The organism is Microvirga ossetica (assembly GCF_002741015.1).
In the GTDB taxonomy this organism is placed as follows: domain Bacteria; phylum Pseudomonadota; class Alphaproteobacteria; order Rhizobiales; family Beijerinckiaceae; genus Microvirga; species Microvirga ossetica.
The window spans coordinates 3,085,507-3,195,735 of sequence record NZ_CP016616.1 but is presented as its reverse complement, the minus strand read 5'-3'; the positions used below and the strand labels follow the sequence as shown (position 1 = coordinate 3,195,735).

Below are 110,229 nucleotides of genomic sequence, written 5' to 3'. Positions count from 1 at the left end.
CCTGGATCTCGCGCAGCTCCTGCATCGCCTCGGCGCGCATCTGCTCGTCGATCTGGATGATCTGGAACTGGGTCTCGGCGATGCGGCTTTCCGCCTGGGCGACAGCCGCGATGAGCTGGCCGCGCTGGCCTTCGATGCTGGCGGCATCGCGCTCGAGGGCGTTCAGGCGCGTGATCGGAACCAGGTTCTTCTCGTAGAGGTCGCGGACCGCCTTCAGCTCGCCGACGATCAGCTCCGCCTCGCGGGCTTTCGCCGTCTGCTGCGCCCTCAATCCCACGATCTCGTCCTGGGACTGCGCGATGCGCTTTTTGAGCTGGTCCTTCTGCGCCTCACGGGAGGCGCCGCGTGCGATGAACAGCGTACGCTCCGACGACACGATCTTCTGAACGGCCGGCTCGTTCAGACGAGCGGCGAACTCCGCCGGCATTTCGATTGTGGCCGTCCCGTCGCGCTCGGCCTCGAGGCGTGCCTGGCGGCCGAGATACTCGTCGAGCTGCTTCGTCACGACCTGCATGTTGGCGCGGGTCACCGTCTCGTCCAGGCGGACCAGGAGATCGCCCTGGGACACCCGGTCGCCCTCCTGGACCCTCAGCTCGCCGACGATGCCGCCGGTCGAATGCTGGATCTTCTTGACGCTGGTATCGACCACGAACTGGCCGCCGGCGACGACGGCGCCGGACAGGGTCGAGGTCGCCGCCCACAGGCCGATGGTTCCGCCGAAGAGAGCGATCATGGCCACGCCGCCGATGGTCGACTGGCGCAGGATCCTCTGGTGGACGGAGGGTTTCTTCTGGGGAGCTTGAATGACCAACATTTAACCAACCTCTCGCAGGTTAGCGGCCGGAGCGGCCGGCGCCTGCTGCGGGCGCCCGGGTGCCGGTGCCGCCGCATTGCGTTTCATGACGGATTGCAGGACCTCGTCGCGCGGTCCGACGGCCTTGATCCGGCCCTCTTCCATGATGGCGACCTGGTCGACCTGGCCGAGCGCGGCCGGGCGGTGGGTGATGACGACGACGATGCCGCCGCGCTTCCTCACCGCGAGGATGGCCTGGTTCAGGGCTTCGTCGCCGGCGCCGTCGAGGCTGGCATTGGGCTCGTCGAGCACGACCAGGAACGGGTTGCCGTAAAGGGCGCGGGCCAGCGCGACGCGCTGGCGCTGGCCGCCCGAGAGCGAGGCGCCGCCTTCACCGATGCGGGTGTCGTAGCCGTCCGACAGATTGAGGACGAGCTCATGGGCGCCGGCGGTCTGCGCTGCGGCGATGACATCCTCCGGCTTGGCGTCCGGCTGGAAGCGCGAGATGTTCTCGGCAATGGTGCCTTCGAACAGCTCCACGTCCTGGGGCAGGTAGCCGATATTGCGGCCGAGCGGATCCGGCTCCCACTGGTCGAGGGCAGCCCCATCGAGGCGGATCTCGCCGCGCAGGGTCGGCCACACGCCGACGAGGGCGCGGGCGAGGGTCGACTTGCCCGAGGCGCTGGGGCCGATGAGGCCGAGGCCCTGGCCCGCCTGGAGCTGGAGCGTGGCGGCCTGGACGATGGGCAGCGAAGCGCCGGGGGCGCCGATATAGACGTCCTCGACCGACAGGGCGGCCTTGGGGGCCGGCAGCGGCATGCGCTGGCCCTGGGCCGGCACGATGGTCATGATATGCGCGAGGCGGCGATAGGCCTGGCGGGAGGCGGTGAAGCCCTTCCAGTGCGCGACCGCGATCTCGATGGGAGCGAGCGCACGGGACATCAGGATCGAGCCGGCGATCATCAGGCCGCCCGACATCTGCCCCTGGATCACGTAATAGGCGCCCAGGCCCAGGATGGCCGACTGGAGCACCATGCGGAAGACCTTGGCGAAGGCGCTGATGCCGGCCGAGGACTCGCTGGCGACGAGGCCGTCATTGACGTGACGGACATGCACCTCGTCGTAGCGCTTGGCCAGGAAGCCCAGCATGCCGTTGGCACGGATCGCCTCCGCATTGCGGCGGCTGGTCTCGGCCATGGCATGGCGCTCGGCGCCGCTCTTGGTCACCTCGAAGGAGGGACCCTTGCTCTTGGCGTCGGTGTAGAGGGTCAGGATGATGATGACCACGCCGCCGACCACCGACATGACGCCGATGCCGGGATGGATCATGAAGCAGCCGATGAGGAAGATCGGCATGAAGGGCATGTCGAACAGGGCCGTCGGGCCCAGGCTCGAGAGGAAGCCGCGGATCGTGTCGAGGTCCCGGATCGGCTGCATGCTCTCGGCCTGCCGGGCGCCCTTGAGCGGCATCGTGGCCACGAGGTCGAAGACGCGGTGGGACAGGAGCTCGTCGAAGCGGGCGCCGATGCGCGCCAGCATCCGTCCACGCAGCATGTCGAGGCCGCCGGAGAGGGCAAAGGCCGCAAGCGTGATCAGCGAAAGGCCGATCAGGGTGGCGATGCTCCGGCTGGACAGCACGCGGTCATAGACCTGGAGCATGTAGATGGAGCCCGTGAGCGCCAGAACGTTGACGACCGCGGAGAATACGGCGACGCCAGCAAATGAGGGAAAGCACGTCTTCAGAGCGTCTTGGACCTCTGTGCTCTCTTCCCGGTTTCTCGATGCCTGCTTCATATCTTCTTTCCGTAGGCTCGCCAGTCGCCCGGCGCCATCATGGTTTCAGAACCACTGTGAAAGGTTATACCTTAGCACAATAGTTGCCATCTGGCGATGGCAGCGATGTCGGGCTTAATGGCCCCACAAGAGTATCTCGTTATAGTTAGACCTGGGAGGCCAGGTTTCTCAGCACTCTTATGGGTATTGAGGTGCCCCTAAGGTGGTCGCTTCCGTTACGCCACCTTTTGTAACTCTATTCCATGTAACTATGTCAACAAAAAGGTTTTGCAAAAACACGGCGCTTCGACATTTCCCCTCTATTCGGAGAGCATGTAACGTAAGCACCTCACGCAAATGTAACGATTTGGTAAAGGTTTAAGGTTAATCCTCTCTGACCTGAAAATGAGGTCGGAATATGGACATCGGCTTAGGTTCCCGGGAACGCAGCGAAACGGCAAAACACGCGGGCGAATCGTCCGCCGGCCCCATCCGGATCGACCCCAATGCCAGCGCGGCCCTTGAAGAGGCCATTAAAAGCGCAAAGCTTGGCCTGAAGCCGCTGCCCTCTCCCGAGGTAGGGACGAGCGAGCGTGTTGCAACCGGCGATCGGACACTTTCGACGAAGTTCCTGAGCCAGGCTGCCGTGGGGCTGCTGTTGATCGGCGCCGGCTGGTCCGCCTCCTATCTGGGGACGCTTGCGAACCGGGACGTCATTCGACAGCTCGAAACGGAGACGGTCCGCAGCCAGGAGATTCTGGCGCGGCTGAGCGCCGATCTCGGCGCGCTCAGGGAAACGGTCGTGGCCTTCAGGGAAGTCGAGCACACCTCCTCCACCGCCTCCGTGTCCGAGCAGACGGAGCTCACCGACAAGGTCGAGCGCCTGACGATCAGCCTGCAGGAGCCGGGCAAGAAGCTTACCGCCCTCGAAGGACGGCTCGAGCGGATGGAAACCCAGATCCTGACGACACTCGCGGGGCTCAACACCAATCTCGCCGGGCTGAACGCCAAGCCTGCCGCTTCCGCTGCTCCCACCGCGCCTCCTGCCCCGGTCGAGGCCGCGGCTCGCGAGGAGGCTCCTGCACCCAAACCGATCAAGAGCGAACCCGTCGACGGTTGGGTGCTGCGCGAGGTCTATAACGGCGCGGCCCTGGTCGAGAACCGCAATCGCCGCCTCTACGAGGTCATGCCCGGCGGCATGCTTCCCGGCGTCGGCCGCATCGAAGGCATCGAGCGCCGCGGCGCCCGCTGGGTGGTCGTCACCGACAAGGGCTTCATCGGCACGTATCGGTAACCGTCATCGCGGAATGATCGCCCGCAGGCCATAGACGGCGCCTGCGAAGACCGCGAGGCTCGCGACATATATGAACACGAACCAAAGGAGCCGTTTCGAGCGACGCTCCGACGGGCGACGATGCGTTTCAGCCTGCATCAGTGATATCCGTAGCCGCCGCCTGAGATCTCGTCCGCCACCTTGCCGCGGAAGACGTAGTAGCAATAGGCCGTGTAGACGAAGGTCATCGGCAGCACGATGGCGAAACCCACCAGGGCGAAGAGCTGCGAATTGACGGTGTTCGCCGTGTCCCAGATCGTCAGGCTCGGCGGCACGATATAGGGGAAGAGGCTCACACCCAGGCCCAGATAGCCGAGCAGGAACAGAGCGATCGCCAGGAAGAACGGCCGCAAATGCCGCCCCTCCTCCAGATCGCGGAAGAGCCTGTAGACCACATAGGCCGTGATCAGCGGGATCGGCGCGAGGAAGGCGATATTGGGCCATGTGAACCAGCGCGTCTCGATCTGGCGGCCAAGGAAAGGCACCCACACGGACACGACGGCCATGGCAAGGACGGTGGCGAGGAGAAAGCGCACCGCCATCCGGCGCGCCCAGATTTCCAGCTCCCCGGTCGTCTTCATCACGCACCACGTGGCGCCGAGCAACCCGTAGCCGCAGATCAGGCTGAGGCCGGTAACCACGCTGAAGGGCGTGAGGAAATCGAAGGTGTCGCCGGTGAACTGACGCCCGTCGGTGGAAAAGCCCTGCACGAAGGTGCCGAGCACCATGCCCTGGAAGAAGGTCGCGAGCAGGGAGCCGAAGAAGAAGGCGTTGTCCCATAAAAATTTCGAGCGCTCCGCCTTGAAGCGGAACTCGAAGGCGACGCCGCGGAAGATGAGGGCGACGAGCATGAGGATGATCGGCACGTAGAGCGCGGGCATGAGCACCGCATAGGCGATGTGAAAGACGGCGAAGAGACCGCCGCCGCCGAGGATGAGCCAGGTCTCGTTGCCGTCCCAGATGGGAGCGACCGAGAACATCATCCGGTCGCGCCAGTTCTCGCTGCCCGCCGCCTTGAAGAGAATGCCGACGCCGAGATCGAACCCGTCGGCGATCACGTACATGGCCACAGCCACCGCGAGCAGCCCCGCCCAGATCAGCGGCAGCCAGAAGGCGAGGCCCTCGTATTCCATTCCGAAGCCGAACATGTTTTTCGCCTCCTAGAGCCGTTTCCACTGATGTGGAACCACCGCTCTTCTTCTTTGCTTTGCCGCATTCTCGACGGCGCGCCGGATCCACTTCGCCAAAAAATGCTTTAGCGCACCGGCAGCGCCCGGTGACCGGGCCCGCCTTCAAGTCTCTCGTCCGGCAGCGAGAGCGGACGCTTCGGCTTCCTGTGCAGGTCGTCGCCACGCATGTCCTCGATCGGATCGGGCCCGCGCCGCAGGAGCTTGGCGAGGTAATAGGAGCCGAAGCCGAACACGAAGGCATAGACGACGACGAAGGTCAGTAGCGATGCGGTCACAGCACCCGCGGATACGGGCGAGACCGCGTCGGCCGTGCGCAAGTGTCCGTACACCACATAGGGCTGACGGCCGATCTCGGCGGTGAACCAGCCGAAGAGCACGGCGCCGAAGCCCGAGGGCGTCATGATCATCGCCGCGGTGAGGAATGCCCTGCTGGTGAACAGCGTGCCCTTCACGCGCAGGTACAGGCTCCACAGGCCGATGCCCAGCATCGCGAAGCCGATGCCGACCATGACGCGGAAGGAGAAGAAGACGGGCCAGACCGGCGGACGCTCGTCCGGCGGCACGTCCTTGAGGCCCGGCACGACACCGTCGAAGGCATGCGTGAGAACCCAGCTGCCGATCTTCGGGATCGCGATCTCGTAACGGTTCGTCTCCGCCACCTCGTCGGGAAGCGCGAAGAGGCGCAGGGGCATGTTGTCCATGCGGTCCCAGTTGCCCTCGATGGCGGCGAGCTTGGTCGGCTGGTACTTCAGCACGCCGAGGCCATGCAGATCGCCGATGAGGATCTGCACCGGCACGAAGATGGTGGCGAACCACAGGGCCATGGATAGGGAGCGGCGCGAGCCTGCGAGCTTTGCTGCCGGCGCATCGTGCGGATGGCGCAGCAGCATCCAGGCCGACATGCCGGCGACCGCGAACGCGGTCGTCAGGTAGCAGCCCATCACCATATGCGCGTAGCGTAGAGGAAAGGACGGGTTGAAGACGACCTTGAACCAATCGACCGGCACCGCCTTGCCGTTCTCGATGGCGAAGCCGTCGGGCGTCTGCATCCAGGAATTGGCCGAGAGGATCCAGAAAGCGGAGATCAACGTGCCCAGCGCCACCATGCAGGTGGCGAAGAAATGCAGGCGGTCGCCCACCTTCTCCCAGCCGAAGAGCATGATGCCGAGAAAGGCCGCCTCGAGGAAGAAGGCGGTGATGACCTCATAGGCGATGACGGGCCCAAGCACGTTGCCCGTGAACTCGGAGAACCGCGACCAGTTGGTGCCGAACTGGTAGCTCATGACGATGCCCGACACGACGCCGAGGCCGAAGGACACCGCGAACACCTTCACCCAGAAGCGGAAGAGATTGCGATAAAGCGGATTGCCGGTGCGCAGCCAGTTGAATTCCAAAGCGGCGAGCCAGCTGGCAAGGCCGATGGTGAAAGCTGGAAAGATGATGTGGAAAGCAATCGTGAACGCGAATTGGATGCGCGAGAGCATCAGGGCATCGAATTCCATCTCCGCTTCCCCTCATCGACATACCCTCCTGCTTTTAGGGCGGCAGCGGGGTACGGACCAGGGGGCTCGACGTCTCGGCAGGGTTACGCGGGAGGAATACAGTCCGTGACGGCCATGACACGCAATGGCATCATTTGCGGCAGGCGAAGGGCGGGAAGGTGCTCGCCGTGCCTGCATTCATGGCCGCCACCACCATCATGTTGGCCAGATCGAGCTCCTCCGCGGAGCGCGGACAGACATTGGCCTGCGCCGTGCATCCGGAGGCCAGAAACGCTTCATGACGGTCGAGAAATTCCTGGCCCAGACCCTTCGTGCCGCGCCGCGCGAGCGCCTCCGACCACGCCGTCTTGTAGCGCGCACATTTCACCTCGGGCCAAGTCTGGGATTGTTGATCCTGGGCAGAAGCGTACGAAACGCAGGTGACAACAAACAAAGCCGCAATGGAAATCGATTTCAGCAAACGGCTCATTTGACCTCTGTTCCGGTTCGTACCAGGCGCGGTGGACCACGGGAGAAGCAGTGGGTCAAGCCACCACAAAAGATGCCTAAGACCAAGCTGTCATCCCGGGGCCGCGCAGCGGAGCCCGGGATCCATAGCCATTGACGTTGCAGAAAGAGGCGGGACGCTGCTCGCTCGTCCTTGAACCGTCGCAGTTATGGATCCCCGCCTTCGCGGGGATGAGAGCGTCGAGATTCACGCGGCACATTTTGCGCCTAGTCCCGGATCGGCTTCGCCGTCCGGGATGACCGTGAATTTCGGGTATCAAGCCCGCAGCTCGGCCTCGGCCTGTTTCCTGCCTCTCGATGCACGGCGCTTCTTTGCCGGCTTCTTCTCCGCCTGCTTCTCGACCTCGCGCGAGAGGCGCTCCTGCAGAAGGCTTAGGACGGCCGCCTCCTCGGGCTTGAGGGAGGACAGATCCTCCCGCAGCTGCGTCTCGATCCGCTGCTTGACGTCCAGGAGCAGGCCGCCGTCGAGGTAGCAGGCGAAGACCTCCGGATGCACGTAGCATTTGCGGCAGATGCTCGGCGTGTTGCCGAGGCGCGAGGCGACCTTCTCGATGGCCTCGCGGATATTCTTCTTGGCCTTGGCCTGGTTGTCGAATTCCTCGAATTCCGACAGGGCGAGCGCCGCCAGCACGGTGCCGGCCCAGGTGCGGAAATCCTTGGCCGTGATCTCGCGCCCGGTGATCTCCTTCAGATAGGCGTTCACGTCCGCCGAGGTGATCGAAAGCTGCTCGCCGTCATCGCCGATATACTGGAACAGGTCCTGGCCCGGCAGGTCCTGGCAGGCCTTGACGATTCGGGCGATGCGCCGGTCCTTCACCTGCAATTTCCAGGTCTTGCCGCTCTTGCCCTTGAACTGGAAGCGCAGCTCGCCGCCCTCCACCTTCACATGCGGATCGCGCAGGGTGGTGAGGCCGTAGCTCTTGTTCTGCTTCACGTAATCGGAATTGCCGACGCGGATCAGGGTGTTCTCGAGCAGATGCACCACCGTCGCCAGCACCTTCTCGCGCGGCAGCCCGCGCAGGCTCATATGCTCGTCGATGGTCTTGCGGATCGCCGGCAGGCCTCGCGCGAACTCGAGCATGTGCTCGTATTTCGTGCTCTCGCGAACCTCGCGGAAGGCCGGATGGTAGCGATACTGCTTGCGGCCCTTGGCGTCGCGGCCGGTCGCCTGGATGTGGCCGTTGGCCCTCGCGCAGATCCACACATCCGTGTAGGCAGGCGGGATGGCGAGTGACCTGATGCGCGCCAGCGTCGCCTTGTCGGTGACTTTCGCGCCGTCCGGCTTGGTATAGGTGAAGCCCTTGCCGGATTTCCGGCGGCGGATGCCGGGTGCCTCGTCGGAGACGTAAGTGAGGCCGGCCGTCTCGGCGGCATCGCGCGGATCGACGACATTATCGGTGGTGGCGTTCGGTTCCAGGAGCATGGGAAGCCTTGGATGAAAAACAGAACGTCAACCGTGGCGCGCCATCCCAGGTTCCCTGTGCGGGCGCGCCTCGCGTCTCCTGCGCCGTTCGTTGCGGATCTTGAACACGAGAATGGTGCCGCTCAGGCCCAGGCTGAGGAGATTGAAGATCACGACCGGCCAGCTGCCGATCAGATAACCGTAGAGCGCCCAGAGCACGAAAGCGGTGACGGTCACCATGTACATGTGCTTGGAGATCGCCCGCGTGTCGCGCTCCCGCCAGGCCTTCACCACTTGAGGCACGAAGCTCGACGTGGAGAGGATGCCGGCAATCGTCGCCAGGACCGTCGGCAGCCAATCCTCCATAGGCGATCTCTCCCATATCTTAAGACGACGGCAACGGGTGCGAAGCACGGGGAGTTCCCTTCCGCCCCATGCCGAGGTTACAAGTGCGCAACCGTTTCACCCGGATCATCCCTTGTCTTCCTTTCCCCTGCCTGACGTCAAAGGCCGCAAGCTCGTCTTCATCGTTACCGAAGACTGGTTCTTCGCCTCCCACTTCCTGCCCATGGCCAGGGCTGCCCGCGAGCTCGGGCTCGAGGTGACGGTCGTCACGCGGGTGCGTGCGCACCGGGAGGCGATCGAGGCCACCGGTGCCAAGGTCATCCCTTTCGAGGCCGACCGGCGCAGCCTGAACCCGGTCACGACCGGCCTGAAGACCGGAGATCTCGCCGCGATTCTCCGACGGGAGAAGGCCGATCTGGTCCATTGCATCGCGCTGCGCAGCATCCTCGTCGGCGGCTTCGCGGCAGGCATGGTCGGGGTTCGCAGGCGGGTCTATGCCTTGACCGGCCTCGGTTTTCTCGGCGCCCGCACAGACCGGATCGCCCGTCTCGCCCAAAGGGCCGTGCGCCTCCTCGTGCGCGGCCTGGAGACCCGCCAGACCCGCTACGTTTTCGAGAACCCGGACGATCCGAAGCTGCTCGGCCTCGATCCCGCGGGCGAGAACGTCGTCATCCTGGGCGGAGCCGGGATCGATCCCGAAGCCCTCAGGCCCGCTCCCCTGCCCCCGCAGCCACCGCTCAAGGTCGCCATCGTCGCCCGCATGCTCTGGTCGAAGGGAATCGACGTGGCCGTCGAGGCGGTCCGCAGCGCGCGGGCGCAGGGGGCTGCGGTCGAGCTGTCCCTTTACGGTGTTCCCGATCCCGCCAACCCGAAATCCATCCCGGACGAGCCCCTGAAGGCCTGGGCCGCGGAGCCCGGCATCGCATGGCACGGCAGGACGGAGGATGTTGCCGCCGTCTGGCGGGATCATCACGTGGCCTGCCTGCCCTCCCGCGGCGGCGAGGGCCTGCCGCGGACGCTGCTGGAAGCCGCCGCCTGCGGCCGGGCCATCGTCACCACGGACGTTCCCGGCTGCCGCACCCTGGTGCGGGACGGCACCGAAGGCCGCCTCGTTCCCGCCGGCGATGCGGCAGGCCTAGCCGAGGCGCTCTCCGACCTGTCCCGCCAACCGGATCTCGTCGCCCGCATGGGTGCGGCGGCCCGCGCCCGTGTGCTCGACGGCTTCACCGAACGGGACGTGATGGAGACCGTCAAGCGGCTCTACAGCGCCATGCTGGCCGCATGATCGTGGACCCTGTCGCCTTCATCCGCGCCGAGACCCGGCTTCGCCCGGTGCCCCACGCGCCGGAGATCGCGCTCCATGTGGCCGACGAGGCGACGGAGCTGTGGCAGAAGACCGAGGAGGAACTCGGCGAGATCGGCCTGCCGCCGCCCTTCTGGGCTTTTGCCTGGGCGGGAGGACAGGCGCTTGCCCGCTACATCCTGGACCATCCCGAGACGGTGCGAGGGAGGCGCGTGCTTGATTTCGCCTCCGGCTCGGGCCTCGTCGCCATCGCCGCCATGAAGGCCGGGGCGGCCGAGGTGACCGCCTGCGACATCGATTCCTTCGCCATCGCGGCCATCGGCATCAATGCCGCCGCCAACGACGTGTCCGTCACTGCGCTCCAGGCGGACATCGTCGGCGAGGATCGCGGCTGGGACACGGTGCTCGCAGGCGACATCTGCTACGAGCAGGACCTCGCCGCCCGGGTCGTCGCGTGGCTGTTTTGCTTGAGCGAACGCGGCGCCACCGTGCTGATCGGCGATCCTGGGCGCAGCTATCTTCCGAAGGACCGCCTCGACAGCCTTGCCGTCTATCAGGTGCCCGTCAGCCGGACCCTCGAGGATTCCGATATCAAGAAGTCCGGCGTCTGGCGCTTTCGCAACCCTTAGGCGGATCCGGCATCGCTGCACCTTCTGCACAGATTTCAGGCACGTCCCATGCATTTTTCCTCTTCAAATATGTAGCGTTATAACATACATTAATGAAGTGGTTCGCGTTCCGGATGCCGGGGTGCGGACGTGGGGGGCGCAATTTTCAGCCGTTCGAACCAGGAGCGATCCCATGGCTCATACACTGTCTCTTCAGCACACAGGACCCCATGTCGGCGTTCCGATTCAGGCGCCCCGCTTTTCTGAACGGACGGAGCGGGCCATGGCCCAATCGGAGGCCTTCTGCCGCGCCAGGGGAGCGCGGCTGACCCCGATCCGCCGCCGTGTGCTGGAGCTGCTCCATGGCTTCGACAAGCCGCTCGGCGCCTACGACCTGGTGGAGCTGCTCGGGTCGCAGGGCCACCGCATGGCGCCGATCACGGTCTATCGCGCCCTGGATTTCCTGATCGAGCAGGGTCTGGCGCATCGGCTCGCGAGCCGGAACGCCTATATCGTCAGCTCGACCGTCTCTAGCGGCCGCACAACCACAGCCTTCCTGATCTGCGAGGCCTCCGGCGATGTGAACGAGATCGCATCGCCCGACGTGGCCGACACGGTGACCAGGGTGCTGCGCGAGCAGGGCTACCAGCCTCGCAGCCGGATCCTGGAGATCACCGGGCGCTGCGGCCATTGCCGGGACGTCCACTGACCCGTCGGGCTGACCCGGACATCGCCCCTTTACGGGTCCGATGCTCTAGGCCGCGCTTGACGAAGAAGGGTTTTGGCATCAGCTAAACGGCGGCAGCCTCGAGCTGCCGCCGTGGATTTCAGCATGCCCCTCACCTCGCCTTCCGAGACCGCTGTCGCCTCCGAGAGCCTCGCCGGCCCCGCTCCGCGCCATCGCACCATTGGCGTGCGCGTCGGGTCCGTCATGGTCGGCGGCGGCGCGCCGATCGTGGTCCAGTCGATGACCAACACGGACACGGCTGACGTGGATGCGACCGTGGCCCAGGTGGCGGCGCTCGCCCGGGCTGGCTCGGAGATCGTGCGCATCACCGTCGACCGCGACGAGGCTGCCGCCGCCGTGCCGCGGATCCGCGAACGCCTCGACCGGCTCGGCGTGGACGTCCCCCTCGTCGGCGACTTCCATTATATCGGCCACCAGCTTCTCGCCGATCACCCGGCCTGCGCCGAGGCTCTGGCCAAGTACCGCATCAATCCCGGCAATGTGGGTTTCAAGGAGAAGAAGGACCGGCAGTTCGGGGCCATCGTCGAGCAGGCGATCCGGCACGGCAAGGCCGTGCGCATCGGCGCCAATTGGGGTTCCCTCGATCAGGAGCTGCTCACCCACCTGATGAACGAGAATGCCGCCTCGTTAAGCCCGCGCGACATGCGCTGGGTCACCCGCGAGGCGATGATCCGGTCGGCGCTGCTCTCCGCCGCCCGCGCCGAAGAGATCGGTTTGGGCAAGGATCGGATCATCCTCTCGGCGAAGGTCTCGGCCGTGCAGGACCTGATCGCCGTCTATCAGGACCTCGCCCGCCGCTCCGACTACGCCATCCATCTCGGCCTCACCGAGGCCGGCATGGGCACCAAGGGCATCGTGGCCTCCTCCGCCGCCATGGGCATCCTGCTCCAGGAGGGCATCGGCGACACGATCCGCTATTCCCTGACGCCCGAACCCGGCGGCGATCGGACAGTCGAGGTCAAGACGGCCCAGGAGCTGCTCCAGACCATGGGCTTTCGCACCTTCGTGCCCCTCGTCGCTGCCTGCCCGGGCTGCGGACGCACCACCTCCTCGGTTTTCCAGGAGCTGGCCCGCGACATCCAGACCTGGATCTCCACTTCCATGCCCGAGTGGCGCCGCACCTATTCCGGCGTCGAGAACCTGAACGTGGCGGTGATGGGCTGCATCGTGAACGGTCCCGGCGAGTCGAAGCACGCCAATATCGGCATCTCGCTTCCCGGCACGGGCGAGCAGCCCGCCGCTCCGGTCTTCATCGACGGCAGGAAGGCCATGACCCTGCGCGGCCCGACCCTCGCCCAGGACTTCCAGAAGATCGTTCTCGACTACATCGAGAAGAATTACGGCCAGGCCGGACGCGATGCCGCCGAATGAGGCAGCAAGCTTAGCCATGGAACCTCAAGCGAAATTCCGTTTTAAGCTGAAGCGCGATGTGTTAGAGAGCGCGCCGCACCGGAAATGCCGGCGGCTGCGCTCTTTGGAGAAGGGGTCCGCCCTTCGTCGTTTGCAGAGTGAGTCAACAAGGGCCGTCCGCGGACACATCCGCAAAAGAAAAGCAGACATGGCAGAGCAGCACGCCATCGCCCCAGGGCATGCGGATTCCGCAGCCCCTGAGGCCACCCTACCGGGCAGCCATCACAAGGCGAGCTTCTGGACCCTGACCCTCGGGGCCATCGGCGTCGTCTATGGCGACATCGGCACCAGCCCGCTCTATGCCATGCGCGAAACCGTGGCTGCCGCCACCGGCGGCCACCACGGCACGCCCGTTCCGCTCACCCGCGAACTGGTGATCAGCATCCTCTCGCTCCTGCTCTGGGCGCTGATCCTCACGGTTTCCGTCAAATACGTTCTCCTGCTGCTGCGGGCCGACAACAAGGGCGAGGGTGGCTCGCTGACCCTGGTCGCACTGGCACAGCGTGCGCTCGGACGAAGAAGCCTGCCGATTCTCATGATGGGCATGGCGGGTGCCGCCCTGTTCTATGGCGATGCCGCCATCACGCCGGCCATCTCCGTGCTCTCGGCTCTCGAAGGCCTGAAGCTCGTCGCCCCCTCCTTCGAGGCCTATGTCCTGCCCGGCGCCCTGGCGATCCTGATCGCTCTCTTCGCCGCGCAGAGTCACGGCACGGGCAAGGTCGCAGCGTTCTTCGGTCCGCTGACGCTCCTGTGGTTCATCACCATGGCGGGCCTTGGACTTCTCCATATCGCCGACGATTGGGAGGTCCTGCTCGCATTCAACCCCTATTACGGCGTGTCCTTCCTGATCACGCACCCGGGCACCGCCTTCGCGATCCTCGGCAGCGTCTGTCTGGCCGTAACCGGCGCCGAGGCGCTCTATGCCGATCTCGGCCATTTCGGCCGCAACCCGATCCGCGTGGCCTGGGGCACCGTCGTGTTTCCGGCGCTGGCCCTGAACTATCTCGGGCAGGGCGCGCTCGTCCTGTCGAACCCGGATTCGATCAACAACCCCTTCTTCCTGCTGGCACCGCCCTGGCTGCTTCTGCCCCTCGTGATCCTCGCCACGCTCGCGACCATCGTCGCAAGCCAGGCCGTGATCACCGGCGCCTATTCCCTGACCAGGCAGGCGATCCAGCTCGGCCTGCTGCCGCGCCTGGAAGTGCGTTTCACCTCTGAAAGCCATCAGGGGCAGATCTACCTGCCGCGCGTGAACTGGCTTCTGCTCGCCGCCGTGGTCGGCCTCGTCCTGCTCTTCGGCTCCTCCAGCAGCCTCGCCAGCGCCTACGGCATCGCGGTCTTCGGCACCATGGTCGTCACGACCCTGCTCGCCTGCCTGGTGATGAGCCGGAGCTGGGGCTGGGGGCCGCTCAAGACCGGGCTCATCATGGTGCCCCTGCTGCTCATCGACCTCACCTTCCTGTCCTCGAACCTGGTCAAGCTCCTGGACGGCGGCTATGTCCCGCTGGTCATCGCGGGCGTGTTCTTCGTGCTCATGTACACCTGGGTAAAGGGCACCCGGATCCTGTTCGAGAAGACCCGCAAGATCGACGTGCCCTTCCTCGAGCTGGTGCAGATGCTGGAAAAGAGCCCGCCGCACCGGGTCAAGGGCACCGCCGTCTTCCTGACGAGCGACCCGGATACGGCGCCGGCCGCTCTCCTGCACAACCTCAAGCACAACAAGGTTCTGCACGAGAAGAACGTGATCCTCACCGTGAACAGCGAGGACGTTCCGCGCGTGGACGACGACGACCGCGTCTCCATCGAGCATGTGGGCGATTCGTTCTGGCGCATCCGCCTGAGCTACGGCTACATGGAAACGCCCAACATCCCGCGCGGCCTCGCGATCCTGCGCCGGCAGGGATTCAAGTTCGACATCATGGCGACGTCGTTCTTCCTCTCGCGCCGGTCGATCCGTCCCGCCAGCCAGTCGGGCATGCCGCTGTGGCAGGACAAGCTGTTCATCGGCCTCGCGAAATCGGCGAGCGACGCCACGGACTTCTTCCAGATCCCGACCGGACGCGTGGTGGAAGTCGGCACGCAGGTCACCGTGTAAGCCTGTTGCTCTTGGCCTGACTCGATGTCAGTTTTGGACATCCATGACCGACATCACCCTCCTTCGCCCCAGCCTGGATCGGCTGCCCGAATATGAAGACGCCCTCGAACGGGGATGGTCGCCCAATACGGATCAGGACGTGAGCCGCGAGCAGCTACTGCAGCTGCGGCGCAATCCGGCCCGTTTCCTGCACGACCTCTACAACAGCCCGCTGGTCCGGCTGCCGGACGGACGGGAGGTGCCGCGCCTGCCGGCCCATGATTTCTGGATCAGCGACGGCGATTTCTGCGGCCGCATCGGCTTTCGCTTCCAACGCGGAACGGAAGACATGCCCAGCACCATCTACGGCCATATCGGCTATACGATCGTGCCCTGGAAGCAGAGGCGCGGCTACGCCACCCAGGCCCTGCGCATGATTCTGCCCGTCTGCCGCTCGGAAGGTTTTTCGCGGGTGCTGATCACCTGCGACGACGACAACGAGGGCTCGCGAAAAGTGATCCTGGCCAATGGCGGCGAGCCTGCGGGAACGCTTCCGCACCTGTCCCGGCCCGGCCATGTGAAATGCCTGTTCTGGGTACCGACCGCATGACCATCGGACTCGGAGGAAATTTCCCCTCCGGGCCCGATGCCTTTCTCCAGCCGGCGCGACGCCGTCGTTATCGGCCGTTGATCCTGCGGTCGTCGCCGGGCTCGAAGCGCGCGTCGCGATTCAGGCGGCCACCATTGTCGTCGTTGAGATCCGGGGCGTCATCCGCTCCGCGCCCGCGTGCTCTGCGCAGCGCAGGCAGATCGTCGGCGCCCCGGGTTCGGGTCTGGTGCTGGTCCTGAGTGCGGGTCCGCGTGCGGTCCTCGGCCCTGTTCTGGTGACGGCCGTCGTCATCCCGGGCGCGGCTCACGTTGTCGTCGCCGCCGCGTCCTCTGCCACGGCCGCTGTCGTCGCTTCGCGTATCGTCGCCCCCACGGCCACGGCCTCCACGATCGTCGCCACCACCACCGCTGCGACCGCCGTTGTCATCGCCCCCGCGGCCTCCCCGGCCACCGCTGTCGTCGCTGGAACGGCCGCCACCGTGATCATCGCCGCCACGTCCGCCGCGGCCGCCGCTGTCGTCTCCGCCGCGCCCTCCCCCATCGCCGCCGCCCCTGGCCATGGCCGGTGAGATGATGGCGCTCGCAACGACCGCCGGGATCGCCGCCGCCGTCAGCGACGCCAGGACAGTTCCCAGAACCAGGATGCTCGGACCCTTCTTGATCGGCTTTACCATCGTCTTCCTCCACTCATCCGTCGCGCCGGGATCGGCGCCGATGGAGGAGAATTTGCACGAAGCCGGCCACGTGAACCTGACAGGCCATGTCAGCGAAATATCAGTTTGGGCATGCTATGCTGGCGAGCTTTGGAACGCTTCATGATCCGACGTCACTTCATTGTCCTGCTGACCGCCGGCCTCGCCTTGACGGCGGTGGAGAGCTCATGGCCGGATCTCGCGATCGCCAAGGACGGCGACAGCGGTGGGAACAGCGGCAGCGGTGGTGGCGGTGACAGCGATGGCGGCCGCGGAGGAGGCGACAACAGCGGCAAGGGTAGCGACAACAGTGGCCGAGGCGGCGGCGATGACGGCGGAGGCCGCGGCCGCGGAGGAGACGACGACGGCGGCCGCGGCAGAGGCCGGGGACGTGACGACGACGCGGCAGCGAAGACCGGCTGGGGCAGCACCTCCTCCGAAAGTGCCCGCGAGGCCGTCTCCCAGGGCTGGGCCCTGGCCTTGAGCACCGTTCTTCCCACTGTCTCGAAAGCAGTCCCGGGCAAGGTGCTGGAGGTGGACCTGCGCCAATCCTGGACCGGCGAATGGCGCTATGAATTTCTGATTCTCACCCGGGATCGCCGCTACCAGGAGGTGGTCGTCGATGCCCGTCGCAACCAGATCCTCCAGATCAGGAGACGTTGATGAGGGTCCTTCTCGTGGAGGATGAGGCGGCCATCGCCAGGGATGTCGCGAGCGCCCTGGCCGAGACGGGCTATGTGGTGGACATCACCCGGGACGGCGAGGAGGGCTGGTTCCGCGCCTCGACCGAGGATTACGACGCCATCGTGCTCGATCTCGGTCTGCCGAAGCTCGACGGCCTGTCCGTGGTGCGGCGCCTGCGGGAGGAGGACAGCACGGTGCCGATCCTCGTTCTGACCGCCCGCGGCGCGTGGCTGCAGCGGGTCGAGGGCATCGATGCGGGAGCCGACGACTACCTGACGAAGCCCTTCGAGATGGAGGAGCTTCTCGCCCGCCTCGCCGCCCTGCTGCGTCGCGTCGGCCGCCATGTCACGCCGCTGATCGAGATAGGGACCATTCGCATCGATACGCGCCGGCTGCGGGTGATGATCAACGGCCGCGCAATCGAGCTCTCGCCGCTCGAGTTCCGACTGCTGCGCTATCTCGCCCATAATCGCGATCGCGTGGTCGCGCAGAGCGAGCTCGTCGAGCATGTCTATGGAAACGACGAGCCCGAGAGCAACACCATCGAGGCTCTGGTCGCCCGCCTGCGGCGCAAGATCGGATCGGACGCCATCGGAACCCGGCGCGGCCACGGCTACATCATGGAGACGCCTTCGCCATGAACTGCAACTCCATCCGGGTGCGGCTGCTGACGGTTGCCGTCATGTCCATCATCGCGACGATCGCCGTCGCCGGCGCCTCCCTGGTCGTGTTCTTCGAGCGTCAGGTGCTGCGTTACGTGGAGCAGGACCTCAACATCCATTGGACCGAGCTTGCGACCGCCTTCGGCACGGAGGGCGAGGCCGGCCTCGGTCAGAAACTGACCGATCCCCGCTATCACCAGCCCTATGGCGGCGCCTATTGGCAGGTCTCCGAGAACGGGCGACCGATCGTGCGGTCGCGCTCCCTCTGGGATCAGGACCTGCCACCGGGCGGCGCTCGGCCGGGAGCGGAGCGCGAGAAGGCCTTCGAGGTCGAGGGACCCGATGGCTCGGAACTCTACGTGATCGAACGGGAGGTCACGGTCGATGGCGATCAAGGGCCCCGGACAGTCAGCCTCGCGGTCGCGCTCGACCACGCGCAGGTGGTGGAACTGCGCCAGGCTTTCGGTTGGGACGTGACCCGCGTGCTCATTCCGATCGCCGCCGTCCTTGTTCTTTTCGCCTGGATTCAGCTCTCGCTGGGCCTGCGTCCGCTGCAGGACGTCGGCCGTGATCTGAATGCGGTACAGACCGGCCAGATCCGGCGCATGACCAGGCGCTTTCCGGACGAGGTCGCGCCGCTGGTCGAGAACATCAACAAGCTGCTCGACCGCCAGGAAAACCTCGTGCGCAAGGCGCGCGACCGGGCCGGCGCATTGGCGCACGGCTTGAAGACACCTTTGACGATTCTCGGCGCCGAGGTGCGGCACCTGGAGCAATCCGGCCAGCATCAGGCAGCCGAGCGCATGCAGGAGCAGCTTGGCCTCATCCGCACCCATGTGGAGCGCGAGGTCGCGCGGGCGCGCACCAGCGGCGCATCGGTGGCCTGCGGCGCCTATACCCAGGTGGACGAGACCGTCGCCCGCCTCCTGCGCCTCATGCAGCACATGCCCAGGGGCGAGGCGCTCGTGTGGGAGACCAGGATCCCGGACGACCTCGCCGTCGACATGGACCCGCACGATTTCGGCGAGGTCATGGGCAATCTCCTCGACAATGCCAGGAAATGGGCCAAAGCCCAGGTCACGATCCGTGCCGAACGCGCGAGCGAGAAGGCCCGGATCGTCGTCGAGGATGACGGGCCGGGCTTTTCTGACACCGGCGGCGTGCGCCCCGAACGCGGCTTGCAGGGACAGGCCGACCCGACCTCGAGCGGGCTCGGCCTCGGTATCGTCGAGGACATCCTGGCCGAATACGGAACGGGTGCGGAGATCGACGGCAACGGGCATTGCCGGATCTCATTCGAGATCCCGCTCTGCCGCGAGCTTCCCCTGCCAGTCGACAAGCCGGGAAGAAAACGCGAGAGGCAGGCTCCGGTCTCCTCATAGTCGGGTCCAGTCCGGGCTGATACGCACTCTCGAAGCAATGGTTTGCCGGCGGCCTGAAAACCGGTCGGATGCGCCTCACGCGTTGCAGTGGCGAGCAAAACTCCTAAAATTATCTGCCTAAGATTTGTACTAAGATTTGTAGCGGTGCTTTCCGGTCCACCCCTGAGGACACCGAACCAGGCCTGCCCTGCATCGACTGCAAGAGAGCTTGCCCCGTGACCCTGAACGAATCCGTCAATCTGACCAATTGCGACCGGGAGCCGATCCATATTCCGGGCAGCATCCAGGAGCATGGATGCCTGCTCGCCTGCGATACGCAAGCATCGGTGATCCTGCGGCATTCGGCCAATGCTCCTGACCTCCTTCGGCTGCGAGGCGAGATTAACGGGCGCACGCTAGACGAGGTCCTGGGCCAGGAAGCGGCCCATACCCTCCGCAATGCGCTGGCGACCGCAAGCAGCGAAAGTCGAGCTGCCCTCGTCTTCGATCTCGACATCGGAGACCTTGCCTTCGATGTGGCCATTCACCGCTTTCGTTCGACGGTCATCATCGAATTCGAGCCCGCGGCGTCGCAGTTCACCAAGCCCCTCGACCTGACGCGCGCCCTGATCGGACGGCTCAACAAGGCTGTCGATGCCGACCACCTCATTCGCGACACCGCCCGCCTCGTGCGCGGCCTCCTCGGCTATGACCGCGTCATGGTCTACCGGTTCGAACACGACAGTTCGGGGAAGGTCGTCAGCGAGGCCAAGCGCAGCGATCTCGAGAGTTTTCTCGGCCAGTACTTTCCCGCCAGCGACATCCCGCAGCAGGCGCGGGTCCTGTATCTGCGCAACATCATCCGCATCATCGCCGATTCGGACGGCAAGCGGATTCCGATCGAACCGGTGCTCGATGCTTCGGGCGAACCGCTTGACCTGTCTTTCGCTCATCTGCGCAGCGTCTCGCCGATCCACTGCGAGTACCTGCGCAACATGGGCGTCGCAGCTTCCATGTCGATCTCGGTCATCGTCGGCGGCGAACTCTGGGGCCTGATCGCCTGCCATCACTACTCTCCCCGCATCCTGCCCATGGGGCTGCGCGTGGCGGCCGAGATGTTCGGTGAATTCTTCTCCCTCCACCTCAACGCATTGCTCCAGCGCGGCAAGCTCGAGACCGCGACCCAGGCCCGCCGCGCCCTCGACCTGATCCTGAAGCGGGCCTCTCATCGGGCCGATGTGGGAGAGACCCTTCGGGCGAGCCTCGCCGATCTTCGACAATTGGTGCCGTGCGACGGCGTGGGGCTTTGGATCGACGGCAGCTGGACGCCCCAGGGCAGCGCGCCTTCCGCAGAGGTCGTCGCGTCCATCGCGCGGTTCGTGGGCAATGTCGCCGATGGCCGGATCTGGGCAACGCACGCCCTGTCCCATCGTCTGGCCTCGGCCGAGGAATACCGCGCCAATGCCTCCGGCATTCTCGCCGTGCCGCTCTCGCAGATCCCGCGCGACTACCTGTTCTTCTTTCGCAAGGAACAGGTCCAGACGCTCGAATGGGCCGGCAATCCGGAAAAGTCCTATGATGTCGGCCCGTTGGGCGACCGGCTCACCCCCCGCAAGAGCTTCGCGATCTGGAAGCAGATCGTCCATGCGCAATCCCTGCCCTGGTCAGAAGCCGATCGGGAGATCGCCGAGGCTGCCAGGATCGCCCTGACCGAGGTGGTGCTCCGCCACGGCGAGCTGCTGGCCGACGAGCGGACCAAGGCCGAGATCCGCCAGCGCATGCTGAACGAGGAGCTCAACCACCGGGTCAAGAACATTCTCGCGATCATCAAGTCCCTGGTCGGGCACCCGGTGCAGGAAGGGCGCAACATTCAGGACTATGTCGCCTCGCTCCAGGGCCGTATCCAGGCTCTGGCCGTCGCTCACGACCAGGTGGCGAGGGGTGAAGGCGGCGGTTCCCTTGCCGATCTGCTCGATGCGGAGCTGACGCCCTACCGGGATCCTGCCACGACGATCGTGCTCGAAGGCCCGAAGGTGTGGCTCGATGCGCGCGCCTATTCGGTCATGGCACTCGTGCTGCACGAATTGTGCACCAACGCCGCGAAATACGGCTCCCTTTCCAAGGCGGGCGGCAAGCTGTCGATCGCGTGGTCGCTCATGTCCGAAGGCGGCTGCCGGATCGAATGGCACGAGTCGGGCGGCCCGATCGTCTCACCGCCGAAGCGCGAGGGCTTCGGCACGCTTCTGATCGACCGCAGCATTCCCTACGATCTCGGCGGTGAAAGCCGGGTCGATTACCTGCCGACGGGAGTCGAAGGATCCTTCTTCATTCCGCAGAAGCACATTCTGTTCGTCACCGCGCCTGGCACCGATCCGAGAGCGCAACCGACGCCGGCCGAGGTGAGATCGGCCATCGACCTTTCCGGCACGAGCCTGCTGCTCGTCGAGGATCAGCTGCTGATCGCCCTTGATGTCGAGTTCATGCTCGACGAACGGGGCCTCGCCGACATCACCACCAGCGGATCGGTCGACGACGCCCTCGGCAAGCTGTCGGCTTTTTCCCCGGACGTCGCCGTGCTGGATGTGAATCTCGGCGAGGAAACCTCCATCCCGGTTGCGGAGGAACTCGCCAGGCGCAACATCCCCTTCGTCTTCGCGACCGGCTACGGGGAAAGAGGCATGGTCCCCTCCGCGTTCTCCGAGGTGCCGATCCTGCGCAAGCCATATGATGCCGAGAGTCTAGCCGAGGCGATCGCGTCGATGATGGGCCGCAGATCCTAGAGCATCGGACCCAAAAGTGGACCCACTTTTGGGGTCAATTCCGATGCTCCTTCTCTTGGCTGGCGCATCGTTGATTGCGGACCCAGCGGGCCGCGCAAGCGAAGACCAGATCCACTTTTCCGCACGATGCGCTAGCGCTGACACGATTCAGACCTGCCGCTCGACCACGAAGCGCACCGCCTCGCGTAAGATCTGCGCCTGAGCTCCGAAAGCGTCGAGGGCCGCTTCCGCTGTTTCGACGAGCTGCCGGCATTCGCGGCGCGCGCCCTCCATCCCGAGCAGGTCGACGAGGGTGGCCTTGCCCTTCTCCCGGTCCTTGCCCGTGCGCTTGCCGAGCGCCTCAGGCGAAGCCTCCCGGTCGAGGATGTCGTCCGCCACCTGGAACGCCGCTCCAAGCGCGCGCCCGTACTCGACGAGCCTCCGGCGGGCGGGCGCATCGGCTTGGCCCAGTATCGCTCCCGCCTCCACCGAGAAGGTGAGGATCGCACCGGTCTTCATCATCTGAAGCCGGCGTATATCGGCCTCCTCCAGCTCCGCCGGGCCGTAGCGTCCCTCCGCCGACAGGTCGAGAAGCTGGCCTCCCACCATGCCGCCCAAGCCCGAGGCCCGGGCAAGGCCGAGCACGAGATCGGAGCGGATCGCCGCATCCTCCGCCGTCGCCGGGTCGGCGAGCACCTCGAAGGCCAAGGTCTGGAGGGCGTCGCCCACCAGGATGGCAGTGGCCTCGTCATAGGCTTTGTGGACGGTGGGACGGCCTCGGCGCAGGTCGTCATCGTCCATGGAGGGCAGGTCGTCATGCACGAGGGAATAGCAGTGCAGCAGCTCGACGGCGCAGCCGGCCCGCAACGGCCCCTGCCCTTCGACGCCGAAGAGCCGGGCCGCCTCGATGGTCAGGAATGGCCTCAGGCGCTTGCCGCCGCTTAAGGTCGCATGCCGCATGGCGGCCATGAGACGGGGCGGGCGGGCAATCTCGCCCGGAGCGGCTTTGTCTGATAGCAAGGCTTGGAGACTTGCTTCGACAATCCCCGCGGCGTCGGACAGCCGCGTCGTGAAAGTGCTGGTGGATGGCGTCATGATGAGCCTGAATTCGGATGGGGCCGCCGCTCCGCCCGAGGGAAGCGTCGGCGACAGGTCGCGGTCGAGATGGACATGGCGATCGGGACGGCCGCGCGCGCCGCTGACGGCTGCCCGCCTTCTCCGCCGCTTCGTCCAGATCGGCCTCGGTCTCATCCTCTTATGGGTCGGCGCCGTCTTTTGGCTAGGGCTTTTGTACTGGGCCGTGCCGCCGGTCTCGACCCTCATGCTCGGCCGCTGGCTCACCCTCCAGCCCGTCGCGCGCGACTTCGTCCGCCTCGACGAGATCTCCCCCAACCTGCCCCTGGCCGTCCTGACAGCCGAGGACAACCGCTTCTGCGAGCACCACGGCGTCGATTGGGGAGCCCTCTGGATGGTGATGGAATCCGCCGACGGGGACGGGCCCGCGCGGGGGGCCTCGACCATCCCCATGCAGGTGGCGAAGAACCTCTTCCTCTGGCCGAGCCGGTCCTATCTCCGCAAGGGCCTGGAGATCCCGGTGGCGCTCTATCTCGACCTGATCTGGTCCAAGCGCCAGACGATGGAGGTCTATCTCAACATCGCCGAATGGGGCGAAGGCGTCTTCGGAGCCGAGGCGGCATCGCAGAAATACTTCCGCAAGCCCGCCAAGAACCTCACCCGCCAGGAGGCGGCGCTTCTGGCACGGGCCCTGCCCAACCCCCTCGTTCGCAATCCGGCCCGCCCACGGCCCGGCCATCGGGCGCTGGCGGGACAGCTCATGGCCCGCATGGAGAGAGCGGCGCCTTTCAGCGACTGCCTGAAGCCGTGACACCCCTTCCCTGCGGCCAGGAAAAACCCTCGGAAAAAGCCTCGGATTGCTTCAGGGGGCTAGATATTTGCCCGAAGACCTTGTATGAGGCGCAACCTCATCAAGTTTGAGATGTGAGCGTTCCCCGGTTGAGCGGGCGCTCCGCTATTTTAACCGGAGACGAGTTATGGCCGTTCCAAAGAGAAAAACGTCGCCTTCGCGGCGCGGCATGCGTCGCTCCGCCGATGCCCTGAAGGCCCCGACCTACGTCGAGGACAAGGATTCCGGCGAGCTGCGCCGTCCTCACCACGTTGACCTGAAGACCGGCATGTACCGTGGCCGTCAGGTTCTCAAGGTGAAGACCGAAGCCTAATCGATCGCTCCATGCGACGATTCGAACCGGCGCTCCAGGCGCCGGTTTTTTTATGCCCGCAATCCCCAGAAGCGGCCCCCAAGAGCCCTGATTTTCCATCGCTTTTTACGCTTCATTAAGCCTGAGAGGCGATCCTGCATCCTTGGTTTTCCGGGGTTTGGGTCAGGCTTGCACGAGGCGCCCTCGGCCACCCCGCTCGGTATGCGTTCCAAGGGTGAGTGTGATGGCGACGAAGGGGCAGGGACGGACGGGATTTTTCAAGGGCGCATCCCGGCCGCCACGCAAGCGCCAGGCCCCTCGCCCCCAAGGCTCTCCCCTCGCCGCCGTCATCTATGCCTGGGACATGGTCTCGGACGCGCTGACCTGGGGTCCGGGTGCGGCCGAGGCGCTCGGCCTGCCCAGCCGGGACCTGCCGAAGACCGGCAAGGCTTTTGCGCAGATGATCGAGCCCGGCTGCGGCCTCTCCCGCCAGGAGGCCATTTCCGCAGCGGAAGCTCCCGGCCGCACCTATGACACCCGCTACGCACTTCGTCTCGAGCCGGACCGGGTGGTCATGGTCGAGGATGCCGGCCGGTGGCAGCCGGGCGTCCAGGGAGGCCCCGCCTTCGCTCGCGGCCAGCTTCGCGTCGACCCGGCCTCGGGAGCAAGGGAGCTGCTCCCGACTGTTCTCAGGGCCCGGTCGGAGCTTCTGTGCAAGATCCAGACCGGCATCAACGAGGCCCTGCGGGTGTCGCAGACCTGCACCCTGATCGTCGGCAGCGTCGACGGGGACGAGGCGGATCTGACGACCGACATCGCCCGCAATCTCCGCCCGATGATGCGCCGCCATGACCTGTTCGCCGCGCTGGGACCGAACCGTTTCGCCCTGGCGCTCACCTGCTGCCCCGCTTCCGACGCGCCGAGCGCCATGAAGCGCCTTGTTTCGCTCCTGAAGGATCGACAGGCCGCGTCCTCCCTTCGCCTCGGAGCCGCCTGCGCGCCCGACCATACCTTCAAGGCCACGAAGCTTCTGCGCTTCGCCGAGCAGGCATTGGCCTCGGCCGTGGAATGGGACGAACCCCGCAGCTTCTACGATGCGCGCCCCGCCAAGCCGTCGCCGGCGGCGGAGCAGGCGCCGTTCGACTGGATCGCCGCCCTCAACGACCGCAGCCTGACGCTCGCCTGTCGGCCGATGGTGGAGGCGCAGACGCGGGCGCCGTTCCTGATGCAGGCCTGTGCCTCGCTGCTGAGCGCCGCGGAGGGCACGATCCCGCTCGGACCGGTACCGAGCGTGAAGGATGCCAATCTCGCCCTTCTCGTCGATGGGCGGATGCTCGAGCTAACCGCAGACCATCTCCAGAACCATCCGCACAAGCATCTTTCCCTGCCAATTTCGCAGAAGACCCTGCAGGATCCGGAATGGCTGCCCATGCTAGCGGCCCATCTCGGCGCCCGTCCGGGCATCGAATCGCGGCTCATGATCGAGGTTCCCGAGGCGGCGCTTGCCGAATGCCGGCGCAATCTCGGCCGGCTTCATGCCATGAAGGCCCTCGGCATCGGGCTGGCGCTCACCGGGTTTGGGGCGGGCTATGTCTCGCCGGCCCAGCTGCGCATGCTCCCGATCGACCTTCTGACGATCGACGGCGCCTTCATCCAGCCGCTCAAGCGCTCCACCGACGACCGTCTCTTCGTCCGCACCCTCATCGACCGGGCCCAGCATCTCGGCATCGCCATCGCGGCGGAATGGGTGGATGACGAGGCGACGGCCCGGCTGCTCGCCTCCTGGGGCGTGGATTATCTCCAGGGAGCGCTGTTCGGCGAGCCGGAGGCGGTTCTGCAGCCGTCGGCGCTCCGGCAGATGCTGAAGCGCGCCCGCGGCTGACGGTATCGGTCTACTTGCTCGCCAGCTTGTCGAGCTTGGCCTGCATGTCGGCCATCTGCCGCTTCAGGGTGTCGAGATCGTTGACGTCCTCACCCTTGTCTCCCTTCGCGAGCTTTCCCTCGCCATTGGCCGATGCGGCCTGCGGAAAGGGGGAGAACATGCGCATGGCCTCGGTGAAGAAGCCCATGTTCTTGCGCACCTGCTCCTCCATGGCCTGGAAGGCGCCGGGACCGAAGGCCTGGGCCATCTGCTCCCGAAGCTTCTGCTGCTCCTGGGACAGGTTGTTCATGGAGAATTCGAGATAGCTCGGCACCAGGGCCTGCATGCTGTCGCCGTAGAATCGGATGAGCTGGCGAAGCACCGTGACGGGCAGAAGGTTCGGCCCCTCCTTGTTCTCCTGCTCGAAGATGATCTGGGCGAGCACCGAGCGGGTGATCTCCTCGCCGGACTTCGCGTCGTAGACCACGAAATCCTCACCCTTGCGCACCATGCCCGCCAGATCTTCCAGCGTCACGTAGGTCGATGTGCCCGTGTGATAGAGGCGGCGGTTGGCATATTTCTTGATGACCGTCGGTTGTTTGTCCGTCGCCATGTTGCGCCGATACGCTCCTGGGAAATCCACCGGGCCCGGCATTCCCCATCCCGATCGTCGGAATGCCAGGCTTTAATGATTATAAGCCTTATGCCGGTCGATCAAAGCGCCAAAAGTCTAAGGTGCCCCGAACCCGGCCGCTCGATGCGATCCTTGACATCCCACCCTCTGGGGATTTGATCGGGCGAGCCCTACATTCATTTCGCAACCAGAGAATCAGAACAGGAGAGAGGCATGGCCCGAGATAGCATCGTCATCGTCGGAGCGACGCGCACGGCCGTCGGCTCGTTCAACGGGGCCTTCGCCAACACCCCGGCCCACGAGCTCGGCGCCATCGCCGTCAAGGCGGCCCTCGAGCGGGCGAAGGTCGACGGCGCGGAAGTGGACGAGGTCATCCTCGGCCAGATCCTGACCGCAGGCCAGGGCCAGAACCCGGCCCGCCAAGCCGCCATCGCCGCGGGCGTGCCGCAGGAAAAGACCGCCTGGGCGCTCAACCAGCTCTGCGGCTCGGGCCTGCGTACGGTGGCCATCGGCCTGCAGCAGATCGCCAATGGCGATGCGAACATCATCGTCGCCGGCGGCCAGGAATCCATGTCGCTCGCCCCCCACGCCGCCCATATGCGCTCCGGCACCAAGATGGGCGACTTCAAGCTCGTCGACACCATGCTGAAGGACGGCCTGATGGACGCCTTCAACGGCTATCACATGGGCACCACCGCCGAGAACGTGGCCCAGCGCTGGCAGCTCACCCGCGAGGAGCAGGACCAGTTCGCGACCGCCTCCCAGAACAAGGCCGAGGCGGCCCAGAAGGAAGGCCGCTTCAAGGACGAGATCACGCCCGTCACGATTTCCAGCCGCAAGGGCGACATCGTGGTGGACCAGGACGAGTATATCCGCGCCGGCACCACCGTCGAATCCCTGGCGAAGCTCAGGCCCGCCTTCTCGAAGGACGGCACGGTCACGGCCGGCAATGCGTCCGGCATCAACGACGGCGCGGCAGCCCTCGTGCTGATGACCGAGGCCGAGGCCCAGAAGCGCGGCCTGACCCCGCTCGCCCGCATCGCCTCCTGGGCGACGGCCGGCGTCGATCCGGCGATCATGGGCACGGGCCCGATCCCGTCCTCCCGCAAGGCGCTGGAGAAGGCCGGCTGGAAGGTCTCCGACCTCGATCTCGTCGAAGCCAACGAGGCCTTCGCGGCCCAGGCGCTCGCGGTCAACAAGGACATGGGCTGGGATCCGTCGATCGTGAACGTGAACGGCGGCGCCATCGCCATCGGCCACCCGATCGGCGCCTCGGGCGCCCGCGTGCTCGTGACCCTGCTGCACGAGATGGGCCGGCGCAACGCCAAGAAGGGCCTCGCTACCCTGTGCATCGGCGGCGGCATGGGCGTCGCCATGTGCCTGGAGCGCTAAGACAGCACCAGCAGCCCGGATCAACCGGGCTGCTTTCGACACGGGATCCGGAGTGATCCTATCAGGATGGAATCTCACAAGGAGCAAGACATGGCGCGCGTTGCATTGGTCACCGGCGGCACTCGTGGCATCGGTGCCGCAATCTCAAAAGGTTTGAAGGACGCAGGCTACAAAGTTGCGGCCAATTACGGCGGCAATGACGAAGCCGCCAACCAGTTCAAAGCTGAGACCGGCATCCCGGTCTTCAAGTTCGACGTCTCCGATTCCGCTGCCTGCGAGACGGGCATCCGCGCGGTCGAAGCCGAGCTCGGCCCCGTCGACATTCTCGTCAACAATGCGGGCATCACCCGTGACGGCATGTTCCACAAGATGAATTTCGATCAGTGGTCCGCCGTCATCCGCACCAACCTCGATTCGATGTTCACCTGCACGCGCCCGGTGATCGAGGGCATGCGCGAACGCGGCTTCGGGCGCATCATCATCATCTCCTCCATCAACGGCCAGAAGGGCCAGATGGGACAGGCCAACTATTCCGCTGCGAAAGCGGGCGTGATCGGCTTTGCCAAGGCGCTGGCGCAGGAAAACGCCAACAAGGGCGTCACCGTCAACGTGATCGCGCCAGGCTATATCGCCACCGAGATGGTGAAGGCGGTTCCCGAAGAGGTCCTCAAGGCGAAGATCCTGCCGCTCATTCCCGTAGGCCGCCTCGGCGAGGCGGAGGAGATCGCCCGCAGCGTGCTCTTCCTGGCCGCCGACGAGGCCGGCTTCGTTACGGGCTCTACCCTGTCCGTCAACGGCGGCCAGTATATGGCCTGACCGAAATGGCGATCCCGGAACGATCGTCTCCGGGATCGCCGCCTCACCCGCCCGACAGCTCGAACGCATGAGCCTCACGCATGAATCGCATCGACATGATCGGCCGCACCGTCGTGATCACGGGCGGCGCCCGCGGCATCGGCTATGCGATCGGCGAACGGCTCGTGCAATCGGGCGCCAAGGTCGCCGTCTGGGACCTTCGTCTTGAGGAGGCGCAGGCGAGCGCTGCAGCGCTCTCGAAGGACAGTATCGGGCTCAGCGTCGACGTGGCCGACAGCCTTTCCGTCGAGCATGCAGCCCAGCAGACCCAGGCCGCCTTCGAGCGCATCGACGGGCTTGTGAACGGCGCGGGCATTACCGGTCCGGTCAAGCCCCTGGCCGAATATTCCGTCGAGGAGTGGCGCAGCGTCGTCGAGGTCAACCTGACCGGGACCTTCAATTGCTGCCGCGCCGTCGTGCCGATCATGCAGGAGAACGATTACGGCCGCATCGTCAACATTTCGTCGGTTGCCGGCAAGGAGGGCAATCCGAACCTCGCCGCCTACAGCGCCGCGAAGGCCGGCATCATCGGCCTCACCAAGTCGCTCGGCAAGGAACTGGCGAAGACGGGCATTGCCGTGAACTGCATCACGCCCACCACCGCCAAGACGAAGATCCTCGATTCGCTCACGCCGGAATTCATCGAGTACATGCGCGTGCGCATTCCGCGGGACCGCTTCGCGGAGCTGCACGAGATCGCCGCCATGGTGGCCTGGATGCTCTCGGAGGAGAATTCCTTCACCACCGCCGCCACCTTCGATCTCAGCGGCGGACGGACGACCTATTAGAATCCCGGCAAGCCCGCTTCGCTTTCGCGCGCGACCCGTGCTAGGTGGCGGCCATGACGACTCGCACCGCCACGTCCATCGGCCTCATCGCCATCCTGCTCTGGTCCATGCTCGCGCTGTTCACGGCGGCGACCGGCAGGATCCCGCCGTTTCAGCTCAACGCCATGACCTTCCTCGTCGGCGGGCTCGTCGGCGTGGTGAGCTGGATCGTGCGGCCGCAGGGCCTCAAGGCCCTGCGGCAGAAGCCCGTGGTCTGGGCGCTCGGGATCGGCGGGCTCTTCGGCTATCACGCCCTCTACTTCGCCGCCCTGCGCTTGGCGCCGCCGGCGGAATCGGGGCTGATCAACTATCTCTGGCCGCTCCTGATCGTGCTGTTCTCCTCGCTTCTGCCGGGCGAGCATCTGCGGCGCGCGCATATCGCGGGAGCGCTTCTCGGCTTTGCCGGCGTGATCGTCCTGATCGCCGGGCGCGGTGCCTTCGATGCGCGGGCGGAGTACATGCCGGGCTATCTCTGCGCCTTCGTCGCGGCCTTCGTATGGGCCGGCTATTCCGTGCTCTCCCGCCGTTTCGGCCAGGTGCCGACCGACGCGGTGGCCGGCTTCTGCCTCGCGACCGCGCTCTTGAGCCTCGTCTGCCATCTCGCTTTCGAGACCACGGTGTGGCCGGAATCGACTGTGCAATGGCTTGCCGTTCTTGGGCTCGGGCTCGGGCCGGTCGGAGCGGCCTTCTATGTCTGGGACATCGGCATGAAGCGGGGCGACATCCGCTTCCTCGGCGTCGCTTCCTATGCGACGCCGGTGCTCTCGACCCTGCTCCTGGTGGTCGCGGGCTATGCAGAGCCGACCCTGACGCTGGCGCTCGCCTGCGGGCTCATCGTGGCCGGCGCGCTGGTGGCGACGCTGATGGCTAGGAAGACCGTCCCGGCATGACGCGGTGGGTGTAGCGGTAGGCGATACTGAAACCGAAGGCCTCATAGAGCGAGCGGGCGATCTCGTTCTCCTCGCGCACCTGCAGATAGGCGGTATGCGCCCCCTGCCCCCTGCCCCAGGCCATGAGGCTCGACACTACGCGGCGGCCTAGGCCGATGCCGCGCAGATCCGGCGATACCACGATGTCGTAGAGGCCGATATAGCCGCGTTCGACGACGCCGAGGCCCCAGGCGACGGGACGGTCGTCCAGGCTCAGCGTCGCGAAGGCCGTCTTCTGGCGGATGCGGGCGACGATGCGCATCAGCGTCTCGTCGTCGGCCTTGTCGCCACCATAGGATTTCGCCGCCTCGCGCACCCAGCGCTTGGACACCTGCGGCTCCAGGTTCACCTCGGGATCGCTCTCGGCATTGTCCGCTCCGATCGGAGCGGTGAGCACATGCGTCGGCTCGATATCCTTGAAGCCGCGCTGCTTGAGCAGCTCTTCCACATCGGGTGCCTCCACGCCGTTGAGGCGGAAGGTCGGCCGCACGTTCGCCTCGACGAAGCGGGCGACCATGTAGTCGATCAGCTCGTCGTCGAGGCCGATATCGGGCCGGAACGGCGTCGCGGAATTGGCACGCTTGGAATAGCCGTTCGCGAGGCGAAGAACCCAGCCGTCATAGAGCTGATAATCGAACGAGGGCCAGGCATTCAGAAGGCGGCTCTCAAGTCCGATGATGAGGCTGTGGTCTTTCATAAGGCTGTCCGCTCCGGCAGGATCGTTTTGCGTATCAGAACCTGTTCTTCCATTCGCGCAAGGCCTGAAAGACCTCCACCGGCTTCGCGTTTTCTTTTTGAACCGCTTTCGCGAGCGCAGGCTCGCCCGCACGCAGGAAGGGATTGGTCGCCTTCTCGTGCCCGATGGTCGACGGCACGAGGAAGCGGCCTTCGGCTTTGGCCTTTTCCGCCTCCGCCACCCGCGCCTTCAAGGCCTCGTTGTCCGGATCGGCGGCGAGCGCAAAGCGTGCATTCGACAGCGTGTAATCGTGCCCGCAATAGACGCGTGCTTCGTCGGGCAGCGCCGCGAGGCGCTGGAGCGAGGCCCAGAATTCGGCGTAAGTTCCTTCGAACATCCGCCCGCAGCCGAGGGTGAAGAGGGTGTCGCCGGCAAACAGCGCGCGGTCAGCCGCAAACCAATAGGAAACATGATCCACGCAATGGCCCGGCGTTTCCCACACATGCGCCTGCAGGCCGCCCACCACCGCCGTGTCGCCTTCGCGCACATAGGCATCCGCCGACGGCACCGCCTCGCGCGCCTTGACCGGCGCGACCACGCGGCAGCCGGTGCGGCGCTTCAGGGGCTCGACGGCCTGTATATGATCCGAATGCCGATGCGTGACGAGAATGTCGGTGAGCTGCCAGCCCGTCTCCGCGAGGGCCGCCAGGATCGGCCCCTCCTCCGGCGCATCGATCGCCGCGCAAGCTCCCGTATTGGGATCGTGGATCAGAACACCGATATTGTCCTGAAGGCAGAGAAAGGCGTGGATCTGGGCGGACATCGTGGAACCCTGGCTTGATGTGCTTTGAGCTATCATGGGACAGTCGTCTCCCGAAACCAGACCCCGATCCGCGCTTTGCGCCTGCCGGGCCGGGTCGAGAGGCATCCCGCTTGAGGCCATGAGCATCGACATCACCGATCTGCGCGGCTTCTACGCCAGTCCCCTCGGGGCGGTGACGCGCCGTTTCGTCGGGCGGGCCATCGACCGGTTCTGGGGCCCGCTCACCGGCCTGCGCGTGCTCGGCCTCGGCTATGCGCCGCCCTATCTCTCCGCCGTGAAGGATGGGAGCGAGCGGACGCTCGCCTTCATGCCGGCAAACCAGGGCGTGGTGAACTGGCCCCGGACCGGCGCCTCGGCCTCGGCTCTCGTCGATCCGCTGATGATGCCGCTCCCCGATGCCTCCATCGACCGGGTCCTGGTGGTCCATGCCCTCGAGACGGTGGAGAGCCCGAGCGAGCTCCTGCACGAGATCTGGCGCATTCTCACCCCGGGCGGGCGGATCATCCTGGTCGCGCCCAACCGGCGCGGCCTGTGGGCACGCATGGACACCACGCCCTTCGGCTACGGGCAGCCCTACAGCCGCTCGCAGCTCAAAAGCCTCATGCGCCAGACCTGGTTCTCGCCCGAGGGCTGGGCGGAGACCCTCTACGTGCCGCCCTTGCGCAACCGCCTCCTGCTCCAGAGCGCCCAGGCCTGGGAGCAGATCGGCGCCGGCTTCTCCCTGCCCTTTGCTGGCCTCCACATCGTCGAGGCGACGAAGCAGCTCTACCGGCCCGGTGCCGTGCGGGCGGTGCGCCGCTCCCGGCGTTTCTCCCCCGTTTTCGTCCCGGCTCCCGCGGCCCCTGCCTCGCGGATGAGCGATCTTCCATGATTCTGCCGCCTTTTGCGGGAGTAAGGCGGGCTCAACTTGACTTGGACACGCCGAAACGCCAGTGTCCGCCCCGCTCCGGCAGGGCCACCGAACCGTGCCGGCTTTCATTTTGCATAAGAGCATCGTGCGGAAAAGTGGATCCGGTTTTCTGCCCGAACGATGCTCTCATAGAGGGGAAAGCATCGGGTTAGTCCCAAAAGTGCAAATCCACTTTTGGGCCCGATGCTGCAGAGTCGTATGCGCAGTTATCTCGATTTCGAAAAGCCCGTCGCCGAGCTTGAAGCCAAGGTCGAGGAGCTTCGGGCGCTCGGTGAGAACCGGGACGCCGTCTCCATCACCGACGACATCTCGCGCCTGGAGGTGAAGGCCGCCGACGCCCTCAAGGAGCTCTATGCCAAGCTCACGCCCTGGCAGAAGACCCTCGTCGCGCGCCATCCCCAGCGGCCGCACTTCGTCGATTACTGCTCCGGCCTCATCACCGAATTCACGCCGCTCGCCGGCGACCGCAAGTTCTCCGAGGACGAGGCCATCGTCGGCGGCTTGGGGCGCTTCCGCGGCCAGCCCGTCTGCGTCATGGGCCAGGAAAAGGGCCATAACACCGAGAGCCGCATCCGGCACAATTTCGGCATGGCCCGCCCCGAGGGCTATCGCAAGGCCGTGCGCCTGATGGAGATGGCCGACCGCTTCGGGCTGCCGGTGATCTCCTTCGTCGACACCGCCGGCGCCTATCCGGGCATCGAGGCGGAAGAGCGTGGCCAGGCCGAGGCCATCGCCCGCTCGACCGAGGCGCAGCTGGGCCTCGGCGTTCCCAATGTCTCCGTCGTGATCGGCGAAGGCGGCTCGGGCGGCGCCATCGCGATCGCCACCGCCAACAAGGTGCTGATGCTGGAACACGCGATCTACAGCGTGATCTCGCCGGAAGGCGCGGCCTCGATCCTCTGGCGCGACGCGGCCCGGGCCCAGGATGCCGCCACCAACATGAAGATCACGGCGCAGGACCTGCTGCGGCTCGGCATCATCGACGGCATCGTCACGGAGCCCGTGGGCGGCGCCCACCGAGAGCCACAGGTTGCCATCGAGGCCACCGGCAATGCGATCGAGGAAGCCCTGCACGATCTGGGCAACATGGGACCGGCCGAGATCCGCGATCATCGCGCCGACAAGTTCCTCAATATCGGGCGCAAGCTCTGAAGTCTCGGGCCTGCAGAACCGGCGGACTTCCCTAGCGGGAGAGCGTTTTTCTATCTCAAAAGAGGTGCGGCCCTCTCCAAGGAGCCGTTCAGAAGGCCCGCGAGGCGGATTTTTTACCTCCCATTAACGATAACTCCATCACAGCCACGCTTGCAGTAACAGGCAGTTAAGGCTAACGATTTAGGGGTAAAGGGGAACTGTTCGGCACAAAGTCGGGCAGATCAAAAATTGCGGGGTCCCCCATGATGAAGCGTTTCGCATTGGCCGCGAGCCTGGTGCTCGCGCTCGCAGCCTGCCAGGATGACAATCTCTCCCGTGGCTCCACACGCCACCTGGCACCGATTCCGCCAGCCACCATGGCGCTGATGTCGACCAAGGGAATGTCCAAGGATGATCCCATCCTGGTCCGGGCCTACAAGAAGGAATCGGAGCTGGAAGTCTGGAAGCGCGGCTCCAACGGGAAGTATGCGCTCCTCAAGACCTACCCCATCTGCCGCTGGTCGGGCCAGCTCGGCCCCAAGACCCGCGAAGGCGACCGACAGGTGCCTGAGGGCTTCTATTCGGTCACCCCGGCCCAGATGAACCCGAGTTCAGCCTATTACCTGTCGTTCGATACCGGCTATCCGAACACCTACGATCGATCCTTCGGCCGTAACGGCGGCGACATCATGGTCCACGGCGCGTGCTCGTCGCGCGGCTGCTTCGCCATGACCGATCAGAACATCGCCGAGATCTACTCCATCGCGCGCGAGGCGCTGAGCGCCGGCCAGCGCGGCTTCCAGTTCCAGTCCTATCCGTTCCGGATGACGGCCGAGAACCTGGCCAAGCATCGCCTCGACCCGAATATCGGCTTCTGGAAGAACCTGAAGGAAGGCTCCGACACCTTTGACGTCACGAAGGACGAGCTGCGCGTGGCGGTTGCCAACCGGCGCTACTTCTTCAATGCGGACGAGAGCGTCGTCACCGCCGTGGCGCAGAAGCAGCGCCACGACGAGCAGGAGGTGGCCGATCTGATCTCCAAGGGCGAGAAGCCGATCAAGCTCGTCTACCATGACGGCGATACCCACGAATCCTTCCGCGAGGCGCTGGCCAATGTCGCGGGCGTGTCCGACACCAAGCTCGGCTTCGTGAGCCGCACCGAGGGCATTTCCTCGGGGCCGCAGGTGATTGCGCTCAACGACAACGGCCAGGAGAAGCAGGAAGCCCCGTCGACTGCGCTCGCCTTCGCCTCCATGCGGGAAGTCCCGGTTTCGCAGCCTGAGCCGCGTCAGCCCGAGACCCGGATGGCCGTGGCGCAGAAGACCGCTCCGGTGGCCGCCGCAGCGTCTTCGACCGCCGAGACCCCCTTCTACAAGAAGATGTTCGGCAGCGTGACCGAGCTGTTCAGTTCGTCAAGCGCCGAGCCCGTGGCAGAGACGGTCCAGATGGCCCCGCTCGCCCCCGCCAGGATGGCTCCCGCCGCAAAGTCCGTGCCGCAGAAACGAGCGGATGCGGTCACGAGCGTCAAGGTGGCAACGGCCCACTGAGCATTCCGACCCATCTCGAAAGCGAAAAGCCCGCCTCACCGGCGGGCTTTTTCTTTGACAGGTGGGATCCTGCGCCCCTCGGCTCGAATGCCCTCGTCAGTGAAAAGCTGACCCAGTTTTCCGCGTCCGTCACTGCGCCATTTAAGGGGGACCATCGGTCCAGGGCTTTCTGTCCGCTACCCGAGGAGGCACCATGCAACGCCTTTCGCCCCATCTGTCCTGTGGCGCCATCCTGCTGGCCTGCGCCACAGCCGGCGGCGCGGGCGCCGCACCGGCAATCTTCGACCTTTATGCCGGCTCGTTCTCCGGGTCGGGGACCATCCTGGAGGGACCGGATGCCACCTCCCACCAGGTCGGCTGCCGCTTCGAGATCCTGCAGCAGGGCGCTACGGGCCTGTCGCTTCAGGGCACGTGCCGGGCTTACCTGATCCTCACAAGGACCGTCAGCGCCCGTTTGTCCTGGGATCCCGGTTCAGGCCAGGTGACCGGCACCTATACGGGTTCGCGGGTCGGGACGGCGAAGCTCACCGGCCGGCAGAGAGGGACGGATTTCGACCTGGCGATCGAGTGGCCGAGGCCCCTCTATGGTGACACGACGGCCCGGATGCGCGTTGCCAGCCTCGATCAGAAGCGTTTTCAGATCGTCGTCACAGACCGCATCGGGGCGAATGGGCCTGTCCGGGCCACCACCGACCTCACCCTTACTCGGCAATGAAAGACAGCAAAAAGCCCGGCGTACGGCCGGGCTTTTATTCCGCTCGTCGCTGGCGCGAACCGGATCACCCGAACAGGGCGTCGATGGCGTCCTGAGAGGTGCGCGTCGGATCGTCGTCGAGCGCCGGTCCGTTCAGGAGAGCCTCATCCCCTTCGCGCTCGGGCGTCCTGAAGGCTTCCACGTCGTTGAAGCTCTCCAAACCGCCCCAGATCTGAGCCATCTGGGTCACGCGCTCCTCGATGAACTTCATCGCGTTCACGACCTTGCTGATGCGCTGGCCGGTAATGTCCTGGAAATTGCATGCCTCGAAGATCGTGATCACCCGGTCGGAAATCCGCTGGGCCATCTCGGCATCGTCGCCCGACAGTCGCGAAGCGAGCTTGCCGGTGATGTCGTCGATCTCCTCGGCTGCCGCGAGGATGCTGTTGGTGGCAGCCTCCGTGCCGCAGACCACGGCACCGAGTTCGTCGGTGACGCTGGTGACCTGGCCGCCCGGCGTGCGGGAATGCAGGGTTGCGATCTCGCGTTTCGTGCGCTGGATCGACTCCGTGATGGCGTCGAGTTCTTCCTTGAGACGAAGGGCCTCGCGCAGATCGGTCCGGATCTGGTCGAGAAGAGCTTTCGACGCCCCGCTATTCGGCTCGAGGGACGCATGGATCGCCGCCATGCCGCGCATGACCTCGGCATGGCGCCGGGCCGCAATGCTCTCGCGCGACTGAGCGAGGAGATCGAGGCTTAAAGGATCGAAAGACACAGGAGGTGGGAGACGCATCGCGACTACTCACCCAGCACGGCGGCGATCTTCGAGCGCAGGGTCTCCGCGTTGAACGGCTTGACGATGTAGTTGTTGACGCCGGCCTGCTTGGCGGCGACCACGTTCTCGGTCTTGGCCTCCGCGGTGATCATGATGAAGGGCAGCGCGTTCAGCTCCGCATCGGCGCGCACCTTCTGCAGCAGTTCGAAGCCGGTCATCGGCGCCATGTTCCAGTCGGAAATGACGAGCCCGTACTGCTTCTCCTTCAGCTTGCCGAGAGCCTCGGTACCGTCCTTGGCCTCGTCAACATCGGTGAAGCCGATCTGCTTGAGGAGGTTGCGGATGATGCGCAGCATGGTCTGGTAATCGTCAACGATGAGAACGGGAAGCGACGTATTCAATGCCATAATATTTCAGCCTGTGAAGTGTGCGAGAGAGGCCCGAAAATGCCGGACCTCTCCTTTCGAGAAAGGTTGTGAGCGCACTCTAGAGGGCGACGCTTGCCCGATGCTTGCTTCGCGCGAACGCCGCACAAACAAAAGCCCGGCGCGGTGGCCGGGCTTTTGCTGGAGAATATTCCTGCGAGGGCTTGATCAGTGCCGCAGCCCCGGCGCCTCCTGGCCGGTGCGAGCGACGTATTCCGTATAGCCGCCGCCATATTGGTGGATGCCGTCCGGCGTCAGTTCGAGAACGCGGTTCGACAGGGCGGCCAGGAAATGGCGGTCGTGCGAGACGAAGAGCATGGTGCCCTCGTATTTCGCCAGCGCTTCGATGAGCATCTCCTTCGTCGCCATGTCGAGATGGTTCGTCGGCTCGTCGAGCACCAGCAGGTTCGGCGGGTCGAAGAGCATCTTCGCCATCACGAGGCGCGCCTTCTCGCCGCCCGAGAGCACGCGGCACTTCTTCTCCGCATCGTCGCCCGAGAAGCCGAAGCAGCCGGCGAGCGTGCGTAGCGCCCCCTGCCCGGCCTGGGGGAACGAATCCTCGAGGAACTGGAACACCGTGCGATCGCCCTCCAGCACCTCCATGGCATGCTGGGCGAAATAGCCCATCTTCACGCTCGCCCCGACGGTGACCGATCCGTCATCGGGCTCGGCAGCACCTGCGACCAGCTTCAGGAGCGTCGACTTGCCGGCGCCGTTGACGCCCATGATGCACCAGCGCTCCTTTCGGCGCACCGCGAAGTCGAACCCTTCATAGATGCTGCGGCTGCCATAGCGCTTGTGAACGTTCTTCAGGCTGATCACATCGTCGCCGGAGCGCGGCGCGGGCAGGAAATCGAAGGCCACGGATTGGCGCCGCTTGGGCGGCTCGACGCGGTCGATCTTCTCCAGCTTCTTGACCCGGCTCTGCACCTGCGCGGCGTGCGAGGCGCGAGCCTTGAAGCGTTCGATGAACTTGATCTCCTTGGCGAGCATCGCCTGCTGGCGCTCGAACTGCGCCTGCTGCTGCTTCTCGTTCAGCGCGCGCTGCTGCTCGTAGAATTCGTAATCGCCGGAATAGGTGGTGAGCGAACCGCCGTCGATTTCCATGATCTTGTTGACGATGCGGTTCATGAAGGCGCGGTCGTGCGAGGTCATGAGCAGCGCGCCGTCGTAGCCCTTCAGAAACTCCTCCAGCCAGATCAGGCTTTCGAGATCGAGATGGTTGCTCGGCTCGTCGAGGAGCATCACGTCGGGGCGCATGAGGAGGATGCGGGCAAGCGCCACGCGCATCTTCCAGCCGCCAGACAGGGCGCCGACGTCGCCGTCCATCATCTCCTGGCTGAAGCCGAGGCCCGCCAGCACCTCGCGCGCCCGGCCATCGAGGGAATAGCCGTCGAGCTCTTCGTAGCGCGCCTGCACCTCGCCGTAGCGCTCGATGATCGCCTCCAGCTCGTTGGCCTTGTCCGGATCGACCATGGCGGCTTCGAGCTCCCGCAATTCGGCCGCCACCTCGCTCACGGGCCCTGCCCCGTCCATCACCTCGGCCACGGCGCTGCGGCCGGCCATCTCGCCGACATCCTGGCTGAAATAGCCGATCGTCACGCCGCGATCGACGGAGACCTGGCCCTCATCCGGCAGCTCCTCCCGGTTGATCATGCGGAAAAGCGTGGTCTTGCCTGCGCCGTTAGGCCCCACCAGGCCGATCTTTTCCTGCTTCTGGAGGGTGCCGGAGGCCTCGATGAAGAGGATCCGGTGGCTGTTCTGCTTGCTGACGTTCTCGATGCGAATCATGGAAGTTTTCAAGGCCTGGAGGAATTATTGCGCGGCCTTATGGCATGGGACGCGCCCGGCGACGAGTGTTGCCGGCAGGACAAAATGCCCGGGGCTCGCTACGGGCCGTGCCGGTGGGGACTTCGTCGATTTTTGCACGTCTCATCTCACTTCTATGCAGTACCGATTCCTTAGCCAGATGTTGTAATGCAGGCAGGCGGCGGCAATTCGAGTGAGGTCAGGATAAACAGAGATGGGCTCAAGGGGCTGGACGGCCTTCCGTCATCGCGATTTCCGGCTGTTCTGCGCCGCACGCTTTGCCATGGCGCTCGCAACGCAGATCCAAACGGTTGCGGTCGCCTGGCTCGTCTATGACACCAGCGGAAGCGCCTTGAACCTCGGCCTTATCGGGCTGGCCTCGTTTCTGCCGAGCATCGCTCTCGTGCTCCTGACAGGCCTCGTGGCGGATCGGTACAGCCGGCGATGGATCCTGATCATCGTCTTCTCGGCCATGATGCTGACCTCGCTCGGTCTTCTCGCGCAGGTCCATGCGGGCGTTCCGAAGCTCTGGCCGATCTACGTCCTTGTGGCCGCTTTCGGGGCAGCCCGCGCCTTCGGAAATCCCGCGGCACAGGCAACGGTCCCGGCGCTGGTGCCCGAGGGGGATCTTGCGAACGCCATCGCCTGGAATTCCTCGGTCATGCAGGTCGCGACCATCAGCGGGCCGGCGGTCGGGGGCATCCTCTATGCCGTTCATCCGACGGCACCCTTCATCGGATCGGCCATCTGCTTCGGTCTGTCGGCTCTGCTCATTTCGGCGCTGCGGCTGCGTCCTGCGGCCGCCAAGCGGGAGCCCGTAACCTGGTCGCGCCTCGTCGCAGGCCTCGTCTTTTTGCGGACGAGGCCGCTCCTGCTCGGGGCGATCTCACTCGATCTGTTTGCGGTCCTCCTCGGCGGAGCGACTGCCCTCATGCCGATCTTCGCACGCGACGTGTTTCATGTCGGGCCATGGGGCCTCGGTCTGCTGCGGTCGATGCCGGCCGTCGGCGCCCTGACCATGGCGATCGTCCTGGCGCATTCGTCCCTGCTCTCCCACCGCGCCGGCTTGCGCATGTTGCAGGCCGTCGCGATCTTCGGTCTCGCCACGATCGGATTTGGATTGTCGACGAATTTCGGGCTGACATTGGTCCTGCTCGCGATCCTGGGCGCCGCGGATATGGTGAGCGTGGTGGTGCGCCAGACGCTGGTTCAGGCGGAGACGCCCGACGATCTGCGCGGACGTGTGGCCGCGGTGAACACGGTGTTCATCGGAGCCTCCAACGAACTTGGCGAATTCGAATCGGGAACCCTCGCATGGCTGGTCGGTCCCCCCGCCGCCGTCGTGATCGGCGGCGTCGGCACATTCATGCTCGCCATATGCTGGCGCTTCTGGTTCCCGGACCTCGCCCGGCGGGATTCCTTGATCCGCAGTGAGGCGACTACGATGGCGAAGGCAACGCCCTGAGGGCCTTGGGCACGACAGCTCGACAGAATACGCCGCTCTAACCCTCATTTTCCATGGTTATGCCAGAAGGAAGAGGCCATCCTGCGCCTTCGGGGGGAGAGAGGATGGTCATCATGAGAAGGACCGTCATTGCCGCACTGGGGATGCTGATCGCCGGCGGGGTCGGCGTTCTCGCCCAGCCGGGCGATCCGATCGTCCAGCGCCAGGATCTGATGAAGAACAATCAGGAGCAGATGAGAACCTTGACCGGCATGTCCCGCGGGCAGGTTCCGTTCAACGCCGCGACCGCCCAGGCCGCTTTCCAGCGGCTCGAGCAGAACGCCCGGCAAATCCCCGCGCTGTTCCCCGCCGGCTCGACCCAGGGCAAGACGGCCGCTCTTCCCGCCATCTGGGAGCGCAAGGCCGATTTCGACGCGCGGGCGATGAAGCTCGAACAGGATGCGAAGGCGGTGCAGGCCGGGATCACGGATCAGGCGAGCCTTCAGGCTGCGATCCAGCGGGTCGGCCAGGGCTGCGGCGGCTGCCACGACGCGTATCGGCGGAAAGACAGCTGAGACCATCAAGGGCGCGAGGGGGTGACAGGCCTATCGGGGAGGGAATCGCAATGCGGTATCCCAAGGCTTCCTGGCTGCTTTGCCTGACAGGGGTGGCGCTGCTGCCGTTCGTCTCCGCCTGGTATCGTGCGCCCGTCGACGTGGACCTTGCCCTCGTCATCGCGGTCGACGTCTCGACCTCTATGGACCCGGACGAGCAGGACCTCCAGCGGCAGGGCTACGTGGAAGCCTTCCGCTCGCCGATGGTCTATGGCGCCATTCGGGAAGGCATGACCGGCCGCATCGCCGTCACTTATATGGAATGGGCGGGTGCACATCCACGCTTCCAGAATGTGGTCGTGCCCTGGACCGTCCTGGAGAGCCCGAAGGACATCATTTCCTTCGCCGACCGCCTCGCCCAGGCGCCGATCTACCGCAAGTCCGGCACGTCCATCTCAGAGGCTCTCGATTTCAGCATGGACCTGCTCGCCTCCAACGGCTTTCTCGCCTCGCGGCGCGTGATCGACATTTCCGGAGACGGCGCGAACAACCAGGGTTCCCTGGTCACGGAAGCCCGCGACAGGGCCGTCGCGCGCGGGGTCACCATCAACGGCCTTCCGATCATGCTCCGGGATCCCGACCGGCGCGAGAATGCGACGCTCGATGCCTATTACCGCGACTGCGTGATCGGAGGCTCCAACGCCTTCGTGATCCCGGTGCGGGAGCGCAAGCAGTTCCTCACCGAGACCCGCATCAAGATCGTTCGCGAGATCGCGGGCAGGATCGTGTCGGGCTTGCCGACGCAAACCGCGGGCATACGACCGGGAACGGATTGCGACACCAGCGAGAGCCTCTGGGACGACCCCGGATCCGACCCTCATATCCCAAGACGCAGCGCGGGTCAGGAATTGTAGGAGCACAGCCCAACTCTCTGGTTCATCGCGTCACCACAGCAAAAAGCCCGGTACAGGACCGGGCTTTTCCTTCAACGGTTCGGTCTGCCGCCCGTCAGGCCACGAACTGGCCGTGGCAATGCTTGAACTTCTTGCCGGAGCCGCAGGGGCACGGCTCGTTGCGGCTCACGCGGCCCCAGGTGGACGGATCGTTCGGGTCGCGGTGCGAGGCCTGATCCGTTGCAACGGCCGTGAAGCCGAGCGCCTGGCCGGCCCCGAAAGCATTGCCCTGGGCCAGATCGAACTCGTTCTCGCCGGTGGCGGGATCGAGGTGCTGAGCGAACATGGGCGGCAGCTGCTGCGGCTCGGGCTGCTGGAACACCACCTGGATGCACATGAGCTGGCCGGTCACCTGCTCGCGCAGATGGCCGATCATCGTGTTGAAGAGCTCGAAGGCCTCGGACTTGTACTCGTTCAGCGGATCGCGCTGGGCGAGCCCGCGCCAGCCGATGACCTGACGCAAGTGGTCGAGGGTCACGATGTGCTCGCGCCAGAGGTGATCCAGGCTCTGCAGCAGAACCTGCTTCTCGACGTAGTTCATGACCTCGGCCGAGTTCGCCTCGACGCGCTGGGCATAAGCTTCGTCGGCCGCCTTGGTGATGCGCTCGCGGATCTCGTCGTCGGCAATGCCCTCCTCCTTCGCCCATTCCTCGATCGGAAGGTCGAGGTTGAGGAAGTTGACGACGTTCTCCTTCAGGCCGCCGACGTCCCATTGCTCGGCATAGGCGTTCTCGGGGATGGCGCGGGAGACGACGTCGTCGATCACGCCGTGACGCATGTCGTCGATGGTGTCGCGCACGCTCTCTTCCGCCATGAACTCCTTGCGCTGCTCGAACACGACCTTGCGCTGGTCGTTCATGACGTTGTCGTATTTCAGGATGTTCTTGCGTATGTCGAAGTTGCGTGCCTCGACCTTCGCCTGCGCCCGCTCGATGGCCTTGTTGATCCACGGATGGATGATGGCCTCGCCTTCCTTCAGGCCGAGCTTCTGCAGCATGCCGTCCATGCGGTCGGAGCCGAAGATGCGCATCAGGTCGTCCTGGAGCGACAGGTAGAACTTGGAGCGGCCCGGATCGCCCTGGCGGCCCGAACGGCCGCGCAGCTGGTTGTCGATGCGGCGTGATTCATGGCGCTCGGTGCCGAGCACGTAAAGGCCGCCGGCGGCGAGCGCCTTCTCCTTGAAGGAAGCGACCTCGTCCAGGATCACCTTCTCCTTGGCCGCGCGCTCCTCGCCCTCCAGGCCGGCGAGCTCGCGCTCGATGCGCATCTTGGCGTTACCGCCGAGCTGGATGTCGGTGCCGCGACCGGCCATGTTGGTGGCGATGGTGATCGCGCCCGGCACGCCGGCCTGGGCGACGATGAAAGCCTCCTGCTCGTGGAAGCGGGCATTCAGCACGGCGAAGTGCTTGGTGCCGCGCCCGGCCCGGGCATCGCGGTAGAGGGGCTCGAGGGCCAGCGGATTCTCGAAGTCGATCAGGGTATAACCGTCCTTGATCAGCATCTCGGCCAGATGCTCGGACTTCTCGATGGAGGTGGTGCCGACCAGGATCGGCTGCCCCTTGGCGGAGGAGGCCTCGATGTCCCGGATGACCGCCTGGTAGCGCTCGTCCATGGTCCGGTAGACCTCGTCGTCTTCGTCGACGCGGGCAACGGGACGGTTGGTCGGGACCTCGACCACGTCGAGGTTGTAGATATCCAGGAACTCGTCGGCTTCCGTCGCCGCCGTGCCGGTCATGCCGCTGAGCTTGCCATAGAGGCGGAAGTAGTTCTGGAAGGTGATCGAGGCGAGCGTCTGGTTCTCGGGCTGGACCTGGACGTGCTCCTTGGCCTCGAGCGCCTGGTGCAGGCCTTCCGAGTAGCGGCGGCCCTGCATCATGCGGCCGGTGAACTCGTCGATGATCACCACCTCGCCGTTGCGGACGATGTAGTCCTTGTCGCGCTGGAACAGGGTGTGGGCCCTGAGCGCCTGGTTCATGTGGTGGACGAGGGTGGCGTTCTGGGCGTCATAGAGGTCGCCCTCCTTCAGGAGGCCCTCGGCGCGCAGGAGCTGCTCGATCTTCTCGGTGCCGTCCTCGGTCAGGGCCACGGAGCGCTGCTTCTCGTCGAGCTCGTAGTCGCTCTTGTCGAGGCGCGGGATGACCTTGTCGATGGCGTTGTAGAGGTCGGAGCGGTCGTCGAGGGGACCGGAGATGATGAGCGGCGTGCGGGCCTCGTCGACCAGGATCGAGTCCACCTCGTCCACGATGGCGAAGTTGTGGCCCCTTTGGACCATCTGCGCCATCTCGTACTTCATGTTGTCGCGGAGATAGTCGAAGCCGTATTCGTTGTTGGTGCCGTAGGTAATGTCGGCGGTATAGGCTGCGGCACGCTCGACATCGTCGAGCCCATGGACGATGACGCCGACCGACAGGCCCAGGAAGCGGTAGACCTGGCCCATCCACTCGCTGTCGCGACGGGCGAGGTAGTCGTTGACCGTCACCACGTGGACGCCCTTGCCGGCGAGCGCGTTGAGGTAGACCGGGAGAGTCGCCACCAGGGTCTTGCCCTCACCCGTGCGCATCTCGGCGATGGAGCCCTCGTGAAGGACCATGCCGCCGATGAGCTGCACGTCGAAATGGCGCTGACCCAAGGTGCGCTTGGCCGCCTCGCGGACGGTGGCGAAGGCCGGCACCAGGATATCGTCCAGGGTCTTGCCGGCTGCGAGCTGGGCCTTGAAGTCCTCCGTGCGGGCGCGGAGCTGCTCGTCGGACAGGGCCTCCAGCTCGGCCTCCATCGCGTTGATGGCCGCTACCTTCGGCCGATAGGACTTCAGCCGGCGATCATTGACCGAGCCGAAGATTTTCTTCGCGAGAGAACCGAACATCGGGAGCCTTCGAAAATTCCATGGAGACAAGGGGGCGTTTGCGCCGCCTTATAGACCTAATTATGCCAGAGTGCATCTTAAAGCCTGTGCCCGAGTGGCGCAGGCTTAAGCGTCGCCCGAGGGTCCGTTCAAGACCCCGCGAGCGGCGATGCTGTGACATAAATATGCCATCACTTGCAAACGTAAACACATTCGGCCATCTGATCGTCGCTGTCCGTGGGCGATCACGCTCACCAGAGGAAATCCCAATGTCTCGCTCACTTAACGTTCGGAAGAGCCTTCTCAGCCTCGGCGTCGCCCTGCCGCTCATGGCCGGGGCCGCCCTCGCACAGACCTCTCCTGCCCAGACCCCTCCCGCCCCTGCGACCTCGCCTGCGGCCGTTCCCGCTGTCGACTCCTCCAAGGTGATCGCCCGGGTCAACGGCGCCGACATCACGGAGGGCGATCTCGCGATCGCGGCCGAGGACCCGGCCCTGCAGATGCCGAACGTGCCCGAGGAGCAGAAGCGCGACCTGCTGACTGGCTACATGATCGACCTGAAGCTCGGCGCCAAGGCGGCCGAGGCGGCGAAGGTGGGCAGCGGCACCGAGTTCGCCCGCAAGCTCGCCTATAACCGGGACAAGACCCTGCTCGACGAATATCTCGACCAGGAGGCCAAGAAGGCCGTGACCCCGGAGGCCGCCCGCAAGCTCTACGAAGAGACGGTCAAGAGCGTGCCGGCCGAGCAGGAGGTTCGCGCCCGCCACATCCTGGTCGAGAACGAAGAAGACGCCAAGAAGGCCGCCGCCCGCGTGAAGGGCGGCGAGGACTTCACCAAGGTGGCCGGCGAACTCTCCAAGGACCCGGGCTCCAAGACCGACGGCGGCGATCTCGGCTTCTTCACCAAGGACCGCATGGTGGAGCCCTTTGCGGAGGCCGCTTTCAAGCTCGAGCCCGGCCAGATCTCGGACCCCGTGAAGAGCCAGTTCGGCTGGCATGTGATCAAGGTCGAGGAGAAGCGCAACAAGCCGGCTCCGTCCTTCGAGGAGACCAAGGATCAGGTCGAAACCTACCTCGCCCGCAAGGCGCAGCAGGACCTGATCATGGGCCTGCGCAAAAGCGCCAAGGTCGAGCGCCTGGACGACAAGGGCAACCTCGTCGAGCAGAAGCAGCAGTAAGGTTTTCAGAAGTCACGACGTTCAAGGGCGGCCTCAAGGCCGCCCTTCTTGTTTACCCACATTTCCCCTGTCATCCCCGCGAAGGCGTGGATCCATAATCACGACGCTTCGAGGACGAGCGACCGGCGTCCCGCCTCTTTCTGCAACGTGAGTGTTAATGGATTTCCACGCCTGCAGCGCGGCCCCGGAACGACGGCGGGGAGGCCATCCCTTATTTCCCGCCCGATCCGGCTCGGATCGATGGCACCGAACGGTCGTTCCGGCGTTTTGGATTCCGTCGCTATGAAGCTTTGACTTGACAAGAAGCCTTAAAAAACCACAGGTCGCGGCTCGCAACGTCGTATCCCAACAGTCTTTTTTCGAGTCACCCATGTCCAAGTCCGTGTCTCCGCTCGCGCCCAAATCGTTTCCGGCCCTTCCCGCCATCGATGGGGTCAGAATCGCGACGGCGGAGGCCGGCATCCGGTACAAGAACCGGACCGACGTTCTCTACGTGACCCTGCCCAAGGACACGGCGGTGGCCGGCGTTTTCACGCGCTCGAAATGCCCCTCGGCCCCGGTCGACTGGTGCCGCAAGAATCTCGCCAAGGGCACGGCCCGCGCGCTGGTGGTGAATTCCGGCAACGCCAATGCCTTCACGGGAAAGAAGGGCTCGGAGGCCGTCAAGCTCACCGCCGACATCGCCGCCGAAGCGGCCGGCTGCCGCGCCTCGCAGGTCTTCATCGCCTCCACCGGCGTGATCGGCGAACCGCTCGATGCAACGAAGTTCGGAAACGTTCTTCATGCCTGCGAGAAGAAGGCAAAGCCCACAGCCTGGCTCGATGCCGCCAAGGCGATCATGACCACCGACACCTTCCCGAAAGTGGCGACGCGCACGGCGACCATCGGCGGCGTCGAGGTGACGATCAACGGCATCGCCAAGGGTGCAGGCATGATCGCGCCTGACATGGCGACGATGCTCTCCTTCGTCTTCACTGATGCTCCCATCGCGGCCCCGGTGCTGCAGACATTGCTGAAGAAAGGCACCGACAAGAGCTTCAACTGCGTGACGGTGGACAGCGATACCTCCACCTCCGACACGCTGCTCTTCTTCGCCACCGGCGCCGCTGCCGCCAAGGGCGCACCCGCGATCTCGCTGCCGAGCGACCGCCGCCTGAAAGAATTCCGCAGCGCGCTCGAAAGTCTGCTGTGCGATCTCGCCCAGCAGGTCGCCCGCGACGGCGAGGGCGCGCGCAAGTTCGTCACCGTGAAGGTGACCGGCGCCACGGGCGCAACCTCTGCCAAGCGCATCGCCATGGCCATCGCCAACTCGCCGCTGGTGAAGACGGCGGTTGCCGGCGAAGACGCCAATTGGGGCCGCGTGGTGATGGCCGTCGGCAAGGCGGGCGAGCCTGCCGAGCGCGACAAGCTCGCGATCTGGTTCGGCGACATCCGCGTCGCCGTCAAAGGCGCCCGCGATCCGGAATACGACGAGGCCAGGACCACGGCCTACATGAAGGGCGACGAGATCACGATCCGGGTCGATCTCGGCCTCGGCCGGGGCGAGGCCAAGGCGTGGACCTGCGATCTCACCAAGGCCTATGTGGAGATCAATGGCGACTACCGGAGCTGACCGGGATGCCGGTCAAGGAATGACCTTGACCTTCATTTTCGTCGTGACGCGCATCGGTCCGCCGTATTGGTCGATGCCGATGATGGCGTAGGAAAATTCGTCCGGTCCCTGATAGCCCGGCTTCGCCACGTAATAGGGCATGATCCCCTGCACTCCGGCCATTCCGGTCTTCGGCTTCTGGACGATGGCCGCTTCCCTGATCGCTCCCTGAATGCCGTTCAGGCCGAAGCCGCATCCCTTGCCGGCCTTGACGGTCATCTCGCCGTCGATATTCGCGATATGCGAGTTGAACGTCATCGGCGCCACGGCGCAGTCCTGGGCTTGCGCATCGGCTCCGAAGGCCGTGCAGGCAAGGCCGAGAACGGCGAGGAAGACATGCTTTCTCATGATATTCTCCACGTTGAAGATGAAATGAAATTTCGTTACTGATCATCATCTATCGCGGAGGTCGCTCCTTGCAAGAATACCATCGGAGCGGCCGGAAGCGGCTTGTGCGTAATCACACGTGAAGCCGGCGGAAGAGGCGCGAAATTCAGTTCGCTCTGGATCGGAAGCGCGCTAAGAGACTGAAAAAATCGCCCCTTCAACGCCACGTCCTCAGGCGGACCTCATCAGTGCCTCCTCTCAAGCTCACCCTTGTCGTTGCCGTCGCCCTGATCGACACGGACAACCGCATCCTTCTGGCCCAGCGGCCCGAAGGAAAGCAGCTCGCAGGGCTGTGGGAATTTCCCGGCGGCAAGGTCGAGCCGGGCGAGCGACCGGAGGAGACGCTGATCCGCGAGCTGCGTGAAGAGCTCGGGATCGCGGTGAAGGAGCCTTGCCTCGCGCCTCTGACCTTCGCGAGCCACCCTTACGAGAGCTTCCACCTGCTCATGCCGCTCTATGTCTGCCGTCGCTGGGACGGCTTCGTGCAGCCGCTCGAAGGCCAGGCCCTGAAATGGGTCAAGCCGCGGGAGCTGCGCAGCTATCCCATGCCGCCGGCCGACGAGCCGCTGATCCCCTTCCTCGTCGATCTCCTCGGGCCCTGAAAAACTCCCATGTCGTCCCAGCAAGCAACGGAAGCGGCCCCAGTGACGCCCGTTCCCACAGCCGCCTTCGTCGCCTCGAACCTGCTGGTCTGCTCGATGCTCTGGGGAAGCTCGCTTCTGCTGATCAAGCTGAGCGGCAACCAAAACCCGTTCGTCCTTGCGGCCATGCGCGGGCTGATCGGCGGCACGACCCTTGCCGTATGGTTCGCCATCCAGGGCAAGAGCGTCCTGCCTAAGCGGCATGAATGGGGGATCTGGGCCACCCTCGGCACTCTCAACGGCTGGCTGCCGAACGTGCTCCTGGCCTATGCCCTGACACGGCTTCCCACCGCCCCCGCCGGGATGATCCAGGCCTCCTCGCCGCTGATCGTGGCCGTGCTGTCGCATCTCCTGTTCGCCGACGAAAGGCTGTCGCCCCAGCGCTTCCTGGGTGTGGTGATCGGCTTCATCGGCATGGCCATCCTGATCGGCCCGGCAGCCCTCCCCGACAGCGGCATCGATCCCGTGGGCGCTCTGATCATGGTAGCGGTCGCCTTCAGCTACGCGACGGCGAATGTCTATGTCCGCACCGTCAGGCATGCGGATCCAGGCCGGATGGCGCTCGGCCAGCAGGTCTGCTCCGGCTTGGGCGCGATGGTGCTCGCGCTGACCCTGGCCGGGCCGTCGGCCTTTGCTCTCGTGGTGCCGAACCTAGTGCCGCTCATCGCGCTTGGCGCCCTCGCCACTGCCCTGCCGATGCTGCTCTTCATGCACCTGATCAGCCGCACCGGCCCGACCCGCGCCTCGACGGTGGGTTACCTGACCCCGGTCTGGACCACCATCATGGCGGTGCTGTTTCTCAACGAGAGCATCGGCCTGCGCGAACTCACCGGCGGTGCCGTGGTGATGGTGGGCGTCGCGCTCGTCTCGTTGAGCGGCCGGCTCAGGTCAATGCGCTGAGCGCCTTCCGGGTCTCGGACGGAAGCTCCACCGGCCGCTGGGTGATGCGATCCACATAGACATGGACGAAATGCCCCTGTGCCGCCGCCAGCAACGCTCCCTGCCTGAAGATCCCGATCCGGTAGCGCACGGAGGAGCGCCCGAGATGGGCGACCGCAATGCCGGCCTCCAGCGCATCGGGAAAGGCGACGCTCTCGAAATAGCTGCAGCCCGATTCCACCACGAGGCCGATGACAGGGCTCTCGGCGATGGCGAGCAGGCCGCTCTCGACGAGCCAGCCATTCACGGCGCTATCGAAATACGAGTAGTAATGCACGTTGTTCACGTGGCCGTAGGCGTCGTTGTCCATCCAGCGGGTGGCGATGGGACGAAACAGGCGGAAGGCGGAGCGGTCGGAACGCTCGGGACGATCGGACATGGCGTTCGTCACCAGGCCGCTTCGTAGATCGCGCGTGCATCCTCGAGCGTGAGCGGGCGCGGGTTGTTCACCAGAAGCCGCGTCTGCTTCATCGCATCTTCCGCCATCATCGCCACCGCGCCTTTCGGAATGCCGACATCGCGCAGACGCGGCTGCAGCCCGACCTTCGTACAGAGCGCCGCCAGCGCCTCGACGAAGGCCGAGGCCGTGGCGCGGCCTTCGAGCTCCGGGAAAGCAAAAGGCGCAAGCTCCGCGTAGGATCCTTCGCAGGCACTCGCGTTGAAGCGCAGCACATGCGGCAACACGAGTGCGTTGGAGAGCCCGTGCGGAATGCCGAAATGCCCGCCGATCGGATAGGCCAGTGCATGCACGGCCGCCACGGGAGAATTGGCGAAGGCCTGCCCTGCGAGCAGCGAGCCGAGCAGCATCGCGGACCGCGCCTCCGGATCCTTGCCGTGATGTACGGCACGCTCGATGTTGCGACCCAGAAGCCGCAAGGCTTCCTTCGCCAGGGCCTGCGAGACGGGGTTGTTGTTGGCGCTCGTCGAGGTATAGGCCTCGATGGCGTGGACCATCGCATCGATGCCGGTCGCAGCGGTTACATGTGGCGGAAGACCGAGCGTGAGATCGGGATCGAGCAGCGCGATGTCCGGAATGATGAGAGGCGAGACGACGCCCTTCTTCTCGTGCGCGCCCGTGGTCACGATGGAGATCGGCGTGACCTCCGATCCGGTGCCGGCGGTGGTGGGAATGGCGAGCAGCGGCAGGCGCGGTCCCTTCGCGATGCCGACGCCGTAGATCTCGGGTAAATTCTCGCCGCTCGAGGCGAGCAGCGCCACAAGCTTCGCCACATCGATGGACGAGCCGCCGCCAAAGCCGATCACAGCCCGCGCCTCGAAATCCCGCGCCCGGGCAGCCGCCGAGAGCACGACGTCCTCGGGCGGATCGGCGACGACGCCGTCGAACACATCGACGGCAATTCCTGCCTCTTCGAGCGCCTGCAAAGCGGGCGCGACCAGTCCGGCCTTCACGAGACCCGCATCGGTGACCAAAGCCACCCGCGGGCCGAGCCGCTGCGCCGCGATCTCGCCGAGGCGCGCGATGCTGCCGGAGCCGACGATGAGGGAAGGAACGGTGTTGAAGGTGAACGGCGACATGGAATTTCCCGAGATGGGGTGCCTTTGCGCCGGAGATTGCCCCGCGCATCGCGGACCGGCAACCGGCATCCCTTGCGCCCTTAGGAGAAGGGCCTAATCGTTGAACTCTTCGATGGCATCGATCTTCTCCGGATAGAAGGCCACATGCTCCTTGATGGCCTCGACCGCGGGAAACGGAGTCTCATAGCTCCAGGCCGCGTTCTCCCGCACCAGCCCGCCGCCGTTCACCGTGAAATAGGAGGCGTCGCCCTTGTAGGGGCAGTGGGTGTGGTGACCGGTGGAGTCGAGAAGATCCATCCGCACATCCTCGCGCGGGATGTACTGCACGGCCGGCAGAGTCGCCTCCTGCAGAGTGAGCGCCTGCGTGGTCTCCGCGACGATGAAGCCGCCGAGCATGACCCGGATGCGGTGCGGATTCCTGGTGACGGTGATCGGATGATCCGGGCCGGGCTCTTTCATGGAGCGGTGCTTTCCAGAGAGGTCTCTGAAAAATGAGTATAGGGCAACTCGGTTGCGGCCCAAAGCGGCGACAGAATTACTCCTGATTGCGCTCAGGGTCGCCCTCCTTCACCCCCAGGGCGTCTGCGAGCCGCGCCTTGGCGGAGCCGGGGCGCAGGGGCTTCTGCTGGCTCTCGTGCGGGGTCCAGCCGGACAGCCAGACGATCTCGAAGGTCGCCGGAATGCGGCCGTCGGCTTCGCCGAAGCGCGCCGCATAGATCTCGGCCGCCCGTAGCAGGGTCGCGCGCCGCAGCGAGGCTTTCCGCCGGTCGTTGAGGGCATTGGTCAGCCCCATCCGGCGCAGATCCTGCATGAGGGCGAAGGCATGGGCGTAGCGCACCCGGACGACGTCCGAATCAGTCACCGGCAGGGCGAAGCCCGCCCGCTGCAGCAACCCTCCGATATCGCGCAGATCGGCGAAGGGCGCGACACGCGGGCTCGCGCCGCCCTCGATCTCCGCCTCGGCTTGAGTGAGCGACTGGCGCAGCTCGGTGAGGGTCGAGCCGCCCAGAAGCGCCCCGATGAACAGGCCGTCGGCTTTCAGCGCCCGTCGGATCTGGACGAGCGCGCCGGGCAGATCGTTCACTCCGTGCAGGGCGAGAAGCGACACCACCAGATCGAAGCGCTCACCGGAGAACGGCAGCTGCTCCTCGTCGCCGAGAATGCTGCCCGGTTCCGGTACCGGCGAGAGACGGATCACGGTCTCCGCACGCCCGCTCCGAAGCAGAGCCTCGGCTGCCGCCGGCGTCGGCGTGCCCACGTCGAGGGCAAGGGAAAAGGTCCGCAGCACCGCGGAGAGCCGCTCCTCCAGGTCCTCGACCGTGCGGGCGAGGAGAAAATCGGCATAGCCTTGCTTGAGCGCCCGCGACAGGCGGCGGCGGACGAGGGAACGGTCGAAGACGAGAGGCGTGCTCATGAGGCGCTCGATATGGCGCGTGTCGGGCGAAGGTCCAAGGGATTTTTCTGTTCTACGCGCTGTCATCCCCGGCGCACGAAGTGCGGGAAGGGATCTCCTGAAACATGCCGCCGCTACGCCCCGGCCGGGAATGACATAGGGCTCCTCCTTCCGCTAAGCTTGACCCATGAGCGAGCCCCTCGGTGCCCTGCAGACTCGATGGCGCTCCCGCCTCCGTCGCGGCGAGCGGGAGGCCTGGCAGGCGGCGCTCGGCCTTCTCTATCCCCCGACCTGCATCGCCTGCCAGGCCGCAACGGGCGAGCCCCATGCTCTGTGTGCCGAGTGCTGGTCTCAGATCCGCTTCATCGAGCGGCCCTTCTGCGAGCGGCTCGGAACGCCCTTTGCCGTCGATCTCGGCCAGCCTCTGCTCTCGCCGGCCGCCATTGCCGATCCGCCGGTGTTCCAGCGCGCTCGGGCCGTGGCGGAATATGACGGAACAGCGAGCCTGCTCGTGCACCGGCTGAAATACAACGACCGGCTTGAGCTTGCCCGCGCCTTGGGCGGCATGATGACCCGGGCCGGCGCGGAGCTGCTGCAGGGTTCCGACGTGATCGTGCCGGTGCCCCTGCATCGCTGGCGGCTCTGGTGGCGGCGCTTCAACCAGGCGATGGCGCTGGCCGGGGCGGTCGCCACGGAGAGCGGCGTGCCCTGCGACCCTTTCCTGCTCGCCCGCGTCAAGCGCACCCGCCGCCAGGTCGGGCTGACCAAGGCGCAGCGGCAGGAGAACCTTCAGGGCGCCTTCCGCGTGCCGGTCGAGGCCAAGGCGCGGCTGAAGGGCAGGCACGTGCTCCTGGTAGACGACGTGCTCACCACCGGCTCCACGGCCAATGCGGCCGCGCGGGCGCTTTTGCGCGGCGGAGCGGCCAAGGTGGATATTCTCGCCTTCGCGCGAGTTGTGAAGGAGTTGTGATCGGAGCCCAAAGCTTCCTATATCCACTCCAACACAGGAGAACTCTCTGCCATGCCGCCCATCACGATCTACACCAAGGGCTGGTGCCCCTATTGCTCGGCCGCCAAGAAGCTTCTCGACGACAAGGGCGCCGCCTTCACCGAGATCGACATCGAGAAAAAGCCGGAAGCCCGGGCCGAGATGATCCAGAAGGCCAAGGGCCGCTCCACCGTGCCGCAGATCTTCATCGGGGAAAAACATGTCGGCGGCTGCGACGACCTGTATGCTCTTGATGACAGGGGCCAGCTCGAGCCTTTATTGCAGGCCTGACGGAGACCAGATTCCATGAACCCGACCCGCTTCACCGCCGCCTGCATCCAGATGCGTTCCGGGCGCGACGTGCTCAAGAACCGCGACGCGGCCGTGGCCCTCGTGCGCGAGGCCGCGGACAAGGGCGCGCATTTCGCCCAGACGCCGGAGATGACCTCGCTCGTCTGCCGGGACCGGGCGGAGCTGTTCGACAAGGTCGGGCCGGAGGCTCAGGATCCGGTACTCGCGGCCTTGCGCGAGGTGGCGCGGGAACGGGGCATCGTGGTGCAGATCGGCTCGATTGCCGTGAAGGAGGGCGACAAGGTCGCCAACCGCGCCTTTCTCATCGGCACGGACGGAGAGGTGATCGCATCTTATGACAAGATCCACCTCTACGACGTGGACCTGCCGAACGGCGAGAGCTGGCGCGAATCGGCCACCTATACCGGCGGCTCCTGGGCTGTCGCGGCCGAGATCCCCTGGGGCTATCTCGGCATGACCATCTGCTACGACGTGCGCTTCGCCGCCCTCTACAAGGCGCTCGCCGAGAACGGCGCGTCGTTCCTCTCGGCGCCCGCCGCCTTCACCAAGCAGACCGGCGAGGCTCATTGGCACGTGCTGCACCGGGCACGGGCCATCGAGACCGGCTCCTTCATGATCTCCGCCGCTCAAGGAGGCCTGCACGAGGACGGGCGCGAGACCTACGGCCATTCCGTCATCATCGATCCCTGGGGCCGGGTGCTGGCGGATGGCGGCACGGAGCCGGGCGTGTTCCTGGCCGAGATCGACACCGCCCTCGTCGCCGAGGTGCGCGGGCGCATCCCGACCCTCAAGAATGCGCGTCCGTTCAAGGTCGAGGTCGTTCCCGCCATCGCGACGGATCGGGCGGCCACCGCCTGATCCCTTCCCTTTCCGCGCCCGAATCCTTACGTCTTCAGGGACATGATCAAGTACGCCTTGGCCTGCGAGCAGGCCCATGAGTTCGAGAGCTGGTTTCCCTCAAGCGAGGCGTTCGAGGCGCAGCGCAAGCGCGGCTTCGTGACCTGTCCGTTCTGCGATTCGGCCAAGGTCGAGAAGCAGATCATGGCTCCCTCGGTCGCGCGTACGGACAAGGCGCTGACAGCACCGGCGCCGGAGGCCCAGCCCGTCGCGATTCTCTCCGAGAAGGAGCGCGAGCTGCGCGCCGCGCTGCGGGCCCTGCGCGAGCACGTGATGAAGAACGCCGAGGACGTCGGCAAAGGCTTCGTCGAGGAAGCGCGCAAGATGCACCACGGCGAAACGGAAGAACGCTCGATCTACGGCGAAGCGGATCTCGCCGAGGCGCGGGCGCTGCTGGACGAAGGCATCGACGTGCTGCCTCTCCCCGTCGTGCCGGACGATCGAAACTAGGGGCATGGCTCCCTAGTTTCGGCATAACCTACTTCTTCGGCGTAATCAGCTCGATGCCGAGCTGCGTCTCGCCCTTGAAGGCCCAGATGCTCTTGTAGCCGCCCTTGTTCTCGTCATCCTCAATGAGGAGGGCCGTGCCGCTCGAGCCCTTGCTGGCGAAGCTCGCCGCCAGAATACGCTCGTCGCCGATGGCAAAACCATCGTATCTGTCGCCGGCTATGCTCCACGTGAGCTTGAACGTATCCTTGCTCGTCTGGACGATGGTCAGCGTTCCCGTGTAGTCGCTATCCGGCTCGCCATTGTTGCCTTTGACCGTGTAGACGCCCGGGCCGCCGGCCATGGCCGGAAGGCTTACGCCCATGGCAAGACCCATCAGAGCCATTCCGAATAGTTTCGATTTCATCGATGTCTCCTCCCGCCGAGCGGGCTTTTTGAAGAAAGTCAGCGTCAGCGCCGGTAGGTGAATGTTGAAACCGAGCAGACATTGATGGCGCGTTGCACGTGGGAGGTGCCGTTAGTGAACACGGCCTTAAAATCGAACTTGCAGGCGCCGGTGCCGTCGTCGATATCGATCTCGAAAGTGTCGCCGGCATCCAGGGTGTCGGATCCCAGAATGTCCTCCTCCCAATCGTCCGCGCCGGTATTGGATGCGTAGAATTCCGACATCGTCAGTCCGGTATCGTTGACGACATCGACCTTCCGGTTGGCGGCGGAAGCGGCGGTGAAAGCGGACACGGCAAGGAAACCGGCCGCGGCGAGCGTCGCGACAATCTTCATGGATAGCCCCAGGCTTTTGATGGATTCAAGGTGAGTCGATGCGTTGCATCGGGGCTGCAGCGAGCCTAGCTGTTGGGGACTTTTATTGTCTCGTTGGACCTGACGCACGGCCTCGATAGCATTTCTTCCGTTACGGAAATCCTACCGGCTGCCCCATTCTCGACAAAAATCTTAAAGCAAACGCATCGCATTCAAACCCCGCCTCGGACCGGCGGCATGAACGGAACGCCTCCCGCCTCCTGCGGCTTATGCTTGCGCTGAACCCGGGCGGAGCCAGGCATCCTTTGACGGTCTTCTTCACCAGCGACACGCATTTCGGCGATCCAAGGGTGCTGCGGATCGACAAGCGCCCGTTCAAGACGCTTGCCGAACACGATGCAGCCCTCATCGCCAACTGGAACGAGGTCGTCTCGGCCGACGACGAGGTCTGGCATCTCGGCGATTTCGCCCTGCATGTGCGGCCGGAACGGATCGACGAACTGCTGCAGGCGCTCAATGGCCGCAAGCACCTGATCACCGGCAACAACGACGGCCCGGAGACCCTCTCAGCAAAGAGCTGGGAGAGCGTGCAGGCCTATGCGGAGATCCACCTCGACAGCCATGCCCTGGTGATGTGCCACTACGCCTTCCGCACCTGGAAGAACATGGGCCGGGGCTGGATCGACCTGCACGGACATTCGCATGCCAAGCTGAAGCCGCAGACGCGCCAGTTCGACGTGGGCGTGGATGCCTTCGACTATCGCCCCGTGACCCTCCAGACGATTCTGGCCTCCCGGACGCGACGCCGGAAGGCCAGTGCTGAAATGGTATCTGACTGAGAGAAGCTGTCAGATCCCGGATTTCACAGATGCCAATACCGGCGAGGCCTCGGCGCGATCGAGCCTGCGGCTCCACAGCGCTAGGAGCAGGCCGGAGGAGGGCAGCAGGGCCGCGACCCATGTGACCGCGCCCAGGCCCGATCCGTGATCGATCACGAAGCCGCCGAGCCAGGCGCCGAGCGCGTTGCCGAGGTTGAACGCGGCGATGTTGAGGCTCGACGCCAGGCTCTGGCCGGCACCGTCGGCCTTTTCCAGCACCCACATCTGCAGCGGCGGCACGGTGGCGAAGGCAGCGGCGCCGAGCAGGCCGACGAAGGCGATTGCGGCGATCTTGTTGTGGATGCCCAGCGTCATCGCGGCAAGGACGACGGCAAGCAGGCCGAGGGTCCCGAGCAAGGTCGCCATCAGGCTGCGGTCGGCGAGCTTTCCTCCGACGAGATTACCCAGAACCAATCCGCCGCCGAAGACCAGCAGGATCGGCGAGACGGCGGCCTCCGAGAAGCCGGTGATCCCGGTCAGGATCGGCGCGATGTAGGTGAAGACCGCGAAGACACCGGCATAGCCGAGCACCGTGGTGAGAAGCCCGAGCAGCACCGGGCGGCGCGCCAGCACCTTGAGCTCATCGGCGATGCTGCCGCCCTCTGTGTTTTCCTGATTATCCTTCGGAACGAAGAGCGCGATCACGGCGAGCGCCGCAACGCCGACGACGGTCACCGCCCAGAAGGTTGCGCGCCAGCCATAGGCCTGGCCGAGCCAGGTGCCGAACGGGACGCCGAGGATGTTGGCGACGGTCAGGCCCGTGAACATGATGGCGATGGCGGAGGCCTTCTTGTCCGCCGGCACGAGGTTCGTCGCCACGACCGAGCCGACGCCGAAGAAGGTGCCGTGCGCAAAGGCCGTCAGCACGCGGGCGGCCATGAGCGTCGCGTAGTCGGGAGCGATCGCGCAGGCGAGGTTGCCGAGGGTGAACACGATCATGAGCGCGAGCAGCACGGTCTTGCGCGACCAGCGGCCCGTGAGCGTCGTGAGAAGCGGTGCCCCGACCACGACGCCGAGCGCATAGCCGGAAATGAGCAGGCCCGCCGCCGAGATCGAGACGCCGAGATCGGCGCTCACCTGCAGCAGCAGGCCCATGATGACGAATTCCGTGACGCCGATGCCGAAGGCACCGGCCGTCAGGGCGTAGAGAGCGAGAGGCATGGGAGCGTCCTTGAGCGAAGTGTTGCCGCAAGATGGACGCTGGAGGGCTTATGAACTAGCCTGCCGGCGGGCACATCATTTATGAATTGAACTCACAATGGCGCGAATCGACATCAATCGGTCCGGCGAGATGGAGGTCTTCGTCCGGGTCGTCGATCTCGGCGGCTTCTCGGCCGCCGCCCGCGCCCTGCGCATGACGCCCTCCGCCGTGAGCAAGCTGATCGCGCGGCTGGAGGCGCGTCTTGGAGCCCGCCTCGTCAACCGCTCGACGCGCAAGCTCCAGCTCACGCCGGAGGGCTCGGCCTTCCACGACCGCGCCGTGCGCGTTCTCGCCGATCTCGACGAGGCAGAACGCAGCGCCGCGGCGGGCGCCACGCCGCGAGGCCGCCTGAGGGTGAACACGAACGTGCCGTTCGGCACGCATTATCTCATCCCCCTCCTCCCAGGCTTCCTGGAGCGTCATCCGGAAGTGACCGTGGAGGTGACGTTGACGGATACGGTCGTCGATCTGCTCGAGGACCGCGCCGATGTCGCCATCCGCGTCGGACCGCTGAAGTCTTCGCAGCTCGTCGCCCGCAAGCTCGGCGAGAGCCGGATGATGCTGGTGGCATCACCTGCCTATCTGTCGGCGCACGGCACGCCGCAGACGCCGGGAGATCTGGCCCGCCACAACCTTCTCGGCTTCAGCTTCGCCCGCCAGAGCAACGGCTGGCCGTTCCGGGATGCGGATGGATCAGCGAGCGCCGTCGTGCCGACCGGCAACGCGCTGGTCAGCGACGGCGAGTCGATGCGGCTTCTCGTTCTCACCGGCCTGGGCATCAGCCGTCTGTCGCTGTTCCATATCGGCCCCGACATCGAAGCCGGGCGCCTCGTGCCCGTGCTGGAGGCCTACAATCCCGGCGACACGGAAAGCATCCATGCCGTCTATGTCGGCGGCGGCCATCTTCCCGCACGGGTGCGAGCCTTCCTGGATTATCTCGTCGAAACGGTGCAGCTCATTTAAGCCGTCAAGCAAAGGTTCTTCTGATAATAGAGTGCCGAGGAGTTGGCGGTGAGGGTGTGAGTGCGACGCTGATTGAGTTCAGCACTGCGGCGACTGCAGCCTCACCTCTCCCCGGTGGGGAGAGGTCGAGCGAAGCGAGGGTGAGGGGGCACAGGTTCGTCCGGATAAGGCGTAACCCCTCACCCGCCGCGCTGACGCGCGTCGACCTCTCCCTCAAGGAGAGGTGAACCAGCGCTACACCTTTATAGGCTATCGCTCACACCCCCACCCTTGATCCCTCCCCACAAGGGGGAGGGAAAACATGCGCTACATTCTTGTCGTGACCAACCCTGGAGGAGACATCGATGGATCGGCCGAAAAGCGATCTGAGGCCCACGCATCGCATCACGCTGATGCGCCGGTTCTTCGACAGCGAGGCCGCCGGCGGCATCATCCTCATGGGCGTGACGGTGATCGCGCTCGCCGTCGCCAACTCGCCCCTGGCCGGCGCCTATTTCGGCATGCTGAAGACCTATGTGCTGGGCCTCAGCATCCTGCACTGGATCAACGACGCGCTCATGGCTCTGTTCTTCCTGCTGGTGGGGCTCGAGATCAAGCGCGAGATGCTGGACGGCCAGCTCTCCACATGGCCGCGCCGGATCCTGCCCGGCATCGCGGCCATCGGCGGCATGGTCGTCCCCGCACTCATCTATCTCGCCATCACCTGGAATCAGCCTGATCTGCGCAACGGCTGGGCGATCCCGACCGCGACCGACATCGCCTTCGCGCTCGGCGTGCTCGCGATCCTCGGCTCAAAGGTGCCGGCCTCCCTCAAGATCTTCCTGACGGCGCTCGCCATCCTCGACGATCTCGGCGCGATCATCGTCATCGCACTCTTCTATACGAGCGAGCTCTCGCTCCCGATGCTCGGCGGGGCGGCTCTGTGCGTGATCGCGCTCGTCGCGTTCAATCGCTTCGGCGTCGTGAGGCTTCTGCCCTATCTCGCCGTCGGTGCGGTGCTGTGGGTCTTCGTGCTGAAATCCGGCATCCACGCCACCCTCGCCGGCGTCGCACTGGCGCTGACGATCCCGCTGCAGGCCGCGCCCAAGAAGACCCGAGCGGAGGATTCCCCGCTGCATCGCCTCGAGCATGCCCTCCAGCCCTGGGTGGCCTATGCGATCATCCCGATCTTCGGCTTCGCCAATGCGGGCGTGCCCCTCGCGGGATTGTCGCTCGACTCGCTCTTGAGCCCGCTGCCGCTGGGCATCGCCATGGGCCTCTTCATCGGCAAGCAGGTCGGCGTCTTCGCCTTCTCGGAAATCGCCGTCAGGCTCGATCTCGCCGACATGCCGGCGGGCGCCTCGCGGCTGCAATGCTACGGCGTCGCGCTGCTCTGCGGCATCGGCTTCACCATGAGCCTGTTCATCGGGGCCCTCGCCTTCCCGGACCGGCCGGAGCTGGGGGACGCCACCAAGATCGGCGTGCTCCTGGGCTCGGCGCTGTCCGCCCTTGCCGGCTATCTCCTGCTCAGCGTCGCACCGCGGGAGAGGCCTCACACCCGCGCGGCGAGCAGCATGTAATTGACCCCGGTGTCTTGGGAGAGGGACCAGGAATCCCGCAAGGGGTTGTAGGCGACGCCGGTCAGGTCGGCGACACTCAGCCCCGCCGCCCGGATGGCGTCGCTGAGTTCGTCGGGTGTGATGAACTTGTCCCATTCATGGGTGCCCTTGGGCAGCCAGCCGAGAATGTACTCGGCGCCCACGATGGCGGAGGCGAAGGAGCGCAGGGTCCGGTTGATCGTCGCCATGGCGAGGCAGCCCTCGGGCTTCACGCCTTGAGCGCAGGCATTCACGAAGGCCTGCCGGTCGGCCACATGCTCAACCACCTCCATGGCGAGCACCATGTCGAAGGTTTCTCCGCGGTCGACCACCGCCTCCACGGTCTCGTTGCGATAATCGACGCTCAACCCCGCCCGCTCGGCATGGAGCCTCGCCACCGAGATGTTGGTGGGGGCAGGATCGAGCCCCGTCACCGTGGCGCCGAGCCGCGCCAGCGGCTCCGAGAGCACGCCGCCGCCGCAGCCCACATCCAGGATCGTCAGCCCGTCGAGCGACCGGGCCGAGCGCGGGTCACGCCCGAAGCGGCGGCAAGCCTCGTCGCGAATATAGGCAAGGCGGACCGGATTGAACTTGTGCAGGACCTTCATCGGCCCCTTCGGATCCCACCAGGTCTCGGCGATCCGTTCGAAACGGGCGACCTCGGCCGGGTCGATGGTGGTCATAAGATCCTCCGCAAGACTTCCCTCCCCCTTGCGGGGAGGGATGGGGGTGGGGGCGGCCCGACTGGGTGAGCGACGGCGGAGATGCACGATCCTCCCTCTCCCGTTTGGGAGAGGGCCGGGGTGAGGGCAGGCCGATGCCGGATCATGCGCTGCGATCTACGTGCTGCAGCGGAAGTGGCAGCGCTTCGCTGGTCGAACGCCGCACCCTCACCCCTGCCCCTCTCCCACCCGGGAGAGGGGATGTCTTGTAGCCGCCATGATACTCTCTGGATGAAGCACATCATTCTGACTTTACGATCCCTACCCCTCATCCCTGCCCGCCACAGGTGGGATGTTCCCGACTTGTGCAAGATGAAGCCCATCCCGAGCAAGCCCGGAAGAGCGGGGAGGGAAGCAAAACTGCGCGTTGACAGGGCGCGGCCCTACCGTCATGTATACGCGCCTTTTCGCGGCGCGAAGGGGCTATTTTCTCAAATCCTCACCACGGCCCCACTTCGCCCATGCCCCGTCTTGTCATGAAGTTCGGCGGAACATCCGTCGCCACCGTAGAGCGCATCCGCAACGTGGCGCGGCATGTCAAACGCGAGGTCGAGGCCGGGTACGACGTGGCCGTCGTGGTCTCCGCCATGTCGGGCAAGACCAACGAGCTCGTCGGCTGGGTGAAGGAAGCCTCGAACCTCTACGATTCGAAGGAATACGACGTGGTCGTCGCCTCCGGCGAGCAGGTGACCTCGGGCCTCCTCGCCCTGACGCTGCAGGAAATGGGGCTCAAGGCCCGGTCCTGGCAGGGCTGGCAGATCCCGATCATGACCTCGGAGGCCCACGGCTCGGCCCGGATCGCGGCCATCGACGGCACCGGGATCGCCAAGGGCTTCACCGACCATAAGGAAGTGGCCGTCGTCTCCGGCTTCCAGGGCGTGCACCAGCCCTCGGGCCGCATCACGACTCTCGGCCGCGGCGGCTCGGACACCAGCGCCGTGGCGCTCGCCGCCGCCGTCCAGGCCGAACGCTGCGACATCTACACGGATGTGGACGGCGTCTACACCACCGATCCGCGCATCGTGCCCAAGGCCCGGCGCCTGGACAAGGTTTCCTACGAGGAAATGCTGGAAATGGCCTCGCTGGGGGCCAAGGTGCTCCAGGTGCGCTCGGTCGAGCTCGCCATGATGCACCGGGTCCCGACCTATGTGCGCTCCAGCTTCGACGATCCCGCCGACCCCAAGCTCGGCACCCTCATCTGCGACGAGGAAGACATCATGGAACAGCAGGTTGTCACGGGCATCGCCTATTCGCGCGACGAAGCTCAGATCACGCTGCGGGACATTGCGGACAAGCCGGGCATCGCCGCTTCGATCTTCGTGCCCCTGGCCGACGCCAACATCAACGTGGACATGATCATCCAGGTCGTGTCCGACAACGCCGCCACCACGGACCTGACCTTCACGGTGCCGACCGCCGATTACGAGCGGGCCTGCGCGATTCTCAACGCCCACCGGGACGAGATCGCCTTCAAGGAGCTCCAGGGCGCGACCGACGTGGTCAAGGTCTCCGCCATCGGAGTCGGCATGCGCAGCCATGCGGGCGTTGCGGCGCGGGCCTTCAAAGCCTTGGCGGAAAAGGGCATCAACATCCGCGCGATCACCACCTCCGAGATCAAGTTCTCGGTGCTGATCGAATCCGCCTACACGGAACTTGCGGTTCGCACGCTCCACTCGCTATACGGCCTTGATCAAGCCTGATTGACGAGGGAACTGTCGGGCTGCGACACTTGTAGTAGGTAGCCGCCGGTTCGCCCTGCCGGCCCTGATAGGACGGGAACTGATAGCTCATGCCAAGTGCTCCCGGCGGTCCGCGCCTTCTGCTGCGCCGCCTCCGCGAGATCATGGCGGAGCCGGTCGGGGCGCAGGACCGTCTCGACAGGATCGTGACCCAGATCGCCGCGAACATGGTGGCGGAGGTCTGCTCCGTCTATGTGCTGCGCGGCGACGGCGTGCTCGAGCTTTTCGCCACCGAGGGCCTGAACCGGGAAGCCGTCCACCTCACCGTCATGCGCTCCGGCGAGGGCCTCGTCGGCCTGATCGCCGCGACGGCCGAGCCCCTGGCGCTCTCCGACGCCCAGAGCCACCCGTCCTTCTCCTATAAGCCCGAGACGGGCGAGGAGATCTACCACGCCTTCCTCGGCGTGCCGCTGCTGCGCGCCGGCAATACGCTCGGCGTCCTGGTCGTCCAGAACCGCACCTACCGGGTCTATACCGAGGAAGAGGTCGAGGCCCTTCAGACCACCGCCATGGTGGTGGCGGAGATGCTCGCCACCGGCGAATTGCAGGCGCTGGCGCCGATCGAGACCGGCATTGCGCTTCGCCGCCCGGTCTACCAAAGGGGCGTTGCGCTGGCCGACGGCGTAGGCCTCGGCCATGTGGTGCTTCATGAGCCCCGGGTGGTGGTCAAGAACCTCATCGCCGAGACTATCGAGCCGGAACTCCTGCGCCTCGATTCGGCCATCGCCGAGGTGCGCCTGTCCATCGACGAGCTGATCGAGCGTGGCGACGTGGCCCATCACGGCGAGCACCGGGAGGTGCTGGAAACCTTCCGCATGTTCGCCCACGACCAGGGCTGGCTCCGGCGCATGCGCGAGGCGGTGACCTCGGGCCTGACGGCGGAGGCCGCCGTGGAGCGGGTGCAGTCCGACACCCGCGCCCGCATGCTGCGCCAGACCGACCCCTACCTGCGCGAGCGCCTTCACGATCTCGACGATCTCGCCAACCGCCTGCTGCACCGGCTCGTGGGCCGCGATCTGGTGGTCGAGCGCGAGCAGCTGCCGGAAAACGCCATCATCGTCGCCCGCTCCATGGGCCCGGCGGCGCTGCTCGATTACGACCGCTCGCGCCTGCGCGGCCTCGTGCTCGAGGAGGGCGGGCCGACGAGCCACATCGCCATCGTCGCCCGGGCGCTCGGCATTCCCGCCGTCGGCGAGGTGTCGAACGCCACCTCCCTGACCGAACAGGGCGATGCCATCATCGTCGACGGCGCCGCGGGCGAAGTTCAGATCCGGCCCAGTCCGGACGTGGAGGCGGCCTATGCCGAGAAGGCGCGGCTGCGCGCCCGCCGGCAGGAGCAATATCTCAAGCTGCGGGACGTGCCGTCTGTCAGCAAGGACGGCGTCGAGGTGACCCTGCAGCTCAATGCCGGGCTCCTGGTCGACTTGCCGCATCTGGCTGAGACGGGAGCTGCGGGCGTCGGCCTGTTCCGCACCGAGCTGCAGTTCATGATCGCCGAGCGCATGCCCTCGGCCTCCGAGCAGCAGGCACTCTACAGCACCGTCTTCGCCGAGGCCGGCGACCGGCCCGTCACCTTCCGCACCCTCGATATCGGCGGCGACAAGATCCTGCCCTACATGCAGTCCGTCGAGGAGGAGAACCCGGCGCTGGGCTGGCGTGCCATCCGCATCGGCCTCGACCGGCCCGGCCTGCTGCGCGCCCAGGTCCGCGCCCTGCTCAAGGCGGCGGCCGGGCGGCCCCTGAAGATCATGTTCCCGATGGTGGCGACCTGCGACGAGTTCGACCGCGCCAAGCAGATCGTGGAACGCGAGAAGAACCATCTCGCCACCCACAACCATCCCCTGCCCTCCGACCTGAAGCTCGGGGTCATGCTGGAGGTGCCTTCGCTCCTGTTCCAGCTCCGGGAGATCTGCGCGAGCGCCGATTTCATCTCGCTCGGCACCAACGACCTGATGCAGTTCCTCTTCGCCAGCGACCGCGAGAACCGCAGGGTCTCCGACCGCTTCGACCCCTTGAGCGCGCCCATGCTGCGGGCCCTGCAGATGGTGGCCGAGCACGCCAATGCCTCCGGCTGCCTCGCCACGGTCTGCGGCGAGATCGGCGGACGGCCCCTCGAGGCCATGGCCCTGATCGGCCTCGGCTTCCGCTCGCTCTCCATGTCTCCGGCGGCCATCGGCCCCGTGAAGGCGATGCTGCTCGAGACCAACGTCGCCGAGATCGGCGCGATGATCCGCGAGGTGCTGAAGAATCCCGGGGGCGGCGAAACGCTGCGTCCGAAGCTCGCCCATTTTGCGGAAACCCATGGTATTCCGGTCTGATGTCGATTGCGCCTCCCTCTGATCGCCTGAACGCCATTCTCGCCCGCCATGACATCATCACGGCGACGCTCAATGCCGGCCCCGATCCCGAAACCTTCGTGTCCCTCTCCCGCGAGCTCTCCGAGCTCGACGGGGTGGTGGACGCCATCCGCGCCTATCGCGCGATGGAGGAGAACCTGGCCGGCCTTCACGGTCTGATCGAGGATCCCTCGACCGATGCGGAGATGCGCTCGCTCGCCGAGGACGAGCTGCCGCAGGCGCGGGAGGATCTGGAAAAGGCCGCCCAGGACCTGCGCCTCATGCTCCTGCCCAAGGACGAGGCGGACGAGAAGAGCGCCATCCTCGAAATCCGTGCCGGCACCGGCGGCGACGAGGCCGCCCTCTTCGCCGGCGACCTGCTGCGCATGTACAGCCGCTACGCGGATCTGAAAGGCTGGAAGGTCGAGATCGTCTCCGAGAGCGAGGGCACGGCCGGCGGCTACAAGGAAGTGGTGGCCGAGATCAAGGGACGCGGCGTGTTCGCGCGGCTGAAGTTCGAGAGCGGCGTCCACCGGGTCCAGCGCGTGCCGGACACGGAAACGCAAGGACGCATCCACACCTCCGCCGCCACCGTCGCCGTGCTGCCGGAAGCCGAGGACGTAGACATCGTAATCAACGATGCCGATCTGAAGATCGACACCATGCGGGCGCAAGGCGCCGGCGGTCAGCACGTGAACAAGACCGAATCGGCGATCCGCATCACCCATATCCCGTCCGGCATGGTGGTGTTCGTCCAAGACGAGCGCTCCCAGCACAAGAACCGGGCGCGGGCCATGGCCCTCCTGCGCGCCCGCCTCTACGATGCCGAGCGTACCGCCAAGGACGCCGCCCGCGCCGCCGACCGCAAATCCCAGGTCGGCTCCGGCGACCGCTCCGAGCGCATCCGGACCTACAACTTCCCGCAAGGCCGCGTGACCGACCACCGGATCAACCTGACCCTCTACAAGCTCGAGGAAGTGATTGCGGGCAATGCCCTGGACGAGCTGATCGACGCCCTCGTGACCGAGCATCAGGCGGCCCAGCTCGCGTCCCAGGACCAGGCGGCATGAGCGGGTTCCAGAGTTCGAGGATTTGAAGACCCGCGCCCAGGCTCTCGCGGAGCTGCGCCGCACCCTTAACGAGGCAGGGTTCGAAACGGCGGCCCTGGACGCCCGGTTGTTGCTTCTGACGGCGCTCGGCATCCCGGCAACAACCCTCGTCACGCATCCGGATACGCCCCTAAGCGCCGAGGAGAGCGAGACCCTCGCCTCCTTCACCCGTCGGCGCCTGAATCATGAGCCGGTGGCCCGAATCGCCGGAATCCGGGAGTTCTGGGGACTGCCTTTTCGCCTCTCGCCCGAGACCCTGGTGCCCCGGCCCGATACGGAGACCGTCGTCGAGACGGCCCTCGATCTCCTCTCCGACCGGCAGGCGCCCCTGCGAATCGTCGATTTCGGCACCGGATCGGGCTGCATCCTGGTCGCGCTCCTGCACGAACTCCCGCGGGCAACCGGCCTCGGGATCGACCTGTCCCCCGGGGCCCTCGCGACGGCGCGAACCAATGCGGACGAGAACGGGGTCGGCGAGCGCTGCCATTTCGCCCTTTCCCGCTGGGCCGATGCGGTCTCAGGCCCCTTCGACCTGATCGTCTCGAACCCGCCCTACATCGCCTCGGGCGTGATCCCAACCCTCGACGAGGAGGTGCGCGAGCACGACCCCCGTCTCGCCCTCGATGGCGGGCCGGACGGGCTCGAACCCTACCGCATCCTGTTAAGCGAGGCCGGGCGGCTCCTCGCCCCCGGGGGCGTGCTCGCGGTCGAGATCGGTTACGACCAGGCGGAGGAATTAAGAAGCTTGGCCGGATCCCACGGCCTTGAAATCCTGCGCATCGCCCACGATCTATCTGGCAACCCCCGCTGTGTCGCCATGAGGCGATCGTGATGAGCAGGGTGCGGCTTTCTTGTCCCAGGGTGGGATAAAACCCGAATTAGCCCTTGTTGGACCGAGCGGAACCCGCTAGATTCGGATCTAGAGATCGTCCTCGGTCTAAACAAATCGGCAGCCCCTCGGGGGCATGCCGGAAGACCAAACGATATCAATCGCGCAGGCAGGGGCTCTTGAAACGGAACAGCCTGGCGCGATTACCTGAACCCGACACTGAAGGATGGCCAAGTCTCTTGAGGGCTGTGGTCGAACGACAGACGGTTTGCCACGCGAACGGTGGGCGTTGAGCCCGTTCGGTGAACATTGGCTTGCATATCGCGTGGGCTTTTAAGAACCAGCGAGGCTCGTAGAGCGAAAATGAGACCAGGACAAAACAGGCGTATGCGCGGTCGTAACAACAACAACCGCAACAACAACAAGGGGCCCAACCCCCTGACCAAGAGCTATGAGTCGAACGGTCCGGACGTGAAGATCCGCGGCACGGCTCAGCATGTCGCCGAGAAATACAGCCAGCTTGCCCGCGACGCGCTCTCGAGCGGCGACCCGGTGTCGGCCGAGAACTATTTCCAGCACGCCGAGCATTATTACCGCATCATCGCCGCCGCTCAGGAGCAGCTGCGCGAGCAGTACGGCTACCAGCAGCGGCCCTTCGACGAAGACGGCAACGAGGAAGAGGGCTTCGGCCAGGGCGACCGGCCCGGCTTCGAGCGTCAGGGCGGCCAAGATTTCGGCAATGGCGAGGAGGCCGATTACGGCTCCCAGCCGCAGCCTTACGAGAATCGCGGCGAGCGCCCGGCCCGCTTCGACCGCCAGGACCGGAACGACCGTCCCGAGCGGCAGGATCGCCCAGATCGGAATGACCGCCAGGATCGCGGCGAGCGGCGCGAGCGCTTCCAGCGCGACCGCAATCCGCGCCAGGACGGCCCGCGCCAGGATAGCCAGCGCCAGGACTTCCAGCGTGACGACCAGCCTTTCGAGGCCCGGTCCGAGAACGGCGAGCGCAACGAGCGCCCGGCCCGCTTCGAGCGCCAGGACCGCAACGAACGCCAGGATCGGCAAGATCGGAATGACCGCCCCGAGCGCACCGAGCGTTTCGAGCGGGGGGATCGCCCGGAGCGCCGTGAGCGCTTCCCGCGTGACCGCCGTCGCGACGAAGCCGAGGCGCCCGAGCAGGGCACCCTGCCGGCCTTCCTGACGAATCCGGTCCGCACGGTGGCTCCGGCGCCCGTCGAGGAGACCCAGGCTCCGGTGGTGCAGGATGCGGCCAATGACCAGGAGGCGCCCCGTCCGCGCCGCCGCCGCCGCACCCGTCAGGAAATGATCGACGCGGCCAATGCGGAGAATGGCGGTTTCGCCTCCGATGCGGTCGAGACTCCCGCCGCCGAATAAGGCCGGCTGGCATACGACATCGAAAGGGAGAGCCTGGCTCTCCCTTTTTTGTTGCCTTCGGCGTCATCCATACAGAATTGATTCATAATAACGTTTAACATAAGTTAACGGCCAAGCTTAACCCATGAATGGGGTCCGCCATGGCCAAGTCTCAGCTGCGCCTGCTTGCCGCTTTCCTCGAACCGGCTCGGAAGAAAAAGCCGTTCCTCGACCCGGGCGCCCTGGACGACGAGCGCTCCTCCGACCTCTCGACCGCCCTGGCCGCGGCGCCGAACGCCCTCGCCGTCCCCGGCACGCCCAGGGCCGACAGGCTCTTCGGCACCTCGGGCAGCGACGTGCTCTCGGGGCTCGGCGGCAACGACCTGCTCGACGGCCGCAAAGGCCGCGACCGCATGACGGGTGGCGCCGGCAACGACACCTACATCGTCGACAACACCGGCGACCGGGTCACCGAGAAAGCCAAGGGCGGCACCGATCACGTCAAATCCTCCGTCGACTGGACCTTGGGATCGCAGGTCGAGAACCTGACGCTCACCGGCCGCAAGGCCGTGAACGGCTTCGGCAACAGCCTTGCCAACACCATCACCGGCAATACCGGCAACAACCTCCTCGACGGCAAGGGCGGCGCCGACAGGCTCGCCGGAGGCAAAGGCAATGACATCTATCGCGTCGACCATGCGGGCGACCGGATCACCGAGAAGGCGAACGAAGGCATCGACACGGTGCGGGCCTATGTCAGCTGGATGCTGGGAGCGCATCTTGAGAACCTCATGCTGTTCGACAGCGCCGTGTCCGGAACGGGCAACGATCTCGCCAACCGGATCATGGGCACCGCCCTCGCCAACCGGCTCGACGGGGCGGCCGGCGACGATACCCTCCTCGGAGGCGGCGACGACACGCTCTTGGGCGGCGCCGGCGCCGATTCGCTCCAAGGCAGCGACGGCGATGACCGGATCGACGGCGGCGCCGGCGCAGACTCCATGACGGGGGGCTCGGGCAACGACCGGCTCGATGGCGAGGCCGGCGCGGACACCATGGCGGGGGGCTCGGGCGACGACATGTACTTCGTCGACGACGCCGGTGACGTCGTGGTCGAGGTGGCCAACGGCGACATCGATACGGTGTGGAGTTCCATCGATTACACGCTCGGCGCCGATGTCGAGCGGCTGGTGCTGACGGGCGGCGCGCGCTCCGGCACGGGCAACGATCTCGCCAACCGGATTGCCGGCAATGCCGGCGACAACACGCTCGACGGCGGCGCGGGCGCCGATACGCTGGAAGGTGGCGCGGGCAACGATGTCTATCTCGTCGGCGATGCCGGGGATGTGATCGTCGAAGCGGAGGGCGGCGGGATCGACATGATCCGCACGGCAGCGATCGACTACACGCTCGGCGGCGGCGTCGAAATTCTCGTGCTGATCGGACCGGCACGATCGGGCACCGGCAATGCCCTCGACAACACGATCATCGGCAATGCACTGGCGAACACGCTCAAGGGCGAGGCCGGGAGCGACACGCTCGACGGCGGCGCCGGAGCGGATGTGCTGCAGGGCGGCGAAGGCAACGACCTCTATCTCGTCGACGATGCGAGCGACGAGATCCTGGAGGCAACCGGCGACGGCTACGACAGCGTCCAGGCCTCGGTCGACTACGTGCTTGGGGACAACGCGGAACGGCTCATCCTCATTGGTGCCGCCATCGCCGGCACCGGCAATGCCATCGACAACGTCATCGTCGGCAACGTGCTCGCAAACAGCCTCTCGGGCGGCGAGGGCAACGACACCCTCGACGGCGGCGACGGCACCGATACCCTCACCGGCGGCGACGGCACCGACTCCGTCATCGGTGGCGACGGCAACGACTCGCTCGATGGCAGTGCCGGCAACGACAGCCTCGCAGGCGGCAACGGCGACGACACCCTCATCGGCGGAGTGGGTGCCGATAGCCTCGACGGCGGCGCAGGCGACGACACGTACGAGGTCGACGACGCGGGCGACACGGTTGCCGAAACCGGAGGCGGGACCGACACGGTTCGCGCCGCGCTCAACTACACGCTCGGCACCGGCATCGAGAATCTCGTGCTCCTCGGCACGGCGCTCTCCGGCACCGGCAATGCCCTCGACAACACCCTCATTGGTGGCATCGGCGACGACAGGCTCGACGGCAGCGAGGGCCATGACTTCCTCGACGGCGGCAGCGACAATGACACCCTCATCGGCGGCATCGGCAACGACACCCTCCTGGGCAGCTTCAGCAATGACAGCCTCGAGGGCAGCGACGGTGACGACAGCCTCGACGGCGGTGACGACAGCGACGCCCTCGGCGGCGGCCTCGGCAACGACATCCTCGTGGGCGGCTTTGGCGACGACACCCTCCGCGGCGATTCCGGCAACGACACCCTCATCGGCGGCCTCGGCAACGACGTCCTTTATGGCGGCGACGACAACGACAACGCCGACGGGGGCGGTGGCAACGACAGCCTCAACGGCGATTCCGGCAACGACATTCTCGATGGCGGCATCGGCAACGACACCGTCTTCGGCGGCAACGGCGACGACAGCCTCAACGGCGGCGATGGGGACGACTGGCTCGGCAGCGGCGGCGAATTGATCGGCAGCGACAGCGGCAATAACATCCTCGATGGCGGCGAAGGCAACGACGTCCTCAGCGGCGGCCTCGACGGCGACACCCTCATCGGCGGCGGCGGCGATAGACTTATCGGCTACGGCGGCAACGACAGCCTCAACGGCGGCGAAGGCGGCGATACCATCTATGGCGGCACGGGCAACGACACCCTCACAGGCGGGTTCGGCCGGGATATCTTCACCTACACGTCCTCAGACCTCAGCCCCGGTTCGTCCGATACCCTCAGCGACTTCGACTTCAGCCGGGCCGGCGGTGTCGACAGTCAGAGCGCGGACTTGCTCGATTTTTCCTTCATCGATCCGGTCACCAACCAGGCGGGCGATCAGACATTCTCGCTGTTATTTGGCACGACTGCCCCTGGGGCGATGGCCGCCGGCACTCTCTATTACGATTCGACGAACGGCGTCCTTTACGCATACGTCGGACTTCAAGGCGTGAACGTGGCGCCCAGCCTCACCATCAGAGTCGGAACGGGCATTACCTGGGTCCGTATCACGGCAGACTTCAACCTCGCCCTCTGATGTTTAGTCCCGGCATTTGGTGGAGCGGGTCGAGCCTGAAGCGTTGAGGCTCGCTTGTCCAGATCTTGCAGATGTACTCGTAGGGCGTGAGGCCGCGCAGGGTCTTGAGCCTTCGGGCGAAGTTGTAGGCGGCGAGGAAGTCGCCCAGGTGCCCCTGCAGCTGGTCGTGGGTGTCGTAGTAGTAGCGCCTGACGGTCGCGTCCTTGAGGGTCCGGTTCATGCGCTCAACCTGTCCGTTCGTCCAGGGATGGCGTGGTTTGGTCAGGCGGTGCTCGATGTCGTTCTGCGCACAGGCGAGCTCGAACGAATGGGCCCGGAAGATCTCGCCGTGGGCCATCGCCTCTTTGATCAGAGGGGCAGCCGAACTGGTGTTGCCGGGTGTGGTGAAGTGAGTGCCGTTGTCGGTGAGAACCGTGTGGATCTTGTAAGGCACGGCCGCGATCAGCGCCCGCAGGAAGTCACCCGCCACGCGCCTTGTGGCTTTCTCATGCAGTTGGGCAAAGGCGAATTTAGACGTGCGATCAATGGCCACGAACAGATAAAGCCGGCCCTCTTCCGTATGCACCTCGGCGATGTCGATGTGGAAGTAACCGATCGGGTAGCTCTTGAACTTCTTCTTGGCGGGCTTGTCGCCGGTCACCTCTGGCAAGCGGCTGATACCATGCCGCTGCAGACAGCGATGCAGGGATGAGCGCGTCAGGTGCGGGATGGTGGGCTGAAGGGCGTAAAGGCAATCGTCCAGCGGCAGCAGGGTGTGCTTGCGGAAGGCGACGACGATCGCCTCTTCCGAAACCGAGAGCACCGTGGAATGCGGTGCTCTCGGCCCCGTCGGGCGATCTGCGGTGGTATCCCGCTTCTTCCATTTGGCGACCGTCTTCGGGTTGATGCCATGGCGCTCGGCCAGGGCCCTCAGGCTCGCTTGACTATTTTGTATTGCTCGACGGACTGGATCGAGCGTTGTGGCGCTCCCATGGAGAACCTGGCCCATAGATGGAGTATTCGGCCTGCCATCCCATGGCTTGGGCTAGAAAGGCGCGCGCCGCGGGACGATGATGAAACCTGGTCTGTTGGATCAAGCACAAGCATCAGGAAAGGAAGCCTAGCATGAAGCACTATGCTGGACTGGACGTCTCGGTGAAAGAGACGTCGGTGTGCATTGTGGATGAAACGGGTAGGATCTGTCGCGAGACAAAGGTGCCGAGCCACCCAGACGATCTCGCGCAAGTCCTCCACGATCCTGCTTGGCGGCTCGAGCGGATCGGCCTTGAGGCTGGCCCTTTGTCGCAATGGCTGTTCAGTGGGCTTGCAGAAGCCGGTCTGCCTATCGTCTGCATCGAGACCCGCCATACGAAGGCATTCCTCAAGGCACAGGTGAACAAGAGTGACCGCAACGACGCACGTGGCATTGCGCAGATGATGCGGGTGAATCTGTTCCGACCGGTTCATGTAAAAACCCTGACCAGCCAAAAGCGGCGCGCCCTCCTGACCGCCCGCAAGTTGCTGCAGGAGAAGGCGATTGCATTTGAGAATGATATTCGCGGCCTGCTGCGCAACTTCGGCCTCAAAGTCGGCATCGTTGGCGCAGCCAAATTCGACATCCGCATTCGCGAACTCCTTGACTGTCTGCCTGACCTGGCAGAGATCATAGAGCCGCTGCTGGCCAGCCGGCGAAAGCTTCGAGAGGAGTTCGAGCGTCTTCATCGAAAGCTGCTATCGATTGTCCGCGACGACGGTGTTTGTCGACGCCTGATGACCATTCCAGGGGTCGGTCCCGTTGTCGCTTTAGCCTATGCCAGTACTATCGACGTTCCGGCTCGCTTCCGGAACTCCAAAGCCGTGGGTGCCTCCCTGGGGTTAACGCCGGTGCTTCATCAGTCGGGTGAGAGCAACCGGATCGGCCGCGTCTCCCTCTGCGGGGATGGCATGATGCGAACGCTGTTGTACGAAGCCGCTCAAGTCATGCTGACGAATGTTCACGTGAAGTGGTCGTGGTTGAAAGCATGGGCGATGAATATCGCCAAACGGCGTGGTGGGCGAAAAGCCATTGTTGCGCTGGCCCGGCGTCTGGGCGTGATCATGCACCGCATCTGGAGCGATGGCACCGTATTCCGCTGGACGAGGGAAAGCATACCCGCAGCTGTCTAAGATGCCATACCGGAACGGGCAATGAGATAACTCGAATTCCGCCAGAAGGCGGAAGAAAGACGTCCTTCGCAGGACGATGGATCAGGCGAGCTCGTGGATGCGCTTGTATCGGCCGCGCTGCCGCGGCCAGAACGCCCCATAGATTGAGCCACCTCATCCTACGAATCCCATGGTGGGAGGGCAAATGTGCCGATCCCGGAGAGAAGCAAGGCCCTGCGAGAGACGACTGCCTGGAGGTGGGATGGCCGATGCCTTAAAAGCGCTTGACTTGGAGGGGCCGAATAGAGAAGCGCATCCCTCCATTCCGGCGATAAGAATGCACCATCAAACCCTGGGATCAAACAGCTAGAGCATCGGGTAATTCCGAAAAGTGCAAATCCACTTTTCGGTCCGATGCTCTAGAGAGCCAGCGTCGCCTGCTCGCGCTCGAAGCTGTCGCCCGTCTCGATCACGCCGCCGTCGAGCACCTCGGCATAGATGCCGCAATCGAAATGGCCGTAAGATCGCATCAGGCTCTTCGGGATCTCCAGGTCGCGGATGCCGGTATCCGGGTCCACGTTCGTCGCCGCGCAGCGCTCGATGCGCTTGGTCACCTTCAGGCGCAGGCCGGAAGGTGCGGTCAGTATCTGCCCGACGAGATCGAACTCGGCCCACGGCGCGAGACCCTCGACATGGATGTTGCCGCGAAAGCGTAAGGGATCGACTGGCGCACCGATCATGGTCTCCAACTCGCGCACGCTCGCCAAGTTGATGAGCGAGACGAAGCCGCGCCGCGAATCGGTGAAGCGGAATCCGTCGGGCGCCGCGAGCACCTTCGGCGGACCGCGCAATTCCTTCGGCATGAAGCGGCGGAAATAGGCCTCGATGGCAAGCCGCCCTTCCCGCGTCGAGAGATCGCCGCGCGCCACCTCGCGTCCGCCCTGCTCGATGAAGAGGGTCGTGATCGAATCGAGATAGCGGGTTTTGAGCCGCGCCAGGCTCTCGTTGCGCATCAGCATCAGGAACTTGATCTTGGGCTGATGCTGCGGGTTCTCCGGATCGAACCCGGCCGGGCCGTTCTCGATGGCGAACAACCGGTCGCCCGGAAAGTAATCGCCCTTCGTGAGGGCAACGGAGGACAGCCCCTCGGGGGACAGGCCCTTGACCGGATAGCGCTGCAGGGAGGCGATGCGGATGCTCATGGCTTAAGCGATAAAGGGCGAGAGAGAGCGGGGCAAGGCAGAACGCCCGACACCTCACAATGTCATTCCCGGCCGGAGCGTGAGCGGAGGGGAAGGGAATCCATAGTGCGCTGGGCATGTGGGTGGATCCCCTTCCCGGCCCTCCGGGCCGCCGGGGATGACACATGATGCCGGCCCTAACGCCAGTCGTTTCCCGCGGCAGGCACCTGATCGCGGCCAGACTTTCGGCCCGGCTCGGCCGGGGAATTCTGTGGTCGCGCCTTTTCGGCCCCGGCGCTCTCCTGGGCCTTCGCGCTGTCGACGATGAGGCGGGCGCCGCGCTGATAGGTCAGGTAGTTCCACAGCCAGCTGAAGGCGACCACGGCCCTGTTGCGCAGGCCGATCAGGAAGTAAACATGCGCGATGCCCCAGAACATCCAGCCGATGAAGCCCGTCAGATGAACATTGCCGAGCTTCACCACCGCAGCCTTGCGCCCGATCGTGGCCAGATCGCCCTGATGACGATAGCGGAACGGTCCGGGCGCCGGCCGGTTTGAGGCTCTCGCTGCGATCACCTCGGCCACATAGCGCCCCATCTGCTTGGCGGCAGGCGCGATGCCCGGAACGGCTTTTCCTTCCCCGTCCACCGCTGCAGCGGTGTCGCCGATCACGAAAATCTCCGGGTGGCCGGGGACGGTGAGATCCGGATCCACCTTCACCCGTCCCGCCCTGTCGCGCTCGACCTCGAGCCATTCACCGGCCGGCGAGGCGACCACGCCTGCAGCCCACACGATGGTGCCGGTTTCGATCCGCGATCCTTCGAGGTCGACCCCGCGCTCGTCGCAATTCGTCACCCGGGCCGAGGTCAGGACCTCCACGCCCATCCTCTCAAGTGCCTTTTGGGCATAGGCCGCGAGGTCTTCCGGAAAGGTCGGCAGAATGCGCGGTCCGGCCTCGACGAGGACCACGCGGGCGGCATGCGGGTCGATGTGCCGGAACTCGGCGGGAAGCGCATGGTGCGCCACCTCGGCGATGGCCCCGGCCATCTCGACGCCGGTCGGGCCGCCGCCCACCACCACGAAGGTGAGAAGCCGCCGCTGCTCATCTGCGCCATCGGTCGTTTCCGCACGCTCGAAGGCCAGCAGGACCTTGCGGCGGATCCGGGTCGCGTCCTCGATCTGCTTCAGTCCCGGCGCCGCGGAGGCCCATTCCGGATGGCCGAAATAGGAATGCGTGGCCCCTGTCCCGAGAACGAGGATGTCGTAGGGAAGAGTCACGTCCCCGGCATGGACGAGTCGTGCCTGCGGATCGATGCCCGTCACGTCGGCCATGAGAACGGTGGCGTTCGTCTGGCGTCTGAGAATGCTGCGGATCGGCCAGGCGATGTCGGCCGGAGACAGGGCAGCGGTCGCGACCTGATAGAGCAGAGGCTGGAAGTAATGGAAGTTGTGCCGGTCGACCACCGTCACGTCGACGGGAGCTCTTGCCAGGAACTGGGCGGCTGTCAGGCCGCCGAAGCCCGCCCCGATAATGACAATCTTCGGCGCAGCCGCTGCCATTGCGCCCTCGCTTCATCGCTGGAGAAGAAAGCTCCCCATCATAGGAAAAGCCCCACCGAAGCGGCAGGGCTTTTCTTTATGCGCCTGATCACAAAACTTACGAGGCATCTCCCGAGCGGGCCACTTTGGAGCGCTTCAGCTGGGGCGTGAAGCCGCCTTCGCGGCCGCTGCGGTCGAGCTCGACCTGATGCGGATCCTGATGCATGCCGTCATGGGCAGTCTGGTGCTCAGGGATGTTCGTCTGAGGACCAGCCTCCTGCTTCATGCGCAGGGCCTTCTCGGCATTGGCCTTCAGCTCCTCGCGCGCCTTTTCGGCTTTCTCAGCCTGTTCGGCCTTGCGCTTCTTGGGGCTGAGACGGGAGATCATCTTCGACAGGTCCATGGTGCATCACTCCTTTGCGCGCGACAGGATGTCTTCGTCATTATCCGGCCGCTTGGTTTCCGATTCGTCGGGATAGACGGGAACGCGCCCGCTCGGCGGAATGGATCCCGTGCCGGTGGAATCCCCGTCATCCTCCTCGAGAGGTTCCGCCTTCCGGGCGGCGGCGAGGTCGCGGGCTTCCTTCCGGGCCAGATCGCTGGTTTCGCCGAATGTTTCCGGGGTGACGGAAGGTCCCTCCTCAATCGGGCTTTCCGGCACCGCAAGGCCAAGCTCCGCATTGCGGGCAAGGTCGGCGCGGGCTTTCTCTGCCTCCGAACGCGGGTCGCGTATCATGAAAACCTCCTGAAATTCTCGCAGGGTCAATGCGAGCATGGGAAGCCGGTTCCCCCTCTTGTTGTGGCGAATGGGATACACCAAGTAAGCTCAAGCGGATGCTCCCTGAGGAGGTCCGACATCGCAGGATCTGCCTGTGCCTCGAGGAGGGCAGGCGGCTCCGAGGAGGGATGAGAATGAATTTCGAAAAGTATACCGAGCGTGCCCGGGGCTTCGTACAGGCGGCGCAGAACCTTGCCGTGCGCGAAGGCCACCCGCAGCTCGCTCCGGGCCATGTGCTGAAAGTCCTGCTCGACGATCCGGAGGGCCTGTGCGCCGGCCTGATCGACCGGGCCGGCGGCCGCTCCCGCGACGCGCATGCCGCCGTCGAGCAATGGCTCGCCAAGCAGCCGAAAGTGTCCGGCTCGGCCTCGCAGCCGCAGGCGACGCGCGAGCTGATGCGCTTCTTCGACACTGCCGAGAAGGCTGCCGAGAAGGCGGGCGATTCCTTCGTCACCGTCGAGCGCATGCTGCTGGCACTCGCCGTCGAGAAGGACACGGAAGCCGGCAAGATCCTGGCCCAGGCGGGCGTGACGGCCCAGGGGCTCAACACCGCGATCAATGCCCTGCGCAAGGGCCGCACCGCCGACAACGCGACGGCGGAGAACGCCTATGATGCGCTGAAGAAATATGCGCGCGACCTCACCGAGGCCGCCCGCGACGGCAAGCTCGACCCGGTGATCGGCCGCGACGAGGAAATCCGCCGCACGATCCAGGTTCTCTCGCGCCGCACCAAGAACAACCCGGTGCTGATCGGCGAGCCCGGCGTCGGCAAGACCGCCATCGTCGAAGGCCTCGCGCTGCGCATCGTCAACGGCGACGTGCCGGAGAGCCTGAAGGACAAGCAGCTGCTCGCCCTCGACATGGGCGCGCTGATCGCCGGTGCGAAGTATCGCGGCGAGTTCGAGGAGCGCCTGAAAAGCGTGCTCAGCGAAGTGACCTCGGCCGAGGGCGGTATCATCCTGTTCATCGACGAGATGCACACCCTCGTCGGCGCCGGCAAGGCCGATGGCGCCATGGATGCCTCGAACCTGCTCAAGCCCGCGCTCGCCCGCGGCGAGCTGCACTGCGTCGGTGCGACCACACTCGACGAGTACCGCAAGCACGTGGAGAAGGATGCGGCCTTGGCCCGTCGCTTCCAGCCGGTCTTCGTGAGCGAGCCCACGGTGGAGGACACCGTGTCGATCCTGCGCGGCCTGAAGGAGAAGTACGAGCAGCATCACGGCGTGCGCATCACCGACTCTGCGCTGGTTGCCGCGGCGACGCTCTCGAACCGCTACATCACCGACCGCTTCCTGCCGGACAAGGCGATCGACCTCGTCGACGAGGCGTCGTCGCGCCTGCGCATGCAGGTCGATTCGAAGCCCGAGGAGCTCGACAACATCGACCGCGAGATCGTTCGTCTCAAGATCGAGCAGGAGGCCCTGAAGAAGGAGACCGATACGGCGTCCAAGGACCGCCTCGAGCGCCTCTCGAAGGAGCTTGCGGATCTTGAGGAGCGTTCGGCTTCCATCACCGCGCGCTGGAAGGCCGAGAAGGACAAGCTCGGCACCGCGGCCGATCTCAAGAAGAAGCTCGAGGAAGTCCGCAATCAGCTCGCCGCCGCGCAGCGCAATGGCGATTGGGCCAAGGCCGGCGAACTTTCCTACGGCGTCATTCCGGGGCTCGAGAAGCAGCTGACCGATGTCGAAGCGAAAGCCGATGGCGGCGGCTTGATGGAAGAGGCGGTGACGCCCGACCACGTGGCCGGCGTCGTCTCGCGCTGGACCGGCGTGCCGGTCGATAAAATGCTCGAGGGCGAGCGCGAGAAGCTGCTGCACATGGAGCAGGATCTGGCGAAGCGCGTCGTCGGCCAGGCCGAGGCCGTCACGGCGGTCTCGACTGCGGTGCGCCGCTCCCGCGCCGGCCTGCAGGATCCGAACCGGCCCATGGGCTCGTTCATGTTCCTCGGTCCCACCGGCGTCGGCAAGACCGAGCTGACGAAGGCTTTGGCTGCGTTCCTTTTCGACGACGAGACGGCGCTCGTGCGCATCGACATGTCGGAATACATGGAGAAGCATTCGGTCGCCCGGCTCATCGGCGCGCCTCCCGGCTATGTGGGCTACGAGGAGGGCGGCGCGCTCACCGAAGCGGTGCGCCGCAGGCCGTATCAGGTGGTCTTGTTCGACGAGATCGAGAAGGCGCATCCGGACGTGTTCAACGTCCTCCTGCAGGTGCTCGACGACGGACGCCTCACGGACGGGCAAGGGCGCACCGTGGATTTCCGCAACACGCTCATCATCATGACCTCGAATCTCGGCTCCGAATATCTCGTGAACCAGCCCGAGGGCCAGGACACGGATGCGGTGCGGGAGGAAGTCATGGGCGTGGTGCGCTCGCACTTCAGGCCTGAGTTCCTCAACCGCGTGGACGAGATCATCCTGTTCCACCGGCTGAAGCGGTCCGAGATGGGCGCCATCGTCGATATCCAGATGCGCCGCCTGCAGAAGCTGCTCGAGGATCGCAAGATCGTGCTGCAGCTCGACGAGGAAGCGCGCAACTGGCTCGCGGACAAGGGCTACGACCCGGCCTACGGCGCACGTCCCCTGAAGCGCGTGATCCAGAAGCATGTGCAGGATCCGCTGGCGGAGCTCATCCTCTCCGGCGAGATCAGGGACGGCGAGACCGTGCCGGTGCATGCCGGCCCCATGGGCCTGATGATCGGCGACGTCACCGTCGGCAGCGAGCGCGCGCCGAACGGGGTACGGCTGAACTGAGGCATGACGAGTCGAAACGAGAATAGCCGGGTGAAAACCCGGCCATTTTTGTGACAGCACCACAATGTCATTCCCAGCCGAGCGGAGGGGAAGGGAATCCATAGCGCTCAGCCTGTGGGCAGATCCCCTTCCCTCGCCTTCGGCTCGCCGGGGATGACACCCGCTGCGTCGTTACCAGCCTTGTGCCGGCCATGACGTTGCAGTTGTTCAAGGTTCACGACAAACCTTCAGCACCACGCATCCCCTTCCCGGCTTCACGAGCCACCGGGGATGACGCTGACAGCTTGTACGGATTACTCGGCAGCGGCGCGGTAGTCGCTCTCGTCGTTGGCGGCCTGGATCTCTTCGTCCTGCGGCTCCCTGCGGATCGGAGCTGTGCCCTCGCGCAGGACCACGTCCTTGTCGACGCGTTCAGCCTTGTCCTCGCGCAGCTCGCGCTTGGAACGGCGAAGCTGCTTGGCCGACTTCTGCAGGGCGGATCTAAAGGCGGTGTAGAGGTCCTTGTCCTTGGCCTCGCCGCTCATCGTCTTGAGCGCACCCATCTGGATATTGACCGTGCACCGGTATGTGATGCCCTCCCGCGTGACGTGCACGGAAGCCGAACTCAGTCGCCCGAAATATTTTCCGGCGACGCGGCGGATGTTGGTTTTAGCAAATTCGGGAAAATTTTCGCCTAGATCGACTGTTGAGCTTTGCACCAGAATGTTTTCGGCGCCTTCGAAACTCATTCGCTCCTCCTTGGGTGAAGGTTCGATGGCTAACGGCGGTCGTGAGGGAAAGTTGCGACCCGTCGGAAACAAAAAGACCGTCGACAGCGTTATTTCTATTCATGGCCTGCGATTCCGCGACACCTGCTCCCCCACATCGACGACGGCCACATCCAGGGTCCGGGACCGGTTGTCCCGCAGGATGGTGAGGGTCACCGTGTCACCGACGCGGACCTTTTCCAGCTTGTCGGTCAGATCGGACAGACGGCGCACCGGCTCGTCCTCGACAGCCACGATGATGTCGCCGATGACGCCTGCCCGCTGATCCACGCCGCGCAGGCCCGCGCGCTCGGCCGGCGAGCCCGGCACCACGCCTGCCACGATCACCCCGCTCACGCCAAGCTGGGCCGCGAGGGTCTCGTCGCCCGCGAGAATGCCGATGCCCGGCGTCGGCACGCGGCCGTTGCCGATCAGCTCCGGCACGACCCGGTTGACCACGTCGACCGGAATGGCGAAGCCGATGCCCGCATTGGTGCCCGAGGGCGAGAAGATCGCCGTGTTGACGCCGATCAGGCGCCCGGCGGAATCGAGCAGCGGGCCGCCGGAATTGCCTGGGTTGATCGCCGCATCGGTCTGGATCACGTCGGCCACCTCGCGCCCGCCGCTCGTGGGCAGGCGGCGCTTGAGCGCGCTGATGATGCCGGTGGTGAGCGACTGGTCGAGGCCGAAGGGGTTGCCGATGGCATGGGCCGTCTGGCCCACCTTGAGATCAGCCGAGCTTCCGACGGGCACCGGCGCGGGCAGACCGCCCTGACGCTGCACACGCAGCACCGCGAGGTCGTAGTTAGGCGCCTGGCCCACGACCTCGGCCGGTAGCACCTCGCCGGAGGCGAGGCGCACCACGAAGGAGGAGCCGTTCGCAACCACGTGATCGTTGGTCACCACATGGCCCGCATTATCCCAGAGAAAGCCCGTGCCGGATCCCGCCGGCTCGCCGCCCGCGGGACCACGGCCCTGCAGTGCCACGACCTGCACGACGGACGGGGCCACCGTCTCGAACACCTTGATCGTCGTGCGCTCGAGATCCGCGAGGTCGCCTCGCGCCGCTACCGGCCGCGGCTCCCGCGCCGAGAAGAGATAGGTGTTCACGTAAGGCTGAAGCACGAGGATCGCGAGCAGTACTGCCACCACCAGCAAGACGATTCGTGTCGCCCGATCCTGCATTGTGCCTCCCGCATCAAGTTAACCCATTCACAACGGACACGGTTGACCGAAGTTCACCTCAAATCCGCAACCCCTGCCGGAGGAACCCTGCGATCACACCAAGCTGTTCCTGTCGACGATGCTAACGAGCGTGGCTGGTCGAGCTTCCCTCCGTGAACACCCTGAAATAACATCCGCCGGGCGCCCGCCTCTCACGACCCGATCGACAATGTCACCCGACGTGTTCGCCATCATTCTTGTCGCTGCCTTTCTGCACGCAAGCTGGAACGCCTTTGCCAAGGCCAGCAAGGGCGATCCCCTGGTTCAGGCCAACCTGATTGCCATCGGATCGGCCATCTCTGCGGTTCCGGCTCTGCTTGTCTCAGGTCTGCCCGATGCGGCCAGCTCCATCCATGTCCTGGCATCGGCGCTGATTCACGTGGCCTATTTCGTCCTGATCGGCCTCGCCTACCGCTACGCGGATTATTCCGCCATCTACCCTCTGGTGAGAGGCAGCGCGCCTCTGTTCACCACGCTTCTTGCAATGCTCCTCTTAGGCGAAACACTCGCACCCTCGACGTGGGCAGGAATCGGCGTGTTGTGCGGCGGGATTCTCGGACTGGGCATCGATGCCGTCCGTCGTGGCGGGCTGAATGGCAGAAGCCTGATGATTGCTGGCCTGACCGCCGCGATTGTGGTCAGTTACACGCTCGTCGACGGTTTGGGAGCCCGCCTGTCGGGAAATTCTGCCGGATACATGCTTTCGATGATGACCATCACGGGTGCGATCATGGCGCTGGTGATGATCTGCTGCCAGAAAGCGGCTTTGCTCAGCACGCCGGCATCCTTGTGGGGCAAGAGCATTGCCGCAGGAGCCATCGCCAACATCTCCTATGGAACCGCCCTCTGGGCCATGACAAAGGCTCCTATCGGACTGGTCGGGGCCATCCGCGAGACCTCGGTCCTGTTTGCGGCGCTGATTGCCATGGTGGTCCTGAAGGAACGGTTCGGTATCGCCCGGTGGGTGGCAGCTTTCATGATCGTGGTTGGCCTGGGCCTCGCGAAATCCGGCTAGGGCCGGCATCTGGTGCTTCCGAACCAAACCCTCCTGCAAGCGTTCGCTCTCACGATCCCGTTTGCAGGAGAATCCTTCATGTCGCGCCGTCTCGTGATCGCCGGCCTCATAGCCGCCATCGCCATTCCCGCCATCGCCCAGCAGCAGAATCCCGCCATTCCCCAGCCTGCCACGCCGCAGCCGGCCGAAACGCAGGTCAATCCGGCACTCGGGCAGAATGCGCAAGAGCGCCAGCAGCGCGTTCAGCAGGGCGGCGCACCGCAGGACACGCAGACGCCCGCGCGTCAGGGTCAGGCCAACAATGCGCCGGCCGCCATGGGCCAGCAGCAATCCCAGGCCGACCGGCAGTATGTTCAGCAGATGCTGGCGCTCGGCACCGTCTCGCTGCAGCAATCGAACTTCGCGCACGGCAAGGCGCAGCATCCGCGCGTGAAGCAGTTCGCGGAATTCGAGATCGGCGAACAAAATCTGCTCGCCGACATCATGCATTCCTTCGCCGACCCGAATGCGACGGCCTCCACGACTCAAGGAGCGCGGCAATCCGCGGCGACCGCGCCGGAACTGCCGCAAAAGGATGCGCAGACCATGGAACGTCTCTCCAAGGCGCAGCCGGGTGCAGCTTTCGACAAGGACTACGTTGCACTGCAGATCCAGGGTCATCAGGAGCTGCTGAAGCTGCAGGAAAGCTATCTGCCGCAGAGCGCGGGCAATCGCGAGATGACCAACGTGGCCAAGCTCGCGCAGGGGCAGATCAAGGAGCATCTGGTGCTGCTGCAGGACCTTCAGAAAGAGCTCGGCAAATAGGAGGTTGCGGCCCCGCTTCTTCACGGATGCGGGTCCGGAACACCCATCCTCGACAGGACGTTGCCCACTGGAATTGCGGACTGCATGAGGTCTGCCCAATCGCGAAGAGGAACAGCCCATGGCGCGAGACAAGCGCGGACAGCCCACCGAGCCTGATGTGGACGAGGTGATGAACGAACTGGCGCAGCAGGAGACCAGCGAGGATTTCATCGCCGGCCCGACCCAGCGCAACGATGTCGGCAACGCCAAGCGTGCCGCAGCCAAAGCCACCGGCGCCATGGGCGCCTCGAAGAAGCTCGACCCCGACCTCGATATCGACCATGTGGACGACAATCGCGTGACGAGCGGCTCGAAGGCGGGCCTGCGCTCGTTCAAGGACGTTCCGCCGGAGAAGGGCGCGAGCGATGCAGGCTTCGAACTCTCCAACGAGGAGATCGCCGAGAGCGTGAACACCACTGCCACCAAGAGCCCGGCCCCGCGCGGAGCCCAGACCGAAGGCTCGACCGGCCCCGCCGGCATGAGCGGCGGCGCCACTTCCCGCGCCCGCGTGCCGGCGCCGGGCAATGTGGTGGACGTGCCCAAGGGAACCCTGGTGCGTGGCAAGCCTTCCACCGGAGACCAGAAGCCGCCGAAACGCTCCGCCCGCGCCGAAGGCAGCTCGAAAGAACGGTAACCCTCAATCCGATCCATTCGTCATCCCGGACGCCGCAGGCGATCCGGGATCGTTCAACAGGTGAATCGCAACCACTCCTCTCCCTTCTCGGGGGAGGATTTCAGCGACTCATTCTGCCGGCGATCCCGAGTTCCGCTCTGCGTCTCGGGGATGACACCGATGACGACGCCGCATAACTGCCCCAACGGAAGATGGAGTGACATCAGCCCTCCTCCCGCTTTATGGATTGTTCAGCCGAACCGGCAGTGACGACATAAATCGGTCGAGGAAATGCTCATGGATAGAAGAAAAGTTCTCAAAGGCGCAGGCTTGGCAGCGGTTGCAGGCACTGTGGCCTCCCCCGCCATCGCGCAGGCTCAGCCGGATATCCGCTGGCGCATGGCCTCGGCCTATCCGAAGAGCCTCGACACCCTCTTCGGCGCGGGCGAGATGATCTCCAAGCGCGTGGCGCAAGCGACCGACAACAAGTTCCAGATCCAGCCTTTTGCAGCGGGCGAGATCGTCGGTGCTCTCCAGACCCTCGACGCCACGCAGAACGGCACCGTCGAGTGCTCCTATACCCTGTCGAGTTTCTTCATCGGCAAGGATCCGACCTTCATGTTCGACACCTCCGTGCCGTGGGGCATGAACGTGCGCCAGCACAATGCATGGATGTATTACGGCGGCGGTCTCGAGCTGATGCGCGAGTTCATGAAGGACTACAACGTGTTCCCGATCCCAGCCGGGCAGACGGGCGCGCAGATGGGCGGCTGGTTCCGCAAGGAGATCAAATCCATCGCAGACCTGCAGGGCCTCAAGATGCGCATCGCCGGCATGGGCGGCCAGATCATGGCCAAGCTCGGCGTGGTGCCTCAGGTGCTCGCTGCGGGCGACATTTATCCGGCGCTCGAGCGCGGCACCCTCGACGCGGTGGAGTTCTCGGGCCCCCATGACGACGAGAAGCTCGGCTTCGTGAAGGTCGCTCAGTACTATTATTATCCGGGCTTCTGGGAAGGCGGCGCACAGCCCTCGCTCTACGTGAACATGAGCAAGTGGAACGAGCTTCCGGCCAACTACAAGGCCATTCTCGAAGCGGCCTGCGCCGAAGCCAACGCCATGTGCGTCGCAAAATACGATGCCCAGAATGCGGATGCGATCCGCCGGCTCGCGGGCCAGGGCGTGCAGTTGCGTCCCTTCCCGCGCGACGTGATGGAGCAGAGCTACAAGGAAGCCTACAAGCTCTATGGCGAGATCGCGGCCTCCAACGCCAAGTTCAAGAAGGTGTATGAGTCCTGGAACGCTTTCCGCGAGAAGGAGCTGACCTGGTTCCGCATCGCCGAGCTGCCCTTCGACTATTTCGTCAATCAGCAGCAAGGCCAGCCCCGCTAAAGCATCCCAAGAGCTCAAGACGGCGCCGAAAGGCGCCGTTTTCGTTTGCGCGCGAAAAGGATCGAAGCTTGACCTGACACGTTGTCCTCTCGACCCAATCCTCACGACGGAGACATCATGATGGACCAGGACCGCAAACAGGACGCCTCGAAGGACAAGAACGAGCGCAAGGACGACAAGCAGTCGGAGAAGAAGAAGCACCAGGACGAGCTGCTCGACGAGGGCGTGGAAGAGACGTTCCCGGCAAGCGACCCCGTCTCGGTGAAGATCTCGAAATAATGCGATCTCAGAGGCTGGCTCATAAAACACCACCTCATCCTGAGGAGGTCGCGCAGCGACCGTCTCGAAGGAGGATCCAGTGCTCTCTGGAACCTCCTTCGAGACGCAGCTTTGCTGCTCCTCAGGATGAGGACAGAGATTGATGAGCCGGCCCCCCGGGGATACGCTCCAGGACTTGTTGCGTTTCAGTTCCGGCTCGCCACCGCGACGCCCAGCGCCGCGAGCGCCATGCCGGCGAGCTGGATCGGGCTCAAGGTCTCGCCGAACAGGGCGAAGGCCATCAGCGCTGCGACCGGCGGCACGAGATAGAGCAGCGTCGCCACGCCCACCACCGCTCCCTGCCGGATCAGGAAGAGCAGTAGGCCGATCGCGCCGATCGACAGGCCGAACACCGCCCAGGCAAGCGCGCCCAGGAGCGGCAGGGTCAGCTCCATATGCCCTTCCTCGATCAGGAGCATGAGGGGCAGGGTCACGGCGGCGGCGCCGATATACTGGATTGCCGCATTGACCCGCAGATCGAGTTTGCTGCCCGTGCGCTTCTGCCAGATGGTGCCGAGGGTGATGGAGAACATCCCGAGCACGCAGATGCCGAGCGCAAGCGGCGGAACGCCGCCGCCGAGCTTCGGCGCCACCACGAACGCGGCGCCTAGGAAACCGATGCCGATGCCGATCCAGCGTCCGCGCGAAACCCGCTCGCCCAGGAGCGGCCCGGCGAGAAGCCCGGTGGCCAGCGGCTGAAGGCCGGCCACCAGGGCCGAGATCCCGGCGGGCAGCCCGTGCTTCACCGACCAGAACACGCCACCGAGATAGAGCCCGTGCAGGAGAACGCCGGCGATCAGGCTGTTGCGCCAATCGTGCCAGTTGCGTGGCCAGGACACCCGCGAGACCGCCACGATGACCGCGAGGACAAGGGTCGCCAGCACATAGCGGACGAACAGGAAGGTCAACGGCTCGGCATAGGGCGCCACGAACCGCGCCACGATGAACCCGGTCGCCCAGATGAGCACGAAGAGCGGCGGAGCGAGACGGGCGAAGATTGTGGGGTTCATGGCGGGAATGGAATCGAGACCTGAAATTCTAGGTGCCTTGTAGGCTCCCGGCTCGATCCTTGTCGATGCGCGAAGCCTCATCCAAACGTCGACCTCAATGGCGCTGCCGTATCACCTCTCCTTGAGGGAGAGGTCGCGCCGGAGGCGCGGGTGAGGGGTTACGCCTTATCCGGATGAACCTGCGCCCCCTCACCCTCGCTCCGCTCGACCTCTCCCCACCGGGGAGAGGTGAAGGAAGCGTTCCTTCCTTGCCCTCGGCCTTCGTCGCACCATCTCCAGCAGCCTGGAGACCCTTCGTTTGAACCGCCTGCGCCTCTCGCTCGAACTCCTCGCCATCGCCTCCACCCGCTTCGTGCTGCACGACGCCTGGGCGATTGCGAGCCATATCGCCCTTTCGGTCCTGACCTCGCTGTTTCCGTTCCTGATCCTGGTGACGGCGCTGGCCAGCCTGTTCGGCACCGGATCGCTTGCGGACGAGGTGGCGGATATCGTCCTCGAGGCCTGGCCGCAGGAGGTCGCGGGGCCGATCGCCAGCGAGGTGCACCGGATCCTTACCGGCCGGCGCAGCGATGTGCTGACCCTCGGCCTGGTGCTCGCGCTCTATTTCGCGTCGAGCGGCGTGGAGAGCCTCAGGGTCGGGCTCAACCGCGCCTATGGCGTGCGCGAGACCCGCGCCTGGTGGCTGACGCGGCTCGAATCCATCGCCTTCGTGATCGCCGGCGCCTTCATGCTGATCGCGCTGGCTTTTCTCGTCGTGCTCGGCCCCTTCATCTGGCGCGGCGTGCTCTCCTGGGTGCCGGCTTTAAAACCCTTTGACGGCCTGATCGCCTTCCTGCGGATCGGCGTGGCGACCATCGTGATCGTTGCAGGGCTTCTGCTGTCCCATAAGCTCGTTCCCGCGGGACGACGGAGCTTCCGCGCGGTGCTGCCAGGGGTGGGCGTGACGCTGGCGCTGTGGCTTCTCGGCGGCTTCGCCTTCAGCTGGTATCTCGAATTCTATCCCGGCGCCTATGCCTCGACCTATGGCGGGCTTGCGACCGCCATGGTGGCCCTGATCTTTCTCTACACGCTCGGCGCGATCTTCCTCTTCGGCGGCGAGCTCAACGGCACGATCCTCCTCGCCAAGCGCCGTCGGCTCGGTAAGGAGCCGACGCCGGAGAATCTGGGCGACGTGATCACGCTGCCTTAGGCCCCGCCGGAAAAGGAGAGCGCGCCTCCAGCATCGGAACCGATCCCAAAAGCGGGTCCACTTTCTGGTTCGATGCTTAGGCCCATATGAACCCGAGCTTGTATACCCACAGAACCAACACCAAGGCTACGACGACCGCGAGCCAGTTCAAGGACCGGTCAAGCAACAGGTTGAAGGTCGCCTCGGTGGAGATACCGAGCTTCTTGTTTGGGGGCATATCGACTGGCATCGCTGGTTCTCCAAAGCCCGCAAAGCTTCGAGACGCGCCATGCGCCCAAAAGGGCAGCGGCCGACTAGGGAACCGCTGGTGGATGCACCATACGACGGCAAGGCACCATTTGTAAGAGCGTATCGGCGCTTTAGCAGAGATCGCGTGTTGTCCGGGTCGGCAGCGGCGGGAATGAGCCCACCAGTTCAGCGTTATGCCAAAGCTCCACGCGGCATGACTGAGCCAGGCAACGGGCCCATTCGGTGGCAAGTTCGCGGTCTTCACTGTTCAGGTGGTAGATCACGAAGGCTCCGGTGCAGCGATTGATAATCAGCGCTTCATAGCCTTCGACCGAGCGCGATTGCATATTCATGGAAAGCCTCGAAAGTGAGAGAGTTTCGAGGAGCAGGATTGCGCCTGAAAGAGCAGCCTTCCGCAAGCCGCCGATTCCCGAGATCTAAAACCGCAATGCGGCTTTTTAGGAGATCGCTCGGGCAGATCGGCTAGATGTTGATCGAGCCGCCCGATCTTGCGCGGGCGTCGCCGATTTGGCGGACGAGCTTGTCAGCGGCCTCCCCACTCACATGAATTCGGACAAGGGTCCATTCCCTTTCCGACTTCCACATGCGGAAGGAGAGCTTAAAGCCGTCGCCGTCCCTTTGCGCATCGGCATGAGTCGCATCGGGCAGGTTGTAGGGTCCGAGTCCGTCGAAGGTGAGCTGTCCCACGTTTCTCTCCGATCGCATGCGTCTGCATCCCAACGGCCCGGAGCCTGACAGGTTCAGATACCCGATTGACGGTGATGCGCCAGAATCGGCGCGGTGCGCATCCCGCTTCAGAGATTCGGTGCAATTCTCCATTCGAGCTTCGCGGAGGCGGCCGGCCGGGTGTTCGGGGCAAGGCCGTAGCCGAGCCTGACAGTGAGTTCGGACCGGGAGCGGTCCGCAGGAGAGATCAGCAGGGCCCGGCCGATGATCTCAAAGCGACGCAGCGCGCCATCATGCAGGTTTGGCACTCATCTTTCCTTCATCGTTGCACGAACGAAAACGGCCGGGCGTGAGCCCGGCCGTTTCGCATTCCGCTTGAGCGAGCGATCAGCTCACGATGCGGTACTTCACGAAGCCTTCCGGCGCATCGCCCATCTTCTCGACCTTGATGCCCGCCGGCTGGTAGTTGGCGGCGTTCGGACCGGTGGTGAAGGTCATGGTGACGCCGGCGGGAGCCGCGAGCGACCAGGAGCCGTCGGCCTTCGGCGCCACTTCCTTCTTCTCGATGATGTAGCGCATGATCGCGTCGCGGGTCAGATCCGGCGCCTCGAACACGATGGTGGTGCCATCCGCGCCGGGGAAGTTGCCGCCGCCGCCCGCGCGGTAGTTGTTGGTCACGACGATGAACTGCTGATCGTCCGTCACCGGCTTGCCGTTATAGGTCAGTTCCTTGATGCGGTGCGCATCGGCGTTCACGACCTTGCCGTTGTCGTCGTAGCGCGAGGCTTGCGTCGGATCGATCTTGTACTGCACGCCGGCGATGACGTCGAAATTGTAGGCCGGGAATTTTTGATTGATCAGCTCCTGCTCGCCACCCTTCGCGACGTCGATCTGGTTGTAGACGCCGGCCGAGCGCTCGAGCCATTCGCGCACCTGGGCGCCGGTGATCTTCACCACGCGGATCGTGTTCGGATAGATGTAGATGTCCGCCATGTCCTTGATCGCGAGCGGACCGGGCTTGATCTCGGTGAAGTAGTTCGCACCGCCGCGTCCGCCGGCCTTGAAGGGCGCTGCCGCAGACAGAATCGGCAGGTCCTTGAAGGCGGAGGCTTTGAGCTGGTCGGCCACGTACCAGGCCTGCGCCTCGGCGACGAGCTTCACGGAGGCGTCGTCCGCCACGAGCGAGTAATAGGAGTGGATCGGAACGGCGGTCGTGCCGACGGGCTCGCGCACGTATTTCAGCGTCGCGTCGTGGCCGGCCTGCGCCGCCGCCATCACGACGGCGTCGGAATCGACCTTCGGCACGATCTTGCGATCGACGCGGTCGTAGATCGGGCGCGCCTCGGTGCGGAAATTCGCGACCTTCCAGGCATTGCCATCCTTCGTCAGCTCGAGATCGATGAGGCCGAGATGGCTGCCCCAGAAGCCGGCCATGACCGCGGGCTTGCCATGCAGGGTGCCGGCCTTCACGTCGACGCCAGGGATGTTGTTGAACTCCTTGCCGCCCGGGAAGGTGAGATGCTGGTGGCCGGTGAGGATCACGTCGATGCCGTCGACCTTCGCGAGATGCAGTGCCGCGTTCTCCTCGCCGCCTTTCCGCTCGCCGCCGGCGATGCCGGAATGGCAGAGCGCCACGACGATATCAGCGCCGGCCTTCTTGAGATCAGGCACATGCTTGTTCGCCGCATCGACGATGTCGATGGTGGTGGCCTTGCCGTCGAGATGCGACTTGTCCCACTGCACGATCTGCGGCGGCACGAAGCCGATCACGCCGATCTTGATCTTCTGCTTCGCACCGGATTCGTCGGTGAATTCGCGGTCGAGCACGAGCCACGGCTTCTGCAAGGTCTCGCCGTTGGCCTTGATCACGTTGGCGCAGACGAGCGGGAATTTCGCCGTGCCGATGGCGTTCTGCAGGAAGTCGAGGCCGTAATTGAATTCGTGATTGCCGAGCGTGCCGCAATCGTAGTTGAGCTCGTTCATGGCGGCGACCATGGGGTGCACGTCGCCGGGCTTCATGCCCTTGCGATAGGCAACGAAATCGCCGAGCGGCGAGCCCTGGATCAGGTCGCCGTTATCGAAGAGCAGGCTGTTCTTGGCCTCGGCCCGGGCGCCCTTCACCAGCGTCGCGGTGCGCGCGAGGCCCACCGTATCGTCCGCCGCGTCGCGATAATAGTCATAGGGGAAGATGTTCACATGGAGGTCGGTGGTCTCCAGGATGCGGAGCTTGACGACCGGACCGGCGGCCCAGGCGAAGCGGGGCATTCCGGCAATGGCGGCGGCGGCCACGCCCGTCTGAAGGGCGCGGCGGCGAGTGATGGAGTGTGTCATGGTCTTCCCTCGGCTTGTCTTTTTGCGAAACAGCGTTCGCCTGTAGCGGAGAGAAGCACAGGTTTTATGACAAGATCAATATAGCTGGCTAAGGGGCACCCGTAATCCACTGGCCTTGCCGTGCCACCCTGTCATCCCCGGCGGTCCGTAGGACCGGGAAGGGGATCCACGATCAAGCGCAGCGCTATGGATTCCCTTCCCCTTCGCTATGCTCCGGCCGGGAATGACACGGGAGCGCTACCCCCTCAACGCCTCATCAAGATCCCGATAAAGATCCTCCACGTCCTCGATGCCGGTGGAGAGGCGCAGCAGGTCGGGCGGGCACGGGGTGCCGGGCCCCTCGATCGAGGCGCGGTGCTCGATCAGGCTCTCGACGCCGCCGAGCGAGGTCGCGCGCTTCCACAGGCCGACCCGCGCCGCGGTGCGGATCGCGGCGGCCTCCCCTTCCGAGACCTGGATCGAGAGCATGTAGCCGAAGCCGTTCTCCATCTGCCGGGCGGCGATGTCGTGGCCGGGATGCTGCGGCAGGCCGGGATAGAGCACGCGGGCAACCTTGGGATGATTGGAGAAGCGCTGCGCCAGATCGAGGGCGCTTTTCGCCTGGGCGGCCGTGCGGACATGGAGCGTGCGCATGCCGCGCATCAGGAGATAGGCCTCGAAGGGGCCGAGGATCGCGCCCTGCATCTTGCGGATACCCGCGACCCGCGTCCAGAACGCGTCCGCCTTCGCGCCGGCGAGCACGCCGGCCACCACGTCGGAATGGCCATTGAGCACCTTGGTAGCCGCATGCATGACGATGTCGGCGCCGAGGTTAAGCGGTCGCGTGTGGATCGGCGAGGCGGTGGTGGAATCGACCGCGAGCCGCGCCCCGGCCTTGTGTGCGATCTCGGCGGCACCGGCGATGTCGGTGATCGTCCAAAGCGGGTTCGAGGGCGTCTCGACCCAGACGAGCTTGGTCTCGCCGGGCTTCACCGCCTCGCGCAGGGCCTCGAGATTGTCCGTCTCCACGAAATCGACCTTGAGACCCCAGCGCACGGCCTCCGTCATCAGCCAGCTGCGCAGGGCCCAGTACATGACCTTGGAGGCGACGATATGGTCGCCCGGATCGAGGGCCTGGAACACGGCGGTCGCCGCAGCCATGCCGGACGAGAACAGCAGGGCACCGGCCTCGGCCTCCTCGAGCATCGCCAGCACTTCCTCCGCCTCGCGGATGGTGGCGTTGTCCGGCCGGCCATAGACGAAGCCGGAGGAATAGGCGTTGTCCTCGTCGCGGATATAGGTGGTCGCCACATGGATCGGCGGCACGACCGCCTTGGTGATCGGGTCCACATGGCCCATGGCCTGAGCGGTCAGGCTGCGCTTCGACCATGGGGAACGCGATGACGACATAGGGGAACCTCCGCAAGCGTGACAGGTTGCATCACAGGAAACGACGCGCCGTCTTTAAAGGGAATTCGCGCATGCATACAGACCAAACTGTGCCGGGCAGCCATGCAATGCCGCCGCTGCCGCGCTTTCTGGTGACCGTGCTGCCGGTGGTGGCGGTGGCCGTGTCGGCAAGCCTGATCACGCAGCCGAACATCCCGACCTGGTATGCGAGCCTCGCGAAGCCCGGTTTCACGCCACCGAACTGGGCCTTCCCCGTCGCCTGGACGCTGCTCTACGTCATGATGGCCTATGCGCTGTGGCGCATCCTCGCCCTGCCGGAGAACCGGCCCGGCCGCGCGGCGGCGATCGTCGCCTTCTTCGTGCAGCTCATCTTGAACGGGATGTGGTCCTTCGCCTTCTTCGGCGGCAAGAGCCCGCTCGCAGGCCTTATTGTCATCGTCGCCCTGATCGTCGCGATCCTGGCCACGATCCGCGCCTTCTGGCGGCTCGACCGCACGGCCGGCCTCCTGCTCCTGCCCTATCTCGCCTGGGCTTCCTATGCGACCCTGCTCAACGGGACGATCTGGCAGCTCAACGGCTGATCGGACCGGCTTTCCTTACTCCGGCTTGTCGAACAGGTCCGGGCTGTTGTCGAGGTGATCGACGACGCCGACGAAGGGAAGCTGGCGATAGGAATGGGCCACGTCCATGCCGTAGCCGACGACGAACACATCGGGGCAGGTGAAGCCGACATAATCCGGGTGGATCGACACGGCGCGCTTGCCGGGCTTCTCGAGCAGCAGGGCGGTCTTCACGCTCTTGGCCCCGCGCGCCATCAGGAGGTCCTTGGCGAAGGTGACCGTTCGGCCGGATTCGAGGATATCGTCCACGAGCAGCACGTCGCGTCCCCGCACGTCGCTTTCCACATCGCGCAGGATCGCGACATTGCCCGAGGAGACGGTGCCGTCGAGATAGCTCGACAGGTGCACGAACTCGACCTGCGGCGCCAGGCCAGCGCGGTGCAGGGCGCGGATCAGATCGGCGGCGAACATGAAGCTGCCCTTGAGCACGGCCACGACGAGCAGGTTCTCGGGCTTGTCGGCCGCGATCTCCTGGGCCAGCGCCTCGTTGCGCTTGGCAATGGTGCCTTCATCGAAGAGAACCCGGATGCGGGGGGCAGAGGTCATCGCGATCGTCCAGAAAAACCGAAAATGTTTGCGCTCGCCTCTTCACGACCATGCTTGGCCAAGGATGTCAAACGGACTTGCGGACTTTTGAGGATGATGAGCGCTCATCCCCTCTCCCGGGCGGGAGAGGGGCAGGGGTGAGGGCGTGCGGTCTCAAACTATGGCTCCGACTTCGGTGCCTGGGAGATGTAAGCCTCGGCATCTTATCCGGCACCGGCCTGCCCTCACCCCGGCCCTCTCCCACACGGGAGAGGGAGAGACGTCCTGCGGCAATGTCCCGCGAGAGGTTCGCTTCCCGTGGCCGCCTGCCGAGTTTATGGCTTGCTAACCATGACGGGGCGATAAGGAAGCGAATCGCGGATTTCTCCCGCCACAGGACCGGCAACCCCCAAGGATGGCTAGAGCACGCGTGAGGGCGCTTTACGACGAGGACTACGACGAGAGCGCGGCCCCGGCCGTGCATTTCGAGAATGTGGGCGTGCGCTACGGCATGGGTCCCGAGGTCCTGCGCGACCTGACCTTCTCGATCGAGCCCAATTCCTTCCAGTTCCTCACCGGCCCCTCCGGCGCCGGCAAGACGACCCTGCTTCGCCTCATCCTGCTCTCGGTGAAGCCGACCCGCGGCCTGATCTCGCTTTTCGGCGAGGACGTGTCGCGCATCTCCAAGGATGACCTCACCGGCGTCCGCCGCCGCATGGGCGTGGTGTTCCAGGATTTCCGCCTCCTCGACCACCTGACCACCTACGAGAACGTCGCCCTGCCCCTGCGCGTGCAGGGCAAGGAGGAGGCGAGCTATCGGGCCGAGGTGGTCGAGCTCTTGCGCTGGGTGGGCTTGGGCGACCGCATGCACATGCTGCCGCCGGTGCTCTCCGGCGGCGAGAAGCAGCGCGCGGCGATTGCCCGCGCGCTGATCGTGCGCCCCGACCTGCTGCTCGCGGACGAGCCCACGGGCAACGTGGACCCGTCGCTGGCCCGCCGCCTCCTGCGCCTGTTCATCGAACTCAACCGGCTCGGAACCTCGGTCGTCATCGCAACCCACGATTTCAGCCTCATGGATCAGCTCGACGTGCGCCGCCTCGTGCTCGGCGACGGCCGTCTGCATATCGACGGGTGAGTGGATGAGCGCTCCGCAACCCCGCCTGAGAAAGCCGGCCGCGCCCGCCGCGGCGCAGAAGCGCTCCCTGCCCGCTTCCCTGAGCCGGAACGCCCCCCTCGTGCCGGTGGATTCCGCCGGCGGACAGGCGCTCGCCGCCGTCATCGCCATCCTGACCTTCCTCGCTGCGCTCTGCGCCGGCGGCGCAGAGCTGGTCTCCGCGAGCTCCGCCCAATGGCGCTCGGAGATCGCCCGGGAGGTGACGATCCAGATCCGCCCCAATGCCCAGCGCGCGATCGACCAGGACGTGGACCGTGCCGTGGCGCTCGCCCGGCAGGTGCCGGGGGTGGAGCAGGCCCAGGCCTTTTCCAAGGAGGAATCGGAGCGCCTGCTCGAGCCGTGGCTCGGGACCGGCCTCGACTTCAAGGACCTGCCGGTGCCGCGCCTGATCGTGATCAAGATCCGGGAAGGCGCGAAGCCCGATTTCGCCCCCCTCCGGCAATCCCTGCAGCACGAGGTTCCCGGCGCGACCCTCGACGATCACGCCCTGTGGGTGTCCCGGCTCTCGACCATGGCCAACACCATCATCGGCATCGGGGTGGTCCTCGTGGTCCTGGTGCTCGTGGCCGCGGGGCTTGCCGTCATCTTCGCCACCCGCGGCGCCATGGCGGGAAACCGCGAGGTGGTGGAGGTGCTGCATTTCGTCGGCGCCAACGACGACTTCATCGCCAAGGAGTTCCAGCGCCGCTTCTTCCGGCTCGGCCTGCGCGGCAGCGTCATCGGGGCCGGCGCTGCCCTGCTCCTCATCCTGATCCTCGGCTTCGTGTCCCGTTCCTGGCGCGCGAGTCCCACGGGCGACCAGATCGAGGCGCTCTTCGGGGCGTTTATCATCAGCTGGAGCGGCTATGCGGTGGTTCTCGTCATCGCGCTGCTGGTGGCGCTCATCACGGGCATCGTCTCGCGCTTGACTGTGAGACGCTTTCTTAACGAAAATGGTTGATGGTGACGGTTAACCGGACCCCGCGCACGATCCGATGCTAGAGAGGGCTGCCTCTTCCTTGCCGCAATCTCCATTACATTCGTCGAGGATGACCTCGCGAACGCAGAGTTGGGTAGCGCCGGGCGCCATGGACACCACGGAAGCCGTCGGCTGGGGCTGGACGACTCCCGCATCCCCCAAGCCGCCTGTGCGGCGGTCCCTCCTGAGACGCGGTCTCGCCTTTTGCTTCTGGAGCGCCACTGCGTTCCTGGTCGTCGGCCTTCTCGGCTTTCTCGGCTTCGTCTACAGCCTCGACCGGTTCGAGCAGCCGCCCGAAACCCGGGCCGACGGCATCGTCGCCATGACGGGCGGCGCGCAGCGGATCGGCGACGCCATCGATCTGCTCGCCAAGGGCTACGCCAAGAGGCTCCTGATCTCGGGGGTAAACGAGAACACCAGCCGGGACCAGATCGCCCGCCTCAACCCCGGACAGCGGCGGCTGTTCGATTGCTGCGTGGATCTGGACTACCGGGCCCGCAACACCATCGGCAACGCCATCGAGACCCGGCGCTGGGCGGAGCGGAACGGGTTCGACGCCCTCATCGTCGTGACCTCGAACTACCACATGCCCCGCACCCTGGTGGAGCTCGACCACGCCCTGCCGAACCTTCAGAAGATCCCCTATCCGGTCGCGGCGACCATCGATCCGCACGAGTGGTGGCACAACCCTTCCGTCACCCGGGTGATCTTCACCGAATACCTCAAGTTCCTTGCGGTCTGGCTCAGGACCCGCTTCGAGGGCGACCCGGAAAGGTCCTCCGTGGCGCAGATCATCAGCGGCGGCTCTCCCATCAAGGGACAGCTCATCGCCGAACCGCTCTGGCGCTAGAGCCCCAAGAAAAAACCCTCTATGGTTCCGCGCTCGCGGAGCCTCACGCTCCGCTTTTCGTTTTCAAGAAGCCATGCTGATCGTCCGCTCCCTGCTGTTCAACGTCGCCTTCTACGCCAACCTGATCCTGTGGCTGATCATCCTGATCCCGGGATTCCTGGTGCCGCGCCGGGTTTTCATCGAGCTCGTCAAGGTCTGGGGTCGGACCTCCCTTTGGCTGCTGCGCGTCATCGCCGGAACCAAGGTCGAGATCACAGGCCTCGAGAAGATCCCGCCGGGCGGGGCCCTGGTCGCAGCCAAGCACCAGTCGTTTCTCGAAACCTTCACCCTGGTGACGCTCTTCGACGACCCGACCTACATCCTCAAGCGCGAGCTGATGTGGATCCCCTTCTTCGGCTGGTATCTGGCGAAGGCGCGCTGCGTGCCCGTCGACCGCAAGGCGGGATCGCTCGCGCTGGTGCAGATGACGGCGCGGGCAAAGAACGAAGCCCAGCACGGGCGCCAGATCATCATCTTTCCCGAAGGCACGCGCCGGGTGCCGGGCGCGCCGCCGGCCTACAAGTACGGCGTGGCGCATCTCTACCAGAATCTCGGCTTCCCCTGCATTCCGGTCGGCATGAATTCGGGCCTGTACTGGCCGCGCCGCCAGTTCATCCGCCGTCCCGGAACGATCCGCATCGAGGTGCTCGAGCCCATCGCGCCGGGCCTTCCGCGCGAAGAGTTCTTCAAGCTGCTGCAGGAGCGGATCGAGGAATCCTCCAACCGGCTGCTGGACCAGGGCCGGAAGGAGCTCGGCCTCGGCCCCGCCTCCGCCTCGGAGGCGTCGCTGTCGAAGGCGTGAGGGTGATCTCACGTCATGGCCGGGCTCGTCCCGGCCATCTCGACAAGGAAAGGCTCGGCGAGCAACCAATCGGGATCACCGGCACAAGGCCGGTGATGACGAGAGCGCCCGATCACCGCGATGTGCCAAAAATCACGCAAACCCAAGCGCAGCCAAGCTTTCAGCGACTTGACGACTCAGCCGCCGATTCTTACATATAAGAACATATGGCGAACAAACGAACCATATCCTGGAACGCGGCTATGCGGGATCTCCGCAACGACCGAATGCGGAGGACGGGTGTGCGCGAGGAAAGGCTACGGGCGACCGCAGGGCTTCGGTCCTCTTCCACCCTCAGTTCCTGGCGCGGCCATTCGGGACGCCGCTACATCGTCGGCGTGCATCCGCTCAACGAGGCGGAGCTCTTGGAAGTGACCGACGCGGTGATCCTCGCCGTGAAGCGCGACCGGACCGGCACCGGCATCGTGGTCGACGCCGCCATGGCGGCCGCGGATCCCAGCGAGGGGACCCGGATGCGCTGGCTCGGCAAGGTCCGGGAGCGCGGAGCCACCGAGCTGCACATCCACCGCCTTGCCGCGACGGAGGCCGAACGCCGCGCCATCTTCGAGGATCTGCGCGAGAACGAGACTCAGGTCTCCTGAGCGAGCGAATCGACGATCCGGTGCAGCACCGGATCGACCACGTGCATGCCGATGAGATGGTCGTAGGTCGAGCGCACGTAATCCGGGTTGCGGCCCGAGATGCCCTGCCCCTGCCGCACCAGCCTTAACACCTCCTCATCGGACAGCCGCCCGGCATATTGCCCATGATTGCGGTCGACCACATAGGCGAGCGCGCGGACCCGACGCGCATCCGCGAGCCGCACAGACAGGCGCCGCTCCAGATAGACCGACGTGACCTGCTCACGGTCCCGCAGATACTGGATCGTGGCCTGCTCGTTCTCGGGCGCGACGCGGAACGCGACCCCGTGACAGCGCCCGCCCCGGTCGAGCCCGAGGACGAGCCCCGGATGCTCCGGCGTGCCGCGATGCACGTGGGAGAAGACGCAGAGCGAGCGGTGATAGCCGTAGAGATGGGCATGGGCGCGCTCCACGAAATCGAAGCCCGGCCGCCACATGAGCGAGCCATAGCCGAAAACCCACAGATCCTCTGAGACGTCCTTCATGTCGCGATGCCCGAACCCTGTTTGCTCGGGGCCTATATCATCGCTCCCGAAAGCCGGCACCACTTTTGGGGCGAAATCGCCGCTTAGTCTCGGGAGAAGCATCATCGCTCTCGCAAAAGTGGGTCCACTTTTGCGCCCGAGGCGCTAGAGCATCGGACCCAAAAGTGGACCCACTTTTGGGATCCAATCCGATGCTCCGCTCTATGAAGAGCGCATCGTTGGATGCGGAAAACCGGGTCCACTTTTCCGCACGATGCGCTAGAGGTACGGCACCACAACAGGAGTTCGCATGGATCAGGCCGCCCCGGTGGGACATGTTCGCCGCAGCCGTTTCTGGCTCTACACCCCCTTCGTTCTGCTGCTTCTGCTGGCCATCGCCTGGAGCATCGCCTGGTTCGTGATCCGCAACCGCACGGCGGAAGCGCTCGACGGCTGGATCGCGGCGGAGGCGCGCGGCGGACGGCAATGGACCTGCGGCGACCGCACCATCGCCGGCTACCCGTTCCGCATCGAGATCGTCTGCAACAGCCTCGACCTGAAGCGCGGCGCCATCACCGCCTCCTTCGGGCGCACCGAGGCGGTTGCCCAGGTCTATCAGCCGCGCCGCATCATCACGGAGGTCGCGGGGCCCTTGCGCGTCAGCGACGGCAGGGTCACGGTCGACGGCAGCTGGGACCTGCTGCAGGCCAGCATCAACGCCTCCCCCACGGGAGGATTGCAGCGCCTGTCGCTTGCCGCCAACGGGCCCAAGGTGAGCATCACCGGGCTCGGCACCGGCGAGATCGCCGGATCCGGCAAGCACCTGGAGCTTCACGTGCGGCCCAACCCCTCGCGCACGGCCGAGCAGGCCCGGGACGTGGCGGCCTCGGTGACGGAAGCCCGCATTCCCATCCTCGACGCACTGATCGGCGGCGCGGAGCCGACCAATCTCAATGCGGATATCACCGTCACGCAGGCCGACGGCTTCAAGGGCGGCACCATCGTCGAGGAGCTGGAGCTCTGGCGCAATGCGGGCGGCAAGATCGACATCCTGATGCTCGCGGCGGACAAAGGCCCGCGCCGGATCGAGACCAAGGGCGAGCTGCGCCTCGACGAGCAGCATCGGCCGGCAGGCCAGCTCACCCTGTCTGCCGCCGGCCTCGACGGGCTTCTCGGCAACCTCACCGGCGGCCGAGTCGGCGGCAATCTTTTAGGGATGCTATTGGGACAGGGCCCGCGCTCGGCGCAAAGTCAGCCCAACGCCAAGCCGCAGCTCGCCACCCTGCCGCCCCTGCGGCTCGAGAACGGCCTGCTCGCTATGGGACCTTTCGTGATCCCCAACGTGAGGCTGCAGCCGCTTTATTGAGGGCAATCGTGCATTTCCCTCCCCCTTGCGGGGAGGGATTAAGGGTGGGGTCGCAAAGCCATAACTCGGAGGGGATGCAGTGAGCCTGAAGGCTGCTGCAGCATCCCACTCGTGGATCGTTCACCCAGCCGCACCACCCCCACCCCTGCCCTCCCCGCAAGGGGGAGGGAGGAGGCGCAGCCTTAAGTCTTGTCCTCGCGCCGGCGGCCGAAATCGGGCTCCGGGGTTTCCTGGCCCGACGAGATGATGCCGCGGCGGATGGCGCGGGTGCGGGTGAAGAGGTCGAAGAGCTTGTCGCCCTCGCCCCATCGGATGGCGCGGGCCAGCAGCGCGATGTCCTCGTTGAGGCGACCCAGCATCTCCAGCACGGCCTCGCGGTTGTGCAGGAAGACGTCGCGCCACATGGTCGGATCGGAGGCCGCGATGCGGGTGAAATCGCGAAAGCCGCCGGCGGAGAACTTGATCACCTCGCCCTGCGTGACGGTTTCCAGATCCGCCGCCGTGCCGACGATGTTGTAGGCGATCAGGTGCGGCACGTGGCTGGTGATGGCGAGCACGAGGTCGTGGTGCTGTGCGCTCATGACCTCCACGTTGGAGCCCATCGCCTCCCAGAAGGCGCGCACGCGTTCGGTGGCCGCCTCGTCGGTGCCATCGGGCGGTGTGAGGATGCACCAGCGATTGTGGAAGAGCGTCGCAAAGCCCGCGTCGGGTCCCGAATGCTCGGTGCCCGCCACCGGATGCGCCGGCACGAACGACACTCCTTTCGGCAGATGCGGCTGCACCTGCGCGACCACGGAGGCCTTCACCGAGCCCACATCGGACACGATGCAGCCGGGCTTGAGCCCCGGGCGCATGGCCTCGGCGACTTTTCCGCAGACGCCGACCGGCACGCAGAGGATGACGAGATCCGCATCCGTCACGCCCGCAGCCGCGTCGGTCGTCGCCTCGTCGGCGATCCCGAGCTCGCGCACCCGCGCGACCACCGACTCGCTGGCATCGATGGCGACGATCGTGCGCGCGAGATTGAGATGCCGCGCGGCGCGGGCGATCGACGAGCCGATCAGGCCGAGGCCGACGAGGGCGATGCGCTCGAAGAGCGGCGTTTCATGCGGAGGACCGAGACGCTCAGGCATGCTGGCCGCCTACAAAATCGCGCAGAGCTGCCACCACGAGGCCGTTCGCCTCCTCGTCGCCCACGGTCAGGCGCAGGGCGTCGGGGAGGCCGTAAGCATCGATCCGGCGCAGGATCAGCCCGCGGCCGGATAGAAACGCGTCCGCGTCCTTCGCCGTCCTGCCCGCGTCTTTCGGGAAATGGATGAGCAGGAAATTGCCGACGCTCGGCGTGACCTTGAGGCCCAAGGCCTCGATCTCGCGGGTGAGCCAGGCGAGCCATTTCTCGTTGTGCTCGACGGCCTTCGCGATATGGGCCTCGTCCTGGATCGCGGCGATGCCGGCGGCCATGGCCGGGCCGCTGACGTTGAACGGGCCGCGGATGCGGTTGACCGCGTCGGCGATGTGGGGCGGCGCCACCATCCAGCCGAGGCGCAGGTTGGCGAGGCCGTAGATCTTCGAGAAGGTGCGGGTCATCACCACGTTCTCGGAGGTGGCAACGAGCTCGAGCCCGGACTCGTAATCGTTGCGGCGGACGTATTCCGCATAGGCCGCATCGAGCACCAGCACCACATGCGGCGGCAGGTTCGCGTGCAGGCGCTTCACCTCGTCGAAGGGGATGTAGGTGCCCGTCGGGTTGTTAGGATTGGCGAGGAAGACGATCTTGGTCTTCTCGGTCACCTTCGCGAGGATCGCGTCCACATCGGTGCGCAGGTCCTTTTCCGGCGCCACGACGGGGATGCCGCCGGCCGCCAGGATCGCGATGCGATACACGAGGAATCCGTGCTCGGTGAAGATGCCCTCGTCGCCCGGACCCACATAGGCATGGGTGATCAGCGCCAGGAGTTCATCGGAGCCCGCGCCGCAGATGAGCCGGTTCGGATCGAGCCCATAGCGTGCCGCGATCGCCTCGCGAAGCCGGGTGGCGCTGCCGTCCGGATAGAGCTCGAGATGGTCGAAGGTCCGGATCGCCTCGGCCGCCTTCGGCGAGGGGCCGAGCGGGGTCTCGTTCGAGGAGAGCTTATGGATCTTCGCAACCCCTGCGGCCTTGCTCTTGCCGGGCACATAGGCCTCGATCTGCATCACGCCGGGACGGGGCTGGGGACGGGTGGACATCGACACTTCCTAGCAATCGTTACTGGGGACACGCTCTAGCGCAGGTCGGATTTCATTTCACGCGGAAACGTTCGGCATGGCTGCCGATCTCGGCGAGCTGGGCGAGGCTCGCGCCCGCCTTGGTCAGCGCGGCCTTGAGCGCGGCGGGCTCGACGCTGCCCGGCACGGCGATGAGCTCGGAGAGCCCGTGGGTGTCGGCGGCGCTCGCCACCACCTCGCCGCCGAGGTGGGTCAGGGCCTCGTTGGCGCCCTTGTGCCAGCGCTCGAACTGGGCGGCATAGAGCACCACGTCGCGCACGGCCGCATCGGTCAGGGGCTTCGAGATGACGAAGACCGGAGTGCCGGCCGGATGGCCGGGACGCTCGATGAAGGGCAGGCGCGCGATGATCTTCGGGCGACGCTTGTCGGCGAGCGTGCGCCACCAGGCGCCGCTGGTCGCGCCCTGGTCGAGGCGGAAGATGCCGAGATCGCCGCGGGAGGAAGCCACCGCCTCGATCACCGCCGCTGCGCTCGGGTGGGTGACGTAGGGCACCGTGAAGCCGAAATGGAAGCGGGCCGAGTCGCGCATGGGCGCATCGCCGCCGGAAATGTCGGCATGGACGGAGTAGCTGGACTGGACATAGGTGAAGGTGCCGATGATCACCCGCCAGATGCCCTCCACCGTATCGAGCGGCAGGAGGCCCCCGTGACGCTCGGCGAGCGCCCTCATCATCGAGGCCTCGCGTCCGGGACGGAAGGCGGAGCTCAGGCCCGCCTTGGAGGCCTTCTTGGAGGCGATCAGCCGGTCGATGATGGTGCCGCGCTCCATGAGCAGCCGGTGCATCGCCTCGTCGATGCGGTCGATCTCCTGGCGCAGATCGGCAAGGTCGGGCGCGGGCTTCTCGGCGGACATGGGCTTGGATCCTTGGGGTCGGGCGCCTTTCTTTGGCGTTTTTGGCCCGGCTTGTCATCCCCGATCGCGCGCCGCGGATCGCCTGGCAGGCATACCTATGGAGGAATGGCCTCGCACCTTAAGGCGCGAAGGGCTTTTGGGCTGATCCTGGCTTGTCTCGATAGGTCGAGGGAAGCGCGGGACTTGGATGTGCTTCGCCGCTCCAGCGGAGCGCGCGAAGGGAGTTCGGGACGGGAGATCCGCCCGGACGGGAAGCACCCGCCTCCCGCGCACGGCTTTTCGATCCTGAGCCTCGCACTCCAGCCCATCAGGGACGAACCCTCAGAGGGCGCTACGGCGCGGCTTGTCGCGCAGCCCCGGGTGCGCCGGTGCCGGCAAGGCTTGGGAGGAGCGGAGACAGGAGCCTGCCCGAACAGGTCGGTCTTTCTGCCTCCTCCACTCAGGACCCTGACCGCCAGAGGGTGCGACTCCCCCGACCTGTCAGAACCGTATCCGGTCTCCACAACCGACGCCTCGGGCGCGTCCCTCGTGAAACCGGACGGGAATACGCATAGCCAAGGTTAGGACGATTGTCAAGAACAAAAAGCGAACAATTGAAGCCAAGTCATGTCATTCCCGGCCGGAGCGTCAGCGGAGGGGAAGGGAATCCATGATGCTATGCACCCGGGTAGATCCCCTTCCCTCGCCTTCGGCTCGCCGGCGATGACAGTCCTGGTGCGTTGTCGGGGCGTGATGCTCGTTGACGCCGCTGCCGCTCCGCAGTACCCGTTGTTCGAAAGAACGAACATTTCCGCTTAATATGTCATTTGTGCCCCTGTCCTCCGAACCGCGAAGCCAGGTCGACGACCCGTCGAGCCTGCTCATGCGCTTTGGCGCGGACGAGCCCCTGATGATGGATGCGGGCATCGCACTCGCCCCCTGGCAGATCGCCTATCAGACCTACGGCACGCTCAACGCCGACAAGTCCAACGCCGTCCTGATCTGCCACGCGCTCACCGGCGACCAGCACGTGGCGAACGACAATCCCGTGACCGGCAAGCCCGGCTGGTGGCTGACCATGGTCGGGCCCGGCCGGCCCGTGGACACGGACCGCTTCTTCGTGATCTGCGCCAACGTGATCGGCGGCTGCATGGGCACCACGGGGCCCGCCTCGCTCAACCCGGCGACCGGCAAGCCCTATGCCCTCGATTTTCCCGTGGTGACGATCCGCGACATGGTGCGCGCGCAGGCCGCCCTGATCGACCGGCTCGGCATCGACAAGCTGTTTAGCGTCATCGGTGGCTCCATGGGCGGCATGCAGGTGCTGCAATGGGCGGTGAGCTATCCGGACCGGGTCTTCTCCGCGTTGCCCATCGCCGCGGCGACCCGCCATTCGGCGCAGAACATCGCCTTCCACGAGGTCGGCCGCCAGGCGGTGATGGCCGATCCGGAGTGGCGCGGCGGACGCTACCTGACCGAGGGCACGCGCCCCTCCAAGGGCCTCGCCGTCGCCCGCATGGGCGCGCATATCACCTATCTCTCCGAGATGGCGCTGCACCGGAAGTTCGGACGCAATTTCCAGGACCGGGTCGCCCCCACCTTCTCCTTCGACGCCGATTTCCAGATCGAGAGCTACCTGCGCTACCAGGGCATCTCCTTCGTCGAGCGCTTCGATGCCAATTCCTATCTCTACGTCACCCGGGCGATGGATTATTTCGATCTCGCGGCGGAGCATGGCGGCTCGCTCGCCAAGGCGTTCAAGGCAACGCCGACGCGCTTCTGCGTGATCTCGTTCACCTCCGACTGGCTCTTCCCCACGTCGGACTCGCGCGCCATCGTGCACGCGCTCAACGCGGCGGCGGCTTCCGTCGCCTTCGTCGAGGTCGAGAGCGACAAGGGGCACGACGCTTTCCTGCTCGAGGAGCCCGAGATGTTCGCCGCCGCCCGCGGCTTCATCGACGCGGCCGCGCGGGTCAGGGGAATCGCATGACGCTTCCCACGATAGCCCTGCCCCTGACCGATATGGAAAGCGGCCACAGGCTCGATTTCCTCCTCCTTGCCGACATGGTGGAGCCGGGCTCGCGCGTGCTCGACGTCGGTTGCGGCGACGGCTCGCTCCTCGCCCTCCTGCGCGACCGCAAGCGCGTCGACGGGCGCGGCATCGAGATCTCGCGCGAGGGCGTCAATGCCTGCCTCGCCAAGGGGCTCCCCGTGATCCAGGGCGATGCCGACACGGATCTCGCCGATTACCCGGACGATGCCTTCGATTACGTGATCCTGTCGCAGACGATCCAGGCCACGCGCCAGCCGAGGGTGGTGCTGGAGCATCTCCTGCGCATCGGCCGCCGGGCCATCGTGTCTTTCCCGAATTTCGGCCATTGGCGCGTGCGCTTCGAGCTCGGCGTGCGCGGCCGCATGCCGATGACCGAAAACCTGCCCTATTCCTGGTACGACACGCCCAACATCCATTTCTGCACCATCCGCGACTTCGTCGAACTGTGCCGCGAGGTCGGGGCGCAGATGGAAAAGGCCGTGGCGCTCAACGCCGGCGGCCAGCCCATGCGGGTCAGCCTGCCCTGGTGGGTGTGGAACCTGCTCGGCGACCAGGGCGTGTTTTTGTTGAAGCGGCGGTGAATGAAGTGCTGCTTCCCTCCCCCTTGCGGGGAGGGATCGAGGGTGGGGGTCGCAAAGTCGGAGCGATTTGCGTCGCAGACTACGCGACGCTGATACAGCCTCATTCGGCGACTGCTCACCTAGTCGGACTACCCCCACCCCTACCCCTCCCCGCAAGGGGGAGGGAATATCAGAGCCCTATCCCCCCTCCGCCAGCGGGTGCAGGTCCCGCACCATGCTCTTCAGGCGCTCGTCGAGCACATGGGTATAGATCTGCGTCGTCGAGATGTCGGAATGGCCCAGAAGCTCCTGCACCACGCGCAGGTCGGCGCCGTTCTGGAGCAGGTGGCTGGCGAAGGCGTGGCGGAGCACGTGGGGGCTGACCTTGTCGGCGCGCAAGCCCGCGGCGCCCGCAATCGCCTTCAGATCGCGGGCGAAGGCTTGCCGGGTGAGGTGGCCGCTCTCGCTGTCGGCCGGGAACAGCCAGGGGCCGGCCGCCTTCTTCTGCTCCTCCATGAGCGCGAGATAGGCCCGCGCCGCGTCCTGCGCCGCCTCGGTGAGCGGGACCAGCCGCTCCTTGGCGCCCTTGCCGCGCACCACCAGAAAGCGGTCGCGGGTCCTGGCGGCGCTGCGCGGCAGCGCGACGAGTTCCGAGACGCGCAGGCCGGTGGCGTAGAGGAGTTCCAGCAGGCAGGCCATGCGGGCCGCGCGAAGCTTATCCGGCGGCGAGGCCTCGGGATGCTGGATGCCCTCATAGGCGACCTGCAGCAGGCGGTCGACCTCGGCGACGGAGAGAACTTTTGGGAGCGCCCTGCCCCGCTTCGGAGCGGACACCGCGGCCGTCGGGTCGGCAGGGGCATAGCCCTCCACGTAGAGGAACTTGTGGAACTGGCGCACGGCCGAGAGCCGGCGGGCGGCGGACGACGCCTTCAGGCCCCGCTCCTCCAGGCTCGCCATGAAGCCCCGCACGGTGGCGGAGGCAGCCTTGTCGGGCGCCGTGCCGGCCTCGGCGAGATAGGCCAAATAATCGTCGAGATCGCGCCGATAAGCGTCGAGCGTATTCTTGGAGGCGCCGCGCTCGGCGGCGAGCATGTCGAGGAAAAGGCTGGCGTGGCGCGCGCCGCTCATGAAGACGATGAGGGGCGGCTGGTGGAGACCGGGACCGTGATCTCGCGCGGATCGGGCTTGACGAAGGTCGCCAGGGCGAACATCGCGGCAAAGCCAAGGCCTGCGAGAATGGCGACGACGAGGAGAAACCGGAACAGGGTGGGCACGGGAGCCTCTTGGATCGTTGAAGCATCGGACCCAAAAGTGGAAGCCACTTTTGGGATCCATCCGATGCTCGTTTTCTTTGCCGGCGCATCGTTGAGCGCGGAACCGGCGGTCCGCGTCAGCGAAAACCGGAACCACTTTTCCGCACGATGCGCTAGAACCATGCCGAAGCTTCTAAGGCAAGTCCTTCTCTGCTGTTAAGTTTGACAGGGACAGAGCGATAACGCCCTTGTGACAGGGCGCCGCGCCCATGCTAGGACAGGCACATGAACACTATCAGCCGCTTCAATTCACTCGATGAAGTCGGCGGGCAAGACCAGGCAGGCCAGCGCGGCCAACCCTTAAGCCGCCGGCTTGGTGCGCGATCGCTCGTGCTCGTCGGTCTCATGGGTGCCGGAAAGAGCACCGTGGGCCGCAGGCTCGCGCAGACGCTCCAATTGCCGTTCCGCGACGCTGATCACGAGATCGAGGCCGCAGCCGGCATGACGATCCCCGAAATCTTCGCCATCCACGGCGAGGACCATTTTCGCGACGGTGAGCGCCGGGTGATCGCGCGCCTGCTGCAGGAAGGGCCGATCGTGCTCGCCACCGGCGGCGGCGCCTTCATGAACGACGAGACCCGCCTGCGCATCGCCGAGCACGGCATCTCGCTCTGGCTCAAGGCCGATCTCGACGTGCTCATGCGCCGGGTGCGCAAGCGGACCACCCGCCCGCTGCTGCAGAATCCCGATCCGGAAGGCACCATGCGCCGCCTCATGGAAGTCCGTTATCCGATCTATGCCACCGCCGACATCACCGTCGATTCCCACGAGGCCCCGCACGACCGGGTCGTGGCCGACATCGTCAAGGCCCTGGGCGAATGGCTGGGCAAGGACAACGAGGGAAACGCCGCACCATGACGAGCGCCGCCGCCCGGAGGGATACCCCATCTCCCATCACGGTCCCCGTCCCCTTGGACGACAGGGCCTATGACATCCTGGTCGGACGCGGCCTGATCGAAACAGCCGGATCGCGCATCGCGGCGCTTGGCGCCCGCGCCGCCGCCGTCGTGACCGACGAGCATGTGGGCCCGCTCTATGCCGATGCCCTGGCCCGATCCCTCGAGGCGCAGGGTCTGCGCGTTTCCGTCGTCACCCTGCCTCCGGGCGAGGCGACCAAGTCCTATGCCAGCCTGGAGCGGGTCTGCGACGCGGTGCTGGCGGCAAAGATCGAGCGCGGCGACCTCGTGGTGGCGCTCGGCGGCGGCGTGGTCGGGGATCTCGCGGGCTTTGCCGCAGCGGTGGTTCGCCGGGGCGTGCGCTTCGTGCAGGTGCCGACCACCCTGCTCTCCCAGGTCGATTCCTCGGTCGGCGGCAAGACCGGCATCAATTCCCGCCACGGCAAGAACCTCGTCGGGGCCTTCCATCAGCCGAGCCTGGTGCTGGCCGACACAGCGCTCCTCAATACGCTGCCCGTGCGCGAGATGCGCGCCGGCTATGCGGAGGTGGCGAAGTACGGCCTCATCGACGACGCACGCTTCTTCGCCTGGTGCGAAGCCAATTGGCAGGGCATCTTCGCCGGCGGGCCGGAGCGGGACGAGGCCGTGGCGCAGAGCTGCCGCGCCAAGGCCGATGTGGTGGTGCGCGACGAGCACGAGACCGGCGACCGGGCACTGCTCAATCTCGGCCACACCTTCGGCCACGCGCTCGAAAAGATCACGGCCTACGATTCCGCCCGCCTCGTCCATGGCGAGGGCGTCGCCATCGGCCTCAACCTCGCCTTCCGCTTCTCCGCCTTCCTCGGGCTCGCCCCGGCGGCGGATGCCGAGCGCGTCGAGAGGCATCTGAAGGCCGCCGGGCTCCCCACGCGCCTGGGCGATGTTCCGGGCGGCTGCGGCACCGTCGATCACTTGCTCGACGCGATGGCGCAGGACAAGAAGGTGAAGGGCGGCGCGCTGACCTTCATCCTCGCCCGCGGCATCGGGCAGAGCTTCATCGCGCCCGGCATCGACCCGGACAGGGTCCGCGCCTTCCTGGCAAACGAAATCGACGCATCGCAGCCATGATCGACGATTCCTCCGGCGATCTCTGGCTTGCGGCCCTGGTCGTCGTCTTCTGCCTCCTGCTCTCCGCCTTCTTCTCGGCGGGCGAGACGGCGTTCACCGGCGCCTCGCGCTCGCGCATGCTGGTTCTGGAAAAGGGCGGCGACAAGCGCGCCAAGCAGGTGAACCGCCTGCTCGAAATGCGCGAGCGCTTCATCGGCACGGTGCTGATCGGCAACAACATCGTCAATATCGGCGTCTCCGCCTTCGCCACGAGCGTGCTCGTCGCGATCTTCG

General features: G+C 65.5%; 109 protein-coding genes (2 of these 109 cut by a window edge). 62 read left to right on the top strand and 47 right to left on the bottom strand.

Annotation, left to right across the window (positions count from 1 at the left end; genetic code table 11):
• Together BB934_RS15175 and BB934_RS15170 are read right to left on the bottom strand one after the other, a co-directional pair.
• Positions 1 to 814, bottom strand: the 5' portion of a protein-coding gene (locus tag BB934_RS15175; RefSeq protein WP_099510374.1) for an HlyD family type I secretion periplasmic adaptor subunit. Its footprint begins 512 nt before the window's first position; 814 of the gene's 1,326 nt are visible here — the first part of the coding sequence; its start codon is at positions 812 to 814; the stop codon falls past the left edge of the window.
• Positions 815 to 2,587 carry a type I secretion system permease/ATPase gene (locus tag BB934_RS15170; protein ID WP_099510373.1) on the bottom strand — a complete coding sequence of 591 codons (1,773 nt, stop codon included), beginning with the start codon at positions 2,585 to 2,587 and terminating at the stop codon, positions 815 to 817. It abuts the gene before it with no gap.
• A gap of 397 nt (positions 2,588 to 2,984) precedes the next feature.
• On the opposite strand from BB934_RS15170, the gene BB934_RS15165 reads away from it, so the two are divergent.
• On the top strand, positions 2,985 to 3,860 hold the full coding sequence (locus BB934_RS15165) for a hypothetical protein (protein WP_099510372.1): 876 nt from the start codon (positions 2,985 to 2,987) through the stop codon (positions 3,858 to 3,860).
• Positions 3,861 to 3,863: 3 nt separating this feature from the next.
• On the opposite strand, the gene BB934_RS50230 is transcribed toward BB934_RS15165, so the two are convergent.
• The 6 genes from BB934_RS50230 to BB934_RS15140 form a co-directional block, all read right to left on the bottom strand.
• Positions 3,864 to 3,998 carry a hypothetical protein gene (locus BB934_RS50230; RefSeq protein WP_257792359.1) on the bottom strand — a complete coding sequence of 45 codons (135 nt, stop codon included), beginning with the start codon at positions 3,996 to 3,998 and terminating at the stop codon, positions 3,864 to 3,866.
• Positions 3,998 to 5,047: a cytochrome d ubiquinol oxidase subunit II gene (cydB, locus tag BB934_RS15160; RefSeq protein WP_099510371.1), complete on the bottom strand. Its 1,050-nt coding sequence runs from the start codon at positions 5,045 to 5,047 to the stop codon at positions 3,998 to 4,000. The genes BB934_RS50230 and cydB overlap by 1 nt, the downstream gene beginning before the upstream one ends.
• Positions 5,048 to 5,154: 107 nt before the next feature.
• Positions 5,155 to 6,591 (bottom strand): cytochrome ubiquinol oxidase subunit I, encoded by a 1,437-nt coding sequence (locus tag BB934_RS15155; protein ID WP_099510370.1) that lies wholly within the window; start codon positions 6,589 to 6,591, stop codon positions 5,155 to 5,157.
• Between the two features lie 130 nt (positions 6,592 to 6,721).
• The gene (locus BB934_RS15150) at positions 6,722 to 7,060 is read right to left on the bottom strand and encodes a hypothetical protein (protein ID WP_099510369.1); all 339 of its coding nucleotides are present in this window, start codon (positions 7,058 to 7,060) and stop codon (positions 6,722 to 6,724) included.
• 294 nt (positions 7,061 to 7,354) lie between these two features.
• Positions 7,355 to 8,521 carry a DNA topoisomerase IB gene (locus BB934_RS15145; protein ID WP_099510368.1) on the bottom strand — a complete coding sequence of 389 codons (1,167 nt, stop codon included), beginning with the start codon at positions 8,519 to 8,521 and terminating at the stop codon, positions 7,355 to 7,357.
• Positions 8,522 to 8,548: 27 nt separating this feature from the next.
• Entirely contained in the window at positions 8,549 to 8,866 is a 318-nt protein-coding gene (locus BB934_RS15140; protein ID WP_099510367.1) for a SemiSWEET family sugar transporter, read from the bottom strand.
• Between the two features lie 112 nt (positions 8,867 to 8,978).
• On the opposite strand from BB934_RS15140, the gene BB934_RS15135 reads away from it, so the two are divergent.
• The 6 genes from BB934_RS15135 (at position 8,979) to BB934_RS15110 (ending at position 15,598) form a co-directional block, all read left to right on the top strand.
• Positions 8,979 to 10,130, top strand: coding sequence for a glycosyltransferase family 4 protein (locus tag BB934_RS15135; RefSeq protein WP_237049979.1), 1,152 nt, complete (start codon positions 8,979 to 8,981; stop codon positions 10,128 to 10,130).
• Complete coding sequence (locus tag BB934_RS15130) at positions 10,127 to 10,777, top strand: class I SAM-dependent methyltransferase (protein WP_099510366.1); 651 nt, start codon at positions 10,127 to 10,129, stop codon at positions 10,775 to 10,777. Before BB934_RS15135 ends, BB934_RS15130 begins: the two co-directional genes overlap by 4 nt.
• A gap of 172 nt (positions 10,778 to 10,949) precedes the next feature.
• Positions 10,950 to 11,465: a Fur family transcriptional regulator gene (locus BB934_RS15125; RefSeq protein WP_099510365.1), complete on the top strand. Its 516-nt coding sequence runs from the start codon at positions 10,950 to 10,952 to the stop codon at positions 11,463 to 11,465.
• Positions 11,466 to 11,588: 123 nt separating this feature from the next.
• The gene (gene ispG, locus BB934_RS15120; RefSeq protein ID WP_099512883.1) at positions 11,589 to 12,875 is read left to right on the top strand and encodes a flavodoxin-dependent (E)-4-hydroxy-3-methylbut-2-enyl-diphosphate synthase; all 1,287 of its coding nucleotides are present in this window, start codon (positions 11,589 to 11,591) and stop codon (positions 12,873 to 12,875) included.
• 187 nt (positions 12,876 to 13,062) lie between these two features.
• On the top strand, positions 13,063 to 15,009 hold the full coding sequence (locus BB934_RS15115; RefSeq protein ID WP_099510364.1) for a potassium transporter Kup: 1,947 nt from the start codon (positions 13,063 to 13,065) through the stop codon (positions 15,007 to 15,009).
• Positions 15,010 to 15,052: 43 nt separating this feature from the next.
• Entirely contained in the window at positions 15,053 to 15,598 is a 546-nt protein-coding gene (locus tag BB934_RS15110; protein WP_099510363.1) for a GNAT family N-acetyltransferase, read from the top strand.
• 67 nt (positions 15,599 to 15,665) lie between these two features.
• Here the strand turns inward: BB934_RS15110 and BB934_RS15105 are convergent, their stop codons facing one another.
• Positions 15,666 to 16,271 (bottom strand): hypothetical protein, encoded by a 606-nt coding sequence (locus BB934_RS15105; RefSeq protein WP_099510362.1) that lies wholly within the window; start codon positions 16,269 to 16,271, stop codon positions 15,666 to 15,668.
• A gap of 141 nt (positions 16,272 to 16,412) precedes the next feature.
• On the opposite strand from BB934_RS15105, the gene BB934_RS15100 reads away from it, so the two are divergent.
• From BB934_RS15100 to BB934_RS15085, 4 genes are all read left to right on the top strand, one after another.
• The gene (locus BB934_RS15100) at positions 16,413 to 16,952 is read left to right on the top strand and encodes a PepSY domain-containing protein (protein ID WP_099510361.1); all 540 of its coding nucleotides are present in this window, start codon (positions 16,413 to 16,415) and stop codon (positions 16,950 to 16,952) included.
• Positions 16,952 to 17,614: a response regulator transcription factor gene (locus BB934_RS15095; RefSeq protein ID WP_099510360.1), complete on the top strand. Its 663-nt coding sequence runs from the start codon at positions 16,952 to 16,954 to the stop codon at positions 17,612 to 17,614. Before BB934_RS15100 ends, BB934_RS15095 begins: the two co-directional genes overlap by 1 nt.
• Positions 17,611 to 19,017, top strand: a complete 1,407-nt coding sequence (locus tag BB934_RS15090) for a sensor histidine kinase (RefSeq protein WP_099510359.1) — start codon at positions 17,611 to 17,613, stop codon at positions 19,015 to 19,017. Before BB934_RS15095 ends, BB934_RS15090 begins: the two co-directional genes overlap by 4 nt.
• A 215-nt stretch (positions 19,018 to 19,232) precedes the next feature.
• Positions 19,233 to 21,776, top strand: coding sequence for an HWE histidine kinase domain-containing protein (locus BB934_RS15085; protein WP_099510358.1), 2,544 nt, complete (start codon positions 19,233 to 19,235; stop codon positions 21,774 to 21,776).
• Positions 21,777 to 21,923: 147 nt separating this feature from the next.
• Here the strand turns inward: BB934_RS15085 and BB934_RS15080 are convergent, their stop codons facing one another.
• The gene (locus BB934_RS15080) at positions 21,924 to 22,850 is read right to left on the bottom strand and encodes a polyprenyl synthetase family protein (RefSeq protein WP_099510357.1); all 927 of its coding nucleotides are present in this window, start codon (positions 22,848 to 22,850) and stop codon (positions 21,924 to 21,926) included.
• On the opposite strand from BB934_RS15080, the gene mtgA reads away from it, so the two are divergent.
• From mtgA to BB934_RS15065, 3 genes are all read left to right on the top strand, one after another.
• Positions 22,849 to 23,640: a monofunctional biosynthetic peptidoglycan transglycosylase gene (mtgA, locus tag BB934_RS15075; protein ID WP_237049978.1), complete on the top strand. Its 792-nt coding sequence runs from the start codon at positions 22,849 to 22,851 to the stop codon at positions 23,638 to 23,640. The two genes, BB934_RS15080 and mtgA, sit on opposite strands and share 2 nt — an antisense overlap.
• A 166-nt stretch (positions 23,641 to 23,806) precedes the next feature.
• Positions 23,807 to 23,992 (top strand): 50S ribosomal protein L32, encoded by a 186-nt coding sequence (gene rpmF, locus BB934_RS15070; protein WP_099510356.1) that lies wholly within the window; start codon positions 23,807 to 23,809, stop codon positions 23,990 to 23,992.
• A 223-nt stretch (positions 23,993 to 24,215) separates the two neighbouring features.
• Entirely contained in the window at positions 24,216 to 25,853 is a 1,638-nt protein-coding gene (locus tag BB934_RS15065) for an EAL domain-containing protein (protein WP_099510355.1), read from the top strand.
• A gap of 10 nt (positions 25,854 to 25,863) precedes the next feature.
• On the opposite strand, the gene phaR is transcribed toward BB934_RS15065, so the two are convergent.
• Positions 25,864 to 26,445 (bottom strand): polyhydroxyalkanoate synthesis repressor PhaR, encoded by a 582-nt coding sequence (phaR, locus tag BB934_RS15060; RefSeq protein ID WP_099512879.1) that lies wholly within the window; start codon positions 26,443 to 26,445, stop codon positions 25,864 to 25,866.
• A gap of 234 nt (positions 26,446 to 26,679) precedes the next feature.
• On the opposite strand from phaR, the gene BB934_RS15055 reads away from it, so the two are divergent.
• The 4 genes from BB934_RS15055 to yddG all read left to right on the top strand — a co-directional run bounded on the left by BB934_RS15055 (position 26,680) and on the right by yddG (position 30,430).
• Complete coding sequence (locus BB934_RS15055) at positions 26,680 to 27,858, top strand: acetyl-CoA C-acetyltransferase (protein WP_099510354.1); 1,179 nt, start codon at positions 26,680 to 26,682, stop codon at positions 27,856 to 27,858.
• 90 nt (positions 27,859 to 27,948) lie between these two features.
• A complete protein-coding gene (gene phbB, locus BB934_RS15050) occupies positions 27,949 to 28,674 on the top strand; it encodes an acetoacetyl-CoA reductase (protein WP_099510353.1) in 726 nt (241 codons plus the stop codon).
• Between the two features lie 80 nt (positions 28,675 to 28,754).
• Positions 28,755 to 29,501: an SDR family NAD(P)-dependent oxidoreductase gene (locus BB934_RS15045; RefSeq protein WP_099510352.1), complete on the top strand. Its 747-nt coding sequence runs from the start codon at positions 28,755 to 28,757 to the stop codon at positions 29,499 to 29,501.
• 53 nt (positions 29,502 to 29,554) lie between these two features.
• Positions 29,555 to 30,430, top strand: coding sequence for an aromatic amino acid exporter YddG (gene yddG, locus BB934_RS15040; RefSeq protein ID WP_099512878.1), 876 nt, complete (start codon positions 29,555 to 29,557; stop codon positions 30,428 to 30,430).
• On the opposite strand, the gene BB934_RS15035 is transcribed toward yddG, so the two are convergent.
• Positions 30,408 to 31,166, bottom strand: a complete 759-nt coding sequence (locus BB934_RS15035) for a GNAT family N-acetyltransferase (RefSeq protein ID WP_099510351.1) — start codon at positions 31,164 to 31,166, stop codon at positions 30,408 to 30,410. The two genes, yddG and BB934_RS15035, sit on opposite strands and share 23 nt — an antisense overlap.
• Positions 31,167 to 31,200: 34 nt before the next feature.
• Positions 31,201 to 31,968 carry a hydroxyacylglutathione hydrolase gene (gloB, locus tag BB934_RS15030; RefSeq protein ID WP_099510350.1) on the bottom strand — a complete coding sequence of 256 codons (768 nt, stop codon included), beginning with the start codon at positions 31,966 to 31,968 and terminating at the stop codon, positions 31,201 to 31,203.
• 118 nt (positions 31,969 to 32,086) lie between these two features.
• On the opposite strand from gloB, the gene BB934_RS15025 reads away from it, so the two are divergent.
• The 4 genes from BB934_RS15025 to BB934_RS15010 all read left to right on the top strand — a co-directional run bounded on the left by BB934_RS15025 (position 32,087) and on the right by BB934_RS15010 (position 36,271).
• Entirely contained in the window at positions 32,087 to 32,839 is a 753-nt protein-coding gene (locus tag BB934_RS15025) for a class I SAM-dependent methyltransferase (protein WP_099510349.1), read from the top strand.
• A gap of 237 nt (positions 32,840 to 33,076) precedes the next feature.
• A complete protein-coding gene (locus tag BB934_RS15020) occupies positions 33,077 to 34,030 on the top strand; it encodes an acetyl-CoA carboxylase carboxyltransferase subunit alpha (protein ID WP_099510348.1) in 954 nt (317 codons plus the stop codon).
• A gap of 242 nt (positions 34,031 to 34,272) precedes the next feature.
• The gene (locus BB934_RS15015) at positions 34,273 to 35,556 is read left to right on the top strand and encodes a L,D-transpeptidase family protein (RefSeq protein ID WP_099510347.1); all 1,284 of its coding nucleotides are present in this window, start codon (positions 34,273 to 34,275) and stop codon (positions 35,554 to 35,556) included.
• Positions 35,557 to 35,749: 193 nt separating this feature from the next.
• The gene (locus BB934_RS15010; protein WP_099510346.1) at positions 35,750 to 36,271 is read left to right on the top strand and encodes a hypothetical protein; all 522 of its coding nucleotides are present in this window, start codon (positions 35,750 to 35,752) and stop codon (positions 36,269 to 36,271) included.
• Between the two features lie 64 nt (positions 36,272 to 36,335).
• Here BB934_RS15010 and BB934_RS15005 read toward each other — a convergent pair whose 3' ends face one another.
• From BB934_RS15005 to BB934_RS14995, 3 genes are all read right to left on the bottom strand, one after another.
• Positions 36,336 to 37,043 carry a protein phosphatase CheZ gene (locus BB934_RS15005; RefSeq protein WP_099510345.1) on the bottom strand — a complete coding sequence of 236 codons (708 nt, stop codon included), beginning with the start codon at positions 37,041 to 37,043 and terminating at the stop codon, positions 36,336 to 36,338.
• Positions 37,044 to 37,048: 5 nt separating this feature from the next.
• On the bottom strand, positions 37,049 to 37,432 hold the full coding sequence (locus BB934_RS15000) for a response regulator (RefSeq protein ID WP_099510344.1): 384 nt from the start codon (positions 37,430 to 37,432) through the stop codon (positions 37,049 to 37,051).
• 186 nt (positions 37,433 to 37,618) lie between these two features.
• A complete protein-coding gene (locus BB934_RS14995; RefSeq protein WP_099510343.1) occupies positions 37,619 to 39,241 on the bottom strand; it encodes an ABC-F family ATP-binding cassette domain-containing protein in 1,623 nt (540 codons plus the stop codon).
• 232 nt (positions 39,242 to 39,473) lie between these two features.
• Between BB934_RS14995 and BB934_RS14990 the strand changes: the two genes are divergently transcribed.
• From BB934_RS14990 to BB934_RS14980, 3 genes are all read left to right on the top strand, one after another.
• Positions 39,474 to 40,724: an MFS transporter gene (locus BB934_RS14990; protein WP_099510342.1), complete on the top strand. Its 1,251-nt coding sequence runs from the start codon at positions 39,474 to 39,476 to the stop codon at positions 40,722 to 40,724.
• A 113-nt stretch (positions 40,725 to 40,837) separates the two neighbouring features.
• The gene (locus BB934_RS14985) at positions 40,838 to 41,278 is read left to right on the top strand and encodes a c-type cytochrome (RefSeq protein ID WP_157934182.1); all 441 of its coding nucleotides are present in this window, start codon (positions 40,838 to 40,840) and stop codon (positions 41,276 to 41,278) included.
• A 50-nt stretch (positions 41,279 to 41,328) separates the two neighbouring features.
• Positions 41,329 to 42,171 carry a DUF1194 domain-containing protein gene (locus tag BB934_RS14980; protein ID WP_099510340.1) on the top strand — a complete coding sequence of 281 codons (843 nt, stop codon included), beginning with the start codon at positions 41,329 to 41,331 and terminating at the stop codon, positions 42,169 to 42,171.
• Positions 42,172 to 42,265: 94 nt separating this feature from the next.
• On the opposite strand, the gene secA is transcribed toward BB934_RS14980, so the two are convergent.
• Positions 42,266 to 45,073: a preprotein translocase subunit SecA gene (secA, locus tag BB934_RS14975; protein WP_099510339.1), complete on the bottom strand. Its 2,808-nt coding sequence runs from the start codon at positions 45,071 to 45,073 to the stop codon at positions 42,266 to 42,268.
• A 242-nt stretch (positions 45,074 to 45,315) separates the two neighbouring features.
• On the opposite strand from secA, the gene BB934_RS14970 reads away from it, so the two are divergent.
• Positions 45,316 to 46,230 (top strand): peptidylprolyl isomerase, encoded by a 915-nt coding sequence (locus BB934_RS14970; protein ID WP_099512876.1) that lies wholly within the window; start codon positions 45,316 to 45,318, stop codon positions 46,228 to 46,230.
• Positions 46,231 to 46,600: 370 nt separating this feature from the next.
• Positions 46,601 to 47,842 (top strand): bifunctional glutamate N-acetyltransferase/amino-acid acetyltransferase ArgJ, encoded by a 1,242-nt coding sequence (gene argJ, locus BB934_RS14965; RefSeq protein ID WP_099510338.1) that lies wholly within the window; start codon positions 46,601 to 46,603, stop codon positions 47,840 to 47,842.
• 12 nt (positions 47,843 to 47,854) lie between these two features.
• Here argJ and BB934_RS14960 read toward each other — a convergent pair whose 3' ends face one another.
• Complete coding sequence (locus tag BB934_RS14960; protein ID WP_099510337.1) at positions 47,855 to 48,229, bottom strand: hypothetical protein; 375 nt, start codon at positions 48,227 to 48,229, stop codon at positions 47,855 to 47,857.
• 227 nt (positions 48,230 to 48,456) lie between these two features.
• Here BB934_RS14960 and BB934_RS14955 point away from each other — a divergent pair, with 227 nt between their 5' ends.
• Positions 48,457 to 48,870 (top strand): (deoxy)nucleoside triphosphate pyrophosphohydrolase, encoded by a 414-nt coding sequence (locus BB934_RS14955; protein WP_099510336.1) that lies wholly within the window; start codon positions 48,457 to 48,459, stop codon positions 48,868 to 48,870.
• A gap of 9 nt (positions 48,871 to 48,879) precedes the next feature.
• Positions 48,880 to 49,809 (top strand): DMT family transporter, encoded by a 930-nt coding sequence (locus BB934_RS14950; RefSeq protein WP_099510335.1) that lies wholly within the window; start codon positions 48,880 to 48,882, stop codon positions 49,807 to 49,809.
• Here the strand turns inward: BB934_RS14950 and BB934_RS14945 are convergent.
• The 4 genes from BB934_RS14945 to BB934_RS14930 all read right to left on the bottom strand — a co-directional run bounded on the left by BB934_RS14945 (position 49,793) and on the right by BB934_RS14930 (position 52,798).
• Positions 49,793 to 50,227, bottom strand: a complete 435-nt coding sequence (locus BB934_RS14945) for an acyl-CoA thioesterase (RefSeq protein ID WP_099512874.1) — start codon at positions 50,225 to 50,227, stop codon at positions 49,793 to 49,795. The two genes, BB934_RS14950 and BB934_RS14945, sit on opposite strands and share 17 nt — an antisense overlap.
• 8 nt (positions 50,228 to 50,235) lie before the next feature.
• Positions 50,236 to 51,384, bottom strand: a complete 1,149-nt coding sequence (locus BB934_RS14940) for an iron-containing alcohol dehydrogenase (RefSeq protein WP_099510334.1) — start codon at positions 51,382 to 51,384, stop codon at positions 50,236 to 50,238.
• 93 nt (positions 51,385 to 51,477) lie between these two features.
• Entirely contained in the window at positions 51,478 to 51,843 is a 366-nt protein-coding gene (locus BB934_RS14935; RefSeq protein WP_099510333.1) for a DUF427 domain-containing protein, read from the bottom strand.
• Between the two features lie 76 nt (positions 51,844 to 51,919).
• Positions 51,920 to 52,798, bottom strand: a complete 879-nt coding sequence (locus tag BB934_RS14930) for a methyltransferase domain-containing protein (protein WP_099510332.1) — start codon at positions 52,796 to 52,798, stop codon at positions 51,920 to 51,922.
• Between the two features lie 166 nt (positions 52,799 to 52,964).
• On the opposite strand from BB934_RS14930, the gene BB934_RS14925 reads away from it, so the two are divergent.
• The 4 genes from BB934_RS14925 to BB934_RS14910 are packed head-to-tail and all read left to right on the top strand — an operon-like array spanning position 52,965 to position 55,424.
• Positions 52,965 to 53,747, top strand: coding sequence for a ComF family protein (locus BB934_RS14925; RefSeq protein WP_099510331.1), 783 nt, complete (start codon positions 52,965 to 52,967; stop codon positions 53,745 to 53,747).
• A 51-nt stretch (positions 53,748 to 53,798) separates the two neighbouring features.
• Positions 53,799 to 54,056 carry a glutaredoxin 3 gene (gene grxC, locus BB934_RS14920; protein WP_099510330.1) on the top strand — a complete coding sequence of 86 codons (258 nt, stop codon included), beginning with the start codon at positions 53,799 to 53,801 and terminating at the stop codon, positions 54,054 to 54,056.
• Between the two features lie 15 nt (positions 54,057 to 54,071).
• Entirely contained in the window at positions 54,072 to 54,935 is an 864-nt protein-coding gene (locus tag BB934_RS14915; protein ID WP_099510329.1) for a carbon-nitrogen hydrolase family protein, read from the top strand.
• A 42-nt stretch (positions 54,936 to 54,977) separates the two neighbouring features.
• Positions 54,978 to 55,424, top strand: a complete 447-nt coding sequence (locus BB934_RS14910; protein WP_099510328.1) for a DUF1178 family protein — start codon at positions 54,978 to 54,980, stop codon at positions 55,422 to 55,424.
• Positions 55,425 to 55,452: 28 nt separating this feature from the next.
• On the opposite strand, the gene BB934_RS14905 is transcribed toward BB934_RS14910, so the two are convergent.
• Both BB934_RS14905 and BB934_RS14900 read right to left on the bottom strand, forming a co-directional pair.
• Positions 55,453 to 55,827 carry a hypothetical protein gene (locus BB934_RS14905; RefSeq protein WP_099510327.1) on the bottom strand — a complete coding sequence of 125 codons (375 nt, stop codon included), beginning with the start codon at positions 55,825 to 55,827 and terminating at the stop codon, positions 55,453 to 55,455.
• A 44-nt stretch (positions 55,828 to 55,871) separates the two neighbouring features.
• Positions 55,872 to 56,201, bottom strand: coding sequence for a hypothetical protein (locus tag BB934_RS14900; RefSeq protein WP_099510326.1), 330 nt, complete (start codon positions 56,199 to 56,201; stop codon positions 55,872 to 55,874).
• 284 nt (positions 56,202 to 56,485) lie between these two features.
• Here BB934_RS14900 and BB934_RS14895 point away from each other — a divergent pair, with 284 nt between their 5' ends.
• A complete protein-coding gene (locus BB934_RS14895; RefSeq protein WP_099512873.1) occupies positions 56,486 to 57,019 on the top strand; it encodes a metallophosphoesterase family protein in 534 nt (177 codons plus the stop codon).
• Between the two features lie 9 nt (positions 57,020 to 57,028).
• Here the strand turns inward: BB934_RS14895 and BB934_RS14890 are convergent, their stop codons facing one another.
• A complete protein-coding gene (locus BB934_RS14890) occupies positions 57,029 to 58,219 on the bottom strand; it encodes an MFS transporter (protein ID WP_099510325.1) in 1,191 nt (396 codons plus the stop codon).
• A gap of 97 nt (positions 58,220 to 58,316) precedes the next feature.
• On the opposite strand from BB934_RS14890, the gene BB934_RS14885 reads away from it, so the two are divergent.
• The gene (locus tag BB934_RS14885; RefSeq protein ID WP_099510324.1) at positions 58,317 to 59,222 is read left to right on the top strand and encodes a LysR family transcriptional regulator; all 906 of its coding nucleotides are present in this window, start codon (positions 58,317 to 58,319) and stop codon (positions 59,220 to 59,222) included.
• A 344-nt stretch (positions 59,223 to 59,566) separates the two neighbouring features.
• Positions 59,567 to 60,781 carry a Na+/H+ antiporter NhaA gene (nhaA, locus tag BB934_RS14880; RefSeq protein WP_099510323.1) on the top strand — a complete coding sequence of 405 codons (1,215 nt, stop codon included), beginning with the start codon at positions 59,567 to 59,569 and terminating at the stop codon, positions 60,779 to 60,781.
• On the opposite strand, the gene ubiG is transcribed toward nhaA, so the two are convergent.
• On the bottom strand, positions 60,754 to 61,482 hold the full coding sequence (ubiG, locus tag BB934_RS14875) for a bifunctional 2-polyprenyl-6-hydroxyphenol methylase/3-demethylubiquinol 3-O-methyltransferase UbiG (protein ID WP_099510322.1): 729 nt from the start codon (positions 61,480 to 61,482) through the stop codon (positions 60,754 to 60,756). The two genes, nhaA and ubiG, sit on opposite strands and share 28 nt — an antisense overlap.
• A 500-nt stretch (positions 61,483 to 61,982) precedes the next feature.
• Between ubiG and BB934_RS14870 the strand changes: the two genes are divergently transcribed.
• The 6 genes from BB934_RS14870 (at position 61,983) to BB934_RS47100 (ending at position 72,096) form a co-directional block, all read left to right on the top strand.
• Positions 61,983 to 63,221 (top strand): aspartate kinase, encoded by a 1,239-nt coding sequence (locus BB934_RS14870; protein WP_099510321.1) that lies wholly within the window; start codon positions 61,983 to 61,985, stop codon positions 63,219 to 63,221.
• An 89-nt stretch (positions 63,222 to 63,310) separates the two neighbouring features.
• The gene (gene ptsP / locus BB934_RS14865) at positions 63,311 to 65,578 is read left to right on the top strand and encodes a phosphoenolpyruvate--protein phosphotransferase (RefSeq protein WP_099510320.1); all 2,268 of its coding nucleotides are present in this window, start codon (positions 63,311 to 63,313) and stop codon (positions 65,576 to 65,578) included.
• A complete protein-coding gene (gene prfA / locus BB934_RS14860) occupies positions 65,578 to 66,666 on the top strand; it encodes a peptide chain release factor 1 (protein ID WP_099510319.1) in 1,089 nt (362 codons plus the stop codon). The genes ptsP and prfA overlap by 1 nt, the downstream gene beginning before the upstream one ends.
• A gap of 22 nt (positions 66,667 to 66,688) precedes the next feature.
• The gene (gene prmC, locus BB934_RS14855; protein ID WP_099510318.1) at positions 66,689 to 67,537 is read left to right on the top strand and encodes a peptide chain release factor N(5)-glutamine methyltransferase; all 849 of its coding nucleotides are present in this window, start codon (positions 66,689 to 66,691) and stop codon (positions 67,535 to 67,537) included.
• Positions 67,538 to 67,921: 384 nt separating this feature from the next.
• Entirely contained in the window at positions 67,922 to 68,929 is a 1,008-nt protein-coding gene (locus BB934_RS14850; protein ID WP_099510317.1) for a DUF4167 domain-containing protein, read from the top strand.
• A gap of 140 nt (positions 68,930 to 69,069) precedes the next feature.
• The gene (locus BB934_RS47100) at positions 69,070 to 72,096 is read left to right on the top strand and encodes a calcium-binding protein (RefSeq protein WP_162299167.1); all 3,027 of its coding nucleotides are present in this window, start codon (positions 69,070 to 69,072) and stop codon (positions 72,094 to 72,096) included.
• Here the strand turns inward: BB934_RS47100 and BB934_RS14805 are convergent.
• Positions 72,080 to 73,084, bottom strand: a complete 1,005-nt coding sequence (locus BB934_RS14805) for an IS481 family transposase (protein WP_099510311.1) — start codon at positions 73,082 to 73,084, stop codon at positions 72,080 to 72,082. The two genes, BB934_RS47100 and BB934_RS14805, sit on opposite strands and share 17 nt — an antisense overlap.
• A 116-nt stretch (positions 73,085 to 73,200) precedes the next feature.
• Between BB934_RS14805 and BB934_RS14800 the strand changes: the two genes are divergently transcribed.
• Entirely contained in the window at positions 73,201 to 74,241 is a 1,041-nt protein-coding gene (locus tag BB934_RS14800; protein ID WP_099510310.1) for an IS110 family RNA-guided transposase, read from the top strand.
• 398 nt (positions 74,242 to 74,639) lie between these two features.
• On the opposite strand, the gene BB934_RS14795 is transcribed toward BB934_RS14800, so the two are convergent.
• The 4 genes from BB934_RS14795 to BB934_RS14780 all read right to left on the bottom strand — a co-directional run bounded on the left by BB934_RS14795 (position 74,640) and on the right by BB934_RS14780 (position 77,675).
• On the bottom strand, positions 74,640 to 75,422 hold the full coding sequence (locus tag BB934_RS14795) for an MOSC domain-containing protein (protein ID WP_099510309.1): 783 nt from the start codon (positions 75,420 to 75,422) through the stop codon (positions 74,640 to 74,642).
• 176 nt (positions 75,423 to 75,598) lie between these two features.
• Complete coding sequence (locus BB934_RS14790; RefSeq protein WP_099510308.1) at positions 75,599 to 76,960, bottom strand: NAD(P)/FAD-dependent oxidoreductase; 1,362 nt, start codon at positions 76,958 to 76,960, stop codon at positions 75,599 to 75,601.
• A gap of 97 nt (positions 76,961 to 77,057) precedes the next feature.
• The gene (locus BB934_RS14785; RefSeq protein ID WP_099510307.1) at positions 77,058 to 77,342 is read right to left on the bottom strand and encodes a hypothetical protein; all 285 of its coding nucleotides are present in this window, start codon (positions 77,340 to 77,342) and stop codon (positions 77,058 to 77,060) included.
• A 6-nt stretch (positions 77,343 to 77,348) separates the two neighbouring features.
• Positions 77,349 to 77,675 carry a hypothetical protein gene (locus BB934_RS14780; RefSeq protein ID WP_157934180.1) on the bottom strand — a complete coding sequence of 109 codons (327 nt, stop codon included), beginning with the start codon at positions 77,673 to 77,675 and terminating at the stop codon, positions 77,349 to 77,351.
• A 176-nt stretch (positions 77,676 to 77,851) separates the two neighbouring features.
• On the opposite strand from BB934_RS14780, the gene clpB reads away from it, so the two are divergent.
• The gene (gene clpB, locus BB934_RS14775; protein ID WP_099510305.1) at positions 77,852 to 80,470 is read left to right on the top strand and encodes an ATP-dependent chaperone ClpB; all 2,619 of its coding nucleotides are present in this window, start codon (positions 77,852 to 77,854) and stop codon (positions 80,468 to 80,470) included.
• A gap of 293 nt (positions 80,471 to 80,763) precedes the next feature.
• On the opposite strand, the gene hpf is transcribed toward clpB, so the two are convergent.
• Both hpf and BB934_RS14765 read right to left on the bottom strand, forming a co-directional pair.
• Positions 80,764 to 81,198: a ribosome hibernation-promoting factor, HPF/YfiA family gene (gene hpf / locus BB934_RS14770; protein WP_099510304.1), complete on the bottom strand. Its 435-nt coding sequence runs from the start codon at positions 81,196 to 81,198 to the stop codon at positions 80,764 to 80,766.
• 99 nt (positions 81,199 to 81,297) lie between these two features.
• Positions 81,298 to 82,401 carry a S1C family serine protease gene (locus BB934_RS14765; protein WP_099510303.1) on the bottom strand — a complete coding sequence of 368 codons (1,104 nt, stop codon included), beginning with the start codon at positions 82,399 to 82,401 and terminating at the stop codon, positions 81,298 to 81,300.
• 208 nt (positions 82,402 to 82,609) lie between these two features.
• Here BB934_RS14765 and BB934_RS14760 point away from each other — a divergent pair, with 208 nt between their 5' ends.
• The 5 genes from BB934_RS14760 (at position 82,610) to BB934_RS48555 (ending at position 86,579) form a co-directional block, all read left to right on the top strand.
• On the top strand, positions 82,610 to 83,455 hold the full coding sequence (locus BB934_RS14760; RefSeq protein WP_099510302.1) for a DMT family transporter: 846 nt from the start codon (positions 82,610 to 82,612) through the stop codon (positions 83,453 to 83,455).
• 78 nt (positions 83,456 to 83,533) lie between these two features.
• Positions 83,534 to 84,259 (top strand): DUF4142 domain-containing protein, encoded by a 726-nt coding sequence (locus BB934_RS14755; protein WP_099510301.1) that lies wholly within the window; start codon positions 83,534 to 83,536, stop codon positions 84,257 to 84,259.
• A 118-nt stretch (positions 84,260 to 84,377) separates the two neighbouring features.
• The gene (locus BB934_RS14750; protein WP_099510300.1) at positions 84,378 to 84,932 is read left to right on the top strand and encodes a hypothetical protein; all 555 of its coding nucleotides are present in this window, start codon (positions 84,378 to 84,380) and stop codon (positions 84,930 to 84,932) included.
• A gap of 276 nt (positions 84,933 to 85,208) precedes the next feature.
• Positions 85,209 to 86,300, top strand: a complete 1,092-nt coding sequence (locus tag BB934_RS14745; protein WP_099510299.1) for a TRAP transporter substrate-binding protein — start codon at positions 85,209 to 85,211, stop codon at positions 86,298 to 86,300.
• Between the two features lie 117 nt (positions 86,301 to 86,417).
• Entirely contained in the window at positions 86,418 to 86,579 is a 162-nt protein-coding gene (locus tag BB934_RS48555) for a hypothetical protein (protein ID WP_173909457.1), read from the top strand.
• Between the two features lie 185 nt (positions 86,580 to 86,764).
• Here BB934_RS48555 and BB934_RS14740 read toward each other — a convergent pair whose 3' ends face one another.
• The gene (locus BB934_RS14740) at positions 86,765 to 87,628 is read right to left on the bottom strand and encodes a DMT family transporter (RefSeq protein WP_099512872.1); all 864 of its coding nucleotides are present in this window, start codon (positions 87,626 to 87,628) and stop codon (positions 86,765 to 86,767) included.
• Positions 87,629 to 87,926: 298 nt separating this feature from the next.
• Between BB934_RS14740 and BB934_RS14735 the strand changes: the two genes are divergently transcribed.
• Positions 87,927 to 88,817: a YihY/virulence factor BrkB family protein gene (locus tag BB934_RS14735; RefSeq protein WP_099510298.1), complete on the top strand. Its 891-nt coding sequence runs from the start codon at positions 87,927 to 87,929 to the stop codon at positions 88,815 to 88,817.
• A gap of 76 nt (positions 88,818 to 88,893) precedes the next feature.
• Here BB934_RS14735 and BB934_RS47095 read toward each other — a convergent pair whose 3' ends face one another.
• From BB934_RS47095 to BB934_RS14710, 6 genes are all read right to left on the bottom strand, one after another.
• Complete coding sequence (locus BB934_RS47095; RefSeq protein ID WP_157934179.1) at positions 88,894 to 89,046, bottom strand: hypothetical protein; 153 nt, start codon at positions 89,044 to 89,046, stop codon at positions 88,894 to 88,896.
• Positions 89,047 to 89,176: 130 nt separating this feature from the next.
• Positions 89,177 to 89,398, bottom strand: coding sequence for a hypothetical protein (locus BB934_RS14730; protein ID WP_099510297.1), 222 nt, complete (start codon positions 89,396 to 89,398; stop codon positions 89,177 to 89,179).
• 130 nt (positions 89,399 to 89,528) lie between these two features.
• Entirely contained in the window at positions 89,529 to 89,753 is a 225-nt protein-coding gene (locus BB934_RS14725; protein WP_157934178.1) for a hypothetical protein, read from the bottom strand.
• A gap of 107 nt (positions 89,754 to 89,860) precedes the next feature.
• Positions 89,861 to 90,040 (bottom strand): hypothetical protein, encoded by a 180-nt coding sequence (locus tag BB934_RS14720; protein WP_099510295.1) that lies wholly within the window; start codon positions 90,038 to 90,040, stop codon positions 89,861 to 89,863.
• 79 nt (positions 90,041 to 90,119) lie between these two features.
• Complete coding sequence (locus tag BB934_RS14715) at positions 90,120 to 92,063, bottom strand: bifunctional 2',3'-cyclic-nucleotide 2'-phosphodiesterase/3'-nucleotidase (RefSeq protein ID WP_099510294.1); 1,944 nt, start codon at positions 92,061 to 92,063, stop codon at positions 90,120 to 90,122.
• A gap of 237 nt (positions 92,064 to 92,300) precedes the next feature.
• A complete protein-coding gene (locus BB934_RS14710) occupies positions 92,301 to 93,452 on the bottom strand; it encodes a trans-sulfuration enzyme family protein (RefSeq protein WP_099510293.1) in 1,152 nt (383 codons plus the stop codon).
• A gap of 71 nt (positions 93,453 to 93,523) precedes the next feature.
• On the opposite strand from BB934_RS14710, the gene BB934_RS14705 reads away from it, so the two are divergent.
• Positions 93,524 to 94,033 (top strand): TspO/MBR family protein, encoded by a 510-nt coding sequence (locus tag BB934_RS14705; protein WP_099510292.1) that lies wholly within the window; start codon positions 93,524 to 93,526, stop codon positions 94,031 to 94,033.
• A 15-nt stretch (positions 94,034 to 94,048) separates the two neighbouring features.
• Here the strand turns inward: BB934_RS14705 and hpt are convergent, their stop codons facing one another.
• A complete protein-coding gene (gene hpt, locus BB934_RS14700; RefSeq protein ID WP_099510291.1) occupies positions 94,049 to 94,618 on the bottom strand; it encodes a hypoxanthine phosphoribosyltransferase in 570 nt (189 codons plus the stop codon).
• Between the two features lie 394 nt (positions 94,619 to 95,012).
• Between hpt and ftsE the strand changes: the two genes are divergently transcribed.
• From ftsE to BB934_RS14675, 5 genes are all read left to right on the top strand, one after another.
• Complete coding sequence (ftsE, locus tag BB934_RS14695; RefSeq protein WP_418294693.1) at positions 95,013 to 95,732, top strand: cell division ATP-binding protein FtsE; 720 nt, start codon at positions 95,013 to 95,015, stop codon at positions 95,730 to 95,732.
• 4 nt (positions 95,733 to 95,736) lie between these two features.
• The gene (locus BB934_RS14690; protein WP_099510289.1) at positions 95,737 to 96,711 is read left to right on the top strand and encodes a cell division protein FtsX; all 975 of its coding nucleotides are present in this window, start codon (positions 95,737 to 95,739) and stop codon (positions 96,709 to 96,711) included.
• 88 nt (positions 96,712 to 96,799) lie between these two features.
• Positions 96,800 to 97,579, top strand: a complete 780-nt coding sequence (locus tag BB934_RS14685) for a YdcF family protein (RefSeq protein ID WP_099510288.1) — start codon at positions 96,800 to 96,802, stop codon at positions 97,577 to 97,579.
• Between the two features lie 73 nt (positions 97,580 to 97,652).
• The gene (locus BB934_RS14680) at positions 97,653 to 98,420 is read left to right on the top strand and encodes a lysophospholipid acyltransferase family protein (protein WP_099510287.1); all 768 of its coding nucleotides are present in this window, start codon (positions 97,653 to 97,655) and stop codon (positions 98,418 to 98,420) included.
• A gap of 281 nt (positions 98,421 to 98,701) precedes the next feature.
• Positions 98,702 to 99,061: a hypothetical protein gene (locus BB934_RS14675; RefSeq protein ID WP_335645569.1), complete on the top strand. Its 360-nt coding sequence runs from the start codon at positions 98,702 to 98,704 to the stop codon at positions 99,059 to 99,061.
• On the opposite strand, the gene BB934_RS14670 is transcribed toward BB934_RS14675, so the two are convergent.
• A complete protein-coding gene (locus BB934_RS14670; protein WP_099510285.1) occupies positions 99,049 to 99,585 on the bottom strand; it encodes a gamma-glutamylcyclotransferase in 537 nt (178 codons plus the stop codon). The genes BB934_RS14675 and BB934_RS14670 overlap by 13 nt on opposite strands.
• A 289-nt stretch (positions 99,586 to 99,874) precedes the next feature.
• On the opposite strand from BB934_RS14670, the gene BB934_RS14665 reads away from it, so the two are divergent.
• Entirely contained in the window at positions 99,875 to 100,930 is a 1,056-nt protein-coding gene (locus BB934_RS14665) for a DUF2125 domain-containing protein (RefSeq protein WP_099510284.1), read from the top strand.
• 182 nt (positions 100,931 to 101,112) lie between these two features.
• Here the strand turns inward: BB934_RS14665 and BB934_RS14660 are convergent, their stop codons facing one another.
• The 3 genes from BB934_RS14660 to BB934_RS14650 are packed head-to-tail and all read right to left on the bottom strand — an operon-like array spanning position 101,113 to position 104,048.
• On the bottom strand, positions 101,113 to 102,063 hold the full coding sequence (locus BB934_RS14660; protein ID WP_099510283.1) for a prephenate/arogenate dehydrogenase family protein: 951 nt from the start codon (positions 102,061 to 102,063) through the stop codon (positions 101,113 to 101,115).
• The gene (gene hisC, locus BB934_RS14655; RefSeq protein WP_099510282.1) at positions 102,056 to 103,162 is read right to left on the bottom strand and encodes a histidinol-phosphate transaminase; all 1,107 of its coding nucleotides are present in this window, start codon (positions 103,160 to 103,162) and stop codon (positions 102,056 to 102,058) included. The genes BB934_RS14660 and hisC overlap by 8 nt, the downstream gene beginning before the upstream one ends.
• A gap of 46 nt (positions 103,163 to 103,208) precedes the next feature.
• Positions 103,209 to 104,048, bottom strand: a complete 840-nt coding sequence (locus tag BB934_RS14650; RefSeq protein WP_099510281.1) for a chorismate mutase — start codon at positions 104,046 to 104,048, stop codon at positions 103,209 to 103,211.
• A 799-nt stretch (positions 104,049 to 104,847) separates the two neighbouring features.
• Between BB934_RS14650 and metX the strand changes: the two genes are divergently transcribed.
• Together metX and metW are read left to right on the top strand one after the other, a co-directional pair.
• On the top strand, positions 104,848 to 106,017 hold the full coding sequence (gene metX / locus BB934_RS14640) for a homoserine O-acetyltransferase MetX (RefSeq protein ID WP_099510279.1): 1,170 nt from the start codon (positions 104,848 to 104,850) through the stop codon (positions 106,015 to 106,017).
• A gap of 32 nt (positions 106,018 to 106,049) precedes the next feature.
• Positions 106,050 to 106,661 carry a methionine biosynthesis protein MetW gene (gene metW, locus BB934_RS14635; protein ID WP_237050329.1) on the top strand — a complete coding sequence of 204 codons (612 nt, stop codon included), beginning with the start codon at positions 106,050 to 106,052 and terminating at the stop codon, positions 106,659 to 106,661.
• Positions 106,662 to 106,838: 177 nt separating this feature from the next.
• Here metW and xerD read toward each other — a convergent pair whose 3' ends face one another.
• Complete coding sequence (xerD, locus tag BB934_RS14630) at positions 106,839 to 107,768, bottom strand: site-specific tyrosine recombinase XerD (protein WP_099510277.1); 930 nt, start codon at positions 107,766 to 107,768, stop codon at positions 106,839 to 106,841.
• A complete protein-coding gene (locus BB934_RS14625; protein ID WP_099512871.1) occupies positions 107,765 to 107,914 on the bottom strand; it encodes a histidine kinase in 150 nt (49 codons plus the stop codon). Before BB934_RS14625 ends, xerD begins: the two co-directional genes overlap by 4 nt.
• Positions 107,915 to 108,178: 264 nt before the next feature.
• Here BB934_RS14625 and BB934_RS14620 point away from each other — a divergent pair, with 264 nt between their 5' ends.
• The 3 genes in view from BB934_RS14620 to BB934_RS14610 are tightly spaced (each overlapping or abutting the next) and all read left to right on the top strand, a layout consistent with a single transcriptional unit that may run on beyond the window.
• A complete protein-coding gene (locus BB934_RS14620; RefSeq protein ID WP_099510276.1) occupies positions 108,179 to 108,811 on the top strand; it encodes a shikimate kinase in 633 nt (210 codons plus the stop codon).
• Positions 108,808 to 109,956 carry a 3-dehydroquinate synthase gene (gene aroB, locus BB934_RS14615; protein WP_099510275.1) on the top strand — a complete coding sequence of 383 codons (1,149 nt, stop codon included), beginning with the start codon at positions 108,808 to 108,810 and terminating at the stop codon, positions 109,954 to 109,956. Before BB934_RS14620 ends, aroB begins: the two co-directional genes overlap by 4 nt.
• Positions 109,953 to 110,229: the 5' end (the start) of an HlyC/CorC family transporter gene (locus BB934_RS14610; RefSeq protein ID WP_099510274.1), read on the top strand. The gene runs 1,022 nt beyond the window's last position; the window shows 277 of its 1,299 coding nt (coding positions 1-277); it begins with the start codon at positions 109,953 to 109,955; the stop codon falls past the right edge of the window. Before aroB ends, BB934_RS14610 begins: the two co-directional genes overlap by 4 nt.

What these genes read in the sequence shown, in the direction of transcription:
- BB934_RS15170 (WP_099510373.1), bottom strand. Translation starts at nt 2,587, where the DNA reads ATGAAGCAGGCATCGAGAAACCGGGAAGAGAGCACAGAGGTCCAAGAC.
- BB934_RS15165 (WP_099510372.1), top strand. Translation starts at nt 2,985, where the DNA reads ATGGACATCGGCTTAGGTTCCCGGGAACGCAGCGAAACGGCAAAACAC.
- BB934_RS50230 (WP_257792359.1), bottom strand. Translation starts at nt 3,998, where the DNA reads ATGCAGGCTGAAACGCATCGTCGCCCGTCGGAGCGTCGCTCGAAACGG.
- cydB (WP_099510371.1), bottom strand. Translation starts at nt 5,047, where the DNA reads ATGTTCGGCTTCGGAATGGAATACGAGGGCCTCGCCTTCTGGCTGCCG.
- BB934_RS15155 (WP_099510370.1), bottom strand. Translation starts at nt 6,591, where the DNA reads ATGGAATTCGATGCCCTGATGCTCTCGCGCATCCAATTCGCGTTCACG.
- BB934_RS15150 (WP_099510369.1), bottom strand. Translation starts at nt 7,060, where the DNA reads ATGAGCCGTTTGCTGAAATCGATTTCCATTGCGGCTTTGTTTGTTGTC.
- BB934_RS15145 (WP_099510368.1), bottom strand. Translation starts at nt 8,521, where the DNA reads ATGCTCCTGGAACCGAACGCCACCACCGATAATGTCGTCGATCCGCGC.
- BB934_RS15140 (WP_099510367.1), bottom strand. Translation starts at nt 8,866, where the DNA reads ATGGAGGATTGGCTGCCGACGGTCCTGGCGACGATTGCCGGCATCCTC.
- BB934_RS15130 (WP_099510366.1), top strand. Translation starts at nt 10,127, where the DNA reads ATGATCGTGGACCCTGTCGCCTTCATCCGCGCCGAGACCCGGCTTCGC.
- BB934_RS15125 (WP_099510365.1), top strand. Translation starts at nt 10,950, where the DNA reads ATGGCTCATACACTGTCTCTTCAGCACACAGGACCCCATGTCGGCGTT.
- ispG (WP_099512883.1), top strand. Translation starts at nt 11,589, where the DNA reads ATGCCCCTCACCTCGCCTTCCGAGACCGCTGTCGCCTCCGAGAGCCTC.
- BB934_RS15115 (WP_099510364.1), top strand. Translation starts at nt 13,063, where the DNA reads ATGGCAGAGCAGCACGCCATCGCCCCAGGGCATGCGGATTCCGCAGCC.
- BB934_RS15110 (WP_099510363.1), top strand. Translation starts at nt 15,053, where the DNA reads ATGACCGACATCACCCTCCTTCGCCCCAGCCTGGATCGGCTGCCCGAA.
- BB934_RS15105 (WP_099510362.1), bottom strand. Translation starts at nt 16,271, where the DNA reads ATGGTAAAGCCGATCAAGAAGGGTCCGAGCATCCTGGTTCTGGGAACT.
- BB934_RS15100 (WP_099510361.1), top strand. Translation starts at nt 16,413, where the DNA reads ATGATCCGACGTCACTTCATTGTCCTGCTGACCGCCGGCCTCGCCTTG.
- BB934_RS15095 (WP_099510360.1), top strand. Translation starts at nt 16,952, where the DNA reads ATGAGGGTCCTTCTCGTGGAGGATGAGGCGGCCATCGCCAGGGATGTC.
- BB934_RS15090 (WP_099510359.1), top strand. Translation starts at nt 17,611, where the DNA reads ATGAACTGCAACTCCATCCGGGTGCGGCTGCTGACGGTTGCCGTCATG.
- mtgA (WP_237049978.1), top strand. Translation starts at nt 22,849, where the DNA reads ATGATGAGCCTGAATTCGGATGGGGCCGCCGCTCCGCCCGAGGGAAGC.
- BB934_RS15080 (WP_099510357.1), bottom strand. Translation starts at nt 22,850, where the DNA reads ATGACGCCATCCACCAGCACTTTCACGACGCGGCTGTCCGACGCCGCG.
- rpmF (WP_099510356.1), top strand. Translation starts at nt 23,807, where the DNA reads ATGGCCGTTCCAAAGAGAAAAACGTCGCCTTCGCGGCGCGGCATGCGT.
- BB934_RS15065 (WP_099510355.1), top strand. Translation starts at nt 24,216, where the DNA reads ATGGCGACGAAGGGGCAGGGACGGACGGGATTTTTCAAGGGCGCATCC.
- phaR (WP_099512879.1), bottom strand. Translation starts at nt 26,445, where the DNA reads ATGGCGACGGACAAACAACCGACGGTCATCAAGAAATATGCCAACCGC.
- BB934_RS15055 (WP_099510354.1), top strand. Translation starts at nt 26,680, where the DNA reads ATGGCCCGAGATAGCATCGTCATCGTCGGAGCGACGCGCACGGCCGTC.
- phbB (WP_099510353.1), top strand. Translation starts at nt 27,949, where the DNA reads ATGGCGCGCGTTGCATTGGTCACCGGCGGCACTCGTGGCATCGGTGCC.
- BB934_RS15045 (WP_099510352.1), top strand. Translation starts at nt 28,755, where the DNA reads ATGAATCGCATCGACATGATCGGCCGCACCGTCGTGATCACGGGCGGC.
- yddG (WP_099512878.1), top strand. Translation starts at nt 29,555, where the DNA reads ATGACGACTCGCACCGCCACGTCCATCGGCCTCATCGCCATCCTGCTC.
- BB934_RS15035 (WP_099510351.1), bottom strand. Translation starts at nt 31,166, where the DNA reads ATGAAAGACCACAGCCTCATCATCGGACTTGAGAGCCGCCTTCTGAAT.
- gloB (WP_099510350.1), bottom strand. Translation starts at nt 31,968, where the DNA reads ATGTCCGCCCAGATCCACGCCTTTCTCTGCCTTCAGGACAATATCGGT.
- BB934_RS15025 (WP_099510349.1), top strand. Translation starts at nt 32,087, where the DNA reads ATGAGCATCGACATCACCGATCTGCGCGGCTTCTACGCCAGTCCCCTC.
- BB934_RS15020 (WP_099510348.1), top strand. Translation starts at nt 33,077, where the DNA reads ATGCGCAGTTATCTCGATTTCGAAAAGCCCGTCGCCGAGCTTGAAGCC.
- BB934_RS15015 (WP_099510347.1), top strand. Translation starts at nt 34,273, where the DNA reads ATGATGAAGCGTTTCGCATTGGCCGCGAGCCTGGTGCTCGCGCTCGCA.
- BB934_RS15010 (WP_099510346.1), top strand. Translation starts at nt 35,750, where the DNA reads ATGCAACGCCTTTCGCCCCATCTGTCCTGTGGCGCCATCCTGCTGGCC.
- BB934_RS15005 (WP_099510345.1), bottom strand. Translation starts at nt 37,043, where the DNA reads ATGCGTCTCCCACCTCCTGTGTCTTTCGATCCTTTAAGCCTCGATCTC.
- BB934_RS15000 (WP_099510344.1), bottom strand. Translation starts at nt 37,432, where the DNA reads ATGGCATTGAATACGTCGCTTCCCGTTCTCATCGTTGACGATTACCAG.
- BB934_RS14995 (WP_099510343.1), bottom strand. Translation starts at nt 39,241, where the DNA reads ATGATTCGCATCGAGAACGTCAGCAAGCAGAACAGCCACCGGATCCTC.
- BB934_RS14990 (WP_099510342.1), top strand. Translation starts at nt 39,474, where the DNA reads ATGGGCTCAAGGGGCTGGACGGCCTTCCGTCATCGCGATTTCCGGCTG.
- BB934_RS14985 (WP_157934182.1), top strand. Translation starts at nt 40,838, where the DNA reads ATGAGAAGGACCGTCATTGCCGCACTGGGGATGCTGATCGCCGGCGGG.
- BB934_RS14980 (WP_099510340.1), top strand. Translation starts at nt 41,329, where the DNA reads ATGCGGTATCCCAAGGCTTCCTGGCTGCTTTGCCTGACAGGGGTGGCG.
- secA (WP_099510339.1), bottom strand. Translation starts at nt 45,073, where the DNA reads ATGTTCGGTTCTCTCGCGAAGAAAATCTTCGGCTCGGTCAATGATCGC.
- argJ (WP_099510338.1), top strand. Translation starts at nt 46,601, where the DNA reads ATGTCCAAGTCCGTGTCTCCGCTCGCGCCCAAATCGTTTCCGGCCCTT.
- BB934_RS14960 (WP_099510337.1), bottom strand. Translation starts at nt 48,229, where the DNA reads ATGAGAAAGCATGTCTTCCTCGCCGTTCTCGGCCTTGCCTGCACGGCC.
- BB934_RS14950 (WP_099510335.1), top strand. Translation starts at nt 48,880, where the DNA reads ATGTCGTCCCAGCAAGCAACGGAAGCGGCCCCAGTGACGCCCGTTCCC.
- BB934_RS14945 (WP_099512874.1), bottom strand. Translation starts at nt 50,227, where the DNA reads ATGTCCGATCGTCCCGAGCGTTCCGACCGCTCCGCCTTCCGCCTGTTT.
- BB934_RS14940 (WP_099510334.1), bottom strand. Translation starts at nt 51,384, where the DNA reads ATGTCGCCGTTCACCTTCAACACCGTTCCTTCCCTCATCGTCGGCTCC.
- BB934_RS14935 (WP_099510333.1), bottom strand. Translation starts at nt 51,843, where the DNA reads ATGAAAGAGCCCGGCCCGGATCATCCGATCACCGTCACCAGGAATCCG.
- BB934_RS14930 (WP_099510332.1), bottom strand. Translation starts at nt 52,798, where the DNA reads ATGAGCACGCCTCTCGTCTTCGACCGTTCCCTCGTCCGCCGCCGCCTG.
- BB934_RS14925 (WP_099510331.1), top strand. Translation starts at nt 52,965, where the DNA reads ATGAGCGAGCCCCTCGGTGCCCTGCAGACTCGATGGCGCTCCCGCCTC.
- grxC (WP_099510330.1), top strand. Translation starts at nt 53,799, where the DNA reads ATGCCGCCCATCACGATCTACACCAAGGGCTGGTGCCCCTATTGCTCG.
- BB934_RS14915 (WP_099510329.1), top strand. Translation starts at nt 54,072, where the DNA reads ATGAACCCGACCCGCTTCACCGCCGCCTGCATCCAGATGCGTTCCGGG.
- BB934_RS14910 (WP_099510328.1), top strand. Translation starts at nt 54,978, where the DNA reads ATGATCAAGTACGCCTTGGCCTGCGAGCAGGCCCATGAGTTCGAGAGC.
- BB934_RS14905 (WP_099510327.1), bottom strand. Translation starts at nt 55,827, where the DNA reads ATGAAATCGAAACTATTCGGAATGGCTCTGATGGGTCTTGCCATGGGC.
- BB934_RS14900 (WP_099510326.1), bottom strand. Translation starts at nt 56,201, where the DNA reads ATGAAGATTGTCGCGACGCTCGCCGCGGCCGGTTTCCTTGCCGTGTCC.
- BB934_RS14890 (WP_099510325.1), bottom strand. Translation starts at nt 58,219, where the DNA reads ATGCCTCTCGCTCTCTACGCCCTGACGGCCGGTGCCTTCGGCATCGGC.
- BB934_RS14885 (WP_099510324.1), top strand. Translation starts at nt 58,317, where the DNA reads ATGGCGCGAATCGACATCAATCGGTCCGGCGAGATGGAGGTCTTCGTC.
- nhaA (WP_099510323.1), top strand. Translation starts at nt 59,567, where the DNA reads ATGGATCGGCCGAAAAGCGATCTGAGGCCCACGCATCGCATCACGCTG.
- ubiG (WP_099510322.1), bottom strand. Translation starts at nt 61,482, where the DNA reads ATGACCACCATCGACCCGGCCGAGGTCGCCCGTTTCGAACGGATCGCC.
- BB934_RS14870 (WP_099510321.1), top strand. Translation starts at nt 61,983, where the DNA reads ATGCCCCGTCTTGTCATGAAGTTCGGCGGAACATCCGTCGCCACCGTA.
- ptsP (WP_099510320.1), top strand. Translation starts at nt 63,311, where the DNA reads ATGCCAAGTGCTCCCGGCGGTCCGCGCCTTCTGCTGCGCCGCCTCCGC.
- prfA (WP_099510319.1), top strand. Translation starts at nt 65,578, where the DNA reads ATGTCGATTGCGCCTCCCTCTGATCGCCTGAACGCCATTCTCGCCCGC.
- BB934_RS14850 (WP_099510317.1), top strand. Translation starts at nt 67,922, where the DNA reads ATGCGCGGTCGTAACAACAACAACCGCAACAACAACAAGGGGCCCAAC.
- BB934_RS47100 (WP_162299167.1), top strand. Translation starts at nt 69,070, where the DNA reads ATGGCCAAGTCTCAGCTGCGCCTGCTTGCCGCTTTCCTCGAACCGGCT.
- BB934_RS14805 (WP_099510311.1), bottom strand. Translation starts at nt 73,084, where the DNA reads ATGGGCCAGGTTCTCCATGGGAGCGCCACAACGCTCGATCCAGTCCGT.
- BB934_RS14800 (WP_099510310.1), top strand. Translation starts at nt 73,201, where the DNA reads ATGAAGCACTATGCTGGACTGGACGTCTCGGTGAAAGAGACGTCGGTG.
- BB934_RS14795 (WP_099510309.1), bottom strand. Translation starts at nt 75,422, where the DNA reads ATGAGCATCCGCATCGCCTCCCTGCAGCGCTATCCGGTCAAGGGCCTG.
- BB934_RS14790 (WP_099510308.1), bottom strand. Translation starts at nt 76,960, where the DNA reads ATGGCAGCGGCTGCGCCGAAGATTGTCATTATCGGGGCGGGCTTCGGC.
- BB934_RS14785 (WP_099510307.1), bottom strand. Translation starts at nt 77,342, where the DNA reads ATGGACCTGTCGAAGATGATCTCCCGTCTCAGCCCCAAGAAGCGCAAG.
- BB934_RS14780 (WP_157934180.1), bottom strand. Translation starts at nt 77,675, where the DNA reads ATGATACGCGACCCGCGTTCGGAGGCAGAGAAAGCCCGCGCCGACCTT.
- clpB (WP_099510305.1), top strand. Translation starts at nt 77,852, where the DNA reads ATGAATTTCGAAAAGTATACCGAGCGTGCCCGGGGCTTCGTACAGGCG.
- hpf (WP_099510304.1), bottom strand. Translation starts at nt 81,198, where the DNA reads ATGAGTTTCGAAGGCGCCGAAAACATTCTGGTGCAAAGCTCAACAGTC.
- BB934_RS14765 (WP_099510303.1), bottom strand. Translation starts at nt 82,401, where the DNA reads ATGCAGGATCGGGCGACACGAATCGTCTTGCTGGTGGTGGCAGTACTG.
- BB934_RS14760 (WP_099510302.1), top strand. Translation starts at nt 82,610, where the DNA reads ATGTCACCCGACGTGTTCGCCATCATTCTTGTCGCTGCCTTTCTGCAC.
- BB934_RS14755 (WP_099510301.1), top strand. Translation starts at nt 83,534, where the DNA reads ATGTCGCGCCGTCTCGTGATCGCCGGCCTCATAGCCGCCATCGCCATT.
- BB934_RS14750 (WP_099510300.1), top strand. Translation starts at nt 84,378, where the DNA reads ATGGCGCGAGACAAGCGCGGACAGCCCACCGAGCCTGATGTGGACGAG.
- BB934_RS14745 (WP_099510299.1), top strand. Translation starts at nt 85,209, where the DNA reads ATGGATAGAAGAAAAGTTCTCAAAGGCGCAGGCTTGGCAGCGGTTGCA.
- BB934_RS48555 (WP_173909457.1), top strand. Translation starts at nt 86,418, where the DNA reads ATGATGGACCAGGACCGCAAACAGGACGCCTCGAAGGACAAGAACGAG.
- BB934_RS14740 (WP_099512872.1), bottom strand. Translation starts at nt 87,628, where the DNA reads ATGAACCCCACAATCTTCGCCCGTCTCGCTCCGCCGCTCTTCGTGCTC.
- BB934_RS47095 (WP_157934179.1), bottom strand. Translation starts at nt 89,046, where the DNA reads ATGCCAGTCGATATGCCCCCAAACAAGAAGCTCGGTATCTCCACCGAG.
- BB934_RS14730 (WP_099510297.1), bottom strand. Translation starts at nt 89,398, where the DNA reads ATGAATATGCAATCGCGCTCGGTCGAAGGCTATGAAGCGCTGATTATC.
- BB934_RS14715 (WP_099510294.1), bottom strand. Translation starts at nt 92,063, where the DNA reads ATGACACACTCCATCACTCGCCGCCGCGCCCTTCAGACGGGCGTGGCC.
- BB934_RS14710 (WP_099510293.1), bottom strand. Translation starts at nt 93,452, where the DNA reads ATGTCGTCATCGCGTTCCCCATGGTCGAAGCGCAGCCTGACCGCTCAG.
- BB934_RS14705 (WP_099510292.1), top strand. Translation starts at nt 93,524, where the DNA reads ATGCATACAGACCAAACTGTGCCGGGCAGCCATGCAATGCCGCCGCTG.
- hpt (WP_099510291.1), bottom strand. Translation starts at nt 94,618, where the DNA reads ATGACCTCTGCCCCCCGCATCCGGGTTCTCTTCGATGAAGGCACCATT.
- ftsE (WP_418294693.1), top strand. Translation starts at nt 95,013, where the DNA reads ATGGCTAGAGCACGCGTGAGGGCGCTTTACGACGAGGACTACGACGAG.
- BB934_RS14690 (WP_099510289.1), top strand. Translation starts at nt 95,737, where the DNA reads ATGAGCGCTCCGCAACCCCGCCTGAGAAAGCCGGCCGCGCCCGCCGCG.
- BB934_RS14685 (WP_099510288.1), top strand. Translation starts at nt 96,800, where the DNA reads ATGACCTCGCGAACGCAGAGTTGGGTAGCGCCGGGCGCCATGGACACC.
- BB934_RS14680 (WP_099510287.1), top strand. Translation starts at nt 97,653, where the DNA reads ATGCTGATCGTCCGCTCCCTGCTGTTCAACGTCGCCTTCTACGCCAAC.
- BB934_RS14670 (WP_099510285.1), bottom strand. Translation starts at nt 99,585, where the DNA reads ATGAAGGACGTCTCAGAGGATCTGTGGGTTTTCGGCTATGGCTCGCTC.
- BB934_RS14665 (WP_099510284.1), top strand. Translation starts at nt 99,875, where the DNA reads ATGGATCAGGCCGCCCCGGTGGGACATGTTCGCCGCAGCCGTTTCTGG.
- BB934_RS14660 (WP_099510283.1), bottom strand. Translation starts at nt 102,063, where the DNA reads ATGCCTGAGCGTCTCGGTCCTCCGCATGAAACGCCGCTCTTCGAGCGC.
- BB934_RS14650 (WP_099510281.1), bottom strand. Translation starts at nt 104,048, where the DNA reads ATGTCCGCCGAGAAGCCCGCGCCCGACCTTGCCGATCTGCGCCAGGAG.
- metX (WP_099510279.1), top strand. Translation starts at nt 104,848, where the DNA reads ATGTCATTTGTGCCCCTGTCCTCCGAACCGCGAAGCCAGGTCGACGAC.
- metW (WP_237050329.1), top strand. Translation starts at nt 106,050, where the DNA reads ATGGAAAGCGGCCACAGGCTCGATTTCCTCCTCCTTGCCGACATGGTG.
- xerD (WP_099510277.1), bottom strand. Translation starts at nt 107,768, where the DNA reads ATGAGCGGCGCGCGCCACGCCAGCCTTTTCCTCGACATGCTCGCCGCC.
- BB934_RS14620 (WP_099510276.1), top strand. Translation starts at nt 108,179, where the DNA reads ATGAACACTATCAGCCGCTTCAATTCACTCGATGAAGTCGGCGGGCAA.
- aroB (WP_099510275.1), top strand. Translation starts at nt 108,808, where the DNA reads ATGACGAGCGCCGCCGCCCGGAGGGATACCCCATCTCCCATCACGGTC.